We start from the raw sequence: 112,698 nt of genomic DNA on the forward strand, positions 1-112,698 counted from the left end.
CGGCTCGTAATGCGGCTGATCGAGCCGGACCAGGGCACGATCCGTCTCGGCGATATCGACTTCACCCGGATCGGCGGCAAGGAGCTCCGCAAGGCGCGCAGCCGCATCCAGATGATCTTCCAGGATCCGTTCGCCTCGCTCAATCCGCGCCGCAAGGTCGGCAATATCATCGCCGACGGACCGATCGCGCATGGCACCGATGCCGCAACGGCCCATAAGCGCGCCGGCGAACTGCTCGGCCTCGTCGGCCTCAATGCCAGCGCGCTGGAGCGTTATCCGCATGAATTTTCCGGCGGCCAGCGCCAGCGCATCGGGATTGCGCGCGCACTCGCGCTGGAGCCCGAGATCATCGTCGCCGATGAGGCTGTCTCCGCGCTCGACGTCTCCGTTCAGGCGCAGGTGCTCAATCTCTTGGAAGACCTCAAGAAACGCCTCGGCCTGTCGATGCTGTTCATCACGCATGATCTGCGCGTCGCCGCGCAGATCTGCGACCGCATCGCAGTGATGCAGCGCGGCGCCATCGTCGAGCTGAAGCCGACGGCCGCCTTGTTCTCGGCACCGGAGCACGCCTACACGCGCGAGCTGCTCGCCGCCGTTCCCGGCCAGACTTCCTCGTCACGTGCGGCCTGATCGATGCGTTGCGTGCCGATCAGCAAGAGCCTCGATCTTCGCAGCTGCTTGAGGAACCGCGGATTGTCCAGCCCATAGTTTGCGAGCAACGGCCCCGGTGCCTGCCGGCGGACGCGCCGGTTAGGAATCGACATTAGCGATAACCGACCCGCTCCTGTCGAATTTCGATCGCGCCGTCTTGACATCGGCATGGGTGTTCTGCGCCCAGGTGACGAGCGCCGCGAGCGGATCGAGCCGTGACCGTCCGAGCGGCGTTAGCCAGTACTCGACGCTTGGCGGCTTGGTCGGGAAGACTTGACGAGACAGAAGTCCGTCGCGCTGGAGATCCCGCAAGGTTTGCGTGAGCATGCGATTGGAGATGTCGGGGAGAGCGCGACGAAGCTCGTTGAACCGATGTGGTCCTTCGGCGAGAGCAATGACGATGAGCGTGGTCCACTTGTCGCCCAGATGGCTGAGGATCTCGCGCACTGGGCAGCGTTCTACATCGAAGTCGCCACGGCTCCACAAGACGAACGAAGCCTTCATGAGTTGCGTGGCATACGGGAATTGGGCTGCGACACTTCGAGCTAGTACCAGGGGCGCGCTGTTCGAGGCCGTCGTGCTGGACCGCCCGGAAGCATCCGTCAGCGCTGCGCGCGCATTGGCGTCCTCAACCAATCCTGGAGAAGCCTTTTTCTCTTACCTTGCGGATCTGGCGCCCCACAACGTGGAACGAGTTCTTGCCGATATCGATGCCGATCACGGCTATTGCGCAGTTGGCTTGCTGAGACATGGCGTGCTCCGTCTCTTCGCTGTCCCGGGCCAGCTTTGCGTGCTGTCGGGGCCGAAGCACGGCCGGTCCATCCCATTAGCGGAAGTCGTCCCTATCCATCTGGCTATTGAGCTTCGCAGAACAGTCGCCATCGTAGCCCCGCGCGGGGCTGCCCTTCTTGCAACCTTTCATTGATCAAGATCAAAGAAGCCCGTGACCGGCTAGCCGAACCTGAGATCACTGCGGTCAGTGTGAGTTGATTTCAGGAAAGGAAATGCGATGAAGTTCACCCGTCGATCCGTGGCATTTGGTGGAATAGGACTGCTGGCAGGAGCAACTGCGGCACGGTCGGCCTTGGCCCAGGATGCGTTCCTTGGCGTAGGCGAAGGTTTGGAGGATCTCTGGCTCGCAAGCGACGCCTATGTATTCGGCTATCCGCTGGTCACGATGGAGATGACCCGGCGGATCATAACCAACGTCGCCGAACCCGTGGGCACGCGTGGGCCGATGGGCCACATCATCAAGTTGCGCCACTATCCCGACGCCTCGTTCAAGGACGTCACGGCACCGAACGCGGACACCCTCTACACGACTTCATTTTTCGACGTCGGGAAAGAACCATGGGTCCTCAGCATCCCAGACATGAACGGACGCTATTTCCTGATGCCGATGCTGGACGGTTGGACGACGGTTTTCCAGGTGCCCGGCAAACGCACCACCGGCACCGGGGCCCAGACCTACGCGATCACCGGCCCTGGATGGAAAGGCATGCTGCCGGATGGCGTGAAGGAGTACAAGTCGCAGACAAACATCGTGTGGCTGCTTGGCCGCATCTATTGTACCGGCACGCCGGAGGACTATGCAGCCGTGCACAAGCTGCAGGACGAGTGCAAGCTCGTTCCGCTCAGTGCCTATGGCAAGCCGTACACACCGCCTCCGGGAAAGGTCGATCCCTTGATCGACATGAAGACGGCCGTGCGCGAACAGGTCAACCGCATGGATGCAGGAGCGTATTTCAAGCTGCTCTGTGAGCTCATGAAAGCCAATCCGCCTTACGCCGCCGACGCGCCCCAGCTTGCCAAGTTCGCGCGCATCGGCATCGTCCCCGGACAGGAGTTTGACGAGAGCAAGCTGAAGGCGGATTTCCTGAAGCGCGTACCGGAATTGTCGTTCGACAGGATTATGCTTCAATTCAAGATCAACAAGGCCATCAGGGACGAGAATGGCTTTGCCTTCACGACGAAAACCGGCATCTACGGCACCGATTATCTGATGCGAGCCTTGGTCACCGCGATTGGCCTCGGCGCCAACCGCCCGCAGGATGCGGTTTATCCGACCTCGCAGAAGGATGCAGATGGTCAAAAGTACAATGGCGCGAACAAGTACGTGATGCGTTTTCCCAAGGGCCACCTGCCTCCCGCCGAAGGATTCTGGTCGCTCACGATGTACGACAGCAGCTACTTCTTTGTGAACAATCCGCTCAACCGCTACTCGATCAGCGCGCGCCAGGACCTAAAGGAAAACCCGGACGGCTCAACCGATCTTTACATCCAGAAGGACTCGCCGGGTAAAGACAAGGAGGCAAACTGGCTTCCCGCGCCTGAAGGAGATTTCATCCTCATGCTGCGCATGTACTGGCCGCAGGAAACAGACCCGTCGATCATCAACGGCACATGGACAGTTCCTACCGCCAAGAAGGTCGGCGCTTGAGGATCTACATCATGCCGGCCCATCGTGGTGGGCCGGCATCATCGCTAATGTCGATCCTGACCTAAATCAGCTCTTACGCGGCGTCTTTTGAGGCACCCCCGGAAGGACTGGAATGTTTGACGAGCCGATGTTGACGTCCAGAACTAAAACGGGTCGAGCAGGGCAATGCCGCCATTTCGGCTTCTGGCCCGAAAGCGAAGTGCGGCCCGAGCCCGCTCCTCGTCGGGGTAAACCGGACGCGAGAGAACGGCGGTTCGAACAGGTGCTCATGACCCTGGCTTTGTAAAAACGCAAAGATCGATACGACTAGAATTGCATTCTCAATTCGTCCCTTAACGTTGAAGGCGCTTGAGAGCTTGAGGGCTACATCGGTGTTGGACGAACAACTTCTTCTCTCGCGGTCAAGCGTCATGGTGTTTTCACACAACCAAGACCCGAAGCGGAAATCCGTTGTCCAATGACTCTTGCCATTTTTGGCAATAGCGCCACACTTCTTCGTGGATTGGCCATAGGATTGGGTTGGCCACGGGAGGCAAAAATGCGGCGATCAATCGCGTTGTCGGCGTCGCTAATAATTGTGTTCTTAGCTGGAAGCACTGGAACGGGGAGTGCCGTAGTTTACTGCCAACACGCTGGTTATCCTGCTAATTGCGTCGTAAGACCCGGGGTCGTAGTCACACGAAGCCATGAGCTTCGCAGAATTGAATCCGCAATTGATCCTCGCCTGAGCGGCCTTACTAGGCAGGACTTATTCGATCGAAATAACCCGAACAATCTGCGATCGGATTGGCCCAGCCCACCTGCTCAACCGGGCCAGTGAGCAGACCGCCTGTCTCCGAACCTTTTGTCTGAGTTTGGCCCGGACCGCCTGTGGGGGCCTGACGGATCGATTCCGTTAGTTCAAATTTGACTGGTCGACCGGTCTTCTTCTGTCGGACGATCGCGCGATCGGCCGTATACCCGCCTGGCGCAACGTCATCGACTTTCAATGCGACTACATCGCAGCCGCGCAGCTTGCTGTCGATGGCGACGTTGAAAAGCGCCAGATCACGCGTTCGACCTTCGACCTGGAGCTTGGTTCGGATTGACCAGACGTGCTTGGGACGGAGCGGCGGCTTTGCGCCGACGGGCACCGCTTGGTTTCTTTCGCCGAGCACGATCGTGACGGCGGAGCACGTCGCGACAGCGATGAATCTCTCGCATCAGGACTGGACGCCGATTGACGGCGAGGACGGTGGCCAGTCCGTCCCCGCACGTATCCACCGGTTAGCGGGTAGTCAGATGGAAAGGCTGGCCGTGATCGAACTACAACGGGCCGCCTCATCGTCGCGAACCGCCATCATCCGCAAGGAGCCGCTCGCTCCGGAAGAACCGGTTTGGACGGTTGCCTATTCAGCCGGGCGCCCTCAGCTCGTTGGAGGTCGGTTCGTTCGGTTCGGAGACGACGAGAAGTTGGCCGGCATGGCACTTCTGGAAATGTATGACGGAACCAATCGCCTCATCATCGATCACGGCTCCTCCGGAGCGCCCGTTGTCGATTGTGAGGGGCCGGTCGCTGCTGTCGTGAGCGATATCTTCACACATGAATTGGGCATCCCGGGTCATGCGGGTCTCGACCCCGTGGCGTTCGCCAAACGTCGTCTCGGTCCCGGTCCGGGCGCTGGGCGTCTCTCAACTTCCGTGAATTGCGGGAATTCCTTCAGCGCGATCAGCAGCGTCACGGCATCCTTATTTTGTGAACCTCGGCCTTGTGGACGTCGGCGGCGTTGGCGCCGCGGGCTGAAGATTGAACGTCAGCCAAACGTTCCAGCCTGCTGGCCGATTTTCGTTGGCGAATTCGCCGTAGCCCTTCAGGTTCAGATATCCCTGCATGTCTCCGACCGGGAAAATGTAGCCGACCTGCGGGCCGACGCCGGCCACGCGCGACCGGAAGCAGCCGACGCGATCGCCGGAGCCACTGTCGCAGCCGAGCTGCTGATAGAGGTAGCCGACGAGGCCGACCTGCCACTGCTTGGTCAGGAATTGCGATGCGCCCCAGTCGAGATGCATGTCGACGCCGCTTTGATATTGAGTGGAGGGGTTGACGAAGTTGTAGGTGAATCCCAGCACCGCCGAAAATTCATGCCCGGTCTTTGGATCGAAATAGGTGTAGCCGCCGCCCGCGTCGATCGCCCAGTGTCCGATCCCCAAATTCGCCAAGCGGGTCGACTGGTAGGCGCCGACCGGGAGGTCAGCGGTAACGTACGTCATGTAATTGTTGACTCCGGCATTCCAGCGCAGCGCGAACTGCGGGATCAGGTCGCCGAATGCAATGAGCGAGCTGTCGATGCTGTCGAAGCGCGAGAACGGGAGCGTGCCGCCGCCCGGTCCCGTCAATGTCCCAACGAGCGATCCGGCCAGCGACGTGGAGTTGGAGCCGTAGGACGCCAACAGGGTGGCAGAAGCCTGACCACCCAGCACGGGTGTCGCAAAGGTGTAAGTTCCGGCCACAAGGCCAAGATCCACGTTCGCGTTGACGTTCGCGTTCACGGTGGCCGTTAGATTCGCGGGAAAGCGACCAAGCGTGATTTCGCGCGACCGCGCCACGTCGCCGCCGGCGGAAACAGAGGTGTGATAATAAATCGAGGTCACCGACCAGCCCGGTGCCTGCTGCGGAACGGCCGCGAGGCTGCCAAAAAATCCGGGTACCCAAAAGCTGATGCCATTTTCATCGGCGCGAGCCGCCTGGTTGGACAGCACCAGCAGAGCGGCAATCGCCCCAACACTCGAATGCCGCCGCGAAAATCTACGTCCTAAACCCGATCCAAGGTACCGCATCGCCGATCCCCCGACTCTCGCGATCGCGCCATTGCCGGCTCCGGCCGGTGCGAACTCGGAAACAGTATGCTGGCGCACGTCCATGCGAAATCGGCAAACTTGCATTCATCTGGAGTTTTGTTGAAAGGTTGTGTCCTAGATGCCACAGCCCCGCCGTTCTTGCATCACCATCAGGGCGCTCTCGACAAGGCATCAGCCACTGGCGTGATTGATCTAGATCAATAAAAGCAGAACGCGTTGCTGGAAGCATCTCGTGCTGCCCAGTTCGCAGACAGTTGTGACTTGGCCACCTCTTTTTCCTTTCTAACGACCATCGTTTCGGACGTCGCCCAAGATTGGTTTTCTCTTGAAAGAAGGGCCAGTCGTTATGGCGACGTTGGAGCCGAAGCCATATTCCCGCGAAGCGAGCCTTTGATCGGAGGACGCAATGGGTACTTCTCACAAATCGTTATGCGACTTGGCGGCATCGCTCGTGCCTGTTTGTTTTTTGTGAAGGAAAGGATATCCGATGCACCCCGCAATCATGGCCATGGCGGCGGCTACTCAATTGTTGACGCCCATTTCCGATGCTATCCCAAAATTCAACGTCGAGGCTACTTGCAGAGCATCGGTAGAAGCCGACAAGGCGATGAGTTTGAGCCTACCGCAGAGTTTCGACAAGTGTTTGAGCGATGAGAACTCAGCGCGTGAACAGCTGGGCCCGATTTGGTCTTCGTACTCCCCGGCTGTCAGGTCCCAGTGTGAGGGAGAGGCGACGATAGGCGAAGCGAGCTATGTCGATCTCTTGACCTGTCTTCAAATGACCGATGGATCAGTCACGACCTCGGCAGCAGCCTTGAAGGGCGCGAGCAAAAAGAAGAAGGGTCCAAACTAGCCCGTATTGGCGCCATGATGTCTGCTGCCAGGGCATGATCGGGAAAAGATAAGCCCACACCGTCGCCGTTGGTCCATGCGAAATCGGCATACTCGAGTTCAGCCGGAGGTCTATTGAACGGCTGAGTTCATGACGCCACAGCCTTCTGTGTCTTGCATAGTCGTCAGGGGCCCTCGACAAGGAAGGCGAGCTGGCTGGATTGATCTAGATCAATAAAAGAAGGTTGTGTGGCTGCGAACTTGCCACCGGTTCAGATGTTCGATTGTCATGTTGACTGACTAATGGTTGAGCCGCGCTCCTCCCCCGCAGAACCGATGCTGGAAAGCTGTCGGAAAGATTTTTGAAATGCTCGGGGCGGCGCTCGTAACTTCTCGTTCGCTGCGAGTAGCCCATGCACGACGTTGGCGTTGCGGCAGGCGTACCTTTGTCGGATGAGCCCAGCCAAGGTGGCATGAACTGGATTCCGGGCGGCACGTTCCGCATGGGCTCCGACAGGCACTACGCCGAAGAGGCACCCGTCCATCGCGTCTCGGTGAGCGGCTTCTGGATGGACCGGATGCCGGTCACCAATCGCGATTTTCGCAAGTTCGTCAACGCAACAGGCTACGTGACGTCAGCGGAGACGCGGCCCGAGGCAAAGGACTATCCAGGCGCGCTGCCGCACATGCTCAAGGCCGGCTCGCTGGTTTTCACGCCACCGAAGCGTCCGGTCGATTTGCGCGACTGGTCGCAATGGTGGAGTTTCAAATTTGGCGCCAACTGGCGCCGGCCATACGGCCCCCGCAGTTCGATCAGCGGCCTCGACGATCATCCCGTGGTCCACATTGCCTATCGCGATGCCGAGGCCTACGCGATATGGGCTGGCAAGGACTTGCCGACCGAAGCCGAATGGGAGTTTGCCGCGCGCGGCGGCCTCGACGGAGCCGAGTTCGCCTGGGGCGACGAGTTCATGCCCGGCGGCAGGTCAATGGCGAACACCTGGCAAGGCGCGTTTCCGTACGAAAATCTCAACGGCGATGGTCACGCCCGCACCTCGCCGATAACGGCGTTCCCGCCGAATGGCTACGGTCTCCATGACATGATCGGTAACGTCTGGGAGTGGACCACGGATTGGTGGTCTACCAGACATGAGCCCGACGCCCCCAAAGCCTGCTGTGTTCCGCATAATCCGCGCGGCGGACAAGAGCAAGACAGCCACGATCCGTCTCTGCCCAGGATCAAAATTCCCCGCAAGGTTCTCAAGGGCGGCTCGCATCTCTGCGCGCCGAGCTACTGCCGTCGCTACCGCCCGGCTGCGCGTCATGCGGAAGCGGTGGATACGTCCACGAGCCACGTTGGTTTTCGATGCATCATAAGGAAGGGAGCAAATGATGAGCGAGGACAAGGATAACACCTCACGCGATATGAGCCGTCGCCACGTTTTGCTCGCGACGACAAGCCTGGCGGCAGCGTCCGCATTGGGCGCTGCCGCATCGGTTGAAAAGGCACTGGCCCAGGCGCAGCAGGCACCGAGCGGCCAGCGGCCCAACATCGTCGTCATCATGGGCGATGACATCGGCATCTGGAACATCGGTGCCTACCACCGCGGCATGATGGCTGGACGAACGCCGAACCTCGACAAGCTCGCGGCCGAAGGAATGCTGTTTACCGATTACTATGCCGAGGCAAGCTGCACCGCCGGCCGCGCCGCCTTCATCACCGGCGAGTTGCCGATCCGCACCGGCATGACGACGGTTGGTCAGGCCGGCGCGCCGATCGGGATTCCGGCGGAGGCCGTGACAATCGCCCATGTGCTCAAGTCAATGGGCTACGCCACCGGCCAGTTCGGCAAGAACCACCTGGGCGACAAGAACGAGTTTCTGCCGACCGTGCACGGTTTCGACGAGTTCTTCGGCTATCTGTACCATCTCGACGCCATGGAAGACCCCGCGCACCCCGGCTACCCGCAAGAGCTGCTGAACGTGGTGGGTCCGCGCAACATGGTTCACTCCTGGGCGACCGACAGCGACGATGCAACCGTCGACCCGCGTTGGGGCAAGGTCGGCAAGCAGAGGATCGAGGATGCCGGCACGCTCTATCCCAAGCGCATGGAGACGGTGGACGACGAAATTCGCGATTTTTCTTTCAAGTTCATCGAGAAGGCCAAGGCCGACAACAAGCCATTCTTCCTCTGGCTCAACCCAACGCGCATGCACATCGTCACTCACCTGTCGCAGAAGTATGAGGCGATGCGCAACTCGAGGAACGGCTGGACCATTCATGAAGCAGGCATGGCGCAGCTCGACGATATCGTCGGCGAGGTGATGAAGAAGCTCAAGGACATGGGTGTCGACGACAACACCATCGTCGTCTTCACCACCGACAACGGCACTGAGGTTTTCACGTGGCCAGATGGCGGACAGACGCCGTTTGCGCAATCAAAGGGCACGGTCATGGAAGGCGGTTATCGTGCACCGGCCATGATTCGCTGGCCAGGCCGCGTGCCGGCCGGCAAGGTCGAGAACGGCATCATGTCGGGGCTAGACTGGTTCCCGACTCTGGTGGCGGCCGCAGGAAATCCGAACATTGCCGAGGAGCTGAAGAAGGGCAAGCAGATCGGCGACCGCACTTACAAGGTCTATCTCGACGGCTACAACCAGATGGACATGATCACCGGCAAGGGGCCGTCGAACAGGCATGAGATCTGGTATTTTGGCGAGAGCACGCTAGGTGCCATACGCATCGACGACTACAAGTACCGCTTCATCGACCAGCCCGCGGGTTGGCTGGGTGAAAAGGGCAAGGTCGATGTGCCTTACATTACCAATCTGCGCCTCGATCCGTTCGAGCGAACGGGTTGGCCGGAAAATGGCACCAAGAACGGTGCGCAGCATTACTTCGGTTGGTTCCAGTACGAATTCTGGCGCTTCGTGTTCATACAGCAGAAAGTGGAGGAGTTGGCCAAGACGGCCATCGAATTCCCGCCGATGCAGAGGGGAGCGAGCTTCAATCTCGAAGCGGTAAAAGCCCAGATCGAGGCGGCGAGGCATGCCGTGGCAAAGTGACAAGACCGCGATTGGCTGCTTGCCGATCGAGACCATGCAGTCGCATGCCGGCAAGTAGAATGCGCGATGGCGGGTGCCGGCCGCGGGCGCCCGTCGGACAACATCATGTAGCGACGGGGACCAAGCTCGCACCTCCGCTGTTCTTCGCGCCGCGCGGGGAAACGCTCGAGGAGTTGCCGACGCAGGTCGTCAACCATGTGCTGGAGGAGATCCAGCTCGCCGATGAGCTCGGCATCCACATCTACGGAATCGGCGAACACCACACCGACGAGTTTCTCGATTCGGCTCCCGCGATATTGCTCGGGCCGTTGCGGCGCGTACACGGCAGATACGTCTCACCAGCGCAATCACCATCCTGGGAGCCGCAGACCCGGTCCGCGTCTTCGAGGAATATGCTTCGCTCGACCTGGTGTCCGGCGGCCGCACAGAGATCATCGCCGGGAGGGGAGTGGCTGCGCTCGGCGCAATACGCGTCGAGATTATACCTTCCTAGCAAATCAGAGCAGGAGGACGAGCATCGAGGCAACCATGGGGTGCCAAAAGCGGCAGGCACGCTTTGTCGGCTAACGGTGTAGGTCTCGGACTCCGCCATCTTCAATTTTACACCCAGGCCTTCACTTCTCGCGGGGAACTCACGATGCATCGTGCTAGTTGCCGTCCCTCTCTAGTCCCATCGTCCAGCTATGGCCCGAAAATCAACCCTGCCTCGCCGCCTGCAGCCCATGCTGGCCACGCTGACCGATTCACCGTTCGACGATCCCAATTGGGTCTTCGAGGACAAGTTCGATGGTTTCCGCATGGTCGCGGAAATCCGGGGCGGTAAGGTCGCGCTCTACAGCCGAAACGGGAAAATCATCAGCCACTCCTACATGGAGGTCGCGAAAGCACTTGAAGGCGTGAAGGCCGATGCCGTGATCGATGGCGAGCTCGTCGCGATTGGAACTGATGGCGTATCCCATTTCCAGTTGCTTCAAAACGCCCTGCGCCACGAGGCTAAGCTTCTCTACTGCGCGTTCGACCTGATGTTCGCAAATGGTGAGGACCTGCGTGCGCTGCCGCTCCTCGAGCGCAAGAAGCGGCTCAGGGCCATCCTGCCCCGCCACAAGCTGATCGCGTTCAGCAAGCACCGCAAAGGCAGCGGAACGAAGTTCTTCGCAGAAGCTGAGCAGAGACATCTCGAAGGCATCATGGCCAAGCGCGCCGACAGCCCATACGCGTCCGGATGCCGGACCCCCGACTGGCTGAAAGTGAAGACCGCGCAGCGTCAGGAGGTTGTAATCGCCGGCTTCACGGCACCCAGGCGAACCCGGCCCTTCTTCGGCGCTCTCGTGCTGGCGGTACGCGAAGACGGTGCATGGCGGTACATTGGCCACGTCGGCACCGGCTTCAGCCACCAAGCTCTCGAAGAGCTTCACGGCAAGCTCGTGAAGCTCAAGACCGCCAAGTCGCCCTTCCCTGCTAAGGTGAAGGATGAGCAGGTCACGACCTGGGTGCGCCCTTCATTGGTTGCGGAAGTGAAGTTCGCGGAGTGGACCAGCAAGGGCGAGCTGCGCCAGCCGGTCTATCTCGGTCTGCGGTCAGACAAACAGGCCAAGGATGTCGTTCGCGAAAAGAGCCGGTCGCGAAAATAATGCCCTTCAGACGAAGCGTACGACTTAGAGTTCAGCCGACGGATCGCTCGGATGCCGAAGGCCAGGGCGGCAGGGGCGGTAGCCCGAGAGCCTTGCGGACGGGTCCGAACGACCTCCGGTGAGCTGCGCATGCACCAAGCCTGGCGAGCGCCTCATAATGAGCCGGCACCGGGTAACCCTTGTGGTCCGCGAATCCGTAGCCGGGGTGACGCACGTCGACCGCTCGCATGACGGTGTCGCGCTCGACTTTCGCGAGGATTGAGGCGGCGGCGATGCTGGCTGACTTGGCATCGCCTTTGATGATGGCCTGCTGCGGGATGTCGATTTGCTTCAACCGCTTCGCATCGATCAGCAAGTGCTGCGGCGTCAAGCCCAGCCCCTGGACGGCACGCTGCATAGCCTGGATGCCTGCCCAATAGATATTGATCGCGTCGATCTCCTCGACCTCGACGAACGCTACAGACCAACTCACTGCTTTTTCCTTGATCTCCTTCGCGAGTTCTTCGCGAGCCGCGGCGTCGAGTTTTTTCGAGTCGTCGATCCCGACTATCCGCGTGCCAGGTTTCAGGATCACGGCACCGGCGGAGACCGGCCCGGCGAGAGGGCTCATTCCGGCCTCATCCACGCCTGCCACGGCATGATGGCCGCTCTCCCAGAGAGAGGTCTCGAAGCGGAGCATCTTGCGGAGGCGTTGGCCTTCGGACCTATTTTCGAAGCGGCGTTTATCGATTGCAGCCAAGATGGCACGCGCTCCCGCGCGGCCGTCGGCCCGTAAGATCTGCTCCACGCTGGTCTCGAGCGGTCTTTTCTCGACGACATAGCGTTGACGCAATACATCGAGTGAATACTGGGACATGGCGGTCTTGTGGAGACTGACTGTAAGGCGCGTGTCGGTTAACTTTGTGGCGATTGTCTGAAATTAACCCATGCCGAAGACGAGTGAGGCTGCTATGGCCTCGCGGACTTAAGCGTCTGCAACCCTCACAGCGGGCACAACATATCGATTGGAGGGCCAAGCATCAGTCGTCGAAGTCGGAACCGTTTGGCGCCTCGCTGCCGGCCTTGGGAGCACCGCCGGGGGTGGCCGCTTCTGGACTTTTCTTCTTGATGCGCATGGCCTTGATCGTCACATAAAGATCTCGCGGAGACGCTTTGTCGAGATCCTGCAGATCGCGGTAATTAGCGATGAAGTCCAGAATGCTCGGCCGTATCGGCTGCGTTTCCGTTGCCGTCCTCGTCTTCAGCTTGCGGTCTAGATCCAGCTTGGTGAGAGTCCTTGGCGATCACCACCAATTCGGTTCCCCACGACAGCGGGTATGCGCATCTCCGCGTGACAAGGCGGATCGGGGCAATCGCCGTCGTGCAGCATTTTTCCGTTCACTTTGCACAGTGATGCGGGTGGTGCCGATACCGCCCGAGATCGTGAATCGAAAATTTGTGCCTTCGACGGGCGGCTTTGCGTCCAATTCCATATCGGAAGCCAATCGTTCGATGTGAGGGCTGTCGGCACAACTTAGCAGACATTTCCCCAAAGACAGCAACTCCGCTCTGCGAAGCCGCGCCGAGTTTCGAGTAGCCGAATCGCCACCGCGCGCGCTTCGTCGGCGGCACCCTCGGCGGGGTCATGCTACAGCTTGTGCGGAAGTCTCGAAGCCGCCTCCGATCTCATTCCAACACAGGCCATTTGTCGGACTGGAATGTCCAGAAAACGAGCTTCGAATTGTCTATTGGAAAGGAAACGAATTACGAACACGACACCTCGTCCGTGTTGCATCCGTGTTGCACGGAACAGACGGTACTGGGGCGTAACCCGTTGAAATCAATGGTACTGAGCGTAATCGACGGTAATATCGTTTTGGCGCGAGTTTTTCACCGGAACGGAGCGCGTACGAAGCACAAATCCCTTTGCTTATAGGGTTTCTTGCGGTCGGAGGCTGGCGATCCCGGGAAGACTCGAACTTCCGACCTACGGTTTAGGAAACCGCCGCTCTATCCGGCTGAGCTACGGGACCGCGGAACCCGATAGCTGCGGGTTCGGCCTCCTCATAGCAGAGCAGGATGCGGTTCGCCAGCCGCAAGGCGGGCCAGATCATCTGCAAGCTGAGCAAGGCGGCCGTACAATGCGCCGAGATCCCTCTTGGCGGAGCAGCCCACATGATCGAGAGCATCAGCGCCATCACGCTCGGCACCCACGACATGGCGCGTGCCGTGCATTTCTATCGCTCGCTCGGATTCGAGCTGCTGTATGGCGGTGAAGCCGCCGCATTCACGAGCTTTCGCGCCGGCACCGGCTATCTCAACCTGACTGCGCAGCCGGAAGACAAGCGCTGGTCCTGGTGGGGCCGGGTCATCTTCTACGTGGCCGATGTCGACGAGACCTACGCACAGGCGCGTGCCGCCGGGTGGCCGCCGTCCACCACGCCGCGCGATGCCGAATGGGGTGAGCGCTACTTCCATCTCACCGACCCCGACGGCCATGAGCTCAGTTTCGCTCGGCCGTTGTCCTGACCGAATAAGTCGCATCTGCTGACGTTCCAACGCGCAAGTGGCGCCGTCTCAGCCGCCGTGGCAAGCTCGGCGCGGTTTCCTCAAGTTCTATCCAGGGAGGACGACCATGGTAACCTATGTTGTGCTAGGCAACTTCACGGATCAGGGAGTCCGCAACGTCAAGGACTCGCCGAAGCGGGCCGAAGCCTTCAAGGAGATGGCCAAAACGTTCGGCGTGACTGTGAAAGAGATCGTCTGGACGCAGGGACGATATGACGTTGTGACCGTTCTCGAGGCTCCAGATGAGGCTGCAGCGATGTCGCTCAGCCTTAGTCTCAGCGCACTCGGCAATGTCCGCACCGAAACGCTGCGCGCGTTTTCGGCAGCGGATATGACGAAGATCGTTGGCAAGATGCTCTGACGCTCAGCGCGAGCGCACCGGACCTGCCACCGGACCCGGGATGGCAATCCCGGGCTGAGGCCTCTTACGCCCTGATGTTGTTGTCCTTGACCACCTTGCCCCAATAGGCGACCTGCTTGTCGAAGAAGGTCTTGAAGGCGGGGCCGTCCTGGAGCAGCAGCGTCATGTGCTGGGTCTCCTTGAGCTGGGCGGCAGTCGCGGGCTCGCTCAGGATCTCCCGGGACGCGGTCGCCATGGCCAAGACGATGTCGGGCGGCGTGCCCGCGGGCGCGAAGATGCCCCACCAGGCCAGCGTCTCGAAATCGGGAAAGCCGGCCTCGATCGCGGTCGGCGTATCCGGCAGGGCCTGCAGCCGCTCGCGGCCGAGCTGCAGGATCGGGCGCAGCATGTTGGTGCCGAGCTGGGCTGCGACCAGCGCCGCCGATCCCGCAATCAGATCGACATGGCCGCCGAGCACGTCGTTCATGGCCGGGCCGCCGCCGCGATAGGGCACGTGCATGATGTCGACGCCGGCCTTGCTGCCGAGCACGGTCATGGCGAGATGGCCGAGCGTGCCGATGCCGACGGAGGCGTATTTCACCGCGCCGGGCGTCGTCTTGCAGGCGGCCACCACGTCGGCAAAACTCTTGTAGGGACGGCCGGCGCCGGCCGCGATCACGTAGGGCGCGGTGCCGATCAGCAACACCGGCATCAGCTCGCGCTCGACATCGACGGGCGGCTTGTCGAGGATCGACGGGATCACCGCATGCGAATCGAACGTCACCAGGAACGTCGCACCATCCGCCGGGCTCTTGGCGACCTGCGCTGCGCCGAGCGCGCCGGCGGCGCCCGACTTGTTCTCGACCACGACGATACGGTTGAGCTTTGTCTGCAGGTTGCTCTGCAGCAGCCGCGCCATGGCATCGGTCGAGCCGCCCGGCGGGAACGGCACGACCAGCGTGATTTTCGAGGCTTGCGCGCTTGCCGGTGCCATCGCGAGGATGGCGGGCGCGGCCAGCAGGGCCCGCCGTGTGATCGTCATGGTCCCCTCCCTTTTGTTTCGCGCTTTTCTACTTTTGAGCGCTAAAGCGCGATGAGATTTGGATGAATCGTCATCGCGCTTTAGCTTGTTGTTTACGCATGATCTTTCCGGAAAACCGCTTCGCACTTTTCCGGATCATGCTTTAGGTCGTGCCGAAGCCCGACCCTGCTTTTTTGTATTCTGGCCGCGGCGGGCTGAAGATGTCCAGCACGCGGGCGCCGTCGGGGCCGGCCCGCATGGTGTGCGGCACGTTGCCGGGCGTGCGCCAGAAATCGCCCTTCTTCACCGGGACTTCCTCATCGCCCTGAACGCGGATCGCCGAGCCGTCGAGCAGCACGCCCCATTGCTCCTCGGGGTGATGATGCAGCGCGCCTTGCGCATGCGGCGCCAGCGTCACCACCGACAGCATCGCCTGCTCGCCGGAGAAGATGCGCGTGGTCACTCCGGCTGCAAGCTCGCGAAACAGCCCGTCGCCGGGATTGTCGATGTTGTGGAATTCGTCCTTCTGGCTCACGTCATCCTCCCCTCGTTCTTCTGCGATCAGGCTTTGCCATAGGAGCCCTGGTAGCGGCCCTCGCGGATCGCCTTCATGGTCTCCTCCTCGCGCGCGACCTGGGCGCGCACCGCGTCCAGCAGCGCGGCAGCACCGGCGGCCGGAAACGACACCACGCCGTCCTCGTCGCCGACCACGATGTCGCCGGGCGAAATGACGCTGCCGCCGACCGTGACAGGCACGTTGATCTCGCCGGGACCGTTCTTGTAGGGGCCGCGATGGATCACCGCGCGCGCATAGCAGGGGAAGTCGTCCGCTGCGAAGGCCGCGACATCGCGGATCGCGCCGTCGATGACGTAGCCTTCGGCTTTGCGCCATTGCGCGATGTTCTTCATGATCTCGCCGACCAGCGCGCGCGTCTCGTCGCCGCCGCCATCGACCACGATGACGTCGCCGGGCCCGACCAGTTCGAGCGCACGGTGAATGGCGAGATTGTCGCCGGGACGGGTGCGCACGGTGAAGGCCGTCCCCACCAGCTTGCCGCCGCGGTGATAGGGCCTTAGCCCCACTGCGCCCGGCAGCCGGGCGAGATTGTCCGAGATCACCGAGGTCGGCGCGTGCCTGAAACCTTCGATGATATCGGCCGGCGGCTTCGGCACGCTGCTCGCTGCGATGGTGATCGTCATGTCAATCCTTCCGTGTTTGTCTCATTCGGCGTGCGCCCGCGCCTTCGCCGGTAAAATCCGGAAAGCGCGCCCTTCCTTCATCCATGCTGCGCGCTCATCGCGCAACAGCGTGCGGCGAACTTTTCCGGAATCATCGCGCGGCGGGGCGCTGACGAATTCGAAGCTTTCAGGGTGCTTGTAGCGGCTGAGCCGGTCCTTGAGGAAATCTGCCATTCCATCAGCAATGGCCTGGCCGTCGGCATCGGGCTCCGGCTCGATGATCGCATGCACGCGCTGGCCCAATTCCGGATCGGGCAAGCCGACCACCACGCAGGAGCGCACGCCGGGACAGGCGGAGACGGCAGCCTCGACCTCGGCCGGATAGATGTTGGCGCCGCCGCGCAGCACCATGTCGGCGAGGCGGTCGCCGAGATAGAGATAGCCTTCTGCATCCAGCCGGCCGATATCGCCGAGCGATTCCCAGCCATCGGCGCGGCGTTTCGGCTCGGCCCCGAGATAGTGATAAGTGGCGTCCTTGCCGTCATTGTTGAGGAAGTAGATCTCGCCGGTCTCGCCCGGCGCGACATCGTTGCCGTCCTCGCCGATGATGCGAAGCTTCGCCATATCGCCGATCTTGCCGACCGAACCCTTGTGCGTCAGCCACTCGGTGCCTGATATGATGCAGGCGCCCTGGCGCTCGGTGCCGCCATAGAGCTCCCAGATCCGCTCCGGTCCGAGCCAGGCGATCCAGTTCTCCTTCAGCCACGGCGGCATCGGCGCCGCCATATGGAAGACCGTCTGCAGGCTCGATAGGTCGTACGAGTTGCGCACGCTCTCCGGCAGCGCCCAGATCCGGTGCATCATGGTCGGCACGAAATTGACCCATTGCACGCGCTCACGCTCGATCTGGCGCAGCGTCTCCTCGGCATCGAATTTGGTGAGGCCGGTGAGCTTGCCGCCGGCGAACAGCGCATAGTGCGACACGATGAACGGCGCATTGTGGTAGAGCGGGCCGGGATTGAGCAGCGAGACGCCGAAAGGAATGTTGAGCGGCGGCGCCGCGACGGTGTCGGTCACCGCCGGATGGTGATCGAGGATCACCTTGGGACGGCCGGTCGAGCCGCCTGACGTCATCGCCTTCCAGTAGCGCGCCACCGGCGGATTGAGCGGCTCGTCCGAAACACCTTCCGGCACGAAATCCGCAGGCAGGCGGTTCGGCGCATTCCAGTCGGCCTCGCCGCCGACCACCAGCGCGGGCTTGAGGATGTCGAGCACGGCGGCGGCCTCGCCGCGCGGCAGCCGCCATGACAGCGAGGTCGGCGTCGCCCCGCACTTCCATACCGCAAAGGAGGTCTCGAAGAACGAGTTGCCGTTGGGCAAACCGATCGCGACGAAATCGCCAGGCTTGACGCCCTTGGCCGCGAACGCCCGCGCGCGCCGATTGGCGCAACGCTCGAGCTCGTCCCATGTCAGCGTGTCCTGCCCATGACGGATAGCGATCGTGCCTTGCGGTTTGCGCTCGGCGTACCAGCGCGGCACATCGGACAGGGGGAGCAGCATCAGGCGTTTCCACTTCGTGTTCTTGGCGTTGCCGCGGGGAGTGAGGCGCTCGCAACATAAGTGTAACAGCCTGCCGGCGCGACGCTGTGACTCCCACGCCACGTCAAGCACAAAATGTCAGCATCCCGGCCATGAAATTCCCGGGTTCCATGTGGGTTCCATGGGTGACAAGGCGGCGATAAAGGGGCAAAAATCCGACCCGACTCAGTTCGGGTTGAGTCTGATAGGGAATGCTCTCGTAGAATGTCGGCCGTCGTTACATCGCATCGTGCAGCGCTGCTTGTCGTTGCCGCAACAGGGTTTTACCTGCTGATGCATGCGCATGCCGAGGCGCAATGGTGGAAACGTGCGCCGGTCGATTTCGAGGAATGCGCCGACGCCGCCGAGAAGGCCGCAACCAAGACCGAGAAGACAGCCGCGCTTGCCGATTGCAACGCCAAGTTTGCCGGCCGCCGCAAGCCGGGCGGCGGCTATTCCTATTACGACTTCCTCCAGGATCGCACCTTCGACATCGCCGGCCCCAATCCGACGCCGGAGGAGCAGAAGAAGATCGACGAAGCCTACACCGCCTATCTCGCCAATCAGCGCCGCAGCAATGAAGCGGCCCAAGCCACCGCGCGCCAGCAGCGCGAGCAGCAAGAGCAACAGGTGCGGCAGCTTCAGCAGGTCGCGCTGCGAACCGAAGTCGAGCGCGTGCCTATCCCGGTCGAGCGGCCGAAGGTTCAGCAGGCCGTGGGCACGAGACCAAAGAGCGCGCCCTGCACCAAGGGCTCGTTCAGCTGCGAATGGCCGCGGCTATCGGAAAGCCTGAACGACCTGAAGAAGCTGTTCAACCCGACGCCGAGCAAACCCGCGAAAAAGGGGTAAGCTTCTCGGCTTTCGTTCCGCGGCGGCCGCAAACTCCGCTGTCCTCCCGGAGAAGCGTCAGCCCCGATCCGGGACGCCGGCGGAGGGTGAGGCTTCAGTTTGGATGCTTCTTCTTGCTGCGCTTGGACGTGGGCACCGTTGGATTCGCGGGCGCCATTACCGTCGGCGAACCACCCAACTGCGACCTGCTCTCCTGCAATCGCCTGTCATAGCCCGGAGAGTTCACGACCGTCGGCGGCCTCGCAAGGGCGAGCGTCGATGCGCCGCAGAGCGCGGCCAGCGCGACCCCGATCATCAGACAACGCTTCATGGCGTACCTCCTTCGCACTCACGCCGACCCGCGGATCTGCTGCGGCGTCAGCCGCGGCGGGCCGTTGCCGGCCGCCTCGGCTTCCTTGATCAGCGCAACAATGCGGCGCATCAGCGGCACGTCCACGCCGTTTTGCTCGGCGAGCGCGATGACCGCACCCTGGAGATAGTCGATCTCGGTTTTACGGCCCTGCTTCAGATCCTGCCACATCGAGGAGCGCGCCTCGGGATCGATCTTCATGGTCCGCCCGAGGATCGCGTCGAAGATCATGTCAGGCAGCCGCAGCAATGCCGGAGACCATTTCATCGGGATCGGCGTCGACGAGACCGGCGCGATGCCGGCGGCCTTCAGCGCAGCCAGCCCTTCCGCCATCTGGTCGGCGAACAATCTTCGCCACTCGCGATTCGCCAGTTGTGCGGCGAGCGGCATGTCGGACAGCGCGCTGAGCGCGTTGTTCAGATTGATGATCAGCTTGCCCCATTGCACGCCGGTGATGTCACCTCTCGCACGCACCTCAAGGCCAGGCACCGAAAGCGCCCCGGCGGTGTTCGCCTCGTCTTCTCCGACATGGATGTCACCGGAGCTCGAGCGGTGGAAGCGGCCCTCGCCCATCGCGACCACGTTGAACGGCACCATGCCGGCGAGCACGCGCCGGCCGCCAAAATGGTCGCCAAGTCGTTCGCGCAACACCGCGACGTTGCCGATGCCGTTCTGGAGTGAGACGACGACCGCATCCTGCGGCGCATGCTGCGCGATCTGATCGGCGACAGCGGCGGTGTCGGCGCTCTTCACCGTCACCAGCACGATGCCGGCGCCGTGGAAGATCGCAGGATCCTCGGACAACGCAAGCTGACCCGCGCCAAGCCTCTTCTCGGAGCCGTCGAAATCGGTCAGCCGCAGACCGAACCGCTCGATCTCGGTCTTCACCCGCGGCCGCACCAGCAGCGCGACACGCCGGCCTGACGCGGCCAGCATGCCGCCGACGAAACAGCCGATGGCGCCGGCGCCGGCCACCACGATCGGTCGATCCGTAACCATTGAACTCGCTCCCTGAAGGACCGGCCTTCGATAGCAGAGGCAACGCCGCCTGCCCATTGGTTGCGTCGCAGCCGCCTTGTAACCGTCATGAGTGCCCCATATGATTTCGCCCGGGGAGCAGTCAGCGGCGAGCGCTCGCCGAACGAGACGAAGGAGAGCATCATGGGTCTACTCGACGTCCTCAACGGCATGCAGAAAGGCCCGCGCGGCCCAAGCACACCCAGCTCAGAGCAATCATCCTCCGGCGGCATGTCGCCGATGACCATGGCGCTGCTCGGCCTCCTCGCCTGGAAGGCATTCAAGCATCTCACCGCCAATCAGTCGGGCTCGGCGCCGCAACCGTCGCCCGCGCCTCCGCCGGTGAACGCGGGTGCGGGTGGCGGACTGAGCGATATACTGAAGGGCGGCCTCGGCGGCCTGCTTGCGGGCGGCGCGGCCGGCACCGTGCTCAGCGGCGGGCTTGGCGATCTCCTCAACCAGCTGCAGCAGAGCGGTCACGGCGACACCGCGAATTCCTGGGTCGGCAAGGGCGAGAACAAGCCGATCGCGCCGGGCGATCTCGCCAGCGCACTCGGCGCCGACCAGATCGACAGCCTGTCCGCCCAGAGCGGCCTGTCACGCGAGGAGCTGCTCTCTGGTCTCAGCCAATATCTACCGCAGGTGATCGATCATCTGACGCCGGACGGACGGCTGCCGACTGAGAACGAACTCTCGGGGCGAATCTGATGGCGGTCTCGGGAAGGGGAGCACACTCATGAGCATGGGCGGCCTGTTGTGGATCATCGTCGTCGGCTTCGTCGCCGGCCTCATCGCGCGTTGGCTTGCGCCGGGACCGAACAATCCGAGCGGCTTCATCCTCACCACCATCCTCGGCATCGCCGGCGCCTTTCTGGCAACCTTCGTCGGCCAGGCCATCGGCCATTACAGCCCTGACCAAGGTGCCGGCTTCATCACGGCGACGATCGGCGCCGTAGTGGTGCTGTTCATCTGGCATCGCCTCGTGGCGAGCGGCGTGATCAAGGGGTAGCCAGCGAGGGGCGGCACACCGCCTCCACATCGTCATGCCCGTGCCTGACCCGGGCATCCACGTCTTTTGATCTGCGTGACAACACGTGGATGGCCGGGTCAAGCCCGGCCATGACGGGGAGAGAGCGGCGAGACACCCAATCACGTAACCAAATGCATCCCCGCATCCATGCGCACGACCTCGCCGGTCATGTTGCTGGAGGCCGGCATTGCCAGGAAGCAGACGAGCTGGGCGATATCTTCGGCGGATGAGGCAACCTTGAGCGGCACCTTCGCCACGACGCTGTCGCGCACCTGCTTGGCGCCGGCCTCGCCGCGGCCCTTGGTGAACCAGGGCGTATCGATATAACCGGGGCAGACCGTGTTGACGCGGATCAGCGGCGCGAGCGCGCGCGACAGCGACAGCGTCATCGTATTCAGCGCGCCCTTGCTCGCGGCATACGCGATCGACGAGCCGACGCCACTGATGCCGGCAACCGAGGAGACGTTCACGACCGCCGACGGACGCCCCGAAGACTTCGCAGCGGCTTCCAGCAGGCTGCGCGCCGCGCGCACCATCTGGAACGGGCCGATGGTGTTGACGCCGTAGACCCGCTGGAAATCTTCAGCCGACAACCCATCGAGATCGGCGTGAGCCACGTGCTTGGTGGTGCCGGCATTGTTGACGAGGATATCGAGCCGGCCCCAAGGCGCAGCGGCAGCGACGATCTTGCGGCAATCCTCATCCTTCGAGACGTCGCCCTGCGCAACCAGCACCTCCGCCGCGCCGGCCTTGCGGCAGAGCTCAGCCGTAGCCTCGGCCTCCTTCTGGCTCGACGAATAGTTGATGACGAGCCGCGCCCCGCTCCGCGCCAGAATTTCCGCGGTTGCTGCGCCAAGGCCGGAAGCAGACCCCGTCACGATTGCGCACAAGCTGTCCTTTGCCATCCCGATCTCCTTCCCCTGACTTTGATCGCGGCGCCCTGTTTAGCGAGTTTGCCGCGCCCTGCAAATCGAGCAAACTCCGCTAAGCGGAATTAGCCTCCAATTGGTCCTTGCGCCCATGCCCGCACCGCAGGTTGACCTGCGATCAACGCTTGTCAGGGCCATGGCTTTTTCCGATCATCGGGCGCAAGAAGAACGTGCGCGCCGCCCCACGGAGGCGGGACGCGCCAATGGCAAGACACGGGGAACGCTGTGGCGGAGAGTGACAATATCGTCGTCGAGACCGCGGAGAAAATCTTCGCCGATCTCGCCGATCCGCAAGAAATCAACAACGACAAGAAGAATACCTGGCAGGCGCCGCTGTGGCAGGCGCTGAGCGAAGCCGGCCTGCCGCTCTCCTGGGTACCGGACGATCTCGGCGGCTCCGGCGCAAGCCTCGCCGACGGCTTTGCGCTGTTGAACGCCGCCGGCCGTTTCGCCGTCGCAGTTCCGCTGGCCGAGACCATGCTGGCCGGCTGGCTGCTGGCGCAGGCCAGGATCGCCTCGCCCGACGGCGAGATGACGGTGCTGCCGGCGTCTCCGAAGGACCGCGTCGGCCTCGATGCCGACGGCTTGCTCTCCGGCCGCGCCCGCGGCGTGCCTTTCGCAAAATCGGCGAAGCATTTTGCGGTGCTGGCGCACGGCAAGGACGGCGCCGCGATTGCGCTGGTGGATGCGACCAAGGCGCGGATCGAGGCCGGCCTCAATGTCGGCTACGACCACAGCGACACCGTGACGCTCGACAAAGTGCAGCCCGTTGCGATTAAGCCCGCACCGAAGGGCTTTGGGCAGACCAATCTGATGCTGATGGGCGGCGTCGCACGCAGCCTCCAGATCGCCGGCGCGCTGGAATCCATGCTCGACATCTCCGTGCGCTATTCCAACGAACGCGTCGCCTTCGAGAAGAAGATCTCGAAATTCCAGGCGGTGCAGCACAATCTCGCGCGGCTTGCCGGCGAATCCGCCGCAGCGCTCGCGGCCGCAACCTCGGCGGCCGACGCCATCGCGAATGCGAAATCGCTCAACGACGAGGTCTATCTCGAGGCCGCCTCCGCGAAAATCCGCTGCGCGGAAGCGGCCGAGAAGGGCGGCGGTATCGCGCATCAAGTCCATGGCGCGATCGGCTTCACTATGGAGCATATCCTGCACCGCTACTCACTGCGCGCGCTGGCCTGGCGCGACGATTTCGGCTCGGAGAGCTACTGGGCCGTCGAGCTCGGCAAGCTCATAGCAAACCGCGGCGCGGACGAATTGTGGCCGCTCGTGGCTTCGCGCTGATCAGGGGACGAGACAACAATGACCGCTGCCCTCCGTTTCGATCCGATCCGCCTGCCCGAGAAGTGCGAGCAGCTGCGCAAGGAAGTCCGCGCCTTCCTCGCCGAGGAAATCGCCGCCGGCACTTTTGATCCGCACAAGCCCAACCGCGAAGACACCGACGCGCCGGAGTTCTCCCGCCGGGTCGGCGCCAAGGGCTGGCTGGGCATGACTTGGCCGAAGAAATATGGCGGCCAGGAGCGCTCGTTCCTCGAACGCTACGTGGTGACCGAGGAGATGCGCGTCGCCAACGCGCCGACGCGCCGCTTCTTCGTCGCAGACCGCCAGAGCGGCCCGGTGCTCCTGAAATATGCGCCCGAGCACATCAAGATGGACATCCTGCCGCGCATCTGCCGCGGCGAGATCTGCTTTGCCATCGGCATGAGCGAGCCGAACTCCGGCTCCGACCTGTTCGCGGCGAAGACGCGCGCGACCAAGACCGACGGCGGCTATCTCATCAACGGCACCAAGATCTGGACCTCGTCGGCACACATCGCCGACTACATGATCGCAATCTTCCGGACCTCGCCGCCGACCAAGGAAAACCGCCGTCACGGCCTGACCCAGTTCCTGGTCAAGATGAAGCAGCCGGGCATCAAGGTGAACCCGATCGGCCAGATCACCGGCCAGTACGAGTTCAACGAGGTCGTCTTCACCGATCACTTCATCCCCGACGACCACGTGCTCGGCGAGGTCGACGGCGCCTGGAAGCAGGCGACGAGCGAGCTCGCCTATGAGCGCTCGGGCCCCGAGCGCTTCCTCGAAACCTATTACGTGCTGACCGAGCTGGTGCGCGCAGTCGGGCCCAATCCGGATACGCGCAGCGCCGAAGGCATCGGGCGCCTGGTCGCGCAGCTCCACACCATGCGGCGCATGTCGGTCTCGGTCGCCGGCATGCTCGAAGCCGGCAAGGAGCCCGTGGTCGAGGCGTCCATCGTCAAGGACATCGGCACGGTCTGGGAGCAGCAGCTGCCGCATCGCGTGCGCGATCTCGCCGCCTTCGTCGAGGAGACCGCGACCAACCGCGAGACCTTGGAGCGGCAGCTCGACTTCGCCATCAAGACCGCACCGAAACTCACTATCCAGGGCGGCACAACCGAGGTGCTGCGCGGCATCATCGCCCGCGGACTTGGCTTGCGGTAACGCTCGTGGCGACCTGCCAGCCTCGCGCTCCGCGCCGACCTCTCCCTATGGGAGGGGTGGTTCTTCGCCACGGACGTATCGGGACGTTTGGAGACAATCTATGAGCACGTATAAAGATATCGGTGTCGAAAAGGTCGGGCATGTCGGCACCATCGAGATCCGCCGGCCGCCACTCAACTTCTTCGACATCTCGCTGATCAACCAGATCGCGGATGCGCTCGACGAGTTCGACCGCGATATCGAGATCCGCGCCTCCGTTCTGTCGGCGCAGGGCAAGGCGTTCTGCGCCGGCGCCAATTTCGGCGACCCGGCGCGGCAGGCGCAGGAAGCGCGCGAGGCCGAGCAAGCCAAGAAGGGCGATCCGGCCGACAATCTCGGGCCGATCAGCCACCTCTACATCCAGGCCGTGCGCATCTTCCGCGCCAAGAAGCCAATCGTTGCCGCCGTGCAGGGCGCAGCCATCGGCGGCGGCCTTGGTCTCGCGGTGTCGGCCGACTTTCGCGTCACCTGCCCCGAAGCGCGCTTTTCCGCGAATTTCACCAAACTCGGCTTCCATCCTGGCTTCGGCCTGACCGTGACGCTGCCCGAGCTGATCGGCAAGAACAATGCTGAGCTGATGTTCTACACCAGCCGCCGGGTCACCGGCGAAGAGGCCTACAAATGGGGCCTGGCCAACGAGCTGGTGCCGCAGGACCAGGTGAAGGCGGCCGCGATGAAGCTCGCCGGCGAGATCGCCGAATGCTCCCCTCTCGGCCTGCTCTCGACCCGTGCCACGATGCGCGCCGGCCTCGCCGACCGCGTCATGGCCGCGACCAATCACGAGCTCGCCGAGCAGACAAGGCTGCGCGCGACTGAAGATTTCAAGGAAGGCGTGAAGGCGACGGAAGAGCGCCGGGTAGCGAATTTTAAGGGAAGGTGAGCGTCGCGATGAACGTTCTCTTCTTCCTTCTCCCCCCTGTGGGAGAAGGTGGCGCGAAGCGCCGGATCAGGGGTTCTCTCCGTGCGCAAAACTGTTCATGGGGATAGAAACCCCTCACCCGGCTTCGCTCTCGCGAAGCCACCCTCTCCCACAAGGCCCACAAGGGGAGAGGGTACAGCGTGATCAACTCACGCGAAACGTCACCCCGCCGAGCAGAAACTCATTCCCGGCAACGGCGAGCCCCTTCGCCTTGGCGGCATGCAGCACCTGCGCCGCGTCAGTCACCCGAAACTCCAGCGCGCTCATGATCTCGCTGGCGCCCTTCACGAAGCGAAAGGTGGCGTTCGGTAGTCTCAATTCGGCATCGCGTGGCGCAACCCCGATGATCTTGCCCCAATGCTCCGCGAGGCCCTGCGGGTCCGGGCTCTGCATCTCCACCGCCGTCAGCGCCTGCGTCACATCCTTGCGAATGAACTTCTGCCAGTCTGGTCCCGCCGGCGGATAGGCGCCCAGACTATCGTCGCTGCCTTCGGTGTGGTTGAACTCGATGAAGGCGGCGCGGCAGTCGCGGGGGTGGAGCTGCACACCATGATAAGGTGCATGGTCGATGACGTTGGCCGTGCGCACGCCGAGCGCGTTGGCGTTGCGGCCGCGCTCGTCCGGATCATCGCAGCAGAAGATCGCCATGTAGCCGCCGCGGCCGCCGGTCTTCTCGATGAAGCGGCCGGCCGTGGTGCCGTCCCTGAAGGGCGCCACGACTTCAAGCAGGATCGTGTCGACCGGGAGCAGTGCGTTCTCCAGGCCGTATTTTGCGACATTGCCGTCGCGATAGCAGATGGCCAATCCCATGATCCGGGCGATGTCCGTGATCACCGGCTCGAGCTGCGGCGCGACCAGGCAGATCTGCCGCAAGCGCATGTAGGACGACATCGTCACTCGCCCCTGAAGGCGGGCTTGCGCTTCTCGACGAAGGCTTTTGCGGCCTCCTTGTGATCGGCGGTGTCACCACAGCGGGTGTGGTGGATCGCCTCGCCGTCGAAGCAATCCTCCAGCGCCAGATGCTCGGCATTATTGATGTTGCGCTTGATGTAGCCGAACGCGATCGAGGGCCCTTGCGCCAGCGACAGCGCGAGCTCGTGCGCGGCGGTGTCGATCTCGGCGTCGGGCACGACCTTGGTCACCAGGCCGATGGCGTGAGCTTCCCTCGCCGTGAGCACCGGCGACATCAGATAGAGCTCGCGCGCCCGCGCGCTGCCGAGCAGTTGGGTCAGGAAATAGGTCCCGCCGTAATCGCCGGAGAAGCCGACCTTGGCAAAGGCCGTCGTGATCTTGCAGGATTCGGAGGCGATGCGCAGGTCGCAGGACAGCGCCATCGACAGGCCGGCGCCGGCCGCCGCGCCATCGAGCTGCGCGACCACCGGTTTCGGCATCTGGTGCAGGATGCGCGAGACTTCCATGCCACGGCGCAAATTCGCGAACTTCTGCTCGAACGGCAGCGGCGCGCGGCCCTCCGCCATCGACTTGACGTCGCCGCCGACGCAGAACGAACCGCCCGCGCCCTTGAACAGCACTGCACGTACCTCCGGATCGTCAGCCGCGCGCCGCGCCGCCTCGACCAGCCCGCGCACCATGTCGGGATTGAGCGCGTTCTTCCGCTCCGGGCGGTTCATGGTGATGGTGAGCAGCCCGCCTTCGAGCTTTTGCAGGACCATGTCGTTCATCGGGCGTCTCCCTCTCGTTGTTTGACCGAGCTCTCACCACACCGTCATTGCGAGCGAAGCGAAGCAATCCAGAGATGTCTCCGCGGATGCGGTCTGGATTGCTTCACCGCAAGAGCTCCTCGCAATGACGTCGTGACTTACGTCACGCCGTCACTTCTTCACCAGCGGGCAGCGCGACTGCTCCAGCGACTGGAACGCCTCGTTGCCGGGCACGGTGGCGAGCAGCTTGTAATCGTCCCAGCGGCCCTTCGACTCCGAGGGCTTCTTCACCTCGAACAAGTACATGTCATGGATCATGCGGCCATCCTCGCGGATCTTGCCATTCTTGGCGAAAAAGTCGTTGATCGGTGTCTCCTTCATCACCTTGATCACCGCCGCGGCATCGGTGGTGCCGGCCGCCTTCACGGCTTTGAGGTAATGCGTGACGGAGGAATAGACTCCAGCCTGCGCCGAGGTCGGCATCCGCTTGGTGCGTTCCATGAAGCGCTTCGAGAATGCACGCGTGTCGTCGTTGAGGTCCCAATAGAATGCCTCGGCAAGCAGCAAGCCCTGCGCGGTCTCCAGCCCGATCGAGTCGATATCGGTGACGAAGGCGAGCAGCGGCGAGACCTTCTGGCCACCCTTGGTGATACCGAACTCCGCCGCCTGCTTGATGGCGTTGATGGTGTCGCCGCCGGCATTTGCCAGTCCGATCACCTTGGCCTTGGAGGCCTGGGCCTGGAGCAGGAAGGACGAGAAATCCGACGTGTTGAGCGGATGGCGCACGCTGCCAAGCACCTTGCCGCCGGTCTTGGTCACGACGGCGCTGGTGTCCTTCTCCAGATCCTGGCCGAAGGCGTAATCCGCGGTGAGAAAGAACCAGCTGTCGAGGCCGGACTTCACGGCCGCAAGACCGGTCACATTGGCCTGGCCGTAGGTGTCGAACACATAGTGGATGGTGTAGGGACCGCAGGCTTCGTTGGTGAGACGGATCGAGCCCGGGCCGTTGAACATGATGATCTTGTTGCGTGCTTTCGCGATCTCGCCGGCGGCAAGCGCGGTTGCGGAGGCCGCGACGTCGTAGATCATCTCGACGCCTTGATTGTCGAGCATGTCGCGGGCGATGTTGGCGGAGAGATCGGCCTTGTTGAGATGATCGGCCGCCAGCACCTGGATCTTGCGCCCCAGCACCTCGCCACCAAAATCCTCGACGGCCATCTTGGCCGCGGTCTCGCTGCCGGGGCCCGTGATATCTGCATAGAGGCTGGACATGTCGAGGATGCCGCCGATCTTCAGCGACGGCTTGTCCTGGGCCTGCGCGGCGCTCGCATTGAGGGCAAGCGCGGCGGCAAAAATGCCGGACAAAATAGTCTTCATCGAAAACGACCTCCCTCTATCGCCTGTCTCTGATGGCGGCTTGGTTATTGCTCTTGCCGCAATCATGCCGCATGCGCGAGAGGGCAGCAAGCGCGGGAACGAAGCGAATGCGTGATTGCCTCGCATGTTTTCCGCAAAGCGGAATGGTGAGAAGACGCAAGACGTTCCACGTCGTCATTGCGAGCGCAGCGAAGCAATGCAGAAATGCATCCGCGGGAAAGATTCTGGATTGCTTCGTCGCGAAGGCCTCCTCGCAATGACGGCGTGTGAGGAAGACCCTTCGCGTCTCACCGCGCATGAGTTAAAGTCCGGCCGCAATGCAACCTTTCCGGGTCACGTGACGCAACTGCTCCATCTCATCGTCGCATTTCTTCTCGTCGCGGCTCACGGCGCGTTCGCGACACCGTGCCATTTCGAGTCACAAGGCGAGGGCCGCGTCGCGGCGATCGTGGATGCGCGCAGCGTACGTCTCGATGACGGGCGCGAGATCCGCCTCACCGGGATCGAGCAGACGGCGACCACGAAGCAGGCGCTGACCTCACTGCTCTCCGGCCGCGACGTGACGCTGCGCAGCGCCGACGACACGCCCGACCGCTACGGCCGCCAGGGTGCGCTGGTCTTCATCGGCGAAAACGACACCTCGGTGCAGGCCATGCTGCTCGCCCAGGGCGACGCCGTCGTCTCCGCCGAGATTGTGGACAAGGACTGCGCGACCGCGCTGATGGCGTCCGAGGCGGCGGCACGGCGGCAAAAAATGGGCAGCTGGGCTGACCCGTCGGCCATAAAAAACGCGGAAAGTCCGGACGATATTTTGGCGGAGATCGGGCGCTTTACGGTAGTCGAGGGCAAAGTCCTGTCGGTCCGGCAAGCTGGGGCAACGACCTACCTCAACTTCGGACGGAACTGGACACGTGGCTTCGCCGTGACTATTTCAAAGCGCACGCTAGCGGCGTTCGAAAGCGCTGGCATCGCCCTTAAGTCCCTGGAAAATAGGCGTATTCGAGTTCGGGGCTGGGTTGAGGGGAATACGGGGCCGCGCATCGATGTGCGCCTTGTGGGACAGGTCGAGTTGCTGGGCGCAAGCGAGCCGACAGGGGTAAGGCCTTAGATCAGGCCAGGCACGGGTTAAGCGACGTGGATGCGGTGCTAGAACGGCACGTACGGAGTGAACGCCGCCGGCTGCGGGCGGCGCCGGCTGCGCTGTGCCTTGTCCTGGGCACGGCTCTCGCCGGTTGTGGCGATATGGGCCGGTTCCAGACGGCGGCGCCCCCGCCGACCGTGGTGATGCCGAAGCCGAAGCCCGCCGTGGCGCAAACCCCGGCCACCGAGAAGGAGCACGAGCGCATCCTGGCGAGCTATGGCGGCACCTATGACGACCCCAAGCTCGAGGCGCTCGTCAGCAAGACCGTCGACCGGCTGGTCGCGGCCTCCGACCGTCCCGACCAGGGCTACAAGGTCACCATCCTCAATTCCGGCGCAGTGAACGCCTTCGCCCTGCCGAACGGCCAGCTCTACGTCACGCGTGGCCTGCTCGCGCTTGCCAGCGATACGTCGGAATTGTCCTCCGTGCTCAGCCACGAGATGGCGCATGTGCTGTCCAAGCACGCCGCGATGCGCGAGGACCAGGCTCGCCAGGCCGCGATCGTCACCCGCGTCGTCACCGACATGAGCAACGATCCCGATCTCACCGCGCTGGCGCTCGCCAAGACCAAGCTCACCATGGCGAGCTTCTCGCGCAAGCAGGAGTTCGAGGCCGACGGCATCGGTGTCGGCATCTCCGCCAAGGCCCATTTCGACCCTTATGGCGCTGCTCGCTTTCTGTCGGCGATGGAGCGTAATGCCGAGCTGAAGGCCGGCAAGAGCTCGCTCGATCCGCGCGCCCAGGATTTCACCTCGTCGCATCCGGCAACCCCGGAGCGGGTGCAGAACGCGCAGAACATCGCGCGGCAATACACTGCGCCTGAAGGCGCCGAGCGCGACCGCGAAAGCTATCTCGCCGCGATCGACAACCTCGTCTATGGCGAAGACCCCAGCGAAGGATTTGTCCGCGGCCGGCGCTTCCTGCATCCGAAGCTCGGCTTCACCTTCCAGGCGCCGGACAATTTCACGCTCGACAACACCGCGCAGGCCGTGATCGGCGTGCGCGAGGGCGGCGCACAGGCGATGCGCTTCGACGTCGTGCGCGTGCCGGCCGAACAATCGCTCGGCGACTACCTCAATTCGGGCTGGATGGAAGGCGTCGAGAAGGCCTCGACCGAGGATCTCACCATCAACGGTTTTCCGGCGGCATCCGCCACCGCCAAGGGCGATCAGTGGCAGTTCAAGGTCTATGCGCTGCGCTTCGGTAGCGACGTCTACCGCTTCATCTTCGCGACACGGCAGAAATCGACCGAGAGCGAGCGCAACGCGCGCGAGACCGTCAACTCATTCCGCCGCCTGACGCTCGACGAGATCCAGGCCGCGCGCCCGCTGCGCATCAAGGTCATCACCGTGCAGCCCGGCGATACCGTTGAGTCGCTCTCCCACCGCATGGCCGGCGTCGACCATCCCGCCGAGCGCTTCCGCGTGCTCAATGGCCTCGATCGCACCGCGCAGGTGAAGGTGCGCGATCGCGTGAAGATCGTGGCGGATTGACACTCGCCTGACTGCCTTAGGGTGGGCAAAGCGCAAGCGTCCCCACCACTTCTCTATTGCGATCTCCGAAAGATGGTGGGCGCGGCGCAAAGCGCTTTGCCCACCCGACACGCGCTATAGCTAACGCCCCGCGTCCATATCCCCCGCCTCACGCTGGCCGCTGAGCCAGAGCGCGAGCAGGGTCCAGAACGCGCCTGACAGCAGATACGCGCCCGAAGCGATGACGCCGAGATTGGTGGCGAGCAGCAGCGCGACCAGTGGAGCAAAGCCGGCGCCGAACAGCCAGGCCATGTCGGAGGTCAACGCGGACGCCGTGTAGCGGTACGCCTGCCTGAAGTTCGAGGCGATCGCGCCGGAGGACTGGCCGAAGGACAGGCCGAGCAGGATGAAGCCGATCACCATGTAGATGGTCTCGCCGAACGCGCCGGCATCGAGCAGTTGCGGCGCGAAGCCGCTGTAGATCGCGATTGCGATCGCCGATCCCATCAGCAGCGACTTGCGGCCGACACGGTCGGCGATGATGCCGGAGACAACGATCGCGGCGACGCCGAACACGGCGGCGACGATCTCGATGATCAAGAAGCGCACCGGGCTTTCGCGGGTGAACAGGAACACCCAGGACAGCGGAAACACCGTGACCATGTGGAACAGCGCGAAGCTCGCCAGCGGCGCGAATGCGCCGAGCATGATGTTGTGGCCTTCGCGCGCGACGGTCTCGGAAATGCGCGCGGGCTGGAGTTCGCGGGTCTCGAATAGCGTCGCGTATTCTTCCGTCGTCACCATGCGCAGGCGGGCGAACAGGGCCACGACGTTGATGGCGAAGGCGACGAAGAACGGATAGCGCCAGCCCCAATCGAAGAAATCATCGGCCGAGAGGTTGCCGGCGAAATAGGCGAACAGCGCGCTCGCCACGATCAGTCCGAGCGGGGCGCCGAGCTGCGGCACCATCGCGTACCAGCCGCGCTTCGAGGCCGGCGCGTTCAACGCCAGCAGCGAAGCCATGCCGTCCCAGGCGCCGCCCCAGGCCAGACCTTGTGCGATGCGCGCCAGCGCCAGCAGCCAGATCGCGGCAACGCCGATGTCGTGATAGCCGGGCAGGAACGCGAGCGCCACGGTGGCGGTGCCGAGCAGGAACAGCGCCGAGATCAGCTTGGCCGTTTTGCCGTAGGCATGATCGATCGTCATGAAAATGACGGTGCCGATCGGCCGGGCCATGAAGGCCAGCGCAAAGATCATGAAGGAATAGAGGGTGCCGGTCAGTTCGCTCGCGAACGGGAACACCAAGCGCGGGAACACGATCACCGAAGCGATCGCGAAGACGAAGAAGTCGAAGAATTCGGAGGTGCGGCCGATGATGACGCCGATGGCGATCTCGCCGGGACTGGCCTGATCGTGGCCGTGTTCGCCCGTGTGGAGGTCTGCCATTGCGGGGGTCTGTGCCGTCGCCATTCGTGCGCCCTTAACGTCCTGAAAACCAAAGCCGAACGCCCGGCCGGACGCCAGGCAATCTGCCCTTGTCTGACCCAACCTCCCGCACTGCAACATTGGACAAATTGTCCAATGTCCGGATTGTTGCGCCGCAGCTACCCGTTGGCCCCGCAAAGGAAACTTATTCTCAAAGGCTCGGCCCGTGTCTCGTCTCAAGATCCTGGCGCTACTACCTCTGGCTGCCGCACTCAGCGGCTGCGACTATGTCGTGCTGGCGCCAGCCGGCGACATCGCTGCCCAGCAGCGCGACCTCGTCATCATCTCCACCGTCCTGATGCTCCTGATCGTCCTTCCCGTGATGGCGCTGACGGTGCTGTTCGCCTGGCGCTATCGCCAATCAAACACGGCCGCTCGCTACGAGCCGGAATGGGACCACTCGACCAAGCTCGAGCTGGTGATCTGGTCGGCGCCGCTCTTGATCATCGTCTGCCTGGGCGCCCTGACCTGGATGGGTACGCATCTGCTCGACCCCTATCGCACCCTCGGCCGCATCCATGCCGACCGCGCCGTGGACCAGTCCAAAGCCCCGCTCGAGGTCGATGTCGTCGCGCTCGACTGGAAGTGGCTCTTCATCTATCCGGACTACGGCATCGCCACCGTCAACGAGCTCGCCGCGCCGGTTGATCGCCCGATCAACTTCCGCATCACCGCCTCCTCGGTGATGAACTCCTTCTACATCCCCGCGCTCGCCGGCCAGATCTACGCGATGCCGGGCATGGAGACCAAGCTCCATGCCGTCGTGAACCACGCCGGCACCTATAAGGGTTTCTCGGCGAACTACAGCGGCGCCGGCTTCTCCGGTATGCACTTCAACTTCCAGGGCCTCAACGACAAGGGCTTTGATGCCTGGATCGCCAGCGCCAAGTCCGCCGGCGGATCGCTCGGCCGGGCCGAATATCTCCAGTTGGAGAAGCCCAGCCAGAACGAGCCAGTGCGGCGCTGGGGCAGCGTCGATGCCGATCTCTACCGCCTGATCCTCAACATGTGCGTCGAGACCGGCAAGATGTGCCAGAGCGAGATGATGGCCATCGACGCCAAGGGCGGCAACGGCCATGAGGGCCTGAACAACACCCTGCCGCTCACCTACGACAAGTATGCCCGGCGCGGCACGGTGCTCGGACCGGAGCCGACCTTCGTCGCCGGCACCTGCACACCGGATGCGCCGCAAGGCCAGACCACCGCGTCGATCAAGGCGCCCACCGACACAATGCCGCTCATCGGCGCCGGCCTGAAGCGGCCGTCGTTCACGCCGCTGAAGTCCTCGTCCTTCTTCCTCGGACAGCGTCCGAAGTCAGACTCCTAAAGAGAACGCGCATGTCTCCTGATCTTCTCAAGCTCATCTTCGGCCGGCTCGGTTTCGAGTCGCTGCCGCTGCACGAGCCGATCGTCGTCGGCACTTTCGTGGTGGTCGCCCTCGGCGGCGCCGCGCTGCTTGGCGGCCTCACCTATTTCCGTCTCTGGGGCTATCTCTGGCGCGAATGGTTCACCACGGTGGACCACAAGCGCATCGGCATCATGTACATGATCCTCGGTATCGTGATGCTGCTGCGCGGCTTCGCCGACGCACTGATGATGCGCGGCCAGCAGATGCTCGCCTTTGGCGGCTCGGAAGGCTATCTCAATGCCCATCACTACGACCAGGTCTTCACCGCCCACGGCGTGATCATGATCTTCTTCGTGGCGATGCCACTGGTCACCGGCCTGATGAACTACGTGGTGCCGCTCCAGATCGGCGCACGCGACGTGTCGTTCCCGTTCCTGAACAATTTCAGCTTCTGGATGACGGTCGGCGGTGCGGTGCTGGTGATGGCCTCGCTGTTCATCGGCGAATTCGCCCGCACCGGCTGGCTGGCTTATCCGCCGCTCTCGAACATCGGCTACAGTCCCGATGTCGGCGTCGACTACTACATCTGGGCACTGCAGGTCGCCGGCGTCGGAACGACATTATCCGGCATCAACCTGATCTGTACCATCGTCAAGCTGCGCTGCCCCGGCATGACCATGATGAAGATGCCGGTGTTCACCTGGACCTCGCTCTGCACCAACGTGCTGATCGTCGCCTCCTTCCCGGTCCTGACCGTCGTGCTCGCGCTGCTGTCGCTCGATCGCTACGTCGGCACCAACTTCTTCACGAACGATTTCGGCGGCAGCCCGATGATGTACGTGAACCTGATCTGGATCTGGGGCCACCCCGAGGTCTACATCCTGGTTCTCCCGGCGTTCGGCATCTTCTCGGAGGTCACCTCGACCTTCTCGGGCAAGCGGCTGTTCGGCTACACCTCGATGGTCTACGCCACGGTCGTCATCACCATCCTGTCGTACCTGGTGTGGCTGCACCACTTCTTCACGATGGGCTCCGGAGCCAGCGTCAATTCGTTCTTCGGCATCACCACGATGATCATCTCGATCCCGACGGGCGCGAAGATGTTCAACTGGCTGTTCACGATGTACCGCGGCCGCATCCGCTACGAATTGCCGATGATGTGGACGATCGCCTTCATGCTGACCTTCGTGATCGGCGGCATGACCGGCGTGCTGCTCGCGGTGCCGCCGGCCGACTTCGTGCTGCACAACAGCCTGTTCCTGATCGCGCACTTCCACAACGTGATCATCGGCGGCGTGGTGTTCGGCGCCTTCGCCGGCATCAACTACTGGTTCCCGAAGGCGTTCGGCTTCAAGCTCGATCCGTTCTGGGGCAAGATGTCGTTCTGGTTCTGGGTCACCGGGTTCTACCTGGCCTTCATGCCCCTCTACGTGCTCGGCCTGATGGGCGTGACCCGCCGCCTGCGCGTGTTCGACGATCCCAGCTTGCAGATCTGGTTCGTCATCGCCGCGATCGGAGCGCTCTTCGTCTTCATCGGCATCCTCTCGATGCTGATGCAGTTCGCAGTGAGCCTGCTCAAGCGCGAGCAGCTCAAGGACGTCACCGGCGATCCCTGGGACGCGCGCACGCTGGAATGGGCGACGTCCTCGCCGCCGCCGGACTACAACTTCGCCTTCACCCCCGTCGTGCACGACAATGACGCGTGGTGGGACATGAAGAAGCGCGGCTACCAGCGTCCGCTCACCGGGTTCAAGCCGATCCACATGCCTGCTAGCACCGGCACCGGCATCATCCTCGCCGGCTTCGCCACCGCGATGGGTTTCGGCCTGATCTGGTACATGTGGTGGCTGGCGGCCGTGAGCTTCGTTGCGATGCTCGCCGTCGGTATCGGTCACACCTTCAACTACCACCGCGACTTCGACATTCCGGCTGAAGACGTCATCCGGACCGAGGACGCGCGCACCAAACTGCTCGCCGGAGCCAAGTAAATGACTGTCTCTGTAAATCCCTCGCAAACCGGCGAGCCGCTGTTCTATCTCGCCGACGAACATCCCCATCCGGAAGGCTACAGCACCTCGCTCGGCTTCTGGATCTACCTGATGAGCGACTGCCTCATCTTCGCGATCCTGTTCGCCACCTTCGGCGTGCTCGGCGGCAACTACGCCGCCGGGCCGGCGCCGAAGGACCTGTTCGACCTGAACCTGGTCGCGGTGAACACGTCCATGCTGCTGCTGTCGTCGATCACCTACGGCTTTGCCATGCTGACGATGCAGCAAAATAAGATCGCCCAGACCCAGATGTGGCTGGCGATCACCGGCCTGTTCGGCGCCGCTTTCATCGGCATCGAGCTCACCGAGTTCGCCCACATGATCCACGAGGGCGCCACGCCGCAGCGCAGCGCCTTCCTGTCCGCCTTCTTCACCCTGGTCGGCACCCACGGCCTGCACGTCACCTGCGGCCTGATCTGGCTGGTGACGCTGATGGTACAGGTGCAAAAGTTCGGCCTGATCGAGGCCAACCGCCGCCGTCTGATGTGCCTGTCGATGTTCTGGCATTTCCTCGACGTGGTCTGGATCGGCGTCTTCACCTTCGTCTATCTCCTGGGAGTTCTGCGATGAGCACCGATACCCACGCCGCCCATGCGGACGACCATCACCATGGCGACGGCCACGCCCATGGCACGTTCTCGAGCTACATGCTCGGCTTCGTGCTCTCGGTGGTGCTCACCGCGATCCCGTTCTGGCTGGTGATGAGCGGTACGCTGCCGAGCAAGCAGATCACCGCGCTGGTGATCATGGCCTTCGCGGTCGTGCAGATCGTGGTGCACATGATCTACTTCCTGCACATGAACACGACATCGGAGAACGGCTGGAGCATGATGGCGCTGATCTTCACCATCGTCATGGTGGTGATCGCACTGTCCGGTTCGCTGTGGGTGATGGGCCACCTCAACAGCAACATGATGCCGGTCCACCAGATGACGGGAATGAATTGAGCGAGGCTCCAGATTGAGCAAGGCTCGGACCGTGACGCGCAGGACAGGAGGGACGCACAGCGAGGCTGTGCGCGGCCCCTCGCCGTGGCTCACGGTCCTCTCGCTTGTCGCCTTTGTACTTCTGATCGCGCTCGGCGTCTGGCAGATCGAGCGACGGGCCTGGAAGCTGGCTCTGATCGACCGCGTCGAGCAGCGCGTCCACGCTCCGGCCCAACCGATCCCCTCGCCCGCTTCATGGCCCGCCATCAGCGCAGCAAACGACGAATACCGGCACGTCAGCGTCAGCGGCCGCTTCCTGCATGACCGCGAGACGCTGGTTCAGGCCGTCACCGAGGAAGGCCCGGGCTATTGGGTGCTGACGCCGCTCGAGCGCGATGATGGCACGCTGGTGCTGATCAACCGCGGCTTCGTGCCGTCCGAGCGGCGCGACGTATCGACGCGCAGGGGCGGCAATCCCGATGGTCAGGTCGAGATCACCGGCCTGCTCCGCGTGACGGAGCCGAAGGGCGGTTTTCTCCGGAACAACGTGCCCCAGCACAACCGCTGGTATTCGCGGGACGTGGCCGCCATCGCGGCGGCACGCGGTCTTCATGACGTCGCGCCCTTCTTCGTGGATGCCGACGCCGGATCACAAGTTCCCGCCGGTCCAATCGGCGGATTGACCGTGATCCGCTTTCCCAATAACCACCTGATCTACGCGCTGACGTGGTTTGCCCTGGCTTTCATGCTGGCCGGCAGGTTTTTCGTCACATTCGGCGGCGGGCTGTTCCGGCGCAAGCGCTTCGTCCAGGAACCGGCTGGCGGCTCGGATGCCGCCGCCCGCAGGACGGGATCAGATGCTGGAACGATCATCGAGCCGACCTGACGACGGGAAGACGCTTCCCCAAACGCTTGCCCATGGCGGCGGGCCCGTCACGCTGCAATCGCAGGCGGACGCGCGCAGCGAGCTGATCGGTCCGGCTCCCACCGACGACGAGACCAATCGCAAGAACATGGCGCTGCTGATCCAGCTGCGCTGGACCGCGGTGGTCGGCCAGATCGTGACCATCGGTGCCGTGCATTTCGGCCTCGGCATTCGCCTGCCGCTGGAGCGGATGGGCGCGGTGATCGGCGCGCTGGTGCTGCTCAACGTCTCCAGCCTGGTCTGGGTGCGCCATCGCGCCGCGATCACCAATAACGAGCTGCTGGTCGCCTTGATGCTGGACGTCGCTGCGCTGACCGCACAGCTCTATCTCTCCGGCGGCGCTACCAATCCCTTCACCTCGCTGTTCCTGCTCCAAGTGACGCTCGGCGCAGTGCTGCTGGATGCCCGCTCGACCTGGTCGTTGGTCGCGCTGACCTGCGCGAGCTTCATTTGGCTGACATTGGCCTACCGGCCGCTCGATCTGCCGCCGAACCCGATCAGTGAGACCTACAGTCTCACAGTTACCGGCATGCTCCTGGGCTTCGTGCTCAATGCCGTTCTGCTGGTGGTGTTCGTCACCCGCATCAACCGGAATCTGCGCGAGCGCGACGCGCATCTTGCGGCGCTGCGCCAGCATGCCGCTGAGCAGGACCACATCGTGCGCATGGGCCTGCTCGCCTCCGGCGCCGCACATGAGCTCGGCACACCGCTCGCTTCGCTCTCGGTGATCCTCAGCGACTGGCGCCGCATGCCGGATCTCGCCGCAGATCAAGAGCTGGCCGAGGATCTCGCGGAGATGGAGACTTCGCTGCAGCGCTGCAAATCGATCGTGACCGGCATCCTGGTGTCGGCGGGCGAAGCGCGCGGCGAAGGCTCCTCGCCGACGACCGTGACGGCCTTCGTCACCGCGCTGGTCGACGAATGGCGCAACGCGCGCTCGGCCCGCACGCTCTATTTCGTCAACACGTTCGGCGAGGACGTCGCGATCGTCTCCGACGTCGCGCTGAAGCAGGTGATCTTCAACGTGCTCGACAATGCCTATGAGGTCTCGCGCGACTGGGTCGAGCTCGTGGCCGAGCGCGAAGGCGACAATCTCGTGCTGTCAATCTCTGACCGCGGCCCGGGCTTTGCGCCGGAGATGCTGGCGCAGCTCGGCAAGCCCTATCAGTCGAGCAAGGGGCGCGCCGGCGGCGGGCTCGGCCTGTTCCTGGTGGTGAACGTCGTACGCAAGCTGGGAGGCAGCGTGACCGCCGAGAACCACAGGAAGCGCGGCGCCACCGTGCGCTTGACGCTGCCGCTCGCAACGCTCGCGATCGGAGGGAATTTTGACGCCTGACCGTTCACTCATCGTCGTCGAGGACGATTCCGGCTTCGCGCGCACGCTGAAGCGCTCGTTCGAGCGCCGCGGCTACGAGGTCGTGGTGGCCGACTCGATCGAGGAGATGCGGAAGGTGCTGGAGGAGCGTACTTTCGGCCATGCCGTGGTCGACCTCAAGCTCGGCGGCGCCTCGGGCCTCGCCTGCGTCGAGCTCTTGCACACGCATGATCCGGACATGCTGATCGTGGTGCTGACCGGATTTGCCAGCATCTCCACCGCCGTCGAGGCGATCAAGCTGGGCGCCTGCCACTATTTGGCAAAGCCGTCGAACACCGACGACATCGAAGCCGCCTTCCACAAGGCCGAAGGCAACGCCGAGGTCGCGCTCGATGCACGGCCGACCTCGATCAAGACGCTGGAATGGGAGCGCATCCACCAGACCCTGATCGAGACGGAGTTCAACATCTCGGAGGCGGCCCGCCGGCTGGGCATGCACCGGCGGACGCTGGCAAGGAAGCTCGAAAAGCGGCCGGTGAAGTAGCGTCGCGCGTCGTTTGATGAATGCTCTCTCCTCTCGTCGTCCCGGCGAAGGCCGGGAGCCATACCGCGGAATCTATCGTTGCGATCGGTAGGAGTGCCGAACAACCAATCTTCGCCGAACTTCTCCCTGGGATATGGGTCCCGGCCTCTGCCGGGACGACAGCGAATTTGTTGAGGCGACGTTCGCGAAGACCCGTCATCACTTCACGCCCCAAATAAAAAGCCCGGCCGAGCGGCCGGGCTTTTGAACTCTTGCAATCGGCGTGGCGCTTACGCGGCCTCGTCGGCGACGGTGGTGTCGTCGCCATCGGTATCGTCGGTATCGCCCTCGGCGTCCGTGTCGGCTTCGCCGTCGGCGGCTTCCGCCTTGGCGCTGGCGCGGCGCGGGCTCTTGGCGAGCTGGGCCTCGATCTCCTTGACCGCTTCGGTCTCGGTCGAGTGCTGCACCACCGCGATCTCACGGGAGAGACGGTCGAGCGCCGCTTCATAGAGCTGGCGTTCCGAATACGACTGCTCCGGCTGCGACTCCGAGCGATAGAGGTCGCGCACAACTTCCGCGATCGCGACGATGTCGCCCGAATTGATCTTCGCTTCGTATTCCTGGGCGCGGCGCGACCACATCGTGCGCTTGACGCGCGCACGGCCCTTGAGCGTCTCCAGCGCTTTCTTCACCAGGGCCGGATCGGACAGCTTGCGCATGCCGACATTGGCGACCTTGGCGGTCGGCACGCGCAGCGTCATCTTGTCCTTGATGAAGTTGATGACGAACAGCTCGAGCTTGGCACCGGCGATCTCCTGCTCCTCGATGGCCAGGATCTGGCCGACGCCGTGAGCGGGATAGACGACGAATTCGTTGGCCTTGAAGCCCTGACGCTGGGTCACGACCTTCTTTTCCTCGACCTTCGGCGCAGCAGCGGGCTTGGCAGCCGGCTTGGCGGCGGCGGGAGCCTTGGCAGGCGCAGCAGCAACAGGGGCCTTCGGCGCGGGCTTGGCAGCGGGAGCCTTGGCAGTCACTGGCTTGGCAATCACAGGCTTGGCAGCAGCAGGCTTGGCAGCGGTCGCTTTCGCGGCCGGTTTGGCAGTCTTGTTAGGCATTGCGCTTCTTTTGTTCTTCGAGGACTTTGCAGCCGGCGCCTTCGTCGCGGTCCGACCCTTGGATGCGCTACGGCTGGCCGCGGCGACTTTTTTGGCCTCCTTATGGGAAGCCCTCGCTGAAGTACTCTTTTTACGCGTTTTCTGTGACACAGCCTGCGCGCGGAAACTGCCACGCCCCTGTTCGACATTTGGTTTCACGGGAACCCAGAGGGGCCAACGGGGCTGACGGGGTTCGGCTTAATGTGCCCAATATAGCACATTTCCCGCAAAAATCAATGATTTAGGGGTCTTGAGGGCTGGTTTTCGGCGGCAGCGCCGCTATTAGGGTTAAGTTTGGGCGCGAATTAGTCTCCCGAGCCGGGGTTCGGAGAAAAATATTTCTCGAACTTGCCTTCCATGCCGTCGAATTCCTTGGCGTCGGCCGGTGATTCTTTCTTCTGGGTGATGTTGGGCCAGCTCTTGGCGTATTCGGCGTTGACCTCGAGCCACTTTTCCAGGCCCGGTTCCGTGTCCGGCTTGATGGCGTCGGCGGGGCATTCCGGCTCGCACACACCGCAATCGATGCACTCGTCGGGGTGGATGACGAGCATGTTGTCACCCTCGTAGAAGCAGTCGACCGGGCAGACCTCGACGCAGTCGGTGTACTTGCACTTGATGCAGTTTTCAGTGACGACGTAAGTCATCCAACGCTCCGAAAAGCTCTTTCAAAAGTCGCGGCTTGCCTAGCGCGGATGGCCCGGCGCCGCAAGGTCGGGAAGGCCCGATCATGACGGCTTTGTGTGTTTGATCGACCAAGAAATGAATAACAAGCGCAATTAATTGCGCGTCCCGAGCTCCTCGTAGAGCACCCGAGCCGAGGCGGCATCGCCGCGGCGTTCGTTGAAGGCGATCACCTTCAGAACGCGCACGGTGCGATCGAGCGCGATGGTGAGCACGTCGCCGGCCTTGATCGCATGCCCCGGCGATGTCTCGCGCGTGCCGTTGACGCGAACATGGCCGGTGACGACCAGCTCAGCGGCGGAGGTGCGCGCCTTCACCACACGGGCGTGCCACAGCCATTTGTCGATGCGCTGGCGCTCGGTCGTGGGGCTACTCCTTTCGCCCCGACAGCTGCTCCTTCAGCGCGGCGAGCTTGGCGAAGGGCGAATTCGGATCAATGGGACGGTCGCGCTCGCGCGGACTGGCGCTCGAAGCGTAGGGACGCAGCGAGGGGCCGGACTCACGATCGCGACGATCGCGCCCCTTGTCGCGGTCGCGGCCACGATGCTCGCGGCCGCCATCGCGATCGCCGGGCTTGCCCTTGCCGCGATCACGCTCCTTGCCTTCGAAGCGGCGGTTGTTGTCGCTGCGCTGCTCGCGGCGATCGCCACCTTCTTCGCGGCCCTTGCGGAAATCCTTCCGATGTCCGCCGTGGCGATGGCTCGGCTTCGCGCCTTCAGCAGCTTCACCGGGTGCAGCGCCAGCTTCGGCAGCCACCTGCGGACGCGGCTGATGGTGGTGGCGCTGGTGGCGATGGCGCTCGTGGCGCGGCTTGCGATCCTCGTGACGGCCGGCCGGGCGCCAGACCTCGACGAGCGCGGGTTCTGTGGGCGCGGCCGCCCCCTCAGGCGCGGCAGCGTCGGGCGATGCGGCAGCTTCCGTCGCGGCCGTCTCGGCAGCAGCGGCTTCGAGGCCGGCAGCCTCGGTGAACGCCGCAGCTTCCTCGGCGGGCGGCACAATGCCGGGGGCGTCCTCGGGCGTGACGGGCGCTTCTGGTGACGCTTCGAGCGCCGGCTCCTCATGGACGGGCTCGTCGTGCGGCTCCATGCCGGGCGCGTCTTCGACCGTGACGGATTCGGCCGCGGCTTCGGTGGATGCAGCCGGCTCCACCGGCAGGCCGGCGACGGCCTCCGCCGCGGCCTCGGTCGAGGTCTCCGCGCTGCCCTCGGCGGGCGGTGTCTCGGCCGCAACCGTCTCGACGGCGACAGGCTTCTGTGGCAACGGCGGACGCTTCTCCATGCGATAGCCGAGCGCGCGCAGCACAGAGGCGAAGTCTTCGCCGGCCGAGCCCGTGAGCGAGGTCATCGCCTGCGTCACCACGAAGCTGCGGCCGTCGAACGCGCCGGCGGGCTTTTCGCCGGGCGAATTCTCGCGCCAGGCCAGCGCCGGGCGGATCAGATCGGCCAGCCGCTCCAGGATATCGACGCGCACGGCGCGCTCGCCGGCCTGCTTGTAGCCGAGCACGCGATAGGCATCGCGCGGCAGCTGCTTGTCGACCGGGAACGAGGTGCGCCCCGACGATGCCAGATGCTGCGCGCCCGACAACGCGGAGAGATCGACATTGTCCTGCTTCAGCGCCCAGAGCAGCGCGGCGAGCGCACGCGCGGCGGGCTTGAGCAGGCCGGGGAAATAGATGTGGTAGGCGCCGAAGCGGACGCCGTATTTCCGCAAGACGGCGCGCGAGGGTTGATCGAGATCCTTCAGCTCGCTCGCAATCTTCGGACGCTCGAGCACGCCGAGCGCCTCGACCAGCTGATAGGCGATGCCGCGGGCAATGCCGGTGACGTCCTCGGCCTTGGACAGCTCGAACATCGGCCCGAGCAGCTTTTCGATATGGGTCTTGAGCCAGAGCTCGAGCCGCGCCTGCACCTTGTCGCGCGGGCCGCCGGTCAGGCGCTCGTCGGAGATGATGCGGATGCGCGGATGCAGCGCGTCGTCTGCGGCGGCGAGGCGCGCCACGGCATCGCCGGTCCAGCGGATGATGCCTTCGGAGGTGAGCACGAACTGCTCGTCCGGCGCATTGCCGAGCTTCTCGGCGCGCGCATTGATCTCGCCGGCGAGCACGGCTTGCGCTGCGGCCTGCAAGGCTTTCGCATCGGAGCCGGCCTCCGCCGCATCCGGTGCAAAGGTGAAGCCGTCGAGGCGGCCGATGACATGGCCTTCGACGATGACTTCGCCGGTCTTGCCGATTTCAGTATTCAAGCTCGTGTTCTCCCGCAGGCGGCGCATCAATACACTGGTCCGACGATCAACGAAACGCTCAGTCAAGCGTTCATGGAGCGCATCCGATAATTTATTTTCGACCTCCCGCGTGATCCCCTGCCAGCGTTCGGGGTCTCTCAGCCAGTCCGGGCGGTTGGCGACGAAGGTCCAGGTGCGGATCTGGGCGATTCGGGCCGACAACGTGTCGATGTCGCCGTCGATGCGGTCGGCCTGGGTGACCTGGGCCTCGAACCAGGAATCGGGAATGCATGCCTTCTGCATCAGGAAGCCATACAGCGTCGTCACCAGCTCGGCATGGGCGGCCGGCGACAGCTTGCGGTAATCGGGGACCTGGCAGACGTCCCAGAGGCGCTCCACCGCCGCCTTGCCATGCGCGATATCGCGCACCTCGCCGTCACGGGCGGCATGGTCGAGCACGCGCATGTCCTCGGCGATCGGCGCGCGCGTCAAGGTCTCGTGGCCGGGGGCGAGATTCAGCGACACCTGCAGGGCGCCGAGCGAAGAGAAATCCAGCCTGGAGTTGCGCCATTGCAGCACCTTCACCGCATCGAAGGTGTGGTTCTGCAGCGCGTTGACGAGCTCGGGCTCGAACGGCGCGCAGCGGCCCGTGGTGCCGAAGGTGCCGTTGCGGGTGGCGCGACCGGCGCGGCCGGCTACTTGCGCGAATTCGGCCGGCGTCAGACGGCGGAACTGGTAACCGTCGAACTTGCGGTCGGAGGCGAAGGCGACGTGATCGACGTCGAGATTGAGGCCCATGCCGACGGCATCGGTGGCGACGAGATAATCGACATCGCCGTTCTGAAACATCGCCACCTGCGCATTGCGTGTGCGCGGCGAGAGCGAGCCCAGCACCACGGCGGCGCCGCCGTGCTGGCGGCGGATCAGCTCGGCGATGGCGTAGACTTCATCCGCCGAGAACGCGACGATGGCGGTGCGGCGCGGCTGGCGCGTGATCTTGCGGTCGCCGGCGAATTCGAGGCTGGACAGGCGCGGCCGCGTGATCATGGAGACGCCCGGGAGCAGCCGCTCGATGATCGGGCGCATGGTGGCGGCCCCTAGCAGCAGCGTCTCGTCGCGGCCGCGGCGGTTGAGCAGCCGATCGGTGAAGACGTGGCCGCGTTCGAGATCGGCGGCGATCTGGACCTCGTCGACGGCGAGGAAGGAGACGTCGATATCGCGCGGCATCGCCTCGACGGTCGACACCCAATAGCGCGGGTTCTTCGGCTTGATCTTCTCCTCGCCGGTGACGAGCGCGACGCTGGCCGCGCCGGCGCGATCGGCGATCTTGTTGTAGACCTCGCGCGCGAGCAGGCGCAGCGGCAGGCCGATCATGCCGGAGGGATGCGCGAGCATCCGCTCGATGGCGAGATGGGTCTTGCCGGTGTTGGTCGGTCCGAGCACCGCAGTGACGCCCGCGCCAGGCACTCGATCGGAAAGTGCGCGCTCGGAGCCAAAGGGGGAGGAAGAAAAAGCCATGTCTGAGGGATTAGGTAGTGGCGATTTGGGCGAATGTCAGTGCTGGATGAGGCGGTGAGGGGGCTGGGCCCCTGTCAGCCATGTCTCCGAACGCTACGCGGCGACCACGCACTCCGCTGTCATGCCCCGTGCCGCCTTTGCTGAAGCTTCGGGAGGCCGAGCCCCCCTGTGGGCCCCGGCGTAGCCCAGGCGGAGCCGGGACCGGGGCATCCAGTACGCCGCGGCCTCTCGGCTCGACCACAACCGCCGCGGCGTACTGGATCGCCCGGTCAAGCCGGGCGACACCGTGTGTGTGGGAACGCTCTCCCCAAATCCCGCGCAACTGTCTCACTTTGCGACGCTTTTCCCGTTGGCTTTAAGCTTCGGAACGACTCTAGAACGAATCGCGGCCGAATCGCTGACTCCCCTGTGAGTCCTGTTCCGTTCACGCAACATGTCGCGGGACTCGTATTGGTTGCGCACTAGATGGAGTTTTGCGCGGCCGCACAAGCGATCGGGTTCGTTAAAGCTGGGGACGGCGCCGAGTCGAATCAGAATCGGGGTGGAGTCAAATGGATTCCCGGGCCCGGGGCGCCAAACAAAAACTGCGAAAACAACCCCATGCACAGTAGGTAAATGATTGAAATAACGCGACTTCTCTTTACCCTCCCCTGGAGGGGGAGGGTCGGCTCACATGGAGCACAGCGGAATGTGAGACGGGGTGGGGTGATCTCTCCCCACGGGCACCGTTCGTGCGGAGAGATCACCCCACCCCGCTCGCGCTGCGCGCGATCGACCCTCCCCCTCCAGGGGAGGGTAAGGTCACTGCGTCTTCGCGACCCGCGGGGGCTGGGGGACGGTGACGAAGCTGGTGGCTTCCAGCATGGCCGGCCCGAGCGGCGTCGGCACTTTCAGCCAGAACGGGACCAGGATGCGCGTGCCCGCCACCGGCGCGAAGGCGATCTCGATATTGCGCTGGGCGGCGAGGTATTTGATCACGGGGCGGTCGGGGATGTAGCCGGCCACAGGCACGAAATAGAGCGCGCAGACCACGACCGGGCCCCGGTAGCCCTTCTCCGCCTTCACCGTCTCCATGCGCTTGAAATCGAGCTTGAGATCGTAGCGCATGCGGCCGTCGAACACGGGCGCGGCGTTGTGGCAGGCCTCGGGCGCCACGGGATCGCCGGTGCCGGGCACGCGCAGGAGCGAGGCCGTCATGGGGTCCCAGACGCCGCGGCGATGCGCCTCGGTGACGACGATGCGGTCCGGATCGACCGGCGGCTCCGGCAGGATGGCAAAATCCTTCACATTGCCCTTGTCGAGGGTGATGCGGATCTCTTCGGTCTTCTTCTGGGTGGTGGTGGAGGCCTGGTAGCCGGTCGCCACCAGCGCGCCATTGACGATGCGCCCCTGGCTGGCGCCAGTGCCGGACCCGCCCGTGAACGACTTCAGCAGCCCCGTGGTGCCGCCGGAGGCCGCCGCCGAGAACACGTCGTCCTGGATATCGATGTTCCAGGCGCCCTTGCCGACGGGAATGCCCGATAGCGTCGCCTCATATTGCGCCTCGAGCTTGCCTTGCGCGGCGGCCGGCGCCACGCCCCATGCCAGGACCAGGGCCAAGACCAGCGCGCAAAAGACAGCCAGCCAGCCGGCCAGGCCTGGGCGGACCGGGCGCAGGTCTCGCGCAAAATGAGGCGTTGTAGTCACGAAACAATCCAATCGGAGCGCGATGCGCTGTTACTTAAGCCAAAAACGGCGGCAAACAATGTGGGGGCGTCTCGCCCTGGGAACTCCACCTGAGTCTTCGGCGGCGAATACGCCCTTTATGTGATGGTAAGGTGCGACAATCATTGCCGTTTTGGTGATCGGAAGGTAACCGCGGGCTCCCTTACCTCTCCCGCTTGCGCGAGAGGTCGCGCTAAGCGTGGTGAGGGCTTTCTCCTCTGGGGGGACACCATCCGTCATGACGTCTGGCCTCGCAGAGGAGAGAGCCCTCTCCCAACCCTCCCCCGCGCGCGGAGGAGGGGGCGCACCGCCCGGGCGGCCGAATCCCCGCCCAAAACCTTGACGTCCCGCCCCTTCCCCCCTATACGTCCGCCCGCTCCCTGCAAGGACAGAGAATTTGCCCCCGTGGCGCCCAAAAATGGCGGCCGCAGATCGTTGGGGGTTCACGGATAAGGATTTTGCCATGTCTCGCCGCTGCGAACTGACGGCCAAGGGCCCCCTCGTCGGCCACAAGGTCAGCCACTCCAACATCAAGACCAAGCGCCGCTTCCTGCCGAACCTCGTCAACGTGACGTTCATGTCGGAAGCCCTGGGCCGCAACGTGCGCCTGCGCGTCTCCACCAACGCGGTCAAGAGCGTCGACCACAATGGCGGCCTCGATGCCTTCCTGCTCAAGGCCAACCCCGACGCCCTCTCCCCGCGCGCCGTCGAGCTGAAGCGCGCCATCCAGAAGAAGGTCGGTGACACCGCGCCGGCGAAGCAGGCGAGCTGAGAAGAATTACCGTTAGGGCGGCGGCTAAGTTGCGTCGCGTGGCGTAGGCTTAGCCGAGTAAGAGTTTGAGTAGCGGCCGGATCGGAAGATCCGGCCGTTTTTGTTGTGCACTGAGGTTACTGCGCCTCACTGCGAAGACTCCCCTCGTCGCGATTCGCAGCCTATGCTTTAGCCTTATTTGCCATCAACCGCGGCGTGCATAAAAGAAGAGGAGAAAGCGTCGCGGTCTACGGAGCAGGGGCGGAATGAACGTTGCTGTAAGAGCTGCAAAGCATGCTGCACCCGGGCCGTATCTGGGCTTCGCGCTGCAACCTGTTCGGCTCTGCTATCACCTTCTGACTTGTCCAGGCGGAGCTCATGTTTCTTTAGAACTGCTCGATGATGTAGCTGTCCATTACGCCGACGGCAGCCTCGCCCTAGAGCAAACGAAAAGTGCCCTCAGGCAAAATCCATTGTCAGATTGGGCTGCAGACCTTTGGAAGGCGATCGCCAATTGGCTCGACAGCGCAGCAAGCGGAGCAATTGATCCCAAGAAGTGTCAGTTTCAGATCTACGTTTCCCCTTTCCACACCGGTTCGCTGGCCGCGGCACTAAACGACTGCAACTCAGACGCCGACGTCGAAGAGCTGGCGGCCGCTGTGGCTTCAAACTTTAAAAAGAAGAAACCTACGGCTTGCGCCCCCTACGTTCAGCGCTTTCTTTCAGCTGGCCACGATGAACGCGCCGCCATCATAACTCGATTGGCAATTGTTAGCGAAACCGACCCACTTGAGAGCCTGCGCGCACTCATCAAAACAACTATTGTCCCCGAATTGGTAGACGTTCTTTGCGAGTCTGCGATTGGAATGGCCAAGGAGCAGGCCGATGAACTAATCCGACAGGGCAGCGCCGCGCAGATAGATGGAGACAGATTCAAGGCGAACTTCATAGCATTTGTTCAGCGGAACAATCTTCCCGGCTTGCTGACATCGCTAACTGAAAGGCCGAACGAAATCGAAGTCACAGCTATCCTTGTCCAACGACCGACCTTCATTCGACAACTCAAGATTATTGACTCAAGCTATGATGATCGGGTCAGGGCTGTGAGCGACTATCTTCGCTCGTCCGCTGATAAAACCCGCTGGGCAGAAACCGGGGCCGTCTTCGAAGGAAGCTTACGCGAGTTTGACGACTCCCTCGTGTGGCGTCATGGCCTCGTCTCCGACGAAGTCGCGGATGTCTCCTCGCACAACGACCCTGCCCGCCAAGGGCGCGCAATTTATCGACGGTGCGCGCAGCTGCAAATTCCGATCGATGGCCGCGCAGTTCCCGAGCATTTCGTCCATGGCTGCTTCAACGCCTTAGCTGACGATATGCGATTGGGTTGGCATCCAGAGTACGAATCATTGCTCGGGCTAAGCGAGGAGTAGTTCAAAGTGCCAAACTCACGGCGATTGGACGAAATAGAGATCATCCAAAATCCCGCCTTAGGTGCATACGTTCTTTGGCGGTTTGGACTCGGTTATCAAGCAGACGACGGCCGCAGCGTGCTTTTGCCCCTATCATTCTTAGTTTTGCCGCTGCTGCTTCACCGACCAACCCTTGATCTTATCAGTTCGACGTTGAGATCCTCCGGGCTCACACTATTTGCAGCGAAACTCGGAAAGGAACGAGAAAATCTTCTAGCTGTACATGAGCGCGCGCTTGCACTTCGTCCTCTCACTTTGCAGTCGATTGGTCTCGGCATTAGCCAACGCCTATTAACGCTTGACTACGCGTCCATCAGTATCCGCGCAAACTCGCTAGAAGACGGTACCCGAAACCCAAAAGTTCCAGAGCGAATTAAGGCATTTACCGGAGCTGCGGAAAAGGTCGGTTTTTGGTTCTCGCAGCTGAGTTTTCAGCAAGTAAGTTCGATTTTGGCGGTGGAGTTCTGATGTATTTTCAGATTCGTAAACTCATACTGTGGCCTCGTGCGAAGAAATCCCCAAGGTTCGTCGAGTTCAAACGCGGTTCCGTGAACGTGATCAGCGGCGCGTCAAAGACAGGTAAATCCGCGGTCATTCCCATCATTGACTATTGTTTGGGTGCGGATAGGTGCGCGATACCCGTCGGCGTAATCCGCGAGAAGTGTGGATGGTTTGGGATCGTCATCGAAACCGTGGAGGGTCTAAAGCTCTTAGCCAGACGCGAACCCGGCGACCAACAGAGTACGGGCGACATGTATTTCCTGGAGGGCGGAGAAATCGATGTCCCCGATCGAATAGAGGGCAAGAATGCCAACGTAGATTTCGTCAAAGACGCGCTCAACCGAGTCGCCGGACTAACAAACCTAGAATTCGAACCAAACTCGGAAGGGGGATACAAGGCGCGCCCGAGTTTTCGCGACCTTATGGCTTTCACGTTTCAGCCGCAGAATATTGTCGCCAATCCAGACGTTATGTTTTTCAAGGCCGATACAACTGAGCACCGCGAGAAGCTAAAGACAATTTTTCCTTATGTGCTCGGCGCTGTTACTGCTGCAATCCTACAAGCCAGATTTGAACTAGATCGACTAAGTCGCATCCTGCGCCGCAAAGAAGCAGAGATGAGAGCGATAACATCCGCCAACTCAGCATGGCAGCTAGAAGCGCAAGGATGGCTCCGGCAAGCAATAGAGCTTGGATTACTGCCCGCGAAAGGAAGCAATTCCTCCAGATTGGGCAAACATCGTTGATCTGCTTCGAGAGATCGTTACGAACAATGATAAGAATGCGAGACCCTCGCTTGCTGGAATTGACGTAGCTTTGACAAGGTTGCAGACGCTAAGATCAAGAGAGAGTGAGCTGGCAGAACAGCTTCACGAGCATCGGCAACGACTGAATGAGCTTCGACGGCTTCTTGAGAGCAGCGAAGTCTATGGCGGATCTGTGCGCGTGCAGCGTGATCGACTCGCCATAGCGGATTGGATTCGCAGCTTGGTTGACGATGAATCTGACGATCCAATTTCGGCGCTTAGTGGAGGCGATAGAAGTAAGCTCTTAAGGCTTTGCGACAATCTGGATGCTTTGGATGTAAGGCTCAAATCGCTCCCGAGCGTTTCAGGTACGCTAGACAAGGAAATGCTCAGGCAGCGATCGGCTACAGAGGAAGTGCTCACTCGATTAAACGAAACTCGAAATGAGATTTCCAACCTGGAACGGGACTCCGAGACTGCACGCAGAGCTACTGACCATTTCGATCGAATCGAACGTTTCCTAGGCCGCCTTGAGCAAGCATTGCAACTATATGACAGGGCCGACCAATCGTCGGACCTGCGTACAGAGATCGCCACCCTTCGAAAGCAAATTGAGGATCTCCAAAAGATCATTTCTGAAGCAGAAATCCGCCGCAAGCTAAGCAACGCTCTCGCTCGAGTGGAGAGCATGACCAGCCAAATGGTCCCCCAACTTGACGCCGAATGGCCCGATGCGCCGGTTAGGCTTATAATTGACGACCTTACAGTGAAAGTAATTCGCGGTAGCCGAGACGACTATCTTTGGGAGATTGGCAGTGGAGCAAACTGGCTCGCATATCACATTAGCTTGACGCTTGCCTTGCAAAAGTTCTTCCTGACTGAACCTCAACATCTTGTACCGAGCTTCTTAGTCTACGATCAGCCGAGCCAGGTGTATTTTCCCAAGCGTACCGCTGGCGATGATACTCCCGAGGGATTGACCCTGCGAGACCAGGACGTTGTGGCAGTCCGCAAAGTGTTTTCTCTCTTAGGGCGAGAGGCAGAATCTGCCGGCGGCCGCCTCCAGATTATCGTGCTTGATCATGCTGATGAGGGAGTTTGGGGGGATCTTCCCGGAGTTGCTCTCACAGAAGAGTGGCGTGGCCAAGCTCTTGTACCTTCCGAATGGTAGTTCTAGCCGCGCCAGCGAACCCGAACCGAAAAACCTCGTCATCTGCTGTGACGGCACCGGCAACGAGATCTCGGAGAACATTTCCAACGTCCTGAAGCTCTATCGCTGCCTGCGCAAGACGGACAAGCCCTCGCTGCGGCAGATGGTGCCCTACGACTCCCTCGGCCGGCACCGCAGCGCCACCCGTAAACACCCCCCTCGCCCGTTAACCTCCCATTAACCAACGCAGCCTAGCCTGCGGTAATCGTCCAGCCATCATTAGCTCGAAATGCCTTCCCGGTTCGCTCCAGGAGAAGCGCCGATGTGCGTTGAGTTGTTGACGTATGCCGATCTCAGTGCCCGCCTCGATATCTCGCGCGAGGCCGCGCGGTCGCTGGCGAGACGTCGCCGCCTGCCGCGCTCGCGGTCGGATGGCGGCAAGGCCCTGGTGAGCGTCGATCTCGCCGCGCTCCGGTACACGCCCCGCCCGCGAAAGGGCCGCCGGGCAGATCCCGTCGATGCCTCCATGGCAAAGATCGAGGCCATCAAGATCGGGGCCTTCAAGGCGGAGATCGCGCGGCTCGAAGAAGTCGCGACCGCCTACAGGGCCGTGTTCGAGCGCGAGCGGGACCGCGCCGATCGCCTCGCCGTCGAGCTGCAGCAGGCGATCGCCGAGACCATGGCAGCCAATGCGTGGGCGGCACGACTGGACGACGAAGTGACGACGCTGCGGACCGATCGCCGGGGCGGCTCGATCGCGGGACACGCCGCGCGTCGATTGGGACATCTTGCCGCCGCCATCGTCAAAGCAGACCGCGCGGCTTGCAGGTAGCACTCGAGACTTTCTTTAACCCCCGGCTTGCCGGAGCAATCGCGAGGGAAGAATGACTGGCAATACCGATATCCATGAAATGAAGGCCCGCATCGTCGTCTTCGGCGTCGGCGGCGCCGGCGGCAATGCCGTCAACAACATGATCACGGCCGGACTGCAAGGGGTCGAGTTCGTGGTCGCCAACACGGACGCGCAGGCGCTGGCGATGTCGAAGGCGAAGCGCCTCATCCAGCTCGGCACGAGGGTGACCGCAGGCCTCGGCGCCGGCTCGCAGCCGGAACTGGGACGCGCCGCAGCCGAAGAGGCGATCGACACGATCCGCGAGCAATTGAACGGTGCGCACATGGTGTTCGTGACGGCCGGCATGGGCGGCGGCACCGGCACCGGGGCTGCACCCATCGTCGCCAGGATTGCGCGCGAACTCGGCATCCTCACCATCGGCGTGGTCACCAAGCCGTTCTACTTCGAGGGCCAGCGCCGCATGCGCTTTGCCGAAGCCGGCATCGAGGAGCTGCTGAAGACGGTCGACACCCTCCTGATCATCCCGAACCAGAACCTGTTCCGGGTGGCCAGCGAGAAGACCACGTTCGCCGATGCCTTCGCCCTTGCCGACCAGGTGCTTTATTCGGGCGTGGCCTGCATCAGCGACCTCATCGTCAAGGAAGGCCTGATCAATCTCGATTTTGCCGACGTCCTCTCCGTCATGAAGGAGAAGGGCAAGGCCATGATGGGACGGGGCGAGGCTTCCGGCGAGAAGCGCGTGCTCGCCGCCGCCGTCGCCGCGATCTCCAATCCGCTGATCGAGAATCCCTCGATCAAGCGTGCCAGTGGTCTCATCATCTCCATCACCGGCGGCAAGGATCTGATGCTGTACGAGGTCGACGAAGCCGCGACCCGCATTCGCGACGAGGCCGACCCGGACGCCAACATCATCGTCGGTGCGTCGTTCGACGAAAGCCTCGAAGGCATCGTCCGCGTCTCGGTGGTGGCGACCGGAATCGATAATCTCGATCCGGCGCAGGCGCTACCGGTGGAAACCGCCCTCACCCAGCTCGCCGGCAGGCTGCGCAACGACGGCCGTCGCATCGCCGATCGCATCGAGCGCAGTGCCCCCCTTCCGCAAGCGGGAAGCCCGCCGCTCCGCCCGCCGCCGCACCACCCCGTGGGGCCACCGGCAAGGCCGGGTCTGGACTATGCGCGGCAGGCGGCGCTTCAGCCGCTCGATCCTTACGGCCGCGCCCCTGCGCGCAATGCACCCGACGAGGCCGTTCTCGATATCCCGGCCTTCCTGCGCCGCGCCGCCAACTGAGGGGGCGGCGAAGGAGGTGCGCTCCCTCTCCCGCAAGCGGGAGAGGTTCGAACGAGCCCGCGGCCAGTCGATTCGACTTGAAGCCATTCCGCTTTGGGCTAGTCCAGGGTGCGATGAGATCAGGTTCGGCCGCCCGGATCACCCTCTCCCAGCAGGGAGAGGTGGTCTAATTCTCAACGCGCTCCGAACGTCAGATATGCAGACGAGCTTTTGAGCTGCACAGCGTGCCGATGCGTCACGCCGCCGTGCTGCGCGGGCTCTCGGCGGTGTCCTTCCTGTCCGTCTCCTTGTCGCGGGACAGCCACGCCGGAAAACGAAGCAGGCGTTCGTTGGTGTCTTTCGGCAGCTCGATGGGCGGCGCTTCAACGGCCGAACTCGGCAGGTCCAACGCTGCGTGTCCGGTTCGCACCGCATCCGCGCGCTGATCCAGTTCGCGGAGCAGGGGATCGAGCACGCTGTCGATCTCGGTCGCCACCGATACCAGGAAACTATTGAGCTCGCGCGCCTCGGGCACAACCGCCGCAGCCTGCTCGATCGCCCTCGAGAGACCATCGACGACAGGCGCAAACGCGCCGGCGGCTTGCTTGATTCGCGTCTTGATCGCTTCGACCTCGCTCAAGACGCGCTCACGCTCACGCCTTTTCTTTTCCTCCGAAAGACGGGCTTCAATTTCGGCGATCTGGGCCGCCAGAGCCGTGGCTTCGGATGCGAGCGCATCTCGTCTTCCGCGCGCGCGATCGAGATCGCGGCTGAGATTGTCCACTAAGTCGTCCTTTCCGAACATGGCTTTGCTCCGTAGGACAGGCGCTTTGCCCTGTAGGACGGCCTTGGCGCGAACAGCCAGCCTCGCCACCGACCGGATGGCCGGATCGGCCGAAACAGGCATCAACCTCGGTCGCGTCACATGGGCCGACATGGTGATCCCCCCATCGTCAGCATTAGGCAACCGCATGGTTAACAACAGGTTAATGTCAACAGACGATGTGGCCATGGGGCTGGGCGCCGGCGACGTTGCCTCCCCGCTGTCATCCATTTCCGCTATACTCGCCCCGGTAGCATCACCCGGAGGCGCATCCCATGGAGCACGCAGCCAGCACCGACCACAAGCCCACCGGCAAGAACCTCGTCATCTGCTGTGACGGGACCGGCAACGAGATTTCGGAGAACATCTCCAACGTCCTGAAGCTCTATCGCTGCCTGCGCAAGACGGACAAGACGTCGCCGCGGCAGCTGGTGTTTTACGATCCCGGGGTCGGCACGGTGACGCAGCCGACGACGTGGCACCGCTGGAAGGCCAATATCAACCTGGTGCTGGGGCTCGCCACCGGCTATGGGCTCGATGACAACGTGCTCTCGGCCTATTGCTTCCTGGTTCAGCACTACGCGCCGGGCGACAAGATCTATCTGTTCGGGTTTTCGCGCGGGGCCTACACGGTTCGGGTGCTGGCGGGGCTGATCCACAAGATCGGGCTGATCTCGCCGGAGCAGGCGAACCTCGCTGGGAGCGGGCTCGTCGCCTACAAGCAATATTCCGGCACGGGGCGCGGCAACGATATCGAGGATCTCAAGGATATCGCGACCGACGAGAGCGGGCCGCTGCCGAAGGACGAATTCGACCTCGCCGCGCAGTTCGCGCGCATCACCTCGACGCGCTGGCCGACCATCCACTTCATCGGCGTCTGGGACACGGTGGCGAGCGTGATCGTGCCGCGGCGCGACAATTTCTTCTTCCTGTTCAGCCTGGAGGAGCTCGCCTTCACGCTGCGCAATCCCAGCGTAAAAACCTTCCGGCAGGCGATCGCGATCGACGAGCGGCGCTGCATGTTCCGCCTGAAGCAGTATGAAGAGCCGCAGGAGTTCTGGAGCAACCGCTACGTACCCGACGAGAAGAAGGTGCCGCAGGACATCCTGCAGGTGTGGTTCGCCGGCGTGCATTGCGACGTCGGGGGCGGCTATCCGGAAGCGGAGAGCGGGCAATCCAAATATCCGCTGCTCTGGATGATCGCGGAGGCCGAGAAGGCCGGGCTGAAGTTCAACCCGCGCACGGTGAACCAGCTCGCCTGGGGCGTCCCTCGCAAGAACTCGCCGTTCAAATACGTGGAGCCCGCTTACACCGGGAAGACGGGCGAGTTGCACAATTCGATGACGGCCGCCTGGCGCGTGCTGGAGTACGTGCCGAAGCGTGCGACGTACAAGGAATGGCCGGAGCGGAAGGTCTATTTCGGCTTCTATATCCCCGATTGCGAGCCGCGCGTCATCCCCGAAGGCGCGCATGTGCATGAGAGCGTGTTGAAGCGAATGGCGGTGGAGCCGGGGTATCGGCCGGTGAACCTGCCGAAGGACTACGTGACGGTGCCGATGCCGGTGGAGCCGGGGGTGGATGTGGCGGCGGATGGGATGGAGGAGGGCGTGACGGGGTGAGGTGGCGGCGACCTCTCCGCGCGTCATTGCGAGGAGCCCTTGCGACCAAGCAATCCAGGGTCCCTCCGCGGAAAGATTCTGGATTGCTTCACGGAGCCTGTCATCGGGCCGCGCTTCGCGCGGACCCGTTGGCTCGCAATGACGGTGGTGGGCAGGGTCGCGCAACACCACCGCTGTCGTCCCTGCCTGGTGCGCAATTGCGCACTAGGCAGGGAGGACAGGGCGGATTGACGCGAGACGTCCCACCCCGCTACCGCCGCTTTCTGCTCTCGCCGACACTTTTCATTAAAATTCTCCCGGCAACCTTAGTCTGATCGCATCATCTCTTTTCCATCATGGGACAAACCACCCGCCGCGATACCTGCGGAATTGGAGGAGACGTGCCAATGCATCCGCGCAAGTATGTCCGTGTGAAGCCCGCCGGGCTGGTGTCGCGACAGGCCAAGATCATCACCGACCCGCGCGCGCCGGTGATCCCGTGCACGCTGATCGACTATTCGCCCGGCGGCGCCTGCGTCGATCTCGGCGGCCAGGTCAAGATTCCCGATCGTTTCGAACTGCTCCACGTCAACACCAGGAAGCGCTGCCGCATCGCCTGGAAGCGCGGCACGCGCGTGGGCGTGGTGTTTTAGGCATCTTCCTTAGCCTCCCTGGAGGGGTCCTGGAGGGGTAAGCTACTTCCGCATCCTCGCCTTGGCGCCGGCGACGATCTGCATGGCGACGCCGGCGATCCAGCCGGCGAAGACGAGCCAGGTCCAGGCCAGGTGCGGATCGAGCCGCAGCACGATCACGGCGACCGAGACGAACGCGGTCAGCGTGGCGCAGAGCGTGCCGGCCGAGCTGAGAAATTCCGCGGCGTCGATCGCGCTGTGCGCGTCGTCGAAAGGCATTTGCGGCGTGTCGATGCCGAGATAGAAGCCGACCGCGCCCAAGGCCATCATCAGCAGCAGGAATCCCTGCGTGGTCAGCGTGGGGATCGCAGATCCCACATAGGCGCCGACGAACAGGCCGCACGCGGCTCCCGCCATCGCAAGGGCCACGCGCTCGAACACATGGGCAGTTTTGCGGATACCAAAACGCATGGCCGGCCTCCGTGAGGCGTTGAGGAGACGGAGGTTAGGCCAGTTTTGGGGGGCGTGGAAGGCGAAGGGGATTATAGCAGGCGGCTTAGCTCTCTCTCCCAGCAAGCGGGGCCGAGAGGAGCCTCGTTTGCGCTGGAGGCGAGGAAATCACCTCGCCCCGAACGTGGTCTTGCCGAACAGCGCCTTTTGCGCCTGTGGCTGCGAGCGCCAATATTGCGGCGGGACCTCGACCACGCCGCCGAGCTCGGCGGCGGCGTGCCAGCCCCAGCGCGGGTCGTAGAGCATGCCGCGGGCGAGCGCGACCATGTCGGCCTTGCCGGATGCGACGATCTCCTCGGCATGCTTGGCATCGCTGATCAGGCCGACGGCGATGGTGGGCAAGCCGGTCTCGCGCTTGATGCTATCGGCAAACTGCACCTGATAGCCGGGGCCGAGCGGGATCTTCTGCAGCGGCGAGACGCCGCCGGAGGAGGCATCGATCCAGTCGACGCCGCGCGCCTTCAGCGCTCTCGCAAATTCTATCGTTTGCGCCAGATCCCAGCCGCCCTCGACCCAGTCGGTCGACGACACCCGCATGCCGACCGGCTTGTCAGCGGGGAACGCGGCGCGCACCGCGTCGAACACTTCGAGCGGAAAGCGCATGCGGTTGGCGAGGCTGCCGCCATATTCGTCGGTGCGCTTGTTGGAGATCGGCGAGAGGAATTGATGCAGGAGATAGCCGTGCGCGCCATGCACCTCGATGGCGTCGATGCCGAGGCGCGCGGCGCGTTTGGTGCAGTCGACGAAGGCCTCGCGAATGCGCTTCAGGCCTGCCGCATCCAGCGCCAGCGGGGCGGCCTCGCCCTCCTTGTGCGGCACCGCCGATGGCGCCACCGTCTGCCAGCCGCCATGCTCGACCGGAATCAGCTGGCCGCCCTCCCACGGCCGCGCGCTGCTGGCTTTGCGGCCGGCATGGGCGAGCTGCATCCCGATCGCCGCGGAGGAATATCTCCGCACCGAATTGAGGATCGGCCTCAAGGCGGCCTCGCAGGCATCGCTGTAGAGCCCGAGGCAGCCCGCCGTGATGCGGCCGATCGCCTCGACATGCGTCGCCTCGATGCAGAACATCGCGGCGCCCGACAGGCTGAGATTGTTGATGTGGGTGAAGTGCCAATCGGTGGCGACGCCGTCCTCGGCCGAATATTGGCACATCGGCGACACCACGATGCGGTTGTTCAAGGTCAGGCCGCGCAGCTTGATCGGGTTAAACAGGGCGCTCATGCGGGGAGTTCCGGGAGATGGAGGAACAATGCAGGGAGTGTAGTGAGCAAAGCGCGGATTGCTAGGCGCGCGGGGGGAATGGCGGGCGCGACGGAATGCATTGCCGCACGATGGGAAGCGAATGCCTCCGCAATGACGGGGGGTGAGACCGCCCTACTCGACCAGCGTGAACTGCAGCAGCAGCGTCCGCTGCAGCATCGAGAAATTGTCGTCCGACACCAGGGTCAGCACGGTCTCGCCGTCGGGCGTGACATGGGCGTCGATGCCTTCCATGTTGTCGATCTCGTGGCCGAGATCGGCGGCGAACAGCGCGGGGCCGTCGACCAGCGCGCCCGGCGCGATTCCCTTCAGGGGGATCGCGCGAATGCGGATGTTGATGCCGGTGAACCAGGAGAATTTGCGTTCGAGGATCAAGAGCTCGCCGGAGGGCAGCAGCACGGCATCGCTGATGTCGTATTTCTCGGTGCGGCGGACGCTGAACTGGCCGGGCGTGGGGCCGCCGATCAGGAAGGCGACGAGATTGCCGTCGGCGTCGAGCCCGCGCTCTGAGAACGCGATCAAGGTGCCCGCGAGCGGCTGGCCCTTCGGGATGAACACCAGCGCTTCAATGCCCTTGTTGGAGGGCAGCTTGCGCAAGGCCGGCGGAACGGCGATCACCTCGCCGCGGGCACGCGTGCCGCCCTTGGCGAAATCGTAGCGCAGGATCTGGTTGACGCGCTCGAGCCCGACATAGACGAGGTTGCCGTCGCGCGCGATCGATTCCGAATCCCACCAGAGGTGCTTTTCCGTGATCGGCCGACCTTCGGCGCCGAGCAGCGGCGCGGCCTCGACCTCGGTGAGCCCGACCATCTCGCGGCCGGAATAGCGGATGGTGCCGGTGAACCAGCCGCCCTGGTCGGAGATCGCGACGAAGCGCTCGCCCTTGCCGTCGAGGAAGCGGATGCCGGACAGGCCGCCGAAGCCGCGATAGGGCGAGGTCAGCACCAGGCCGCTGCGATAATCCAGCGAGCCGAAGCGCGTGCGCGCGCGGTCGCGCGGTTCGAAATCGGGAATCGGACGCGCGTTGACCTCGATGCTGACAGGCGCGGCGACGGCGTGCTCGACCTGGAGCTCGCGTGGCTCGGTCGCCGCTTGCGCCTGCGCGAGACGCGAGAGCGCGAGAGTGGAGAATCCTGCCGCAGCAAAGCCAAGAAAGCTGCGGCGGGATGACGGCGTGCTCACGAATGCAATTTGCGTCGCGGGCGACCGGGTGCTTGCGTGGGCGCCGCGTTGGTCTCGCTGAACAGCTCGGCGAGTTTTTCGGTGATGGCGCCGCCGAGCTCCTCGGCATCCACGATCGTCACCGCGCGGCGGTAGTAGCGCGTCACGTCATGGCCGATGCCGATCGCGATCAGCTCGACCGGCGAGCGGGTCTCGATCTCCTCGATGATGTGGCGCAGATGCCGCTCGAGGTAGTTGCCGGGGTTGACTGACAGGGTGGAATCGTCGACCGGCGCGCCGTCCGAGATCATCATCAGGATCTTGCGCTGCTCGGGGCGACCGAGCAGGCGCTTGTGCGCCCAGTCCAGCGCCTCGCCGTCGATGTTCTCCTTCAAGAGACCCTCGCGCATCATCAAACCGAGATTCTTGCGCGCACGGCGCCAGGGCGCATCCGCCGACTTGTAGATGATGTGGCGGAGATCGTTGAGGCGGCCGGGATTGGCCGGCTTGCCGGCGGCAAGCCAGGCTTCGCGCGATTGCCCGCCCTTCCAGGCGCGCGTGGTGAAGCCGAGAATCTCGACCTTGACGCCGCAACGCTCCAGCGTGCGCGCGAGGATGTCGGCGCAGGTGGCGGCGACCGTGATGGGGCGTCCGCGCATCGAGCCGGAATTGTCGAGCAGCAGCGTCACCACGGTGTCGCGGAACGTCGCCTCCTTCTCGTGCATGAAGGACAGCGGGTGATAGGGATCGGTGACGACGCGCGACAGCCGCGCGGGGTCGAGGATGCCCTCTTCGAGATCGAACTCCCAGGCGCGGTTCTGCTGCGCCATCAGGCGGCGCTGCAGGCGGTTGGCCAGGCGCGCGACGATGCCTTGCAGATGCGCGAGCTGCTTGTCGAGATAGGCGCGCAGCCGGTCCAGCTCGTCATGGTCGCAGAGGTCTTCGGCGGCGATGACCTCGTCGAACTTGGGCGCGAAGGCGTGGTATTCCGGCCCGCGCGGCTCGTTCCTGCCGTGCTGGTTCGGACGCGTCGCCTCGCCCGGGGTCTCGTCGTCGCCGAGCTCGCCGTCGTCGAAGGTGTCGGAGGTCGAGGCCTGCGCGCTTTCCATCGCGCTCTCGCTCATCTCCTCGCTCGTCGCCTGCGCCTGGTCGGCGCTCATCTCCTGCGCGGCGTCGGAATCGGGCGAGCCTTCGGCGCCGGACTGATCGTTGTCGCCGTCCTGGTTCTCGTCGTTCTCGTCATTGTCCTCGCTGTCGGCGTTGCGCTCGTCGCCGAGCTCGAGCGCCGAGAGCAGATCGTGCACGGCATCGCCGAACCTGGTCTGGTCCTCGAGCACGCCGTCGAGCCGGTCGAGCCGCTTGCCGATCTTGTCTTCGAGAATGGGACGCCAGAGGTCGACCATCTTCTTCGCGGCCGTCGGCGGCGCCAGGCCGGTGAGGCGCTCGCGCACCAGCATCGCCAGCGCGTCCGCCAGCGGCGCGTCGGCACGGTCGGTGATCTCGTCGAACTTGCCGCGGTGGAAATGGTCGTCGAGCATCGCGGTGAGGTTCTTGGCAACGCCCGCCATGCGGCGCGCGCCGATCGCCTCGACGCGGGCCTGCTCGACCGCCTCGAACACGCCGCGCGCCTGCGGATTGCCGGGCATCAGCTTGCGATGAACCTTGGGATCGTGACAGGCGAGCTTGAGCGCGATGGAATCGGCATGGCCGCGCACGATCGCGGCGTCGCGCCTGGTCATCTTGCGCGCCGGCTCGGGCAAGCGGGCTTTGCCCGGCGCGAGCCCAGGCCGCTCGGCCGCGAAGGAGATGTCGAGCTCGGGCGTCTTGGCGATCGCCTTGAGGCAGGAGGCGACCGAGCGCTTGAAAGGCTCGGTCGGCGCTTCCTTGTTGTTGCGGAATTTGGAGTTGGAGGTGGTCATCTCGCCCTGTCCGTCGTCCCGAAGGGCGGGACGACATCTCAAACCTCAGCTGAGCGCGACGTTCACCGCCGATTCCGGCAGCTCCGCGTTGAAGCAGCGCTGGTAGAACTCGGCGACCAGGGGGCGTTCGAGCTCGTCGCACTTGTTGAGGAAGGTGACGCGGAACGCAAAGCCGATATCGCCGAAGATGTCGGAATTTTCCGCCCAGGTGATCACCGTGCGCGGGCTCATCACCGTCGACAGGTCGCCATTGGCGAAGGCGTTGCGGGTGAGGTCGGCAAGGCGCACCATCTTGTTGACGATGTCGCGGCCCTCCTGGGTGCGATAATGCTTGGCCTTGGCCAGCACGATCTCCACTTCTTCGTCATGGCTGAGATAGTTCAGCGTGGTGACGATCGACCAGCGGTCCATCTGGCCCTGGTTGATCTGCTGGGTGCCGTGATAGAGGCCCGAGGTGTCGCCGAGGCCGACCGTATTCGCCGTGGCGAACAGTCGGAATGCCGGGTGCGGCTTGATCACCTTGTTCTGGTCCAAGAGCGTCAGGCGGCCCGAGACTTCCAGCACGCGCTGGATCACGAACATCACGTCGGGACGGCCGGCGTCGTATTCGTCGAACACCAGCGCGACGTTGTTCTGCAGCGCCCAAGGCAGGATGCCGTCGCGGAATTCGGTGACCTGCTTGCCGTCGCGGACCACGATGGAGTCCTTGCCGACGAGGTCGATGCGGCTGATGTGGCTGTCGAGGTTGACGCGCACGCAGGGCCAGTTCAGGCGGGCGGCGACCTGCTCGATATGGGTGGATTTGCCGGTGCCGTGATAGCCCGTCACCATCACGCGGCGGTTCTTGGCGAATCCGGCGAGAATGGCGAGCGTGGTGGCGCGGTCGAAGCGGTAGTCGGAATCGACTTCGGGCACATGAGGATCGACTTCGGAATAGGCAGGGACTTCGAGATCACTATCGATCCCGAACACCTGGCGCACCGACACTTTCATGTCGGGCAGACCGGAAACTTCCTCAACTTTGGACAGGGCGGCGGTCGTCATCAATCCTCCGAGGTCCCGGGCGGTCCCGAAACCGGTTATTCGCACGTTGGCTGCGGCTGGGTGCTGGACAGCAACCTATCAGAGACACGGGACGGGCAGAAGCCCGCCCTCCAATCAAAGTTCCATTGTCTTTTCATTGAGATAGGCAAGGAACGCAGATTTTGGAGGGCTGCGTTGCGAATCACGCCCGCATTTCGCACCCGGGAGGACCGGCCCAACCTATGCGAATGGCAAATTTCGCCGGTTCTCCTTATGTAGGGTCCACTGCCCCGCGCGCCAGCCCGCCACAGAGACGACGTGACGTCCTTCCTCGATCCTCTCATCTCCTTCGTCTCGGCCCATGCGTGGCTGGGCTATCTGACCCTGTTCCTGGCGGCGCTGCTCGAAGCCGTTCCGGTGGTTGGATCGGTGATCCCCGGCTCGACCATCATCCTGGCGCTGAGCGCCCTCGTGCCGGGCGGCGAGCTGCAGCTGCCGTGGGTGCTGCTGGCGGCGGCGCTTGGCGCGGTGTTGGGTGACGGGTCGGCCTATTGGATCGGGCACCGGCGGCAACGCGAGATCCTCAACACCTGGCCGCTGACCAATTATCCGCGCGTGGTCGCGGAGAGCGAAAGCTTCTTCAACCGCTTCGGCACCTGGGCCGTGTTCTTCGCCCGCTTCGTGCCGCCGATCCGCGCCTTCGTGCCCGTGACCGCCGGCGCGCTGGGCATGGCCCCCACGAAATTCTACGCAGTGAACGTTCCCGCGATCCTGCTCTGGGCGCCGGCGCATGTGCTGCCGGGCGTGCTCGCGGTGTCGGCCTTCCACCAATATTTCGGGGTGCCGCACGCGGGGCATCCGTTCAAGCATGTCTGGATTCTAACCGTCGTTGGGATTGCAATCATTGTCGGCGCTGCAATCTGGACCATCCGCCGCCGGCACGGCAGCGCAGTCGCGGAAGCCAAACCACGGGCCTGATGGCGCGATGCCCGGCGTCCGCTCGCGGCCGCGACCTTGCTCCTCTCGAGCACGACTGCCGAATAGCTGAGGACCGCGGGCCGGACAGCACGCCGCACAAGAGGCGGGCAAACAGAGCTTTCCGCTGCCCAAATTGCGATCCGCTACGGCTCCGCGATGCGCAAATGTTCGTCAGCGGAACACGTTGTCGATTAATTGCTTCACGGCGCATCGCCTTCGGATGACCCTCCTCCAATCACAGGCTGGCCGTTGCGGCCGCCGACATGACCGGAGGTGGTTGCATGCGCGCGAAAACAGCTCTTCGCATGGTCTCGTTTGCGATCTCGGCCTGTGCGGGCATCTTGAATCCGGCTTGCCAGGCCGCGGCCGAGGAGGTGCTGAAGGCACGGCTTGCGCAGAACCTCGCACCGATCTCGGCCCTCGCGATCGTCGCCAAGGCGAACGGCCTCTTTGGCAAGCAGGGACTCGATATCTCGGTCTCGAATTTCACCAGCGGAAAACAGTGTCTCGACACGGTGATGGGAGGAGGCGCGGACATCGCGACGACCGCCGAAGCTCCGGTCACCGCGGCCGCGATGGCGCAGCAGCCGATCGCCTTCGTCGCCGGCATGGAGTACTCGGATCTGAAGACGATGACGGCGGCGGCCGCCGCAATCAGGACCAAAGCGGATCTGCGCGGCAAACGCATCGGCTTCACGGCTGGCACAGGGAGCGAGGTCTACACTTCGGCTCTGCTGAAGGCGGCGGGATTGACCGCCAAGGATGTCACGCTCGTCAACCTTCGCCCCCAGGAGATGCTTCCCGCTCTGGCGGCGGGGAGCATCGACGCGTTCGACACCTGGGAGCCGCACCTGGCGAATGCAAAGAAGGCGCTCGGCGAGGGCGCCGTCCTGCTCGATACCAAGGGGCTCTACTCGGAGAGCTTCAACATCGTCGTGACGCGGCCCTATCTGGAGGCAAACCCGGCAATCGTCAGCAAATTCCTGGCGGCTCTCATTGAAGCGGAAGGCTGGATGAAGTCCCATCCGGACGAAGCGATCGACATTGTCGCCGCCGCAAGTGGCATGAAGCGCGACGAGCTGGCGCCGATCTGGTCGGATTACGTCTATCGCGTGCGCCTCGACGACAAGCTGCTCGAGACGCTGAAGACGCACGCGGCCTGGCGGCTCGAGACCGGCAATCACCCGCCGGGGGCGGGGATGCCTGATTTCTCGAAGGTCATTGTGGCGGCGCCGCTGAAGGCGCTTGATCCCGCACGTGTGACACTGTCGGCCAATCCATGAGCACCGGCGGGCACAACCGCGCGACGGCGGCCGGACGTCTGAGCATGCTTCTCGGCGCGCTTTCCGTGCCAGCCTTCGTCGGCGTCTGGGAATTGATCGCGCGCTCCCGGATCGTCAATGCGGTGCTGTTCCCGCCGCCGTCGACGGTCGCTGTCGCCATCCTTGACTGGATCCACAGCGGGCAGTTTGTCGGCGACCTTTCCGCGAGCCTATTCCGCGTCACCATGGGCTTCCTGATCGGGACGACGGGTGGCATCATGCTCGGCGTGCTGACGGGCCGGTTCCGGCTGGTCTCGAGCCTGCTCTCGCCGCTGTTTCATATCCTCCGCCCGATCCCCCCGATCGCCTTCGTGCCGATCGTGATCCTCTGGTTCGGCTTGTCCGAGGCCGGCAAGCTCTTTCTGGTCGTCTGGGGCGTGTTCTTCACCGTATGGCTCGCGACCCATATCGGCGTTCAGAAGGTCGATCGCGGCCTCATTCGCGCCGCGCTGATGCTCGGCACGCCACGTCGGCAGATGCTCACGGAGATCGTCCTGCTGGGGGCGCTTCCCTACATCGTTGTCGGTCTGCGCACCGCCGTCAGCATCTCCTTTTACACGCTCGTCGCCGCCGAGCTGGCGGGTGCGTTCGCCGGCATCGTCTACCGGATCGAGATTGCGCAACAGAACATGCAGACCGGACAGGTCATGGGAGGGCTGGCGGCGCTCGGACTGCTCTCCTTCGTTGCCGATCGGTCCTTCGCGGCCATTGCCGAGCGCGCCGTATGGTGGCGATGATGCACACCCCGCTTCGCCCGACATCACCGCTCCGGCTCGTGGATGCTCAGCCGGAGCCTTCATCGACGGCGCCGGAAGCAATCATCCGGGTCGAGGATTTGAGCATCGTGTTCGATGTGCCGCGCGGCGCGGTCATTGCCGTGGACCGGGTGTCCCTGGCCGTGATGCCGGGTGAATTCGTCTCGCTGGTTGGTCCGTCGGGCTGCGGCAAGTCTACGCTCTTGAACGCGATGGCGGGCCTCGAACGGCCGTTCGAAGGCGAGATCACGGTCGCCGGCAAGCCGATGCTGGCACCTCGACCCGATATCGGGATGGTCTTTCAGCAGCCGCATCTGTTCCCCTGGAAATCGGTACGCCGTAACATCGCTCACGGACCGCGCGCGCTCGGCAAGTCGAAAACGGAGGCGCTTCGTATCGCCGACGACCTGATCGACATGATCGGGCTGACAAAATTCGCCAGCGCCTATCCGCATACGCTTTCAGGCGGCATGCAGCAGCGGGTGGCGATTGCTCGCGCCCTCGCGAACCAGCCGCGTGTGCTGCTCATGGACGAACCCTTCGGTGCGTTGGACGCGCAGACCCGGGCCGTGATGCAGGACAACCTGCTCGAGCTGCGCGACCGGATCAACGCCACGATCGTTTTCGTCACGCATGACATCGACGAAGCCATTCTCCTGTCGGATCGCGTGCTGATCATGAGCGCCGGCCCGGGCCGCATCCTGCGGGATCTTTCGGTGGCCCTGCCGCGCCCGCGCTCCAGCGCTATCTTGACCGACCCAGCCTATCTCGCGCTCAAGCGGGATTGCCTTGACCTGATCCGGACCGAAGGCCGCAAGGCGTTCGAGCAAATGGAGCGGTGACCTGAAGCGCGATGAGCTCGCTTCAATTTAGCCGCAGCGAGGGCTGGCATAGCTCTTGAATGGATCTGCTTCAGCTACGATGGAGCGGGCAGATGTCAGCGGCAACTCTCAAGGCGACGGCCGGGATCATGCTGGCGGAGTCGGATGCTCTGGTCAGATCGCTGCCGGGCTTGCTCGACCATCTGAGCGAGGCTGACCGGGGCCGTGTGCTGGCAATCGGTCGCCACCAGGTTCTGGACACCGGCAAGCATATCTGGCGCCAGGGAGAGAGCCAGAACGGCATATATCTGATCGAGTCCGGCCGGATCCGCAGCTATTACGCAGCACCTTCGGGGCGTGAGGTGACGCTCGCCTACTGGTTCGGCGGCAATTTCGTCGGCGGGCCGGACCTCTTCGGCTCCGGAGCGCATATGTGGTCTTCGGTTGCGATCGAGCGCAGCCGGCTCCTCTTTCTGCCTGGCCCCGCGCTGCGCGAGCTTGCGCTTCAGTCGGCGACCATCGCGGTAGCCCTGCTGGATGCGCTGGCCTTCAAGGCAAGGTGTTACTCGGCCATGGCGCAAATGCTCGGCACACGATCGGTGACCGAGCGGTTGCAGCGTCTGCTGATCTTTCTCTCGAATATCTACGGCTCGCAGCACGGCCGCGAGATCGTGCTCGGCATTCCCTTCACCCATGGCGATCTCGCCAACCTGATCGGAGCGACACGACAATGGGTGACGGTGCAGCTCTCTCGCATGCAGGCGAGAGGCATCATCCGCTACGACAGAGGTCTGATCGTCATTCTGAATTTGCGCGCGCTCGACCTCGAGATCGTCTAACCGACGCCGCGCGAATAGACGTTCAGTCCGAACAGAGCGCCGTCATTGTCCGGCTGCCATCGCGAGGCGAAGTCCAGGAGGGCGTGGTCGTGCCATGCGGGTGCCAGCAGAGTGACGCCCATCGGCATCCCGCTGGTGAGCGTCGCATTGGGAAGCGCCACCGCACACAGATCCAGAAGATTGACGGAATAGGAGTAGTGACCAAGACGCGTATTGAGCGTGACGGGGTCTTCCAGCATGTCCGCAATGGTGAAGGGACGCGGCGCTGTCGGCACGACCAGGACGTCGATCTGCTTGAAGAGGAGCTGGACCTGTCGGCGCAACTTCAGGAGACGATGTTGCGCCGCGAATGCGTCAGCCGCTGAAAATTGCGCCGCAAAATGCAGGACTTTGCGCGTGACCTCCAGCAGATCGCCATGATCGACGTCAAAGAGCTTGCTGATCGCCGCGTAGCGTTCGGCGATCCACGGTCCCGAGAACAGCATTTCGCCGGCCTCGGCGAAAGGCGTGAAGTCGATCTCGAGGGCCTCGCCTCCCAGTCCCACCAGTCTCCCGCAAGCCTGCTCGTAAAGCGCGTCGCATTCAGGCAACCCGAATGAATTGAGCTGAGAGGCGGAAATGCGCCCGAAGCGGAATTCCTGGGGGACAGCGGATGACCGGCCGCGCGCTTCGCGGCTGTAGGGATCCGCCTCGTCGAAGCCCTGGATGAGCTCCAGCAACAATTTGCCCTCGGTGACGGAGTTGCAGAAGATCGACGGACAATCGAGCGTGGGGCAGTTCGGAACGAGCCCGCGGGATGAGACAAGCCCGACCGTCGGCTTGATCCCGATGATGCCGTTGAAACCTGCCGGCACCCGACCTGAGCCGCCGGTGTCGGTGCCGAGTGAGAAGGCAACGTGACCGGCCGCCACGGCGACGGCCGAGCCCGAGCTCGATCCGCCCGCGACATAGCGATCATCGGCGGCGCTTGGGCAGGCGCCGTGAGGTGACCGGGCCCCGGATAGCCCGGTTGCGAACTGATCCAGATTGGTCTTGCCGAGACAGATTGCGCCCGCCGCGACGAGGCGCTCGACGCACTGAGCCGATCGCTCCGCAACATAGGCGAAGGACGGACAGGCCGCCGAGGTCGGCATGCCCGCCACGTCGATGTTGTCCTTCACGCCGAAAGGCACACCGAGCAGAGGCAGCAGTTCGCCCTGTGCGCTGCGCCGCGCGAGAGCCTCGGCCTCCGCCAGCGCCTCTTCCTTTGGCCTCACATGGATCCAGCAATTGCGGTGTTGGTCACGATCGATGCGCTCATATGCCGTCGCGAGGACCGAACTGAGTTCGGCCGAGGTACGAAGCGGGCGACTGCGGCGAGTTAGGGCGGCGGCTTGCGACACAAATGGCTCCCGGGGAGATCGAAGGTGCCACGAGCCTGCCCGGAGGTAGACCGGACGGAAAGCAATTAAGCGCTTCTGCTGCCGCCGTGAACCGGACCGCAAGTGGAGCGATCACGAACTCCCCGCCCGTCTCCCTGGCGCCGGCCCGACGTAGCGCGCCCTGGGCCGGATCAGCTTGCCGAACTGCAATTGCTCGCTGGCATGGGCGATCCAGCCGACACTGCGGGCCATCGCAAACAGTGCGAGCTCGCTGCCCGCCGGCAGGCGCAGGGCGTGCACGAGGACTGCGAGCGCATAGTCGATGTTGACGAACTCGCCGGTCGCTTCGGCGATCCGCTCGGGCACCTCGCGGGTGAATTTGCGCGGCGCGCCGGCGCGGGAGAGTGCGTTCAGCAGCGATTGCGCGCGGGGATCGCCGCGCTTGTAGACGCCATGGCCGAAACCCGCGAAACGCTCGCCGAGCGCGACGCGCTCGCGCACCATCGGCTCGACGTCGCGGTCGACCAACGTCTTGACCAGCTGCGAAGCCAGCACGCCGGCCCCGCCGTGCTTCGGCCCTTTCAACGCGGCGAGCCCGGCGATGACGGAGTCGTAGAGATTGAGGCCGGTCGACGCGGCGCAGCGCGCGGTGAAGGTCGAGGCATTCAGCTCATGATCGGCGAGCAGCACCAGCGCGCGGCGGATCAGGTCGGGCGCGTGCTTGTTGTCCGCCGCCCAGGCGCGCGCGACCTGCTGATGCAGCGGCTCGGCCGACGGCTCGGCGTTGAGCATGGTCGCAACCAGCAGGCGGACGATGCGCGCCCCGACCATGGCGCGGCCGTCGGGCGCTCGGGTGAAGGCGCGCGGATCGGCGCTGGCGGCGAGCGCGAGCACCGCGATGGCGCGGTCGATCGGCGCGGCGCGGTGCGCAGCCGCTGCGATCGTGCGCATCTCCTCGGACATCTCGGGCTGATTGTCCGGATCGAACGGATCGACGCCGGAGACGTCCCAGAGCAGCGTCGCGGTGTGCTCGAGCGTGTCGCTCTCGGAAAGATCGACGCAATTGACGCCGCGATAGATCGCGCCCTCCTCCGTGATGGTCGAAATCTCGGTGTCCATCACCGGCAGGTCGGCATCGAAGCTGCGCAGGCCGCGCGGTTCCGGCGGCACCCGGCGCTCTTTCAACGCGCGGACGTCCTCGGCGCGGTAGCGGTTCTTGCGCGAATCCGGCGTCGGCTCGGAGCGGATCAGGCCGCGGCTGACATAGGCATAAAGGGTGGCCGGGGAGATCGCGAGCTCGGCAGCGGCTTCCCGGGCGGACAGGTACAGCTCCGGAGAATTTTTCATATTGATTCATGTAATCAAGATTGATCAATCTGTCGAGAGGCCCGACCTTTCCAGTCGTGAAAGGAGACAGGCCATGAACATCCACCTCACCAAAAGCCAGATCGGGCTGGACGGCGTTCCCGCGGCTGAGACCGTGCTGAGCCACGTCGATGGCGAGCGCGGCGAGTTGATCATCGCCGGCGAGCATGTCGGGCGCCTCGCCGCCGAATCGAGCTTCGAGGGCGTCACCGCCCGACTCTGGAATGGCGCGAGCGGGACCAGCCGCAGCGAAGCCAATGTGCGGGCGAGCCTGGGCGCGGCGCGCGAGCGCGCCTTCGCGCGGCTGGACGAGTTGCTGCCGGCGACGCGCGGCATGGGCATTATCGACGGGTTCCGCGCAGCGGTCGCCGGGCTTCGCGCGGAGCACGGCCTGGAACATGAGGCGACCATCGTCGGCGCATTTCCGGTGATCGCGGGCGCGCTGGTCCGGCGCGCCAAGGGGCTCGAGCCGGTCGCGCCGAATCCGGACGCGAGCCATGCCGCGGACACGCTGCGCATGCTGCACGGACGCACCCCTGCGGCGCGCGAGGTCACCGCGCTCGATGCCTATCTCGTTACCGCCAGCGATCACGGCATGAACGCCTCGACCTTCACCGCGCGCGTGGTGGCCTCGACGCAAGCCGACCTGTTTGCCGCAGTGACCGCCGGCTATTGCGCGCTCACGGGTCCGCTGCATGGCGGCGCGCCGGAACCGGTGCTGGAAATGCTCGACGCAATCGGCTCGCGCGAGCGCATCCAGCCGTGGGTGGATGCGGCGCTGGCGCGTGGCGAGCGGATGATGGGATTTGGCCACCGCGTCTACCGGGTGCGCGATCCGCGCGCCGACGTGCTGAAGGCCGCGGTCGAGGCGCTCGCATCCAGCGGCACCGACCTGCCGTTCGCCGGCGAGGTCGAAGCCTATATTCGGCAAGCGCTGCGCAAGAAGAATCCGGATCGGCCGCTGGAGACGAATGTCGAGTTCTTCACCGCGATCCTGCTCGATGCGCTGGCGATTCCACGGCAGGCGTTCACGCCGATCTTCGCGGTGGCACGCAGCGCAGGCTGGACCGCGCATGCGCGCGAGCAGCAGCGGACCGGGCGCTTGATCCGGCCGAGCTCGTCTTATGTCGGGGCGATGCCGGAGGCGTGACGAAGTAGCCCCGCATGGAGCGGCAAGCGTAATCCGGGAAAGTCGTGGTTGTGAGAGAAAGGTCCCGGATTACGCTTGGGGAGAAAGGAAGCTGCGAGGCCCTACGCCTCCCGTACCACCGTCTTCAGATAGTTGTACGCCTTGATGATCTCGATCAGACGGTCTTCGGTGGAGCGGTCGCCGCCATTGACGTCCGGATGATGCTGCTTGACCAGCGCCTTGTACTTGCTCTTGACGTCGGCGAGCGTGGCGTCGGCGCCGAGGCCCATGACCTGAAGCGCCTTGCGCTCGGCGTTCATCACCTTGCGCGTCTCGGCCTTGGGCGCAGCTTCCGGGCCGCCGCGCCAGCTGGCGCGGCCGTTGATCTCTGAGAACATGCTGAACGGGTCGAAGGCGCCATCGATCTCGGCTTCCGATCCCTTCTTGCCGCCATTGGCACCCATCTTCCAGGTCGGACGATGGCCGGTCAGCGCATCCTTCTGGTAGCGCGCGACGGCCTCGGCATTCATGCCGGAGAAGAAATTGTAGTTCTGGTTGTATTCGCGCACGTGGTCCAGGCAGAAGTGCCAGTACTCGCGCTGGTTCTCGCGTCCCTTCGGCGCGCGATGGCTGCCCTTGTTCTGACAGCCGGCCCATTCGCAGGCGACCACGGTCTCGCGCGGCTTCGCTTCCGGTTTCGCGCCTCTCGGCTTGACGCGGATGGAGTCGAAGAACTTTGATGAATCGATCGGCATGGCTGACTTTGACTACGCAATGCACAAACCTTCAAGTCTTGACATTGCAATTCGCTGAGCACCCGGTCGCAGTGACCTCGGACGTCCGGGTATTGACGGGGTGCGATCGCACACCTTAATGGCACAGATGGCTATGAAAGACACTATCAGCAACAAGTTGCAGGAAGCTTTCACGCCTGAAAGCCTGCAAGTCGTCGACGAGTCACATCTGCATGAAGGCCACGCCGGCCATCGGCCGGGCGGTGAGACGCACTTCCGTGTGTATATCGTGTCTGCCGCCTTCAAAGGGAAGAGCCGGGTCGACCGCCATCGCATGATAAATTCGGCGCTCTCCACGGAACTCTCCGGCGGCGTGCACGCGCTCGCGATCCATGCGCAGGCGCCGGGGGAAGGGTGACTGCCGCAAATTCCGCTGTCATGCCCCGCGCAGGCGGGGCTCCAGTACTCCGCCGCACTAGTTAGGTCCGCCGCGGAGTACTGGATCGTCCGCCTGCGCGGACGACGACAGCGGTGGGGAGACTAGGGTCTGTACCTAATTAGCGATCTCTGATTCCTTCGCACCAAGTTGATTCGGGATGGGGGACTTCGGTGCGCAAAGGGCTGTTCTGGCTGAACGACAAGCAGTGGGCTCAGATCGAGCCGCATCTGCCAACGAACCAGACCGGCCCGGCGCGCGATGACGATCGACGCATCATCAGCGGTATCATTCACATGCTTCAGTGCGGCGCACGCTGGCGCGATTGCCCGCCCGACTATGGTCCTTACACGACGATCTACAATCGTTTCAATCGCTGGGCTAAGCGCGGACATTGGCAGGCGATCTTTGAAGCGCTCGCCCGCTGCGGCAAGGATGGCGTGACCTTGTCCATCGACTCCACCTCGATCAAGGCGCATCGCTCGGCGAGCGGTGGAAAAGGGGGGAGCATGAACAGGCGATCGGACGCTCGCGCGGTGGGCGGACCACGAAAATCCACGCGCTGAGCGACCCTGATTGCAGACCTTGCGCATTTCATCTCACTCCGGGACAAGACGCAGATATTGCCGCAGGGCCGGCCCTTTTGAAACTCGCGCCGCCCATGTCTGCCCTCATTGGGGACAAAGGCTACGATGGCGACGGCTTTCGCGCCGAAATCGCCAATCGCGGCGCAAAGCCCGTCATTCCAAACAAATCCAACAGGGTGACCCTCCACACCTTCAGCAAACGCGCCTACAAAGGGCGCAATGTTATCGAGCGCTGTTTCTGCCGGCTCAAGGATTTCAGGCGTGTCGCAACTCGCTACGACAAACTTGCCAGGAACTTCTTGGCTGCCGTGCACCTCGCCGCCATCGTCGCCTATTGGATCAATTGAGTCTGAACCCTAAAACGACGTCCCCGCCCTTCTCGGCTTTGCCTCTTCCAGCTCGGCCTCGCGCGGCACCGGCGAAATGCGCAGCGCGGTGATGCGGTTGCGCTCGCGGCGGAGGACGCGGAAGCGGAAGCCGTGGAAGGTGAAGCTCTGGCCGCGGTCGGGGATCGAGCGCGCCTCGTGAATGACGAGGCCGGCCACCGTCGTCGCCTCTTCATCGGGCAGGTGCCAATCCATGGCGCGGTTGAGATCGCGGATCGGCACCGAGCCGTCGACCACGACGGAGCCGTCCGGCTGGGCGCGCACGCCCGCCACCACGACGTCGTGCTCGTCGGAGATGTCGCCGACGATTTCCTCCAGGATGTCTTCCAGCGTCACAAGGCCTTCGACCTCGCCATACTCGTCGACGACGAGCGCGAAATGGGTTTTCCGCCGGCGGAACGCTTTCAGCTGTTCGGAGACCGGGCGCATCTCCGGTACGAACCAGGGCGGCAGCGCGATGGTGGAGACGTCGATGCGTGAGGTGTCGCCGTCGGAGGCGCGGATCGCGCGCAGCAAATCCTTGGCGTGCAGCACGCCGATGATGTTCTCCGGCTTCTCGCGCCAGAGCGGAATGCGGGTGTATTCGGTCGCCAGCACCTCGCGCACCAGCTCTTCCGGCGGCAGATCGGCGTTGATCATCATCATCTCGGTGCGATGGATCATGACGTCGGACACCTGGAGCTCACGCAGGTCCAAGAGACCGCCGAGCATGTCGCGGTCCTGCTTCTCGAACTTGCCCTCGTGGTGCAACAGATCGACCGCGCCGCGCAAGCGTTCGGTCGGAGACAGAATGGCCTGATGCTCGCCGGCCAAGCCAAACAGCCGCATCAGCAGGCGTACGATGACCTCGACCACTCTGAGCAGCGGGCCCAGCACATACATCGTCAGCCGCATCGGCCGCGCCACCGCGAGCGCGATGCGGTCAGGCGCGTTGATCGCGATGGTTTTGGGCAGCACCTCGGCGAAAATGACCACCAGCGCGGTCATCACACCGGTGGCATAGAGCACCCCGACATCGCCGAACCACGATGTGAAGATGCCGGTTGCGAGCGCGGATGCACCGATATTGGCGATGTTGTTGCCGAGCAACAGTGCGCCGATCAGGCGCTCGCGCATGTCGAGCAGGTCCGAGACGACGTCGGCGTCGCGATTACCCTGCTTGGAAAGCCTGAGCATGCTGGCGCGCGAGGCGCCGGTCAGCGCGGTCTCGCTCGCGGCGAAGAACGCCGAGACCAAGAGGCAGAGGACGACGATGGTGAATCCGAGCCAGTCCATGCACCACTCTAGCTACTTTTGACGCGTTTTCCTGACGCGAGCCGGTATCCACTTCGCTCGAAAACGCGTTGGCGAAATAAAGCTCCGCCGCGCATCAGGCCTTCTGCGCGAGCTTCTCCTTCAGGAAGTCGCGCACCGGCGCCGGCTCGACGTCCTTCGCGATCACGGCGCGGCCCACGGCCTCCAGCAGGATGAAAGTGAGCTTGCCGCGCTTGACCTTCTTGTCCTGCGCCATCAGCGTCATCAGCGCGTCGGCATCGGCAAGACCTTCCTGCGCGAAGCCCGCGATGTCCTGCAAGCGCGTCGGCAGGCCCGCTTCAATCAGGTGCCGTTCGACGCGTGCCGCATCGGATTCGCCGATCATGCCGAGCTTCGCCGAGAACTGGGCCGCCAGCGTCATGCCGATGGCGACGCCCTCGCCGTGGAACAGGCGGTCGGAGAAACCCGTCGCGGCTTCCAGCGCGTGACCGAAGGTGTGGCCGAGATTGAGCAGCGCGCGCTCGCCGGTCTCGCGCTCGTCGCGCGAGACGACGCCGGCCTTGGCACGGCAGGAGGTCGCGATCGCATGCTCGCGCGCGGAGCCGCCCTTGAAGATGTCGGAATGGTTCTTCTCCAGCCAGGTGAAGAAGGCCTCGTCGCCGAGCACGCCATATTTGGCCACCTCGGCATAGCCGGCGCGGAACTGACGCGGCGACAGCGTGTCGAGCACGGCGGTGTCGGCGATAACAAGCACCGGCTGATGGAAGGCGCCGAGCAAATTCTTGCCCTGCGGCGAGTTGATGCCGGTCTTGCCGCCGACGGAGGAATCGACCTGCGCCAGCAGCGAGGTCGGCACCTGCACGAAATCGACGCCGCGGCGCAGGATCGCCGCGGCAAAGCCGGCGAGATCGCCGACCACGCCGCCGCCGAGCGCGATGACGAGATCGTTGCGCTCGATCCTAGCGGCGATCAGGGCTTCGCTGACCTTTTCGAGGCCGGCATAGGTCTTCGAGATTTCGCCTTCCTCGACGACGATGCGCGAGCTCGGGATGCCGGCGGCCGCGAGCGAGGCCTCGGTCGGCTCGAGCCAGTATTTCGCGACGGTGCGGTCGGTGACAACAGCGGTACGTACGCCCGGCCGCAAGGCTGCGACCCTCTCGCCGAGCGACGACAGCACGCCGCGGCCGATGATGATGTCATAGGCGCGATTTTCCAGCGCGACGCCGACTTTGACGGGATCGGAATGTTTCATCGGCGCGGTCATCGTGCGGCACTCGCAACGTCGGCAGGTGGTTGGGCGGCCTGTCCGCCGCACAGATGGGCGTGCAGCGCCGCGATGCATTCCTCGACGATTCTGTCGTGCGGCACGTCGCGCGAGGCGATCGTGAGGTCGGCATTGGCATAGACCGGCTCGCGCTCGGTGAGGAGGCGCGTCACGGTTCCTTCGGGATCCGCGGTCTGAAGCAGCGGACGGTCGGCACGACGGCGCACGCGGCGCATGATGACGTCGTGATCCGCCCTGAGCCAGATCGAGATGGCTTTCGCCGCGATGCGCGCACGCGTATCCTCGCGCATGAAGGCGCCGCCGCCGGTCGCCAGCACCGCGGGACCGCCGTCGAGCAGGCGCGCGATCACACGGGCTTCGCCATCGCGGAAATGCTGCTCGCCATGGCGCTCGAAGATTTCCGGTATGGTCATGCCGGCCGCCGCCTCGATCTCGGTGTCGGCATCGACGAAGGGCAGCTTGAGCCTGAGAGCCATGCGCCGGCCGATGGTGGATTTGCCCGCTCCCATCATGCCGACGAGCACGATCGAGCGCGCACCGAGCGCCGACAGGATGTCGGCCTCAGGCGAAGCAGGAAGCGGCAACGCGGCGTCGGACATTGTCTCGCTCGATTGGATCTAGCTCGAACCGCCGCCAGATGCGGCATGGTTTGGCCACCTATACGACCCCATGGGGGCCCTCGCCAGAGGACTCTTGCCACGAAACGGCGAACATGTTGGATGATTTCATTGGTTAATTTGGCTGCCTGGCCCCCTACCCGAGACCTCAGAACGATGCCGAGCTTGTTCCGCTTCCTGACGGTCGTCGCCGTGATCGCCGGCATCATCTATGGCGTGGTCTTCGCGCTGGCGAACTTCGTCACTCCGAAGCCGCGGGAAATGACGGTGACGATCCCGCCGGATAAGTTTCTCAAGAAATAGGAGCTAGCCTCCAGGGCATGCCTACCCAGCCCTCAGACGCCAAGCTCACCGGCCTGTTCCTCGACATGCTCGCGGCGGAACAGGGCGCCGGGCCCAATACGCTCGACGCATATCGCCGCGACCTCACCGATTTCTCGGAATTTCTGGACCGGGTCGGCCATACATTCGCGGACGCGGAGACGCAGGTCCTGCGCGACTACCTCGCCGATCTCGACACCCGCGGCTTCAAATCCACCAGCGTCGCCCGGCGGCTATCGGCGATGCGGCATCTCTATCGTTTCCTGCTGAACGAGCGCATCCGCGCCGACGATCCCGCCGCCATCCTGTCCGGCCCGAAGCGCGGCCGCGGCCTGCCAAAAGTGCTGTCGATCGCGGACGTCGACCGCATGCTCCGCCGCGCGAAGGAATTGAGCGAGGCGGAGGATGCCTCGCCCTCGAAGCGGCTGCGCGCTTTGCGGCTCTATTGCCTGCTCGAGGTGCTCTACGCCACGGGCCTGCGCGTTTCCGAGCTGGTGGCGCTGCCGCGCTCGGCGGCCAAGCGCGATGCGCGCATGATCGTGGTGCGCGGCAAGGGCAACAAGGAACGCCTGGTGCCGCTCAACGAGGCCTCGCGGCAGGCGATGGCGGATTATCTCGCCGCGACGGACGCGGCAAAGACGGAAAAGAAAAACAGCGTGGCCGCCTCGAAATGGCTGTTCCCCTCCTTCGGCGAGAGCGGACATCTGACGCGGCAGCATTTCGCCCGCGACCTCAAGGAGCTCGCGGTCGCCTCCGGGCTTCAGGCCCGCCTGGTCTCCCCGCACGTGCTGCGCCACGCCTTTGCCAGCCACCTGCTGCACAACGGCGCGGATCTGCGCATCGTCCAGACCCTGCTCGGCCACACCGACATCTCCACGACCCAGATCTACACCCACGTGGTCGAGGAGCGGCTGAAGAGCCTGGTGCGCGACCTGCACCCGCTGGCGGAGAAGTGACGCACCGTAGATGGGCTACGGGCATCCCAGGAAACCGCCTTGACTTCGACCACATCTCCGCAGAAAGAGCCGTGGCCTCACGCATGATTTGGCCGGCTGGCACGAGCACACAAGTCAAACCATTGAAGACGCTACACTTCTGTCCGTGACCCTAACCTCGCTTCGCTTCTTTAGCCCCGTCCCCTTATATTGAGTTGATGCAAGACCAGATGCGCAGCTATCTCGACTTCGAAAAGCCGGTCGCCGAGCTCGACTCCAAGGTCGACGAATTGCGCGCGCTCGCTGCCTCCGGCACCGACATCAGCGACGAGATCGGCCGGATCGAGGACAAGGCGGCGCAGGCGCTGGCCGACCTCTACACGAACCTGACGCCGTGGCAGAAGACGCTGGTTGCGCGGCATCCGCAGCGGCCGCATTTCAACGATTTCATCAAGGGCCTGATCACCGAATTCACCCCGCTCGCCGGTGACCGCAAGTTCGGCGAGGACGAGGCGCTGGTCGCCGGCTTCGGCCGCTTCCGCGGCGAGCCGATCTGCGTGATGGGCCAGGAAAAGGGCGATTCCACCGAGAGCCGGATCCGGCACAATTTCGGCATGGCGCGGCCCGAGGGCTATCGCAAATGCGTGCGGCTGATGGAGATGGCCGAGCGGTTCGGCCTTCCGGTGCTGTCGCTCGCCGATTCCGCCGGCGCTTATCCCGGCATTGGCGCCGAGGAGCGCGGCCAGGCCGAGGCGATCGCGCGCTCGACCGACGCGTGCCTGGCGCTGACCGTGCCGAACGTGGCCATCATCACCGGCGAGGGCATGTCGGGCGGCGCCATTGCCATCACCACCGCCAACAGGGTGCTGATGCTGGAGCACGCGATCTACAGCGTGATCTCGCCGGAGGCGGCCTCCTCCATCCTGTGGCGCGACGGCACCAAGGCGCAGGAAGCCGCCAACAACATGAAGATCACCGCCCAGGACATGCTCCGCTTCGGGGTGATCGATCAGATCCTGAAGGAGCCCGTCGGCGGCGCCCATCGCGACCCCGCCGCCATGATCGCCACTACAGGCGAGGCCATCGCGAAGGCCTTTGACGAGCTCCGGGGCCTGGACGGGGATGCGATCCGCAAGCAGCGGCGGCAGAAATTCCTCGATATCGGCCGGAAACTGGGCTCCCAAATCGGCGATCTCAGTGCCGGCTTGGCCGCAGGGCCCAAGTTCCGGCCCAGTTTAAGTCTCTGTTGACCACACCTTTGGGCCAACGTCCTCGTGATCCCCGCTTGGGTTGCGACCACATGACCCAGAGGTTAGAATTTTAATCAATGGCTTCAGGGCATAAGCGCTGGAGCGTGGTCTAAAAAGGGCCCGTTGCGACGGGCCCCCGGGGTACCCGGTCGGATCATGCGCCAAACGAATTGGGGTTCGCGCTTGCTGCCCGGCACGGTGTGGGGTCCATCTTGATTTCTCGTTCGCTTGCTCGCGCGCTCTTGGCTTCGGTTGCGCTGATGACGGCCGGCGTTCTGCTCACCGGCTGCGACACCGACCAGGTCTCGCTCGCGACCAACGCCAAGGCCAACCAGCCGGTGCCGCCGAAGCTGGTCGCCGCCATGGCCGAGAAGGACATGGACCTGCAATCGCCGATCCTGGTCCGCCTGTTCAAGCAGGAGGCTGAGCTCGAGGTCTGGAAGCAGACCCGCTCCGGCCAGTTCGCGCTGCTCAAGACCTATCCGATCTGCCGCTGGTCGGGCGATCTCGGCCCCAAGGTGCGCGAGGGCGACCGTCAGGCGCCGGAAGGATTCTACTCGATCAATCCGAGCCAGATGAATCCGCAGTCGGCCTATTACCTCTCCTTCAACACGGGCTTTCCGAACGCGTTCGACAAGGCGCTGGGCCGCACCGGCTCGCAGCTGATGGTACACGGAGACTGTTCTTCGCGCGGCTGCTACGCGATGACGGACGAGCAGATCGCGGAGATCTATTCGCTCGGACGCGAATCCTTCTTCGGCGGCCAGAAGGCGTTCCAGCTGCAGGCCTATCCGTTCAGGATGACGCCGGTGAACATGGCCAAGCACCGGAACAATCCGAACATGCCGTTCTGGAAGATGATCAAGGAAGGCTATGATCATTTCGAGGTGACGCGGCAGGAGCCGAAGGTCGATTTCTGCGAGAAGAAGTACGTCTTCGACGCGGCCAAGCCGGCCGACGCCAAGCGCGATCCGGTGTTCGACGCCTCGGCCAAGTGCCCGGCCTATGTGATCCCCGAGGACATCGCCAGCGCCGTGCGTGAGAAGCAGGCGAAGGACGAGGCTGAATACGCCAAGCTGGTTGCCAAGGGCACGCCGGTGGCGCGCATGAACACCGGCATCGACGGCGGCATGAACAAGATCTTCGCCGCAAAAATTCCGGAAGGCTCGACCGGCCTGTCCGAGAGCGCCGAAGGCACCACGCTGCAGATGCTGGCGATGGCGAAGGCGCCGGGCACGATCCCCGGCCACGTCAATCCGCCCAAGCCGAATCTCGATGCGGTCGCGTCCGCGCCCGCGCCGCAGGAAGAGCCTGTGGTCGCCGTGCCCGCGACCGGCACCCGCGTCGCCTCGGCGCAGCCTGCCGAAAAAGCCTCAAGCGGCGGCTTCTTCTCGAACCTCGGCCGCAAGATGGGCCTCGGCGCCGCCGATACCACCGCGACGGCAACGCCAGCGCCGCAGCAGGCCACCGCGTCTGTCGCTCCGGCCCAGACGTCCACGACCCCGCCTACGGCCGCGTCGCGGCTCAAGGCCGCAGTGACGAGATTCGTGCCGGGGCACGACAAGTCCAAGGACACCGCGAAGGATGCGCCGAAGCCGGCCGTAGCGGCGGCCAAGCCCGCCGAACCGGCAAAGCCGGATACACGGCTTGCTCAGACCCGTCCGGCGCTGAAGCCGTCGGTGTCGGAGGGCGCAGCCGATAGCGGACAGATGGCGGGCGCCGCGCCGATCGTGCAGTCGAACTCGTTCGACAGCCGCTTCTCCGCGATGAAGTAGTCGTCCGTTAAGAAGCCGATTGCAGCGGTGAGCGGTCGCTGATGGCTGCGATGAGGGTAGCCAGGAAGAGGCACCAAAGAACCCTCAGCCAGGCGAGGATGCGGCGGAAGTTGTGACCGACGGCAGAGAGGATGACGTTGGCGGCATCGCCGGCGCGGCCTTTGAGGTAGCAGCGGCCGAGGTGACCATCGGCCTTCAGGTGTCCGATGACGGGTTCGATGGCGGAGCGGCGCCGCAGCTCGCGCTTGATGATACCGAAGACGCCGCGCTTCTGGCCGGAGATGAAGACACGGCGCGGGTTCTGCGCGTCATGGCCGCGGTATCCCTTGTCGACATAGGCCCGCTCGATCGGACAGCCGGTGAGTGTCTCGGTGCGGTCGATGACGTCCCGCAGGGTGTGACCGTCGTACGGGTTATCGGGTAGCGCCCTGGCGTGCAGCACGAACAGGCCGCCGGGAGCACGGCGGTTGTTGGTGACGATGGAGGCTTTGACACCGAACTCGTAAGGCGCGGCTGCTTTGCCCTTGCCGATGCACTCGACCTCCGGAGCATGGAAGGAATACAGCTTCCAGCCGCGCTGGCGCTGCTGCTGCGAGCGGATCTGCGCGGCCCGGCTGAGCGGCAGGGCGAAGGCGTTCTCGAGCACGGCCTGAGCTTCGATCTTGCGGCGGATATCGCGGATGATCCGGCCCAACCGGCTGCGCAGGATGCGCAACTGCCGCTGATGCCGTTTGAATTGCTTGGCATGGGCGTAGCGGGAAGCCATAATGGCCGCGGTCTTGGCAATGCGAAGATAGGACTGCCGCAGCCTGATCCCGTGCTTCCTCGCCAGACGGTTGAGCCCCTTGATCGCCGCGTGCAGCAGCTTGGCATCGGTCGGGAAGGTGATGGCCTTTGGCTGCACCGTGGTATCGACTGTGACCCGCTTGAGGTCTTGGCCGCGTAACGCGCCGGCCTCGTGCGCCACCCGCAGGCTCTCGGCCAGCAGCAGTTCCAGCTTGTCGCCGAGCCGCTTGCGCCAGTGGCTCAGGTCCGAGCGCTCGTGCGGGAAGGCGTGCTGGAAGAACTCTTCGCCGGTGAAGTACTGGAAATATGGGTCGTGGACCCAGCGCTCGCAGACCCCTCATCGGACAGGCCGTAAATGTGCTTGAGCAGCAGCAGCCCGATCACGAAGCGGGTCGCGATGCCGGGCCGGCCGTTCTCGCTGTAGAGCGGCGCGATCTCGCCGTCGATCCAGTCCCAATCGACCTTGCCAGCGAGCTGAACCAGCTCGTGCTTCATGTTGATGATCTGGTCCAGCCTGGCCCGGAACAGATCGCCCGATCCCGTCGTCCTGTGCTTCTTCGGTCGCATCGCCACCTCCGATGCGGCCACCGAATCATGTCTGGCGATCGACGGAATCCTGAAAATGAAATTGCAAGGTTCCGATGCCCGAAGCATCAAAACCCTGCAATCCTAAAACACCCCGCAACCACAAATGCGATTCCAGCTCAATCGCTTAGCCGCTCTTCACGGATGACGAAGTAGGCGTTCCGCGCCATGAAGCGAACGAGCGGTGAGCCCGTTCTTCGACGCCGATATCTTGATCTACGCCTACTCGACCGACGTCCGGCGCGATCAGGCGCTGAACACGATTGCCGGCGGTGGCGTCATTAGCACACAGGTGCTGAACGAGTTCACCAACGTGCTGCGCAAGAAGCAGAGACAGGAGTGGCCGATCATCGAGGCCGCCGTGCAGTCAATTCGTTTCCGCTTCCCGGACATCGTGCCACTCACGGCTGACACGCACGCTACAGCGCTCACGCTTGCCCGTGGCCACAATTTTGCATTTTATGACGCGCTGATCGTTGCGACTGCAGTCGAGGCAGGCTGCGGACTCCCTCCGCGGGGGCATTCTGGATTGCTCACATGGGGATTTGGTGTGTCAAGGCGGTTTGTTCAGCTCTTTGTTCGATTGCAGGCCAGCTCTTCGTCCCGACCGTGGAGCACGTAGGATGGCGCGCGCAGATCGAGTCAAGGTCGGCCCGTAGGGCCGTCGCGAAGCGACTTGGCCTTGACTCGAGCGAGCACGCCATCAGGCTTTGGCAGTCGGGGCAGCGGGCGGATAACTCCTTTTCGTCAGGCGATCCAAGGGTCGAGCCGGTTTTTGCAATCTGGTTTGCTTGCCAGATCAAACTCACATTCGGTCGCCGCGCGGCGGCGGCTGCACCAACATTCCGCTTGCGGCGGGCAGGCTCGAGAGGACGAGACCATTCTTCGTTACGGCGTTTGAAGCCATGCAATCCATCGGTTCGTCCACCCGGATCGGCCGAGGCTGATCAATCTCGGCGGATTGGCTTTGAGGCTGAGGAGCGTGGTGTCAGGCGGCGGCCTTTATCTCGGCTCCCTCGATCACCACGCCCGCGGTCACGTACTTCCAGAGGGCCACGAGCAGCTTGCGCGCGAGCGCCACGATCGCGCGCTTGCGGCCGCGTTGGCTGTGCACCTTGAACCACTGGGTCAAAGCCGATTGAGGCTGGTGGCGTACCCAGAGCCAGGCGAGCTGGATCATCGTGGTTCTCAGGCGCGGATTGCCAGCCTTCGACACGCCTTGCTCGCGCTCGATGCCGCCACTGCGCCATGGCGTGGCTGCAAGGCCGGCATAGGATGCAATCTGGCGGCGGTTGGCGAACTGCCGGTAAAAGGCCTCCGACCAGAGAACGGCCGTGAAGTTCGGGCCCAGGCTCTTCAGTTCGAGCAGCATTGCCACCGGGTTCGATACGGTCTTCTCCCCGCCGCCTTGCTCGCGGCCAGCAACGCATCCTGCTCGCGCTCCACCGCCGTGATCTGGTCGAGCAGCAGTTCGAGCCGGTCGAGTTCGCGGCTGATCTGCGCCTTCAGATGCGCCAGCAAGGCGCGCCCGTCGCCCGTCCGCAAGGCCTCCAGCCGCTTCCGCCGGTCTCGCCGCAGCGGCGCGTAGTCGAAGATCCCTTGCGCGAACAGAAGACCCTTGATCCGGTTCACATGCTCGATCCGCTCCGCGATCAAGGTCTCTCGCTCGCGGCACAGCCTACGGCGGTCCTCCTCTGCCGGAGAGGGCGCAACGACCATGGCGCAGACCCGTACCTCGCCGCGCTTGTAGGCCAGCAGCGTCCGCAACAGCGTCTCGCCATCCAGCCGGTCCGTCTTGGCCCGCCGGCGCCGGCGCGGCGTCGCAATCGAGGCCGGATCGACTACGTGGCTCTCGATGCCTTCCTGCTGCAGGGCGCGGTGAAGCCAGAACCCGTCCAGCCCCGCCTCCTGGATCGTGATGAGCGGATAGCTCTCACCCGTTCGCGCCTGCGCCTTGCGCTTCAGCTCCGCAAACAGCTTCAACAGTTCCGAAAGGTCGCCGGCCTTCATGCTGCGTTTGGACATCTTCTCGCCCTTGCAGGGCGACAGCGAAGTGACCAGCCATGTCGAACGGCTTAGTTCCAATGACACAAAAATTGCGCCAAACTGCGTGCGGATAGCGGCCAGTCCGTCGGAAGGATGATCGAGCAACATCGTCGTCTCCAGGTTGAATGGATTCAGCAACCCTCAGTCTGGCCTCAGACCTGGTCGCTATCCACTCCCCATGGAATCTTCGCTGCGCTCGCAAGGACGGAAAATGAGGCGGCGGTGGCCCGCCTCACTCAAACCTCACGCATACCGCCCGTGGCAGTGCTTGTACTTCTTGCCCGAGCCGCACGGGCAATCCTCGTTGCGGCCGACCTTGCCCCAGCTGGCGGGGTTCTTGGGGTCGCGCAGCGCGGCGTCGGTGTGCTGCGGGGCCAGCGTGACGCTGGCGAGCGCCATCTCGTCCTCGCCGGTGCTCGGGTCGAACTTGTGCGCTTCCATTGCAGGCAGCACCGGGGCTTCCTGCTCCGGCGGGACGATCTCGACGCGCATCAGCTGCGCCGTGACGGCCTCGCGCAAATGAGCGCTCATCTCCTGGAAGAGGTTGAAGGCTTCGGTCTTGTATTCCTGCAAGGGATCGCGCTGGCCGTAGCCGCGCAGGCCGATGACCTGGCGCAGATGATCGAGCATGATCAGGTGCTCGCGCCAGAGATGATCGAGCGTCTGCAACAGGATGGTCTTCTCGACGTAACGCATCACGTCGGGGCCCCATTGCGCGACCTTGGCCGCCATGTGCTCGTCGGCCTTGGTCTCGATGCGCGTGAGCAGCTCCTCGTCGGCGATGCCCTCTTCCCTGGCCCATTCGTCGACCGGCAGGTCGAGATCGAGCACGCGCTTCAGTTCGTCCTTGAGCCCGGCGACGTCCCACTGCTCGGCATAGGCATGCTCGGGCACGTGCTTGGCGACGAGATCGTCGATGAAGGCATGGCGCATGTCGGCGATGGTCTCGGCGACGCTCTCGTCCTTCATCAGCTCGACGCGCTGATCGAAGATCACCTTGCGCTGGTCGTTCTGGACGTTGTCGAACTTGAGGAGATTCTTGCGGATGTCGAAGTTGCGCGCCTCGACCTTCTGCTGCGCCTTCTCCAGCGCCTTGTTGATCCAGGGATGGATGATGGCCTCGCCCTCTTGCAGGCCGAGACGCTGCAGCATGCTGTCGAGGCGATCCGAGCCGAAGATGCGCATCAGGTCGTCTTCCAGCGACAGGAAGAATTTCGAGCGGCCGGGGTCGCCCTGACGGCCGGAACGGCCGCGCAGCTGGTTGTCGATGCGGCGGGATTCGTGACGCTCGGAGCCGATGATGTAGAGGCCGCCGGGCTTCTTCACGGTCTTGGCGGACTTGCTCCCCTTCGCCGGCTCGACCTCGACGGTCTCCTCGGCCTTCAGCACGATGTCGCGGAAGTGCTCGATGTCGGCCTTGATCTGCTCGATCTTCCTGGCCTTCTCGGCCTCGTCGGTAATGCCTGCGGTCTCCTGCTGGATGCGCATCTCCAGCGAGCCACCGAGCTTGATGTCGGTGCCGCGGCCGGCCATGTTGGTGGCGATCGTGATCGCGCCGGGCACGCCGGCTTCGGCGACGATATAGGCTTCCTGCTCGTGGAAGCGCGCGTTCAGCACCGCGAACAGCTTGGCCGGCTTGCCGGCGCGGGCCGCGGCATAGAGCTTGTCCAGCGCGCCCTCCTTGCCGAAATCGATCTGCTTGTAGCCGTTCTTCTTGAGGAATTCGGCAAGCACTTCCGACTTCTCGATCGAGGCCGTGCCGACCAGCACCGGCTGCAGCCGCGCATTGGCACGCTCGATCTCGGCGAGGATGGCCTGGTATTTTTCCTTCTGCGTGCGGTAGACCTCGTCGTCTTCGTCGAGACGCGCGACCGGCAGGTTGGTCGGGATCTCAACGACCTCGAGCTTGTAGATGTCGAACAATTCGTCGGCTTCGGTCGCCGCCGTGCCGGTCATGCCCGCCAGCTTCTCGTACATGCGGAAGTAGTTCTGGAAGGTGATCGAGGCGAGCGTCTGGTTTTCGGGCTGAACCGCGACGTGCTCCTTGGCCTCCAGCGCCTGGTGCAGGCCTTCCGAATAGCGCCGGCCCGGCATCATGCGTCCGGTGAACTCGTCGATGATGACGACCTCGCCGTCGCGGACGATGTAGTCCTTGTCGCGGGTGAACAGCGTGTGGGCGCGCAGCGCCTGGTTGACGTGATGCACGACCGAGACGTTCTCGACGTCGTAGAGCGATTCGCCCTTGAGCTGGCCGGCGTCGCGAAGCAGCGTCTCCAGCTTCTCCATGCCGCCTTCGGTCAAGGTCACCGTGCGCTGCTTCTCGTCGACCTCGTAGTCGGTCACCTTCTCCAGCTTCGGCATGAAGGTGTCGATGGTATTGTAGAAGTCGGAGCGGTCGTCGAGCGGACCGGAGATGATCAGCGGCGTGCGCGCTTCGTCGATCAGGATGGAGTCGACCTCGTCGACGATCGCGTAGTAGTGCGGCCGCTGGACCATGTCCTCGAGCCGGTACTTCATGTTGTCGCGCAGATAATCGAAGCCGTATTCGTTGTTGGTGCCGTAGGTGATGTCGCAGGCGTAGGCCGCCTTGCGCTCGGCATCGTCGAGCCCGTGCACGATCACACCGGTGGTCATGCCGAGGAAGCCGTAGATCTGGCCCATCCAGCCGGAGTCGCGGCGGGCGAGGTAGTCGTTGACGGTGACGACGTGGACGCCCTTGCCGGCGAGCGCGTTGAGGTAGACTGCAAGCGTTGCCACCAGCGTCTTGCCTTCGCCGGTCTTCATCTCGGAGATGTCGCCCTCATGCAGCACCATGCCGCCGATCAGCTGGACGTCGAAATGGCGCTGGCCGAGCGTGCGCTTGGCGGCCTCGCGCACGGTGGCGAAGGCGGGGACGAGGAGGTCGTCCAGCGTCTTGCCGTTTGCGAGCTGCTGCCTGAATTCCGCGGTGCGGGCCTTGAGCGCCTCGTCGGAGAGCTTTGAAAGCTCAGGCTCCAGCGCGTTGATCGCGTTGACGCGGGACTGATATCCCTTCACCCGCCGGTCATTGGCGGAGCCGAAAAACTTGCGGGCGAGCGCGCCGATCATGCTTAGTTCCTGTGTTCGCGATTTAACCGCGTTGCAGCCAAGAAGTTGTCACCCGTCTGCCTATCAACTCACCGTGACGCTTCGCGGCGTCAGAGCCCGGACTGCGGGGGTCATCCGCCATATGGGTGGGAATTGGGCAAGTCTGGGTTCAACGGCCAAAAACGCAGCAAAATAAACGCCATCGCCATGGTCGCGACCGGGCAGAGATATGGCCCGGTCAGGGCCTTGTCAACGGCGGGCGCATTGCGGCTAATTCATCATTTTGACAGACTTTTCGCGTTGCCAAGCCCCCCTGAATTGGGCGAGTGTCCGCCCCGCTTCGAGCAGGCCCCTGCTTCAACATAAGGATTTTCCATGACCACCTCGTTCCCGGTAACCACCGGCCAGCGTTTCCGCCATGCCTCCGCCTTGGCTGGCAGCCTCGCTCTGGCGCTGTCCCTGGCGTTCGCGGGCCCGCTCCGGGCCGCCGATGATCCGGTGCTGGCGAAGGTCAATGGCACTGAAATCAAGAAGAGCGACGTCACCATGGCCGAGGAGGAACTCGGGCCGAGCCTCGCGCAGATGGACCCGGCGACCAAGGACGAGAACGTCCTGTCCTTCCTGATCGACATGAAGATCGTCAGCAAGGCTGCCGAAGACAAGAAGCTCGCCGACAGCGAGGAGTTCAAAAAGCGCCTGGCGTTCGCCCGCAACCGGCTTCTGATGGACAGCCTGCTCGCCAACGAAGGCAAGGCCGCGACCACGCCGGACGCCATGAAGAAGGTCTATGAAGAGGCCTCCAAGCAGATCACCGGCGAGCAGGAGGTGCGCGCCCGCCACATCCTGGTCGAGACCGAGGACGAGGCCAAGGCCGTGAAGGCCGAGCTCGACAAGGGCGCCGATTTCGCCGAGCTCGCCAAGAAGAAGTCCAAGGACCCGGGCTCCGCCGATGGCGGCGATCTCGGCTTCTTCACCAAGGAGCAGATGGTGCCGGAGTTCTCGGCCGTCGCTTTTGCGCTCGAGCCGGGCAAGATCTCCGATCCCGTCAAGTCGCAGTTCGGCTGGCACATCATCAAGGTCGAGGAAAAGCGCAACCGCAAGGCGCCGGACTTCGAGCAGGTCAAGTCCCAGATCGAGAACTACGTCACCCGCAAGGCTCAGGCCGATTACGTCGCCAAGCTGCGCACCGAAGCCAAGGTCGAGCGGCTGGACCAGCCGGCGGCGGATGCCTCCAAGGACGCCAAGCCTTCCGACAGCAAGATGGCTCCCCCGGCGAAGAAGTAAGAATTCGCTGTCACTTCGCTGATGTGAAGAGTATCTAAGCCTTCGTGATGCCCGGCCCCCGCGCCGGGCATCTGCTTGTCCAGATCCCACCAAGGCGCCTGCGATGTCCTCCTCCGTCTCTCCCCTCGCCCCGAAACACGTTCCCGACATGCCCGTGATCGCAGGCGTCCGCCTTGCGACGGCCGAGGCCGGCATCCGCTACAAGAACCGCACGGACGTGCTGCTGGCGGTGATGGACAAGGGCACTGCGGTGGCCGGCGTCTTCACCAAATCGAAATGCCCGTCGGCACCGGTCGAATGGTGCCGCGCCAAGCTCAAGGGCGGCAAGGCGCGCGCACTCGTGGTCAATTCCGGCAATGCCAATGCCTTCACCGGCAAGACCGGCCGCGCCTCCACCGCGCTGACCGCGAAGATCGCGGCCAAGGCGGTCGGGTGCAGCGAAAGCGAGATCTTCCTGGCCTCGACCGGCGTCATCGGCGAGCCGCTGGACGCGACCAAGTTCGACGGCGTGCTCGGCCGCCTCGCCGAGGCTGCAGAGCCCGGTAACTACCTGGCCGCGGCCAAGGCGATCATGACCACCGACACCTTCCCGAAGGTCGCGACCGCCACCGTCAAGCTCGGCAAGGCCAAGGTCACCATCAACGGCATGGCCAAAGGCGCCGGCATGATCGCCCCCGACATGGCGACGATGCTGTCCTTCATCTTCACCGACGCGCCGATCGCGCCCGCCGCGCTCCAGGCCCTGCTCAAGAGCGGCGTCGAGGACACCTTCAACGCCGTGACAATCGATGGCGACACCTCGACCTCCGACACGCTGCTGGCCTTTGCGACAGGTGCCGCTGCCGAGCAGGGGGCGCCAAAGATCAGCCGTGCCAGCGACCCGCGCCTGAAGGCGTTCGTCAAGGCGTTCAACCAGGTGCTCGCCAACCTCGCCGAGCAGGTGGCCCGCGACGGCGAAGGCGCGCGCAAGCTGGTCGAGATCACGGTCGAGGGCGCCAAGACCAAGGCTTCGGCGCGCAAGATCGCGATGTCGATCGCCAACTCGCCGCTGGTGAAGACCGCCATCGCCGGCGAAGACGCCAATTGGGGCCGCGTGGTGATGGCGGTCGGCAAGGCCGGCGAGCCGGCTGATCGCGACAAGCTCTCGATCTCGTTCAACGGCATCCGCGTCGCCAAGAACGGCGCGCGCGATCCAGGCTATGACGAAACGCAGGTCTCGGAAGCGATGAAGGCGCCGGAGATCGCGATTCTGGTCTCGCTCGGCCTCGGCAAGGGCCGCGACCGCGTCATGACCTGCGATCTCACCAAGGAATACGTCGCGATCAATGGGGACTACAGGTCGTAGGCTCCCCGGCCGTCATTCCGGGGCTCGCGAGGCGAGAACCCGGAATCCAGAAGTTTATGCCCGAGATTCCGGGTCGATGCCGGCGCATCGCCCCGGAATGACGCCACTGGCGTCACCCCGAAATCCGCGCATCCGCCACCGCCTTCTTGAAGAGTGCGTTCATGGCATCCGAAATCCCTTGCGTCGGGCTCACCTCGAAATACACAAACCGTTGCGGACGAACTTCAGCGAGCGACAGACACGCATGGCCGATCTCAAATTGACACTGGTGGTGGCCTGCGCACTGGTCGACGCCGACAAGCGCATTCTGATCGCGCAGCGCCCCGAGGGCAAGGCGCTGGCCGGCCTCTGGGAATTTCCCGGCGGCAAGTTAGAGCCCGGCGAGCGGCCGGAGCAGAGCCTGATCCGGGAGCTCCATGAGGAGCTCGGCATCACGGTCGCCGAGCCGTGCCTAGCGCCGTTGACCTTCGCCAGCTATGGCTACGAAATCTTTCATCTCCTGATGCCGCTCTACATCTGCCGGCGCTGGGAAGGCCTGGTCACGCCGCGAGAGGGCCAGAACCTCGCCTGGGTCCGCGCCAACAAGCTGCGCGACTATCCCATGCCGCCCGCGGACATGCCGCTGATCCCGCATTTGATTGATTTGCTGATGTGAGGTGGGCCGTGCCCCGGACGCGCAGCAGCGTAGGAACGCTGCGGCGGGGCCGGAACACGCGTCACTCTTTCCCCGCCTTCTTCACCGCCTCCGCCAGGCTCGCCTTGGCCGACCCCGGCTTCAGTGGCTGCTGCTGGCTCGCATGCGGGGCCCAACCGGACAGCCAGATGATGTCGAACGTCGCACGGATGCGGCCATCGGCATCGGCAAAGCGCTCGGCATAGATTTCGGCCATCCGCAACAGCGTCGCGCGCCGGCTCGGCGTGCGCCGCCGCAGGATCAGCACATTGGCCGCGCCCATGCGGCGGAGATCCTGCATCAGGGCGAACGCATTGCCATAGCGCACCACGACACGGTCGACGTCGGTCACCGGCAATGCAAAGCCGGCCCGCTGCAGCAGCGCGCCGATGTCACGAAGGTCAGCGAACGGCGCCACGCGCGGCGACACACCGCCCTCGCATTCGGCTTCCGCCGCGGCAAAGGCCTGGCGCAGCTCGGTCAGGCTGTCACCGCCGATCATCGCGGCGAGCAGCAGCCCGTCCGGCTTCAGCGCGCGCCGGACCTGCGCAAGCACGCCCGGCAGATCGTTGACGAATTGCAGCGCCAAGGCGGAGACGACGAGGTCGAGGCTTTCGGGTGCGAAAGGCAGTTTTTCCGCGCCGGCCGCATCAATCGCGATCCGCGCCATCGCTGGAAGCCGCGCGTGTAGGACTTTGAGACCTTCGCCGGGCGTCCACAGATCAGCCGGAGCGTGAAACTCGCGCATCACTGCGGCCAACCGGTCTGACATGTCCTCGGCGACGCGATCGAGCAGGAAGCTCACGGCACCTTGTGCCTGCGCACGCCGCTGCCGTGCGTGCAGCAAGGCACGATCGAACAAAGCGGGCGGGGTTTGTCGGTTCTGGGCCATGCCGCTGGTTACGCCGATCATGCCGGCCATGGCAATCACTCTCGTGATCCGGACGCGCCGTGCTCATTGGTGCTGCCGCGCAGAGCCGGACCCAGGGAATGCGCGCCAGATCGCGGTGAGATGGGTCCCGGCTCGGCAGCGCAGCGCTGAAGGAGCGCTGCGCTGCGTCCGGGGACGAGACGACGGCTTGAGCAATCTATGGTGCAACGCTAGCCTCTCCTCATGGAAGCCGACGCCGCCCCTGCCCGTTCCATTCCCGCACCGCTGCGTGCCGCCTGGTCCGCCGGCGGCCGCGTGCTGTCGCGCGCAGCACGGCTCGCGCTCGACATCGCGCTGCCGACACTGTGCGTGTCCTGCCGCGAGCCGGTGGAGGGCGAGGGTGTTTGCGCTTCGTGCTGGGCGCGGCTGTCGTTCATCGAACGGCCCTTTTGTCCGCGGCTCGGCATCCCCTTCGTCTATGATCCCGGTCCCGACATGCTGTCGATGGAGGCGATTGCGAGCCCGCCGGCCTACCAGCGCGCCCGCGCGGCGGTGCGCTATGACGACGTCGCGCGCACGCTGGTCCATGCGCTGAAGTATCAGGACCGCACCGATCTGGCGCCGGCCATGGGCCGCTGGATGGCGCGCGCCGGCGGCGAGCTCCTGGCGGGCGCCGACATGCTGGTGCCGGTGCCCCTGCATTGGCGGCGCGCCTGGCGCCGCCGCTACAACCAGTCCGGAGCGCTGGCGCGCATCATCGAACGGCAGAGCGGGATCAGGGTGCGGGGCGATGTGCTGCGGCGGGTGCGTGCGACCGAGCAGCAGATCGGCCTGTCGCGGGCCCAGCGCGCCACCAATGTGCAGGGCGCATTCCAGGTATCTGCCGAGCGTCAAGCCGAGATCCAGGGCCGCCGCATCGTCCTGATCGACGATGTCCTGACCTCGGGTGCGACATTGGATGCCTGCGCGCGCGCCCTGCTCCGCGCCAAGGCAGCCCAGGTCGACGTGCTGGTGTTTGCCCGGGTTGTGGAGGTCAGGTGAAGTCCCATATAATTCAATGAATTCATGACATGAGAGCGCCTGACGAGATGACTGCTGCTGTCGAGATCTATACGAGGCCGGGCTGCGGCTATTGTTCCGCCGCCAAATCGCTGCTGACCCGCAAGAAGGCGACCTTCACCGAGTTCGACGTCGCCAAGAACCCGTCCTGGCGCCAGGAAATGTACGGCCGCGCCGGCCAAGGTTCGACTTTCCCGCAGATCTGGATCGGCGGCACCCATGTCGGCGGCTGTGACGACCTCTATGCGCTCGATCGCGAAGGCAAGCTCGACGGCATGCTCGAGAGCATCAAGGCCGCCATATGAGCGAGAATCGCACCTTCACCGCCGCCATGGTGCAAATGCGCACCGGCCTGCTGCCCGGGCCGAGCCTGGAACAGGCGACCAGGCTGATCCGGCAGGCTGCGGCCAATGGCGCCGACTACGTGCAGACGCCCGAAGTCAGCAACATGATGCAGCTGAACCGCAAGGCATTGTTCGAGCACCTGCAGAGCGAAGAGGACGACACTTCGCTGAAGGCGTACCGAGCGCTCGCGGCGGAGCTGAAGATCCACCTTCATGTCGGCTCGCTGGCGCTGCGCTTCTCGCCGGAGAAGGCGGTCAACCGCTCCTTCCTGATCGGGCCCGAGGGCAATGTGCTCGCGAGCTATGACAAGATCCACATGTTCGACATCGAGCTGCCGGACGGGGAGAGCTATCGCGAATCCGCCAACTACCAGCCGGGCGAGACCGCCGTGATCTCGGATCTGCCCTGGGGCCGCATCGGGCTGACGATCTGCTACGATCTGCGCTTCCCGGCACTCTATCGCGCTCTCGCCGAGAGCGGCGCCTATTTCATCACGGTGCCGTCGGCCTTCACCCGCAAGACCGGCGAAGCGCATTGGCACGTGCTGCTGCGCGCGCGTGCGATCGAGACCGGCTGCTTCATCTTTGCCGCGGCGCAGGCCGGGCTGCACGAGAACAAGCGCGAGACTTATGGCCACTCGCTGATCATCGATCCCTGGGGCGAGATCCTCGCCGAGGGCGACGTCGAGCCCGGCATTATCATGGCCAAGATCGACCCGGCCAAGGTCGAGACGGCGCGCCGCGCCATTCCATCGCTCCAGCACGGCCGCCGCTTCGGCGTCTCCGATCCCAAGGCGGGGCCTGACCATTTGCACCTCGTGCGGGGCTCGGCATGATCCGCTACGCGCTTCGCTGCGACCGCGGCCACGACTTCGAGAGCTGGTTTCAGAGCTCGTCGGCCTATGATTCGCAGGTGAAGCGAAAGCTCGTGACCTGCCCGATCTGCGGCTCGGCCAAGGTCGGCAAGGCGATCATGGCGCCGCGCATCGTCGGCAAGAAGGGTCGCGCCACGCCTCCGCCGGAAGCCGTGGCTGCGGCCACACCCGACACTACACCGTCCGGACCGACCTCGCTGCTGATGGCACAGGAGCGCGAGCTGCGCGCCAAGCTCAAGGAACTGCGCGATCACATCGTCAAGAACGCCGACAATGTCGGCGACCGTTTCGCCAACGAAGCTCGCGCCATGCACTATGGCGACAAGGAGCACCGTCCGATCTACGGCGAGGCCTCGCCGGACGAGGCGAAGTCGCTGATCGACGAAGGCATCGAGGTCTCGCCGCTGCCGACGCTGCCGGAAGACCGAAATTAGCACCGTCGTTCCGGGGCGCGCAAAGCGCGAACTCAGGTGCGCAGCTGCGCACCTGAGTTCCTCGAGATTCCGGGTTCGCCCTTCGGGCGCCCCGGAATGACAGCCAGTTAAAGCATGATCCGGAAAAGTGCGAAGCGGTTTTCCGGAAAGATCATGCGTAAACAACAAGCTAAAGCGCGATGACGATTCATCCAAATCGCATCGCGCTTTAGACGCCCACCAGCACCGCCACGCCGACCACGATCAGCGCGATGCCTGCAAGCTCGCGCGGCGCGATCGGCTGCTTGAACGAATAGTAGGCCACGCCTTGCGCGAACAGCACCTCGATCAAGGCGAGCGTGCGGACGTTGGCGGCGGCCGTCAGCGCGAACGCCAGGAACCAGAACTGCGAGGCGAAGGCGCCCGTGAAGCCCGCCAGCATCGACGGCCTCCACATGCCGAGGATGCCGCGCAACACGTCCGGCGCGCGCCAGAGCAGATAGATCGTCAGCACCAGCGTCTGCACGAACAGGCCGAGCACCAGCGTGAACGACGACGCCGTCACGAACGACACGTTCGGCACGGTGATGATGGCGCCGCGAAAACCGACCGCGGAGAGCGCGAAGGCCGCGGCCGCGACGAGGCCGGTGATGGTCGGCTTCAACTCCGCAAAGCTCTTCTCTCCGCCGGGCCGCAGCGCGGTGATGACGACACCGACGGTCGCGATCACGATCGCCAGCACCTTGAGCCAGGTCAGATGATCGCCGAGGAAGACGAAGCCGAAGATCGCGGTCTGGATCGCTTCGGTCTTGAGGTAAGCCGTGGTCACGACGAAGGAGCGGTCGTTCATCGCGAGCAGCATCAGGCCGGTCGCAACGATCTGGCTGAGCGCCCCGAGCAGCAGCCAGGGCCAGAACACGGCCAGCGGCATGCCGATATGATCGCCGGTCGCGACCAGCACCACGCCGAGGAACAGCAGCGAGAACGGGAAGCCGAACAGGAAGCGGATATTGGTCGCCCCCCAGGTCCCCAGCGGCTTCGTCAGCGACCGCTGCATCGCATTGCGCGCGACTTGGCCCAGCGCAGCAATGATCGTGAAGGGAATCCAGAGGCTGGCGATGGTGAGCATCGGGGGGGTGGAAAGGTTAGACAAACAGAGCGATTACCGTGACGGGAACAGACTCACTGGTCAACCGCATGGGTGTCATGGGTGCGATGCTCTCGCAACAAATTCGGTGTCGTCCCTGCGAACGCAGTGCGTTCGCTGGGACGACAGCGACTGTGGAGAAACAGATCGCGCCACAGCCTCACACCATCGCTTCCGCGACCACCATATAGTTCACGTCCATGTCGGACGAGAGGCTCCATTTATCGGCGAACGGTGAGTAGACGACGCCGGTCTGCTCGGTGATGACGAGGCGGTTGTCGAGCAGATATTTGGTCAGCTCGTCCGGCGTGACGAACTTGTTCCATTCGTGAGTGCCGCGCGGCAGCCAACGCAGCACGTATTCGGCGCCGACGATGGCAAGGGCGAAGCTCTTCCAGTTGCGGTTCAGCGTCGAGACCACCATCAGGCCGTTCGGCTTCAGCATTGAGGCGCAGCGCTTCAGGAAGATGCCGACGTCGGTGACGTGCTCGACCACCTCCATCGCCAGCACGATGTCGAAGCGCTCGCGCGGGTCGATCTCCTCCACCGTGGTGCAGCGATAGTCGATCGCAAGATGGCTCTTGTCGGCGTGCAGCTTCGCGGCCGCGATGTTGCTCGCCGAAGGGTCGATGCCGATGACCTGAGCCCCCAGGCGCGACAGCGGTTCGCAGAGCAGGCCGGCGCCGCAGCCGATGTCGAGCACGCGCAAGGACCCGAGGCAATTGAGGCTGCGGACGTTGCGCTCGAACTTGCGACAGGCGGCGTCGCGGATATAGCCGAGCCGCAGCGGGTTGATCCGGTGCAGCGGCGCCATCTTGCCCTTGGGGTCCCACCACTCCGCCGAAAGTTTTGAGAATTTCGCGATCTCGGCGGCGTCGACGGTCGAGCCCGGCTGGGCGGAGAGGGAAGTATTTTGCTGCATGCTCATGGTTACGCGCGGTCCTACCGCGTGGTGATCGAACTACGGAAAGCGAGCGGCGAGGCGATCGTCTTGATCGTCTCGATCCCCTCGCCGACGCCGCGAATCGTCACGTCGCCGTAGTTGAGAATACGTCCAAGAATGGTCTGGTCGACGTCGACGCTCTCGACCTTGTCGAGCGCCATCTCGAAGGTTCGGCGCCTGATGAAACCGGTCTTGTGCACGACCCTGAGGTTGGTGACGTCGGTCTCGGTGGTGAAGCGATGGAACCAGCCCTTGATGGTCCAGTACAGGGCCGCCAGAGCCACGAGACCGGAGGCGACGAGGCAAAGCAAAACCAGCCCCTCGGCGGTGGCCTGCCGCGACAGGATGAACAAAACCAGCGCCACGATCCAGGCCACGATGGCCGGAAAGTAGAAGATCCAGTGCGCATTGGTCGAATACAGCACCCGCTCGCCCGGTTGCAGGATCTCGTCGATATAGCGCGCCATGATCTCGGTTAACCCACTCCCCCGCACCCTGCCCCCGCAGGAACCCGCTTGCCCCCGGCCCCGCCGCTCTGTATACGCGCGGTCGGTGTCCGTGAGGCACGTCCGGTGCGGGTCACCATACTGATCCTTATGAAGGAATGCACGCGTCGTCATGAGCCGCCTCGTGATGAAATTCGGCGGCACGTCCGTCGCCAACATCGAACGTATCCGCAACGTCGCACGCCATGTGAAGCGTGAGGTCGATGCCGGCCATGAAGTGGCCGTGGTCGTCTCGGCGATGGCTGGCAAGACCAACGAGCTGGTGGCCTGGTGCACAGAGGCCTCACCGATGCACGATGCGCGCGAATACGACGCCGTGGTCGCCTCGGGCGAACAGGTGACGTCCGGTCTTCTTGCCATCGTGCTCCAGGGCATGGGCATCCAGGCCCGCTCCTGGCAGGGCTGGCAGATCCCGATCAAGACCAGCGACGCCCATGCCTCGGCCCGGATCGAGGACATCGACGGCAGCGAGATCATCAAGCGTTTCAAGGAGCGCAAGGAGGTCGCGGTCATCGCCGGCTTCCAGGGCATCACCCCCGAGACGGGTCGCATCACCACGCTCGGCCGCGGCGGCTCCGACACCTCGGCCGTGGCGATCGCCGCCGCCGTCAAGGCGGACCGTTGCGATATCTACACCGACGTCGACGGGGTCTACACCACCGACCCGCGAATCGTGCCGAAGGCCAAGAGGCTCGACAAGATCGCGTTCGAAGACATGCTGGAACTGGCCTCGCAGGGCGCCAAAGTGCTCCAGGTCCGCTCCGTGGAACTCGGCATGGTCCACAACATGCCGATCTTCGTCCGCTCGAGCTTCGACAAGCCCGAGGATATCGACCCGCATGCCAACCAGCCGCCCGGCACGCTGATCTGCAGCGAGGAGGAGATCATGGAAAGCCACGTCGTCACCGGCATCGCCTTTTCGAAGGACGAGGCCCAGATCTCGGTGCGCCACATCGAGGACAAGCCTGGCGTTGCGGCCTCGATCTTCGGCCCCCTGGCGGAGGCCAACATCAACGTCGACATGATCGTGCAAAATGTTTCCGAGGACGGCAAGACCACCGACCTCACCTTCACGGTGCCGGCGGCCGACTACACCCGCGCCAAGGAGACGATTACCGCGGCCAAGGCCAAGATCGGCTATGCACGGCTCGATACCGCCACCGACGTCGCCAAGATCTCGGTGATCGGCAGCGGCATGCGCAGCCATGCCGGCGTCGCCGCCCAGGCGTTCTCGGCCCTTGCGGGGCGGAACATCAACATCCGGGCCATTACAACCTCCGAGATCAAATTCTCGGTCTTGATCGACACCGCCTATACCGAGCTTGCGGTGCGCACCCTGCACACGCTCTACGGCCTCGACCAGGCCTAAAGCACGACCCGTCGTCGCGCTTCAGATCGTCGTTTGAGCATGGTCTTTCCGGAAAACCGCTCCGCACTTTTCCGGACCATGCCTGGGCTAATTTTCTCTTAGCGGTCGCAGCAAACGCTGGGGTGTACACACCTTCGCGTTTGGCAGGCGTTTTGCTTGGCAAAACAAGCCTCAATTCGCTATACGGCGGACAGGGTGGGCTGCCGCAGACTGTGTCCCAGTTCAGGCGGCGCTGATTCGGTACAAGTGCCAAATCTCGAGTAGATTTTTGGGCTTGTGCCTGCGCCGGACAAACAATTTGGTTGTTTTTCTGGAATTTTGGGCCAGCCGCCGGCCGATATCGCCGGGTCCGGCAGACGGAGGAGATTGACGGTTCATGCGGAGCGCGTCGGGAGGTCCCCGCGTCTTGTTGAGACGGCTCCGCGAAACCATGGCGGAGCAGGTCTCGGCCCAGGAGCGGCTGGACAAGATCGTGGTGCTGATCGCCGCCAACATGGTGGCCGAGGTGTGTTCGGTCTACGTGCTGCGCGTCGACAACACGCTCGAGCTCTACGCCACTGAAGGCCTCAACCGCGAGGCGGTGCACCACACCGTGCTCAGCGCCCATGAGGGCCTCGTCGGCCTCGTCGCCAGCGAGGCGACGCCGCTCAACCTCAGCGATGCGCAGAGCCACCCGGCCTTCTCGTTCCGCCCCGAAACCGGCGAAGAAATTTATCACTCCTTCCTCGGCGTGCCGATCCTGCGCGCCGGCAACACGCTCGGCGTGCTGGTGGTGCAGAATCGCGCCAAGCGCAACTATGTCGAGGAGGAACTCGAGGCGCTGCAAACCACCGCCATGGTGCTGGCGGAGCTGATCGCCTCGGGCGAGCTGTCGGCGCTCGCCAAGCCCGGCCTGGAGCCGGCCGCACGCCATTCCGCGCAGAAGGTCGGCGCCATCCTCTCGGAAGGCATCGCGCTCGGCCACGTCGTGCTGCACGAGCCGCGCGTCGTCATCAAGGACTACATCGCCGAGGACCTGCCGAAGGAGATCAAGCGGCTCGACAGCGCACTGGCCAAGCTGCGCGCCGATCTCGACCGCATGCTGGAGCGCGGCGACGTCGCCGACGGCGGCGAGCATCGCGACGTGCTGGAAGCCTACCGCATGTTCGCCAACGACCAGGGCTGGTCGCACAAGCTGCACGAGGCGGTCGCCACCGGCCTCACGGCGGAGGCCGCCGTCGAGCGTGTGCAGTCCGACACCCGCGCGCGCATGCTGCGCTCGACCGATCCCTATCTGCGCGACCGCCTGCACGATCTCGAGGATCTCGGCTACCGCCTGATGCGACAGCTCGTCGGCCAGGATCATGCGCCTTCACGCGAGCAACTGCCCGACAACGCCATCGTCATCGCCCGCGCCATGGGCCCGGCGGCGCTGCTCGATTACGACCGCAAGCGCCTGCGCGGCATCGTGCTGGAGGAAGGCACCGCCAATTCCCACGTCTCGATCGTGGCACGTGCGCTCGGCATTCCCGCCGTCGGCGAAGTCCCGAACGCCCCCGGCATCGCCGATCCCGGCGACCCCATCATCGTCGACGGCACCTCCGGCACGATCTATGTGCGCCCGTCGCAGGAGATCGAGGCCGCCTTCGCCGAGCGCGTGCGCTTCCGGGCCCGCCGCCAGGCACAGTATCTGGCGCTGCGCGACCGGCCCTGCGTCACCAAGGACGGCCAGAAGGTCGAGCTGATGATCAACGCAGGGTTGGCCATCGACCTGCCGCATATCGAGGACACCGGCAGCGCCGGCATCGGCCTGTTCCGCACCGAGCTGCAATTCATGGTCGGCCAGAGCCTGCCGCGCACCAGCGACCAGCTCGCGCTCTATCGCACCGTTCTGGATGCCGCCGGCAGCAAGCCGGTCACGTTCCGCACCCTCGATATCGGCGGCGACAAGGCGCTGCCCTATATGGAAGCGGTGATCGAAGAAAATCCCGCGCTCGGCTGGCGCGCGATCCGGCTCGGGCTCGATCGCCCCGGCCTGTTGCGCGGCCAGATCCGCGCGCTGCTGCGCGCCGGCGGCGGCCGCGCGCTGCGCATCATGTTCCCGATGATCTCGGAGGTCGCCGAATTCGACGCAGCCAAGGCGCTGGTCGAGCGCGAGCTCACTTACTTGCGCCAGCACGGCCACACGCTGCCTGAAAGAATCGATATCGGCACCATGGTCGAGGTGCCGGCTCTGCTCTATCAGCTCGACGAGCTCCTGAAGAAGGTCGATTTCATCTCAGTCGGTTCCAACGACCTGTTCCAGTTCCTGTTCGCGGTCGACCGCGGCAATGCCAAGGTGTCCGAACGCTTCGACACCATGTCGGCGCCGATCCTGCGCGCGCTGCGCGACATCGCACGCAAGGCGCACGCGGCGCAGAAGTCGCTGTCGCTCTGCGGCGAGATGGCGTCCAAGCCGATCGGCGCGCTGGCGCTGATCGCGCTGGGCTACCGCTCGCTGTCGCTTTCGGCGACTGCGCTCGGCCCGGTCAAGGCGATGGTGCTCGACCTCGACGCCAAGAAGGCCGAAGCCATACTCAACCCTCTGCTGGATGCGCCGGCGGGCAGCGTCTCGATCCGGCAGAAGCTGACGGAATTTGCGGAGGCCGAGGGCCTTGCGTTGTAGCGGACCTGCCGCTGCTCCCTGCCGCCTCGCCTTCTTCCGCCCTTTGAGACCGAACCGATGTCGTCACTCCCCGAAGCAAAACTGGACGTCCTGCTCGCGCATCACGCCTCGCTCGAGGCCGAATCGCTCGGGCAGCTCACCTCCGAGCGATATGTGCAGATCACGCGCGAGCTCGCCGAGATCACGCCGCTGGTCGAGGCGGTGAAAGCCTATCGTTCCGCGGTCAAGGAGCTCGCCGACGCCGAGGCGCTGATCGCCGATCCCGCCACCGATGCCGAGATGCGGAGCATGGCGGAAGCCGAGCGCGACGAGCTGACGCCCAGAATCGAGGAACTGGTCCAGAAGATCCGCGTCGCGCTCTTGCCCAAGGACGCCATGGACGACCGCAACGTGGTGCTGGAAATCCGCGCCGGCACCGGCGGCGACGAGGCCTCGCTGTTCGCCGGCGACCTGTTCCGGATGTACGAGCGCTTCGCGGCCTTGCAGGGCTGGAAGGTCGAGGTGATCTCGGCGAGCGAAGGCACGGTCGGCGGCTACAAGGAAATCATCGCGGAGGTGCAGGGCCGCGGCGCGTTCTCGAAGCTGAAATTCGAATCCGGCGTGCACCGCGTGCAGCGCGTGCCCGACACCGAGACGCAGGGGCGCATCCACACCTCGGCAGCGACCGTGGCCGTGCTGCCGGAGGTCGAAGACGTCGACGTCGACATCAAGAACGAGGATCTGCGGATCGAGACCATGCGCGCGCAAGGCGCGGGCGGTCAGCACGTCAACAAGACCGAATCGGCGATCCGCATCACCCACATCCCGACCGGCATCGTGGTGATGATGCAGGACAGCCGCTCGCAGCACAAGAACCGCGCCTCGGCCATGAACATCCTGCGCTCACGCATCTACGACGCCGAGCGCCAGCGTGTCGACGCCGCACGCTCGGCCGAGCGCAAGGAGAAGGTGGGCTCCGGCGACCGCTCCGAGCGCATCCGCACCTATAATTTCCCGCAAGGGCGCGTCACCGACCATCGCATCAACCTGACGCTCTACAAGCTGCCGCAGGTGATCGCGGGTGAAGCGCTGGGCGAATTGATCGACGCGCTGACGACAGAGCACCAGGCCGCACAGCTCGCTGCGCAGGGCGCGGCGGCCTGAAGCGTGGGCAACCCTTTCGCCGGACAATCCATCGAGCGCGCCCGGCGTACGCTGGCTGCGCAGCTGAAATCGGCACAGCTCGACGAAGCCGAGCTCGACGCCCGCACCCTGATCAGTGCGGCGCTCGGCCTCGACCTCACCGGTCTGGCCACGCAGGCGGCCCGTCCTCTCACCGCAGCCGAAGCATCGCGGCTGGCGCAGCATGCGCAGCGCCGCATCGCTGGCGAGCCTGTGGCGCGCATCCTCGGGACACGCGAATTCTGGGGCCTGCCCTTCCGCCTGTCGGAAGCAACCCTGGTTCCGCGGCCCGACACCGAAACCGTGGTCGAGCTTGCGCTCGAAATCTTTCGCGAGCGGCAGGCGTCCCATCCGCCCCGCATCGCCGACATCGGCACCGGATCGGGCGCGATCCTGCTCGCGCTGCTGCACGAAATTCCGGATGCTTTCGGCGTCGGCACCGACCTCAGCCTGAACGCGCTCAAAACGGCCAGCAACAATGCCGCGGCGCTCGGCCTCGCCGACCGCGCCGCCTTCGTCGCCTGCTCCTATGCGGCGGCGCTCCGCGGCCCGTTCGATCTCATGGTCTCGAACCCGCCCTATATTCCCTCGGGCGAGATTCCGAAATTGAGCATCGAGGTGCGCGAGCATGATCCGCATCTGGCGCTCGACGGCGGCAATGACGGATACGACGCCTACCGCGCCCTGATCCCGCAGGCGGCCGAGCGCCTCGCCCCCGGCGGGGCGCTGATCGTCGAGGCCGGACAGGGCCAGGCCCAAAATATTGAAACCTTGATGAGGGGCGCCGCGTTATCGCTGGACAGGCCACCCAAGGCCGACTTGGCAGGCATTCCACGGGCGGTTTCGGCCCGAAAAATGCCCCCATAAAAGCCGGTTTGGGCTGCAAAAACCTCTTGGAATATCGCCTGGGAACGACTACGTTCCGTTCAACACATCGGTGCCGGCCCCGTAGACCTACGGGCGAAAGCCGGGCTCTCGGGCGAGAGCTTTACTGATTTAAAGGTTCCAAGCCGCAGGTCCTGTTGAGCGCGATGGCCAGTGGAGCTGCGCTGCTCTCCGACCGCAACGTGAACGAAAGCCAGATATTGCGCTTGAAGACTGACGCAAGAAAGCTGGGCTTGTTTCGGCAAGCGAAATGAATGGGTTCGCTGGCAATGTATGCTGGCGAGTGGGGAACGCGTCTTTGTTGAACGCGACGGTCGACGAACATCGGCAGGGTTCGATCCGCTTTTGCGCGCGGTGCGCGCGACAGGTGTGAGCCGCTGGCACCAGGTCACTCCTAGCAATCAGTATGCGTGCAATCTTTAGGGCTGGAATTAAAGGCAGGACATGAGAAACGGTCAAAACAAGCAGCGGATGCGCAACCGCAACAACAATAACAACAACCGACGCGGCCAGAACCCGATGACCCGGGTCTACGAATCCAACGGACCCGACATCAAGATTCGCGGCACCGCTTCGCACATCGCCGAAAAGTATCTCCAGCTTGCGCGTGACGCGCGCTCTTCCGGCGACCCCGTTGCAGCCGAGAACTACTACCAGCACGCCGAGCATTATTTCCGCCTGATCGCGGCGGCCCAGGAGCAGTTCCGCCAGAACCAGCAACCGCGCGGCGATGAGCCCATCAGCAGCAGCGACGACGGCGAGGACGACGGCGAGAATTTCTCGGCCTTCGGCCAGGAGCCGGGTTTCGTCCCGCAGCCCCAGCAGCAGCCCTTCATGCGCGACCGCGATGGGCAGCGCGATCACCACCAGCGTGATCACCAGCCGCGAGACAACCAGCAGCCCTACCAGCGTGACAACCAGCAGCCGCGCGAGCACCGCGAACGCGACCATCGTCCGCAGCCGCAATATCAGCCGCAGCCGCAGCCCGCGAACCAGCCGCAGCCCGTCATCGCCGATGCCGGCGGTGTCGACCGCCTGCCGTCCTTCATCACCGGCGCGCAGCCGCAGGTGAACGGCGGCCAGGGCGGCTTCGAGGGCGGCGGTGGCGGCGAGCGCTATCCGCGCCGGCGGCGCCGGCCGCATGGGCCGCGTCCCGAGCGCGAAGCGGCTCCCGCCGCGTCCAGCGACGAGGTCGCCCCGGGCGAGTAAGCTCCTTCTGATTTTCTGATCTGGATCGTCCCGGCCTCGCCGGGACGATTTGTTTGTGACGATGTGCGTTGGTTGAATTTATGGGAACGCACGGGCACGGATCACCCGTCCCGTCAGGCCCGTAAGGAGAGGTGAAGCTAACTCCGCGTCACCGTCGTCGAGGACGGCACCAGCACCGGCTTCGCGAGCGAGGGAATGAGCCGTACGCGCTCGCGCTTGGCGGGGATCGCGCGGTAGACCTGCTTGGTCGCCTCCACGATATGGACGCCGGCAAAGGGCAGCGACAACGCCGCACCGGCACGCTCCCACATCTGCGCCGATTTCAACACCCAGCCGCCGGCATAAGGCGGCATGAACAGTGCCTCGCCCCAGGCGGTCGGCGTGAACCAGGTCTGGCGCAAGAGCTCGGTGATCTGCGAGCGCGAATAGGGCCGGCCGTGGCCGAACGGCGTGCTGTCGGTGCGGGTCCAAACCCCCCGCCGGTTCGGGATCACGGCGATGACGCGCCCCGAGGGCGCCAGCACCCGCCACACTTCGCGCAGCAGCGCAGCCGGATCGTCCGACATCTCCAGCGCGTGGACCAGCAGGATGCGGTCGACGGCAGCGTCAGGAAGCGGCAGCGAGAACTCATCCACCAACGAGGCCAGCGCCGGCCGGCCCGTCGGCCATTTCAGGACGCCCTGGGCCGCCGGCATGAAGGCGATGCACCGCTCGGCGTCCTCGCGGAACAACCCCAGATAGGGCGTCGGATAGCCGATGCCGAGCACGCGCTGGCCCGCGGCGTTGGGCCAGCGTTCCCTGATGCCGCGATTGATCATTTGCCGCGCCACGATCCCGAGGCGGCGGGAGTAGAACTCGCGGAGGTCGACGACGTCGATGGTCATGACGGCAATGTAACATGCGCGAGGGCGCCGCTGCGCGCGGAATATTGCATTGCCTGCGCAACGTTAACGCCATATTTGTCTGCCGGGGCTGGGCGCGATGGAGATGACATGGCCGCCGAAATTCGTACTTTCACCTGTTTAAACGACAATTTCGGTTATCTGATCCACGATGTGGAAACCAAAGCGACGGCATCGATCGACGCGCCGGAGGCCGGTCCCATCCTCGAGGCCCTGGAGCGCGAGAGCTGGCAGCTGACCGACATCCTGATCACCCATCATCATGGCGATCATGTCGGGGGGGTTGCCGAACTCAAGCAGAGATACAATTGCCGCGTCGTCGCACCGCACGACAAGACGACGAAGATTGCGAATGTCGACCTGCGCGTCGCCAACGCCGACGTGATCAAGATCGGCAATTTGCTGGCGCGTGTCGTGGAGACGCCCGGCCACACGCTCGACCATATCTCCTACGTGTTCGACAATGAGAAGGCGGTGTTCGCCGCCGATACGCTGTTCTCGATCGGATGCGGCCGCGTCTTCGAGGGCACCTATCCGATGATGTGGGATTCGCTCCTGAAGCTGCGCGCCCTGCCCGACGACTTCAAGCTCTATTGCGGCCACGAATACACGGCGTCCAACGTCAAGTTCGCTCTCACCATCGAGCCGGACAATGCGGCGCTGCAGGCGCGCGCCGCGGAGGTGACGAAGCTCCGGGCCGAGAACAAGCCGACCATTCCCTCGCTGCTGGGTGACGAGAAGCGCGCAAACGTGTTCCTGCGCGCCGATGAGCCGGCGGTCGCGGCCAAGCTGCACATGAAGGGCGCGGATCCCGCCGCAGTGTTCGGCGAACTCCGCGAGCGCAAGAACAAGTCCTGAAGAACAAATCCTGGCGGGCATCGATGCCGACCGCAGCCGAGATCATCGCGCGCCTCGAACTCCGGCCGCATCCCGAAGGCGGGCATTACCGCGAAACGTTTCGCGATCAAGCCACGGACGCCAACGGGCGTTCGCGCTCGACCCTGATCTACTTCCTGCTCGCGCGCGGCGAGCGTTCGCACTGGCATCGCGTCGATGCGGTCGAGACCTGGCACTATTACGCCGGCAGTCCCTTGATGCTGCGCATCGCCCATGACGGCTGCTCGCAGCACGAGGTACGGCTCGGCACCGACCTCGTCAGCGGCGAGCGGCCGCAGGCCATCGTGCCGGCGAATGCCTGGCAGATGGCGGAAACCACGGGCGAATGGACGCTGGTCGGCTGCACCGTGGCGCCCGCGTTCGAGTTCGCAGGCTTCGAGCTCGCGCCGGCGGGCTGGGAACCGTAGTGATCTTCACCTCTTCCGCAGCACCATGTCCTTCGCCGCGATCAGGCCGCCGCCGGCAATCAGGATCGCAGCAATCGCGATGTTGGTGCTGGCCTTGGCAAAACCGGCAGCGATGAGGAATCCGGTCGAGAGCAGCGGCGTCGCGTAGGAGGCGGCGCCGAGCACGCGGATGTCGCCGCGCTTCATGCCGATGTCCCAGGCGTAGAACGCGGCACCGACGGGGCCGATGCCGAGTGCGATGACCGAGAGCCATTGCACCGTGGTCTCCGGCCAGACCGTGGTTTCAAGCAGGCCATGCATCAGCGCGGCCAGTATGGCCGTGGCGAGACAGAAGCCCGCGACGGCATCGGTCGGCACCGCCTTCAATCGACGGGATAGCACCGAATAGCTTGCCCAGACGAAAGCGGCGATGAAGGCCGCGATCAATCCCGGCACCGCGCCCGGCGCGAAGCCGGAGGTGTTGCCGGCGAACAGCAGCACGGTGCCGACGAGGCCGAGCACGGCGCCGATGATGTGATGCGCGGCCAGCCGCTCACCGGGCAGGAATGACGAGAACAGCACGATCAATAGCGGCCACAGATAATTCAGAAGGCCGGCTTCGGCCGGCGGGGCGAAGCGCAGCGCGAGAAAATACAGCGCGTGATAGCCGAACAGGCCACCGACGCCGACGACCCAGACCACGAGCGGCTGCTTAAGGCTTTTCGCCGCCCCGCTCCGCCCGATCCAGGTGAGCAGGCCGACGACACCGCCAATCGCGAAGGTCATCGCAGCGAGCTGAAACGCCGGGATCTTTCCCGTCGCCACCGTCATCACTGAGAGCAGCGACCACATCAGGATCGCGGTCAATCCGATCAGCGTGGCAGTGCGGGGAGTCATTCGAGGGAGCCCTTGTCATTCCGGGATGGCGCATAGCGCCAGACCCGGAATCTCGAGATTCTCAGGTGCGCAATTGCGCACCATAGTTCGCCGCTGTCGCGGCGCCCCCGAATGACAGGGCATGATGCCCGGGACAAGCCCGGGCATGACGATGTTGCGAATATCAGCCCACGTGATGCGATCGCATCACACCATGTACTGGCCGCCGTTGACCGTCAGCGTCGAGCCGGTGATGAAGCCGGACTCGTCGGCCGCGAGGAACACGACCGCGCGCGCAATCTCCTCGGGCTCGCCGAGCCGGCTGGCCGGGATCTGCGGGATCACGCTCTTCTCCAGCACGTCCTTCGGCACCGCCTGCACCATTTCGGTGTTGATGTAGCCGGGGCAGATCGCATTGACGGTGATGCCGCCCTTGGCGTTCTCGAGCGCGAGCGCCTTGGTGAAGCCGATGTCACCGGCTTTCGCGGCGGAATAGTTGACCTGGCCGAACTGCCCCTTCTGGCCGTTGATCGACGAGATCGAGATGATGCGGCCGAACTTGCGCGCGCGCATGCCCTCGATGACTTGGCGCGTCATGTTGAACAGCGAGCCGAGATTGGTGTTGATGACCGCGTTCCACTGCTCAAGCGTCATCTTGTGGAAGGCGGTGTCGCGGGTGATGCCGGCATTGTTGACGAGCACCTCGATCGGCCCGAGATCGGCCTCGACCTTCTTCACGCCCTCGGCGCAGGCGTCGAAACTGCTGACGTCCCATTTGTAGACGGCGATGCCGGTCTCGGCCTTGAATTTCTCCGCCGCCGCATCGTTCCCGGCATAGCTTGCCGCGACCTTGTAGCCGGCCGCCTTCAGCGCCTTGCTGATCGCCGCTCCGATGCCTCGCGTACCACCCGTCACCAGTGCAACACGTGCCATGTCGTATTCCTTCCCTTGGACTCTTCAGACGTTTCTGACGTGATCGTTTTTAACAGCGGATTATGCGGGACGTTTGACGGACATCAAGAACAAAACGCCCGGCGCGAGCCGGGCGTTTCTCTTTAGTCGAGGCTTGCGTGGTTGCGAAGAATATTTGATTTGCAACCGCTGCCTTTTTAGTCGCGTGCAACGCACGCGCTGACGTGTGCGGCGCACGCGTCAGCTGCGTGTCGGGTCGTCGTCAGTCGCGCGCCACACACATGGCGATGCCCATGCCGCCGCCGATGCACAGCGTGGCCAGGCCCTTCTTCGAATCGCGCTTCTGCATTTCGTGCAGCAGCGTCACCAGCACGCGTGCGCCGGACGCGCCGACCGGATGGCCGATCGCGATCGCGCCGCCGTTGACGTTGACCTTCGAGGTATCCCAGCCGAGGTCCTTGTTGACGGCGCAGGCCTGTGCCGCAAAGGCCTCGTTGGCCTCGACCAGGTCGAGATCGCCGACATTCCAGCCGGCCTTCTTCAGCGCGGCGCGCGAGGCCGGGATCGGGCCCGAGCCCATGATCTTCGGATCGACGCCGGCCTGCGCCCAAGACACGATGCGCGCGAGCGGCTTCTTGCCTTCCTTGGCCGCCTGCTTGGCCGTCATCAGCACCACGGCGGCAGCGCCGTCATTGATGCCGGAGGCCGAGCCCGCGGTGACCGTGCCGTCCTTCTCGAAAGCCGGCTTGAGCTTCGCCATCGCCTCCAGCGTGGCGCCGTGGCGCGGATATTCGTCGGCGCTGACGACGACGTCGCCCTTGCGGGTCTTGATGGTGACGGGAACGATCTCGTCGTTGAACTTGCCGGCCTTCTGCGCGGCCTCGGCCTTCTGCTGCGAGGCGACCGCGAACTCGTCCTGCTGGGCGCGGGTGATCTGCCATTGGCGCGCGACGTTCTCGGCGGTGTTGCCCATGTGATAGCCGTTGAAGGCATCCCACAGGCCGTCCTTGATCATGGTGTCGACCAATTCGAGACCGCCCATCTTGACGCCACCGCGCAGGTGCTGGGCGTGCGGGGCCATGCTCATGGACTCCTGACCGCCGGCGACCACGATCTCGGAATCGCCGTTGAGCAGCGCCTGGTAGCCGAGCGCGACCGTGCGCAGGCCCGAGCCGCAAAGCTGGTTGACGCCCCAGGCCGGGCTCTCCACCGGAATTCCGGCGGCGATCGAAGCCTGGCGGGCGGGGTTCTGGCCCTGGGCGGCGGTCAGGATCTGACCCATGATGACTTCGGAGACCCGGCCGGGCTCGATGCCCGCGCGCTCCAGCGCGGCCTTGATGGCGACGGCGCCGAGATCGTGGGCGGGAAGGGTCGCGAAGGCTCCGTTGAAGCTTCCGACCGGGGTGCGGGCGGCGCTGACGATGACGACATCGTCTGACATGGGCATCTCCTGGGGCTTGAGGTTCTTGTAAAGGGGGCAGGCGGGCTGGAAAAGCAATCGCCAGTCTGTCAGCCATCCTGTTAACGTCGTTGAGGCATGTCAATCGGCCGGGCACCGAATTCATACCGCAGCGCATTCAAAACAGCGTTCTTGGCGCTTTCGCAAGCAAGATTTTGCCCTGCAATTAACCGTGCCGCACAAAACGGTAGCGTGAGCCCTTTGAAAATGCTTATTTTGTTGCGTTGCGTACTCTTCCCGCCCTGCGGCATTGCCCGACAGGTTCCCGTTCTCCGCGCTTGCAAGTGAGAGCCCATGGCGAAATCAGACCAACCCACCACAATCAAGAAATACGCGAACCGCCGGCTCTATAACACCGGGACGAGTACCTATGTAACGCTGGAAGACCTCGCCGCCATGGTCAAGGACGGAGAGGATTTCCTGGTCTATGACGCCAAGACCGGCGACGACATCACCCGCTCTGTGCTCGCCCAGATCATTTTCGAGCAGGAGAACAAGGCCGGCCAGAACCTGCTGCCGACCACCTTCCTCCGCCAGCTGATCCGCTTCTATGGCGACAGCATGCAGATGGTGGTGCCGAAATATCTGGAGCAGTCGATCGCGACTCTGACCCAGGAGCAAGAGAAGTTCCGCAAGCAGATTGCCAACACGCTGTCCGGCACTCCTTTTGCTCCGCTGGAGGAGCAAGTCCGCCGCAACATGGAGCTGTTCCAGCAGACCTTCTCGATGTTCAAGCCGTTCGCAGCGCCCCGTCCGGCCGCCACTCCCGAGCCGGAGCCCGATGCGAATGCCGAGGCACCGAAGGACAGCAATATCGACGAGCTGCGCCAGCAGATGAAGGAAATGCAGGATCGTCTCGAGCGGATGTCGAAGAAGGACGAGTAGTCTTTTATTCGCGCCGCCCGCGCACGGAAGCGCGAGCTATGTCTGAGCGAAGCACCCATTGGGACCACGTCTACGCCACCAAGGGCGAGGCCGAGGTCAGCTGGTTTCAGGACAGCCCGGCGATCTCGCTCGAGATGATCCGCGCTGCCGGCCCCAACCATGACGCAGCCATCATCGATGTCGGCGGCGGAGCATCACGGTTGGTCGATGCGCTGTTGCAGGACGGATATCGCGACGTCACCGTGCTGGACCTTTCTGCCAAAGCGTTTGACGCGGCGAAGAAGCGATTGGGCGGAGCCGCTTCGATGGTCGACTGGATCGTCGCCGATGCCACGACGTGGCAACCGGCGAAGACCTACGACGTCTGGCACGATCGCGCCGCGTTTCACTTCCTGACCGATCTCCGCGACAGGGCCGCTTACGTCGAGCGCCTGCGGTCGGCAATTGCGCCTGGCGGTCACGTCATCATTGCGACGTTTGCACCTGATGGTCCCGAGAAATGCAGCGGCCTGCCGGTGCAGCGCCACGACAGTGCCAGCCTTGCAGCGGAGCTTGGGCCGGAGTTCGAGCTGGTCGAGACGCGGCGCGAGACGCATCACACGCCGTGGGATTCGACGCAGGCGTTTCAGTTCAGCCGGTTTCGCAGGCGCGGCTCGTGAGCGGCGCCGCACGATCCACAAACTCGTCATTGCGAGCGCAGCGAAGCAATCCAGACTACCGCCGCGGGAAACTCCTGGATTGCCTCGCTGCGCTCGCAAATGACGGAGGGACAGCCTCCTACGCCGCCAGCTTCACCGCATGCGCAAAGTCCCAATAGAGCATTCGCGCTTTCGTGTAGAACGGGCCCGGCTTCAGCTCGCGCTCGTCGATGCGAATCACGGGCGCGACCTTGGCGAAATTGCCGGTTGAAAAGATCTCGTCGGCGGCCAGGAAATCGGCATAGCGCAGCGTCTTCTCGACCACGGTGACGCCGTCGCCGCGAAGCAGGCTGATGACGCGCTGGCGCGTGATGCCGTTGAGGAAGGTGCCGTTCGGCACCGGCGTGAAGACCACGCCGTCCTTGGCCATGAACACGTTGGAATTGCCGAACTCGGCGACGTTGCCGAGCATGTCGAGCATCAGCGCGTTCTGGAAGCCGCGCGAAGCAGCTTCCGCGAGCGCACGCGAATTGTTCGGATAGAGGCAAGCCGCCTTGGCCTCGACCGGCGCGCATTCGGCGGTGGGCCTGCGGAACGGCGACAACGTGATGGCGTTGCCGACAGGCTTTGGCATCGGCGCCTCGTAGATGCACAGGCACCAATTGGTGGTCTCGGGGTCGAACAGCACGCCGCCGCCGCTCCCGTTCTGCGCCCAGTACATCGGACGGATATAGAGCTCGGCATTCGCGGCAAAGCGCGCGATGCCTTCGTTGGCGAGCGCGAGCCAGGTATCGGTATCGACCACCGGCTTCAGGCCGAAATTGATCGCGGATTGATTGGCGCGAGCGACGTGACGGTCGAGATCGGGTGCAACGCCCTCGAACGCGCGCGCGCCGTCGAACACGATCGAGCCGAGCCAGGCCGCATGCGTGCGCGGGCCCATGATCGGCACATTGCCGTCGTGCCATTTGCCCTCGAAGAAGGTCCAGCTCGGCGAATAGTCGATGGGTTTTTTGATCTCGGCCATGACCGGCCTCCCCTGAGAATATCCGGGCACTATTGCCGCAATTTCTAAACGATTTGCTGCGGGATTTGGGCACCCTCTGCCTTCAGGGAGGTTAGGACCGCGCAAACCGGCTATAATGTCCGGCAGTCACGGAGTGTCCCCATGCCGCTCGATCCGCTCGCAAAGCGTTTGTTGACCATGTTGGCGGCGGCTGCGCCGCAGGCGCGGAGCCGGCCCAGCGTGGAGGCGCGACGGCAATCGCTGGCAAAGCTGATGCAGTTCGCGCGCGCCGAGGCGCCGGATGTGACGACCTCGGACGGCATGCTGACCGGTGCGGGCGGCGAGCTGCCCTATCGCCTCTACACGCCGGCAAGCGCTGGGGAGCTCGCACCGGGCTTCGTGTTCTTCCATGGCGGCGGCCTCGTCGCCGGCAGTATTGCCACGCATGACCGCATCGCGGCGGCGCTGGCGCATGCCACCGGCTGCCGCCTG

At 64.0% G+C, this 112,698-nt stretch carries 104 protein-coding genes, 1 tRNA gene and 6 pseudogenes (2 of these 111 only partly in view); 65 read left to right on the top strand and 46 right to left on the bottom strand.

Features of this window, described 5'->3' with window-relative positions:
* Window positions 1–630, top strand: partial view of an ABC transporter ATP-binding protein gene (locus tag P6U28_RS29750; protein ID WP_129143402.1) — the 3' portion only. The gene continues 993 nt to the left of window position 1, outside the view; 630 of the gene's 1,623 nt are visible here — the last part of the coding sequence; its start codon lies beyond the left edge, outside the window; it ends in the stop codon at window positions 628–630.
* Between the two features lie 120 nt (window positions 631–750).
* Here P6U28_RS29750 and P6U28_RS29755 read toward each other — a convergent pair whose 3' ends face one another.
* Complete coding sequence (locus P6U28_RS29755; RefSeq protein WP_376707273.1) at window positions 751–1,287, bottom strand: winged helix-turn-helix transcriptional regulator; 537 nt, start codon at window positions 1,285–1,287, stop codon at window positions 751–753.
* A complete protein-coding gene (locus tag P6U28_RS29760) occupies window positions 1,280–1,402 on the bottom strand; it encodes a hypothetical protein (RefSeq protein WP_283810462.1) in 123 nt (40 codons plus the stop codon). Before P6U28_RS29760 ends, P6U28_RS29755 begins: the two co-directional genes overlap by 8 nt.
* Window positions 1,403–1,660: 258 nt before the next feature.
* Here P6U28_RS29760 and P6U28_RS29765 point away from each other — a divergent pair, with 258 nt between their 5' ends.
* Window positions 1,661–3,091 (top strand): DUF1254 domain-containing protein, encoded by a 1,431-nt coding sequence (locus P6U28_RS29765; protein ID WP_129143401.1) that lies wholly within the window; start codon window positions 1,661–1,663, stop codon window positions 3,089–3,091.
* A gap of 737 nt (window positions 3,092–3,828) precedes the next feature.
* On the opposite strand, the gene P6U28_RS29770 is transcribed toward P6U28_RS29765, so the two are convergent.
* On the bottom strand, window positions 3,829–4,224 hold the full coding sequence (locus P6U28_RS29770; protein WP_407120370.1) for a hypothetical protein: 396 nt from the start codon (window positions 4,222–4,224) through the stop codon (window positions 3,829–3,831).
* A gap of 55 nt (window positions 4,225–4,279) precedes the next feature.
* On the opposite strand from P6U28_RS29770, the pseudogene P6U28_RS29775 reads away from it, so the two are divergent.
* Window positions 4,280–4,591 (top strand): annotated as a pseudogene (locus tag P6U28_RS29775) (hypothetical protein); the annotation flags it as partial.
* Window positions 4,592–4,819: 228 nt separating this feature from the next.
* Here the strand turns inward: P6U28_RS29775 and P6U28_RS29780 are convergent.
* Window positions 4,820–5,908, bottom strand: a complete 1,089-nt coding sequence (locus P6U28_RS29780) for a transporter (RefSeq protein ID WP_407123124.1) — start codon at window positions 5,906–5,908, stop codon at window positions 4,820–4,822.
* Between the two features lie 508 nt (window positions 5,909–6,416).
* Here P6U28_RS29780 and P6U28_RS29785 point away from each other — a divergent pair.
* The 5 genes from P6U28_RS29785 to ligD all read left to right on the top strand — a co-directional run bounded on the left by P6U28_RS29785 (window position 6,417) and on the right by ligD (window position 11,457).
* Window positions 6,417–6,782, top strand: a complete 366-nt coding sequence (locus P6U28_RS29785) for a hypothetical protein (RefSeq protein WP_122400602.1) — start codon at window positions 6,417–6,419, stop codon at window positions 6,780–6,782.
* Between the two features lie 391 nt (window positions 6,783–7,173).
* A complete protein-coding gene (locus P6U28_RS29790) occupies window positions 7,174–8,172 on the top strand; it encodes a formylglycine-generating enzyme family protein (RefSeq protein WP_129143399.1) in 999 nt (332 codons plus the stop codon).
* Window positions 8,153–9,826, top strand: a complete 1,674-nt coding sequence (locus tag P6U28_RS29795) for an arylsulfatase (RefSeq protein WP_164936872.1) — start codon at window positions 8,153–8,155, stop codon at window positions 9,824–9,826. The genes P6U28_RS29790 and P6U28_RS29795 overlap by 20 nt, the downstream gene beginning before the upstream one ends.
* Before the next feature lie 355 nt (window positions 9,827–10,181).
* Complete coding sequence (locus P6U28_RS29800) at window positions 10,182–10,319, top strand: hypothetical protein (protein ID WP_376707274.1); 138 nt, start codon at window positions 10,182–10,184, stop codon at window positions 10,317–10,319.
* Window positions 10,320–10,509: 190 nt separating this feature from the next.
* Window positions 10,510–11,457: a non-homologous end-joining DNA ligase gene (gene ligD / locus P6U28_RS29805; RefSeq protein WP_129143398.1), complete on the top strand. Its 948-nt coding sequence runs from the start codon at window positions 10,510–10,512 to the stop codon at window positions 11,455–11,457.
* Window positions 11,458–11,488: 31 nt separating this feature from the next.
* On the opposite strand, the gene P6U28_RS29810 is transcribed toward ligD, so the two are convergent.
* Window positions 11,489–12,313, bottom strand: a complete 825-nt coding sequence (locus tag P6U28_RS29810; protein ID WP_129143397.1) for a ribonuclease HII — start codon at window positions 12,311–12,313, stop codon at window positions 11,489–11,491.
* 1,079 nt (window positions 12,314–13,392) lie between these two features.
* Window positions 13,393–13,469 (bottom strand) — tRNA-Arg (locus P6U28_RS29815).
* Window positions 13,470–13,611: 142 nt separating this feature from the next.
* Between P6U28_RS29815 and P6U28_RS29820 the strand changes: the two genes are divergently transcribed.
* Together P6U28_RS29820 and P6U28_RS29825 are read left to right on the top strand one after the other, a co-directional pair.
* Complete coding sequence (locus P6U28_RS29820; RefSeq protein WP_129143458.1) at window positions 13,612–13,965, top strand: VOC family protein; 354 nt, start codon at window positions 13,612–13,614, stop codon at window positions 13,963–13,965.
* Between the two features lie 106 nt (window positions 13,966–14,071).
* On the top strand, window positions 14,072–14,365 hold the full coding sequence (locus P6U28_RS29825; protein ID WP_014490344.1) for a GYD domain-containing protein: 294 nt from the start codon (window positions 14,072–14,074) through the stop codon (window positions 14,363–14,365).
* 64 nt (window positions 14,366–14,429) lie between these two features.
* Here the strand turns inward: P6U28_RS29825 and P6U28_RS29830 are convergent, their stop codons facing one another.
* The 4 genes from P6U28_RS29830 to P6U28_RS29845 form a co-directional block, all read right to left on the bottom strand.
* Entirely contained in the window at window positions 14,430–15,386 is a 957-nt protein-coding gene (locus tag P6U28_RS29830) for a tripartite tricarboxylate transporter substrate-binding protein (protein ID WP_129143396.1), read from the bottom strand.
* 142 nt (window positions 15,387–15,528) lie between these two features.
* Window positions 15,529–15,900, bottom strand: a complete 372-nt coding sequence (locus tag P6U28_RS29835) for a cupin domain-containing protein (protein ID WP_122400596.1) — start codon at window positions 15,898–15,900, stop codon at window positions 15,529–15,531.
* Window positions 15,901–15,926: 26 nt separating this feature from the next.
* On the bottom strand, window positions 15,927–16,565 hold the full coding sequence (locus P6U28_RS29840; protein WP_122400595.1) for an RraA family protein: 639 nt from the start codon (window positions 16,563–16,565) through the stop codon (window positions 15,927–15,929).
* A 21-nt stretch (window positions 16,566–16,586) separates the two neighbouring features.
* Entirely contained in the window at window positions 16,587–18,104 is a 1,518-nt protein-coding gene (locus P6U28_RS29845) for an AMP-binding protein (protein ID WP_129143394.1), read from the bottom strand.
* Window positions 18,105–18,347: 243 nt separating this feature from the next.
* On the opposite strand from P6U28_RS29845, the gene P6U28_RS29850 reads away from it, so the two are divergent.
* Window positions 18,348–18,971, top strand: coding sequence for a hypothetical protein (locus tag P6U28_RS29850; protein WP_407120371.1), 624 nt, complete (start codon window positions 18,348–18,350; stop codon window positions 18,969–18,971).
* Window positions 18,972–19,065: 94 nt separating this feature from the next.
* Here P6U28_RS29850 and P6U28_RS29855 read toward each other — a convergent pair whose 3' ends face one another.
* A complete protein-coding gene (locus P6U28_RS29855) occupies window positions 19,066–19,281 on the bottom strand; it encodes a hypothetical protein (protein ID WP_122400593.1) in 216 nt (71 codons plus the stop codon).
* Window positions 19,282–19,299: 18 nt separating this feature from the next.
* A complete protein-coding gene (locus P6U28_RS29860; RefSeq protein WP_407120372.1) occupies window positions 19,300–20,319 on the bottom strand; it encodes a 2-dehydropantoate 2-reductase in 1,020 nt (339 codons plus the stop codon).
* Between the two features lie 162 nt (window positions 20,320–20,481).
* Between P6U28_RS29860 and P6U28_RS29865 the strand changes: the two genes are divergently transcribed.
* Together P6U28_RS29865 and P6U28_RS29870 are read left to right on the top strand one after the other, a co-directional pair.
* A complete protein-coding gene (locus P6U28_RS29865) occupies window positions 20,482–21,045 on the top strand; it encodes a YidB family protein (RefSeq protein ID WP_129143392.1) in 564 nt (187 codons plus the stop codon).
* A 28-nt stretch (window positions 21,046–21,073) separates the two neighbouring features.
* Entirely contained in the window at window positions 21,074–21,346 is a 273-nt protein-coding gene (locus P6U28_RS29870; RefSeq protein WP_174221543.1) for a GlsB/YeaQ/YmgE family stress response membrane protein, read from the top strand.
* A gap of 140 nt (window positions 21,347–21,486) precedes the next feature.
* Here the strand turns inward: P6U28_RS29870 and P6U28_RS29875 are convergent, their stop codons facing one another.
* Window positions 21,487–22,272, bottom strand: a complete 786-nt coding sequence (locus P6U28_RS29875) for an SDR family NAD(P)-dependent oxidoreductase (RefSeq protein WP_407120373.1) — start codon at window positions 22,270–22,272, stop codon at window positions 21,487–21,489.
* Window positions 22,273–22,521: 249 nt separating this feature from the next.
* Here P6U28_RS29875 and P6U28_RS29880 point away from each other — a divergent pair, with 249 nt between their 5' ends.
* The 3 genes from P6U28_RS29880 to P6U28_RS29890 all read left to right on the top strand — a co-directional run bounded on the left by P6U28_RS29880 (window position 22,522) and on the right by P6U28_RS29890 (window position 25,684).
* Window positions 22,522–23,586, top strand: a complete 1,065-nt coding sequence (locus P6U28_RS29880; protein ID WP_407120374.1) for an acyl-CoA dehydrogenase family protein — start codon at window positions 22,522–22,524, stop codon at window positions 23,584–23,586.
* Between the two features lie 18 nt (window positions 23,587–23,604).
* Window positions 23,605–24,765, top strand: coding sequence for an acyl-CoA dehydrogenase family protein (locus P6U28_RS29885; protein WP_122400589.1), 1,161 nt, complete (start codon window positions 23,605–23,607; stop codon window positions 24,763–24,765).
* 100 nt (window positions 24,766–24,865) lie between these two features.
* Window positions 24,866–25,684 (top strand): enoyl-CoA hydratase/isomerase family protein, encoded by an 819-nt coding sequence (locus P6U28_RS29890; protein WP_122400588.1) that lies wholly within the window; start codon window positions 24,866–24,868, stop codon window positions 25,682–25,684.
* 183 nt (window positions 25,685–25,867) lie between these two features.
* Here the strand turns inward: P6U28_RS29890 and P6U28_RS29895 are convergent, their stop codons facing one another.
* From P6U28_RS29895 to P6U28_RS29905, 3 genes are all read right to left on the bottom strand, one after another.
* Window positions 25,868–26,614, bottom strand: a complete 747-nt coding sequence (locus tag P6U28_RS29895) for a hypothetical protein (protein WP_162500084.1) — start codon at window positions 26,612–26,614, stop codon at window positions 25,868–25,870.
* 2 nt (window positions 26,615–26,616) lie between these two features.
* Window positions 26,617–27,405 carry an enoyl-CoA hydratase gene (locus P6U28_RS29900; protein WP_407120375.1) on the bottom strand — a complete coding sequence of 263 codons (789 nt, stop codon included), beginning with the start codon at window positions 27,403–27,405 and terminating at the stop codon, window positions 26,617–26,619.
* Window positions 27,406–27,555: 150 nt separating this feature from the next.
* Window positions 27,556–28,761 (bottom strand): ABC transporter substrate-binding protein, encoded by a 1,206-nt coding sequence (locus P6U28_RS29905; protein WP_129143389.1) that lies wholly within the window; start codon window positions 28,759–28,761, stop codon window positions 27,556–27,558.
* A 256-nt stretch (window positions 28,762–29,017) separates the two neighbouring features.
* On the opposite strand from P6U28_RS29905, the gene P6U28_RS29910 reads away from it, so the two are divergent.
* Entirely contained in the window at window positions 29,018–29,869 is an 852-nt protein-coding gene (locus tag P6U28_RS29910; RefSeq protein ID WP_407123125.1) for a thermonuclease family protein, read from the top strand.
* 134 nt (window positions 29,870–30,003) lie between these two features.
* On the top strand, window positions 30,004–31,395 hold the full coding sequence (locus tag P6U28_RS29915; RefSeq protein WP_244607851.1) for a M48 family metalloprotease: 1,392 nt from the start codon (window positions 30,004–30,006) through the stop codon (window positions 31,393–31,395).
* A gap of 120 nt (window positions 31,396–31,515) precedes the next feature.
* Here the strand turns inward: P6U28_RS29915 and P6U28_RS29920 are convergent, their stop codons facing one another.
* The gene (locus P6U28_RS29920) at window positions 31,516–32,844 is read right to left on the bottom strand and encodes an MFS transporter (protein WP_122400582.1); all 1,329 of its coding nucleotides are present in this window, start codon (window positions 32,842–32,844) and stop codon (window positions 31,516–31,518) included.
* Window positions 32,845–33,025: 181 nt separating this feature from the next.
* On the opposite strand from P6U28_RS29920, the gene cyoA reads away from it, so the two are divergent.
* The 7 genes from cyoA to P6U28_RS29955 are packed head-to-tail and all read left to right on the top strand — an operon-like array spanning window position 33,026 to window position 39,965.
* Window positions 33,026–34,186 carry a ubiquinol oxidase subunit II gene (gene cyoA / locus P6U28_RS29925; protein ID WP_407120376.1) on the top strand — a complete coding sequence of 387 codons (1,161 nt, stop codon included), beginning with the start codon at window positions 33,026–33,028 and terminating at the stop codon, window positions 34,184–34,186.
* A gap of 11 nt (window positions 34,187–34,197) precedes the next feature.
* Window positions 34,198–36,195: a cytochrome o ubiquinol oxidase subunit I gene (cyoB, locus tag P6U28_RS29930; RefSeq protein WP_129144483.1), complete on the top strand. Its 1,998-nt coding sequence runs from the start codon at window positions 34,198–34,200 to the stop codon at window positions 36,193–36,195.
* The gene (cyoC, locus tag P6U28_RS29935) at window positions 36,196–36,825 is read left to right on the top strand and encodes a cytochrome o ubiquinol oxidase subunit III (RefSeq protein ID WP_129144482.1); all 630 of its coding nucleotides are present in this window, start codon (window positions 36,196–36,198) and stop codon (window positions 36,823–36,825) included.
* The gene (gene cyoD / locus P6U28_RS29940; protein WP_122400578.1) at window positions 36,822–37,202 is read left to right on the top strand and encodes a cytochrome o ubiquinol oxidase subunit IV; all 381 of its coding nucleotides are present in this window, start codon (window positions 36,822–36,824) and stop codon (window positions 37,200–37,202) included. The genes cyoC and cyoD overlap by 4 nt, the downstream gene beginning before the upstream one ends.
* A gap of 13 nt (window positions 37,203–37,215) precedes the next feature.
* Window positions 37,216–38,067, top strand: coding sequence for an SURF1 family protein (locus tag P6U28_RS29945; RefSeq protein WP_407120377.1), 852 nt, complete (start codon window positions 37,216–37,218; stop codon window positions 38,065–38,067).
* Window positions 38,039–39,442, top strand: coding sequence for an ATP-binding protein (locus P6U28_RS29950; protein ID WP_162500083.1), 1,404 nt, complete (start codon window positions 38,039–38,041; stop codon window positions 39,440–39,442). Before P6U28_RS29945 ends, P6U28_RS29950 begins: the two co-directional genes overlap by 29 nt.
* A complete protein-coding gene (locus P6U28_RS29955; protein ID WP_122400575.1) occupies window positions 39,432–39,965 on the top strand; it encodes a response regulator transcription factor in 534 nt (177 codons plus the stop codon). The genes P6U28_RS29950 and P6U28_RS29955 overlap by 11 nt, the downstream gene beginning before the upstream one ends.
* Before the next feature lie 269 nt (window positions 39,966–40,234).
* On the opposite strand, the gene P6U28_RS29960 is transcribed toward P6U28_RS29955, so the two are convergent.
* From P6U28_RS29960 to P6U28_RS29980, 5 genes are all read right to left on the bottom strand, one after another.
* Window positions 40,235–41,059, bottom strand: coding sequence for a CarD family transcriptional regulator (locus P6U28_RS29960; RefSeq protein ID WP_162500082.1), 825 nt, complete (start codon window positions 41,057–41,059; stop codon window positions 40,235–40,237).
* A 344-nt stretch (window positions 41,060–41,403) separates the two neighbouring features.
* Window positions 41,404–41,742, bottom strand: coding sequence for a ferredoxin FdxA (gene fdxA / locus P6U28_RS29965; RefSeq protein ID WP_063698041.1), 339 nt, complete (start codon window positions 41,740–41,742; stop codon window positions 41,404–41,406).
* A gap of 132 nt (window positions 41,743–41,874) precedes the next feature.
* A complete protein-coding gene (locus P6U28_RS29970; protein ID WP_122400573.1) occupies window positions 41,875–42,126 on the bottom strand; it encodes an RNA-binding S4 domain-containing protein in 252 nt (83 codons plus the stop codon).
* Between the two features lie 22 nt (window positions 42,127–42,148).
* On the bottom strand, window positions 42,149–45,517 hold the full coding sequence (locus P6U28_RS29975; RefSeq protein WP_407120378.1) for a helicase-related protein: 3,369 nt from the start codon (window positions 45,515–45,517) through the stop codon (window positions 42,149–42,151).
* Window positions 45,518–46,318: 801 nt separating this feature from the next.
* Window positions 46,319–47,152, bottom strand: a complete 834-nt coding sequence (locus tag P6U28_RS29980) for a DUF3108 domain-containing protein (protein ID WP_407123126.1) — start codon at window positions 47,150–47,152, stop codon at window positions 46,319–46,321.
* Between the two features lie 532 nt (window positions 47,153–47,684).
* Here P6U28_RS29980 and rpmB point away from each other — a divergent pair.
* From rpmB to ftsZ, 8 genes and pseudogenes are all read left to right on the top strand, one after another.
* Window positions 47,685–47,993 (top strand): 50S ribosomal protein L28, encoded by a 309-nt coding sequence (gene rpmB / locus P6U28_RS29985; RefSeq protein ID WP_407116353.1) that lies wholly within the window; start codon window positions 47,685–47,687, stop codon window positions 47,991–47,993.
* A 245-nt stretch (window positions 47,994–48,238) separates the two neighbouring features.
* Window positions 48,239–49,402: an ABC-three component system protein gene (locus P6U28_RS29990; protein WP_407120379.1), complete on the top strand. Its 1,164-nt coding sequence runs from the start codon at window positions 48,239–48,241 to the stop codon at window positions 49,400–49,402.
* A gap of 6 nt (window positions 49,403–49,408) precedes the next feature.
* Window positions 49,409–49,909 carry a three component ABC system middle component gene (locus P6U28_RS29995; protein ID WP_407120380.1) on the top strand — a complete coding sequence of 167 codons (501 nt, stop codon included), beginning with the start codon at window positions 49,409–49,411 and terminating at the stop codon, window positions 49,907–49,909.
* Complete coding sequence (locus P6U28_RS30000; RefSeq protein ID WP_407120381.1) at window positions 49,909–50,688, top strand: hypothetical protein; 780 nt, start codon at window positions 49,909–49,911, stop codon at window positions 50,686–50,688. Before P6U28_RS29995 ends, P6U28_RS30000 begins: the two co-directional genes overlap by 1 nt.
* Before the next feature lie 241 nt (window positions 50,689–50,929).
* Window positions 50,930–51,859 carry a DUF3732 domain-containing protein gene (locus P6U28_RS30005; RefSeq protein WP_407120382.1) on the top strand — a complete coding sequence of 310 codons (930 nt, stop codon included), beginning with the start codon at window positions 50,930–50,932 and terminating at the stop codon, window positions 51,857–51,859.
* Window positions 51,828–52,044, top strand: a pseudogene (locus tag P6U28_RS30010) (T6SS phospholipase effector Tle1-like catalytic domain-containing protein); the annotation flags it as partial. The gene P6U28_RS30005 and the pseudogene P6U28_RS30010, both read left to right, overlap by 32 nt.
* 116 nt (window positions 52,045–52,160) lie before the next feature.
* A complete protein-coding gene (locus P6U28_RS30015; protein WP_407120383.1) occupies window positions 52,161–52,670 on the top strand; it encodes a hypothetical protein in 510 nt (169 codons plus the stop codon).
* A gap of 52 nt (window positions 52,671–52,722) precedes the next feature.
* Window positions 52,723–53,979 (top strand): cell division protein FtsZ, encoded by a 1,257-nt coding sequence (gene ftsZ / locus P6U28_RS30020; RefSeq protein WP_407120384.1) that lies wholly within the window; start codon window positions 52,723–52,725, stop codon window positions 53,977–53,979.
* 235 nt (window positions 53,980–54,214) lie between these two features.
* Here ftsZ and P6U28_RS30025 read toward each other — a convergent pair whose 3' ends face one another.
* Window positions 54,215–54,970, bottom strand: coding sequence for a hypothetical protein (locus tag P6U28_RS30025; protein ID WP_407120385.1), 756 nt, complete (start codon window positions 54,968–54,970; stop codon window positions 54,215–54,217).
* An 86-nt stretch (window positions 54,971–55,056) separates the two neighbouring features.
* Here P6U28_RS30025 and P6U28_RS30030 point away from each other — a divergent pair, with 86 nt between their 5' ends.
* Together P6U28_RS30030 and P6U28_RS30035 are read left to right on the top strand one after the other, a co-directional pair.
* Window positions 55,057–56,400, top strand: coding sequence for a DUF2235 domain-containing protein (locus tag P6U28_RS30030; RefSeq protein WP_407120386.1), 1,344 nt, complete (start codon window positions 55,057–55,059; stop codon window positions 56,398–56,400).
* A gap of 386 nt (window positions 56,401–56,786) precedes the next feature.
* A complete protein-coding gene (locus tag P6U28_RS30035; RefSeq protein ID WP_027573877.1) occupies window positions 56,787–57,032 on the top strand; it encodes a PilZ domain-containing protein in 246 nt (81 codons plus the stop codon).
* Window positions 57,033–57,074: 42 nt separating this feature from the next.
* On the opposite strand, the gene P6U28_RS30040 is transcribed toward P6U28_RS30035, so the two are convergent.
* From P6U28_RS30040 to cobS, 5 genes are all read right to left on the bottom strand, one after another.
* Window positions 57,075–57,482, bottom strand: coding sequence for a hypothetical protein (locus tag P6U28_RS30040; protein ID WP_122400563.1), 408 nt, complete (start codon window positions 57,480–57,482; stop codon window positions 57,075–57,077).
* 147 nt (window positions 57,483–57,629) lie between these two features.
* Window positions 57,630–58,742, bottom strand: a complete 1,113-nt coding sequence (locus tag P6U28_RS30045) for an NADH:flavin oxidoreductase/NADH oxidase (RefSeq protein WP_129144469.1) — start codon at window positions 58,740–58,742, stop codon at window positions 57,630–57,632.
* Between the two features lie 153 nt (window positions 58,743–58,895).
* On the bottom strand, window positions 58,896–59,963 hold the full coding sequence (locus tag P6U28_RS30050; protein WP_129144468.1) for an esterase-like activity of phytase family protein: 1,068 nt from the start codon (window positions 59,961–59,963) through the stop codon (window positions 58,896–58,898).
* Window positions 59,960–61,861 carry a cobaltochelatase subunit CobT gene (gene cobT / locus P6U28_RS30055; RefSeq protein ID WP_407120387.1) on the bottom strand — a complete coding sequence of 634 codons (1,902 nt, stop codon included), beginning with the start codon at window positions 61,859–61,861 and terminating at the stop codon, window positions 59,960–59,962. The genes P6U28_RS30050 and cobT overlap by 4 nt, the downstream gene beginning before the upstream one ends.
* A gap of 45 nt (window positions 61,862–61,906) precedes the next feature.
* Complete coding sequence (gene cobS / locus P6U28_RS30060) at window positions 61,907–62,905, bottom strand: cobaltochelatase subunit CobS (protein ID WP_122400559.1); 999 nt, start codon at window positions 62,903–62,905, stop codon at window positions 61,907–61,909.
* A 297-nt stretch (window positions 62,906–63,202) separates the two neighbouring features.
* Here cobS and P6U28_RS30065 point away from each other — a divergent pair, with 297 nt between their 5' ends.
* The 5 genes from P6U28_RS30065 (at window position 63,203) to P6U28_RS30085 (ending at window position 67,599) form a co-directional block, all read left to right on the top strand.
* Window positions 63,203–63,862, top strand: a complete 660-nt coding sequence (locus tag P6U28_RS30065) for a DedA family protein (RefSeq protein WP_129144467.1) — start codon at window positions 63,203–63,205, stop codon at window positions 63,860–63,862.
* Between the two features lie 281 nt (window positions 63,863–64,143).
* Window positions 64,144–65,145, top strand: coding sequence for an ABC transporter substrate-binding protein (locus P6U28_RS30070; RefSeq protein ID WP_129144466.1), 1,002 nt, complete (start codon window positions 64,144–64,146; stop codon window positions 65,143–65,145).
* The gene (locus P6U28_RS30075) at window positions 65,142–65,921 is read left to right on the top strand and encodes an ABC transporter permease (RefSeq protein WP_122400556.1); all 780 of its coding nucleotides are present in this window, start codon (window positions 65,142–65,144) and stop codon (window positions 65,919–65,921) included. The genes P6U28_RS30070 and P6U28_RS30075 overlap by 4 nt, the downstream gene beginning before the upstream one ends.
* 107 nt (window positions 65,922–66,028) lie before the next feature.
* Window positions 66,029–66,781 carry an ABC transporter ATP-binding protein gene (locus tag P6U28_RS30080; RefSeq protein ID WP_407120388.1) on the top strand — a complete coding sequence of 251 codons (753 nt, stop codon included), beginning with the start codon at window positions 66,029–66,031 and terminating at the stop codon, window positions 66,779–66,781.
* A 92-nt stretch (window positions 66,782–66,873) separates the two neighbouring features.
* Entirely contained in the window at window positions 66,874–67,599 is a 726-nt protein-coding gene (locus P6U28_RS30085; RefSeq protein ID WP_129144465.1) for a Crp/Fnr family transcriptional regulator, read from the top strand.
* On the opposite strand, the gene atzF is transcribed toward P6U28_RS30085, so the two are convergent.
* Entirely contained in the window at window positions 67,596–68,981 is a 1,386-nt protein-coding gene (atzF, locus tag P6U28_RS30090; protein WP_129144464.1) for an allophanate hydrolase, read from the bottom strand. The two genes, P6U28_RS30085 and atzF, sit on opposite strands and share 4 nt — an antisense overlap.
* A gap of 111 nt (window positions 68,982–69,092) precedes the next feature.
* The gene (locus tag P6U28_RS30095; RefSeq protein ID WP_407120390.1) at window positions 69,093–70,307 is read right to left on the bottom strand and encodes a citrate/2-methylcitrate synthase; all 1,215 of its coding nucleotides are present in this window, start codon (window positions 70,305–70,307) and stop codon (window positions 69,093–69,095) included.
* Window positions 70,308–70,380: 73 nt separating this feature from the next.
* Between P6U28_RS30095 and P6U28_RS30100 the strand changes: the two genes are divergently transcribed.
* A complete protein-coding gene (locus P6U28_RS30100) occupies window positions 70,381–71,475 on the top strand; it encodes a citrate synthase/methylcitrate synthase (protein WP_129144462.1) in 1,095 nt (364 codons plus the stop codon).
* A 101-nt stretch (window positions 71,476–71,576) separates the two neighbouring features.
* Here the strand turns inward: P6U28_RS30100 and P6U28_RS30105 are convergent, their stop codons facing one another.
* Window positions 71,577–72,209 carry a J domain-containing protein gene (locus P6U28_RS30105; RefSeq protein WP_129144461.1) on the bottom strand — a complete coding sequence of 211 codons (633 nt, stop codon included), beginning with the start codon at window positions 72,207–72,209 and terminating at the stop codon, window positions 71,577–71,579.
* Between the two features lie 127 nt (window positions 72,210–72,336).
* Here P6U28_RS30105 and P6U28_RS30110 point away from each other — a divergent pair, with 127 nt between their 5' ends.
* Together P6U28_RS30110 and P6U28_RS30115 are read left to right on the top strand one after the other, a co-directional pair.
* Window positions 72,337–72,606: a BolA family transcriptional regulator gene (locus P6U28_RS30110; RefSeq protein ID WP_129144460.1), complete on the top strand. Its 270-nt coding sequence runs from the start codon at window positions 72,337–72,339 to the stop codon at window positions 72,604–72,606.
* 191 nt (window positions 72,607–72,797) lie between these two features.
* A pseudogene (locus P6U28_RS30115) lies at window positions 72,798–73,558 on the top strand (IS5 family transposase).
* A 9-nt stretch (window positions 73,559–73,567) separates the two neighbouring features.
* Here the strand turns inward: P6U28_RS30115 and P6U28_RS30120 are convergent.
* The 3 genes from P6U28_RS30120 to P6U28_RS30130 all read right to left on the bottom strand — a co-directional run bounded on the left by P6U28_RS30120 (window position 73,568) and on the right by P6U28_RS30130 (window position 76,735).
* A complete protein-coding gene (locus P6U28_RS30120) occupies window positions 73,568–74,872 on the bottom strand; it encodes an HlyC/CorC family transporter (protein WP_122400551.1) in 1,305 nt (434 codons plus the stop codon).
* Window positions 74,873–74,966: 94 nt separating this feature from the next.
* Window positions 74,967–76,115 (bottom strand): 3-dehydroquinate synthase, encoded by a 1,149-nt coding sequence (gene aroB / locus P6U28_RS30125; protein ID WP_129144459.1) that lies wholly within the window; start codon window positions 76,113–76,115, stop codon window positions 74,967–74,969.
* Window positions 76,112–76,735: a shikimate kinase gene (locus P6U28_RS30130; protein ID WP_129144458.1), complete on the bottom strand. Its 624-nt coding sequence runs from the start codon at window positions 76,733–76,735 to the stop codon at window positions 76,112–76,114. The genes aroB and P6U28_RS30130 overlap by 4 nt, the downstream gene beginning before the upstream one ends.
* A 174-nt stretch (window positions 76,736–76,909) precedes the next feature.
* Here P6U28_RS30130 and P6U28_RS30135 point away from each other — a divergent pair, with 174 nt between their 5' ends.
* The 4 genes and pseudogenes from P6U28_RS30135 to P6U28_RS30150 all read left to right on the top strand — a co-directional run bounded on the left by P6U28_RS30135 (window position 76,910) and on the right by P6U28_RS30150 (window position 81,034).
* Window positions 76,910–77,056 carry a histidine kinase gene (locus P6U28_RS30135; RefSeq protein ID WP_129144457.1) on the top strand — a complete coding sequence of 49 codons (147 nt, stop codon included), beginning with the start codon at window positions 76,910–76,912 and terminating at the stop codon, window positions 77,054–77,056.
* Between the two features lie 17 nt (window positions 77,057–77,073).
* Window positions 77,074–78,030 (top strand): site-specific tyrosine recombinase XerD, encoded by a 957-nt coding sequence (xerD, locus tag P6U28_RS30140; protein ID WP_129144456.1) that lies wholly within the window; start codon window positions 77,074–77,076, stop codon window positions 78,028–78,030.
* A 197-nt stretch (window positions 78,031–78,227) separates the two neighbouring features.
* Window positions 78,228–79,184, top strand: a pseudogene (locus tag P6U28_RS30145) (acetyl-CoA carboxylase carboxyltransferase subunit alpha); the annotation flags it as partial.
* Window positions 79,185–79,519: 335 nt separating this feature from the next.
* Window positions 79,520–81,034, top strand: a complete 1,515-nt coding sequence (locus tag P6U28_RS30150; RefSeq protein ID WP_244607848.1) for a murein L,D-transpeptidase family protein — start codon at window positions 79,520–79,522, stop codon at window positions 81,032–81,034.
* A gap of 7 nt (window positions 81,035–81,041) precedes the next feature.
* Here the strand turns inward: P6U28_RS30150 and P6U28_RS30155 are convergent.
* Window positions 81,042–82,387: pseudogene (locus P6U28_RS30155) on the bottom strand (IS5 family transposase).
* A gap of 202 nt (window positions 82,388–82,589) precedes the next feature.
* On the opposite strand from P6U28_RS30155, the gene P6U28_RS30160 reads away from it, so the two are divergent.
* The gene (locus tag P6U28_RS30160; protein WP_407120391.1) at window positions 82,590–83,027 is read left to right on the top strand and encodes a PIN domain-containing protein; all 438 of its coding nucleotides are present in this window, start codon (window positions 82,590–82,592) and stop codon (window positions 83,025–83,027) included.
* A gap of 366 nt (window positions 83,028–83,393) precedes the next feature.
* On the opposite strand, the pseudogene P6U28_RS30165 reads toward P6U28_RS30160, so the two are convergent.
* Both P6U28_RS30165 and secA read right to left on the bottom strand, forming a co-directional pair.
* A pseudogene (locus P6U28_RS30165) lies at window positions 83,394–84,559 on the bottom strand (IS110 family transposase).
* A gap of 135 nt (window positions 84,560–84,694) precedes the next feature.
* The gene (gene secA, locus P6U28_RS30170) at window positions 84,695–87,538 is read right to left on the bottom strand and encodes a preprotein translocase subunit SecA (RefSeq protein WP_122400544.1); all 2,844 of its coding nucleotides are present in this window, start codon (window positions 87,536–87,538) and stop codon (window positions 84,695–84,697) included.
* A gap of 354 nt (window positions 87,539–87,892) precedes the next feature.
* On the opposite strand from secA, the gene P6U28_RS30175 reads away from it, so the two are divergent.
* The 3 genes from P6U28_RS30175 to P6U28_RS30185 all read left to right on the top strand — a co-directional run bounded on the left by P6U28_RS30175 (window position 87,893) and on the right by P6U28_RS30185 (window position 90,801).
* Entirely contained in the window at window positions 87,893–88,801 is a 909-nt protein-coding gene (locus P6U28_RS30175) for a peptidylprolyl isomerase (protein WP_122400543.1), read from the top strand.
* A 103-nt stretch (window positions 88,802–88,904) separates the two neighbouring features.
* Window positions 88,905–90,146 (top strand): bifunctional glutamate N-acetyltransferase/amino-acid acetyltransferase ArgJ, encoded by a 1,242-nt coding sequence (gene argJ / locus P6U28_RS30180; RefSeq protein ID WP_122400542.1) that lies wholly within the window; start codon window positions 88,905–88,907, stop codon window positions 90,144–90,146.
* Between the two features lie 244 nt (window positions 90,147–90,390).
* A complete protein-coding gene (locus P6U28_RS30185) occupies window positions 90,391–90,801 on the top strand; it encodes a (deoxy)nucleoside triphosphate pyrophosphohydrolase (protein ID WP_129144453.1) in 411 nt (136 codons plus the stop codon).
* 61 nt (window positions 90,802–90,862) lie between these two features.
* Here the strand turns inward: P6U28_RS30185 and P6U28_RS30190 are convergent, their stop codons facing one another.
* Window positions 90,863–91,732, bottom strand: a complete 870-nt coding sequence (locus P6U28_RS30190) for a methyltransferase domain-containing protein (RefSeq protein ID WP_162500536.1) — start codon at window positions 91,730–91,732, stop codon at window positions 90,863–90,865.
* A 201-nt stretch (window positions 91,733–91,933) separates the two neighbouring features.
* Between P6U28_RS30190 and P6U28_RS30195 the strand changes: the two genes are divergently transcribed.
* The 4 genes from P6U28_RS30195 to P6U28_RS30210 are packed head-to-tail and all read left to right on the top strand — an operon-like array spanning window position 91,934 to window position 94,402.
* Window positions 91,934–92,731 (top strand): ComF family protein, encoded by a 798-nt coding sequence (locus tag P6U28_RS30195; RefSeq protein ID WP_129144452.1) that lies wholly within the window; start codon window positions 91,934–91,936, stop codon window positions 92,729–92,731.
* 47 nt (window positions 92,732–92,778) lie between these two features.
* Complete coding sequence (grxC, locus tag P6U28_RS30200) at window positions 92,779–93,054, top strand: glutaredoxin 3 (RefSeq protein ID WP_122400538.1); 276 nt, start codon at window positions 92,779–92,781, stop codon at window positions 93,052–93,054.
* A complete protein-coding gene (locus P6U28_RS30205; RefSeq protein WP_129144451.1) occupies window positions 93,051–93,929 on the top strand; it encodes a carbon-nitrogen hydrolase family protein in 879 nt (292 codons plus the stop codon). The genes grxC and P6U28_RS30205 overlap by 4 nt, the downstream gene beginning before the upstream one ends.
* Window positions 93,926–94,402, top strand: a complete 477-nt coding sequence (locus P6U28_RS30210; protein WP_129144450.1) for a DUF1178 family protein — start codon at window positions 93,926–93,928, stop codon at window positions 94,400–94,402. The genes P6U28_RS30205 and P6U28_RS30210 overlap by 4 nt, the downstream gene beginning before the upstream one ends.
* Window positions 94,403–94,610: 208 nt before the next feature.
* Here the strand turns inward: P6U28_RS30210 and P6U28_RS30215 are convergent, their stop codons facing one another.
* From P6U28_RS30215 to P6U28_RS30225, 3 genes are all read right to left on the bottom strand, one after another.
* Entirely contained in the window at window positions 94,611–95,510 is a 900-nt protein-coding gene (locus P6U28_RS30215; protein WP_407120392.1) for an EamA family transporter, read from the bottom strand.
* A 178-nt stretch (window positions 95,511–95,688) separates the two neighbouring features.
* Complete coding sequence (gene ubiG, locus P6U28_RS30220) at window positions 95,689–96,456, bottom strand: bifunctional 2-polyprenyl-6-hydroxyphenol methylase/3-demethylubiquinol 3-O-methyltransferase UbiG (RefSeq protein WP_162500077.1); 768 nt, start codon at window positions 96,454–96,456, stop codon at window positions 95,689–95,691.
* Window positions 96,457–96,470: 14 nt separating this feature from the next.
* A complete protein-coding gene (locus P6U28_RS30225; RefSeq protein ID WP_122400534.1) occupies window positions 96,471–96,938 on the bottom strand; it encodes a PH domain-containing protein in 468 nt (155 codons plus the stop codon).
* Between the two features lie 151 nt (window positions 96,939–97,089).
* Between P6U28_RS30225 and P6U28_RS30230 the strand changes: the two genes are divergently transcribed.
* The 5 genes from P6U28_RS30230 (at window position 97,090) to P6U28_RS30250 (ending at window position 104,245) form a co-directional block, all read left to right on the top strand.
* The gene (locus P6U28_RS30230) at window positions 97,090–98,346 is read left to right on the top strand and encodes an aspartate kinase (protein WP_122400533.1); all 1,257 of its coding nucleotides are present in this window, start codon (window positions 97,090–97,092) and stop codon (window positions 98,344–98,346) included.
* A 376-nt stretch (window positions 98,347–98,722) separates the two neighbouring features.
* Window positions 98,723–100,990: a phosphoenolpyruvate--protein phosphotransferase gene (gene ptsP, locus P6U28_RS30235; RefSeq protein WP_122400532.1), complete on the top strand. Its 2,268-nt coding sequence runs from the start codon at window positions 98,723–98,725 to the stop codon at window positions 100,988–100,990.
* A gap of 57 nt (window positions 100,991–101,047) precedes the next feature.
* Window positions 101,048–102,133: a peptide chain release factor 1 gene (gene prfA / locus P6U28_RS30240; RefSeq protein WP_122400531.1), complete on the top strand. Its 1,086-nt coding sequence runs from the start codon at window positions 101,048–101,050 to the stop codon at window positions 102,131–102,133.
* A 3-nt stretch (window positions 102,134–102,136) separates the two neighbouring features.
* Window positions 102,137–103,018 carry a peptide chain release factor N(5)-glutamine methyltransferase gene (gene prmC / locus P6U28_RS30245; RefSeq protein ID WP_407120393.1) on the top strand — a complete coding sequence of 294 codons (882 nt, stop codon included), beginning with the start codon at window positions 102,137–102,139 and terminating at the stop codon, window positions 103,016–103,018.
* 462 nt (window positions 103,019–103,480) lie between these two features.
* A complete protein-coding gene (locus P6U28_RS30250; RefSeq protein ID WP_122400529.1) occupies window positions 103,481–104,245 on the top strand; it encodes a DUF4167 domain-containing protein in 765 nt (254 codons plus the stop codon).
* 137 nt (window positions 104,246–104,382) lie between these two features.
* Here P6U28_RS30250 and P6U28_RS30255 read toward each other — a convergent pair whose 3' ends face one another.
* The gene (locus tag P6U28_RS30255; protein ID WP_122400528.1) at window positions 104,383–105,129 is read right to left on the bottom strand and encodes a class I SAM-dependent methyltransferase; all 747 of its coding nucleotides are present in this window, start codon (window positions 105,127–105,129) and stop codon (window positions 104,383–104,385) included.
* Between the two features lie 108 nt (window positions 105,130–105,237).
* Between P6U28_RS30255 and gloB the strand changes: the two genes are divergently transcribed.
* The gene (gene gloB, locus P6U28_RS30260) at window positions 105,238–106,005 is read left to right on the top strand and encodes a hydroxyacylglutathione hydrolase (protein ID WP_407120394.1); all 768 of its coding nucleotides are present in this window, start codon (window positions 105,238–105,240) and stop codon (window positions 106,003–106,005) included.
* Between the two features lie 23 nt (window positions 106,006–106,028).
* Window positions 106,029–106,451 (top strand): cupin domain-containing protein, encoded by a 423-nt coding sequence (locus P6U28_RS30265; protein ID WP_027577422.1) that lies wholly within the window; start codon window positions 106,029–106,031, stop codon window positions 106,449–106,451.
* Window positions 106,452–106,457: 6 nt separating this feature from the next.
* Here the strand turns inward: P6U28_RS30265 and P6U28_RS30270 are convergent, their stop codons facing one another.
* The 3 genes from P6U28_RS30270 to P6U28_RS30280 form a co-directional block, all read right to left on the bottom strand.
* Window positions 106,458–107,327, bottom strand: a complete 870-nt coding sequence (locus P6U28_RS30270) for a DMT family transporter (protein ID WP_407120395.1) — start codon at window positions 107,325–107,327, stop codon at window positions 106,458–106,460.
* Window positions 107,328–107,513: 186 nt separating this feature from the next.
* Window positions 107,514–108,239 (bottom strand): acetoacetyl-CoA reductase, encoded by a 726-nt coding sequence (phbB, locus tag P6U28_RS30275; protein ID WP_122400526.1) that lies wholly within the window; start codon window positions 108,237–108,239, stop codon window positions 107,514–107,516.
* 241 nt (window positions 108,240–108,480) lie between these two features.
* A complete protein-coding gene (locus tag P6U28_RS30280; protein WP_122400525.1) occupies window positions 108,481–109,659 on the bottom strand; it encodes an acetyl-CoA C-acetyltransferase in 1,179 nt (392 codons plus the stop codon).
* A 312-nt stretch (window positions 109,660–109,971) separates the two neighbouring features.
* Between P6U28_RS30280 and phaR the strand changes: the two genes are divergently transcribed.
* On the top strand, window positions 109,972–110,562 hold the full coding sequence (gene phaR, locus P6U28_RS30285) for a polyhydroxyalkanoate synthesis repressor PhaR (protein ID WP_122400524.1): 591 nt from the start codon (window positions 109,972–109,974) through the stop codon (window positions 110,560–110,562).
* Window positions 110,563–110,600: 38 nt separating this feature from the next.
* Window positions 110,601–111,221 (top strand): class I SAM-dependent methyltransferase, encoded by a 621-nt coding sequence (locus tag P6U28_RS30290; RefSeq protein WP_407120396.1) that lies wholly within the window; start codon window positions 110,601–110,603, stop codon window positions 111,219–111,221.
* A gap of 118 nt (window positions 111,222–111,339) precedes the next feature.
* Here the strand turns inward: P6U28_RS30290 and P6U28_RS30295 are convergent, their stop codons facing one another.
* Complete coding sequence (locus tag P6U28_RS30295; RefSeq protein ID WP_129144446.1) at window positions 111,340–112,227, bottom strand: branched-chain amino acid aminotransferase; 888 nt, start codon at window positions 112,225–112,227, stop codon at window positions 111,340–111,342.
* A 141-nt stretch (window positions 112,228–112,368) separates the two neighbouring features.
* Here P6U28_RS30295 and P6U28_RS30300 point away from each other — a divergent pair, with 141 nt between their 5' ends.
* A protein-coding gene (locus P6U28_RS30300; protein WP_129144445.1) for an alpha/beta hydrolase crosses the window boundary here: on the top strand, window positions 112,369–112,698 show its 5' end (the start). The gene runs 636 nt beyond the window's last position; 330 of the gene's 966 nt are visible here — the first part of the coding sequence; its start codon is at window positions 112,369–112,371; its stop codon lies beyond the right edge, outside the window.

The sequence above is a fragment of the Bradyrhizobium sp. STM 3561 genome, from assembly GCF_045571455.1.
GTDB lineage: Bacteria > Pseudomonadota > Alphaproteobacteria > Rhizobiales > Xanthobacteraceae > Bradyrhizobium > Bradyrhizobium vignae.

Bases quoted from the DNA above. Each gene is read 5' to 3' on its own strand.
- P6U28_RS30175 (WP_122400543.1), top strand. From the start codon at position 87,893: ATGACCACCTCGTTCCCGGTAACCACCGGCCAGCGTTTCCGCCATGCC.
- P6U28_RS30070 (WP_129144466.1), top strand. From the start codon at position 64,144: ATGCGCGCGAAAACAGCTCTTCGCATGGTCTCGTTTGCGATCTCGGCC.
- xerD (WP_129144456.1), top strand. From the start codon at position 77,074: ATGCCTACCCAGCCCTCAGACGCCAAGCTCACCGGCCTGTTCCTCGAC.
- ligD (WP_129143398.1), top strand. From the start codon at position 10,510: ATGGCCCGAAAATCAACCCTGCCTCGCCGCCTGCAGCCCATGCTGGCC.
- P6U28_RS29870 (WP_174221543.1), top strand. From the start codon at position 21,074: ATGAGCATGGGCGGCCTGTTGTGGATCATCGTCGTCGGCTTCGTCGCC.
- P6U28_RS29825 (WP_014490344.1), top strand. From the start codon at position 14,072: ATGGTAACCTATGTTGTGCTAGGCAACTTCACGGATCAGGGAGTCCGC.
- P6U28_RS29785 (WP_122400602.1), top strand. From the start codon at position 6,417: ATGCACCCCGCAATCATGGCCATGGCGGCGGCTACTCAATTGTTGACG.
- phaR (WP_122400524.1), top strand. From the start codon at position 109,972: ATGGCGAAATCAGACCAACCCACCACAATCAAGAAATACGCGAACCGC.
- P6U28_RS29760 (WP_283810462.1), bottom strand. From the start codon at position 1,402: ATGTCTCAGCAAGCCAACTGCGCAATAGCCGTGATCGGCATCGATATC.
- P6U28_RS29860 (WP_407120372.1), bottom strand. From the start codon at position 20,319: ATGGTTACGGATCGACCGATCGTGGTGGCCGGCGCCGGCGCCATCGGC.
- P6U28_RS29765 (WP_129143401.1), top strand. From the start codon at position 1,661: ATGAAGTTCACCCGTCGATCCGTGGCATTTGGTGGAATAGGACTGCTG.
- P6U28_RS30120 (WP_122400551.1), bottom strand. From the start codon at position 74,872: ATGGACTGGCTCGGATTCACCATCGTCGTCCTCTGCCTCTTGGTCTCG.
- aroB (WP_129144459.1), bottom strand. From the start codon at position 76,115: ATGACCGCGCCGATGAAACATTCCGATCCCGTCAAAGTCGGCGTCGCG.
- P6U28_RS30130 (WP_129144458.1), bottom strand. From the start codon at position 76,735: ATGTCCGACGCCGCGTTGCCGCTTCCTGCTTCGCCTGAGGCCGACATC.
- cyoD (WP_122400578.1), top strand. From the start codon at position 36,822: ATGAGCACCGATACCCACGCCGCCCATGCGGACGACCATCACCATGGC.
- P6U28_RS30135 (WP_129144457.1), top strand. From the start codon at position 76,910: ATGCCGAGCTTGTTCCGCTTCCTGACGGTCGTCGCCGTGATCGCCGGC.
- P6U28_RS29950 (WP_162500083.1), top strand. From the start codon at position 38,039: ATGCTGGAACGATCATCGAGCCGACCTGACGACGGGAAGACGCTTCCC.
- P6U28_RS29900 (WP_407120375.1), bottom strand. From the start codon at position 27,405: ATGAACGACATGGTCCTGCAAAAGCTCGAAGGCGGGCTGCTCACCATC.
- P6U28_RS29895 (WP_162500084.1), bottom strand. From the start codon at position 26,614: ATGTCGTCCTACATGCGCTTGCGGCAGATCTGCCTGGTCGCGCCGCAG.
- argJ (WP_122400542.1), top strand. From the start codon at position 88,905: ATGTCCTCCTCCGTCTCTCCCCTCGCCCCGAAACACGTTCCCGACATG.
- grxC (WP_122400538.1), top strand. From the start codon at position 92,779: ATGACTGCTGCTGTCGAGATCTATACGAGGCCGGGCTGCGGCTATTGT.
- P6U28_RS29960 (WP_162500082.1), bottom strand. From the start codon at position 41,059: ATGCCTAACAAGACTGCCAAACCGGCCGCGAAAGCGACCGCTGCCAAG.
- P6U28_RS30075 (WP_122400556.1), top strand. From the start codon at position 65,142: ATGAGCACCGGCGGGCACAACCGCGCGACGGCGGCCGGACGTCTGAGC.
- P6U28_RS29990 (WP_407120379.1), top strand. From the start codon at position 48,239: ATGAACGTTGCTGTAAGAGCTGCAAAGCATGCTGCACCCGGGCCGTAT.
- P6U28_RS29780 (WP_407123124.1), bottom strand. From the start codon at position 5,908: ATGCGGTACCTTGGATCGGGTTTAGGACGTAGATTTTCGCGGCGGCAT.
- P6U28_RS29855 (WP_122400593.1), bottom strand. From the start codon at position 19,281: ATGAAGCGTTGTCTGATGATCGGGGTCGCGCTGGCCGCGCTCTGCGGC.
- ubiG (WP_162500077.1), bottom strand. From the start codon at position 96,456: ATGAGCATGCAGCAAAATACTTCCCTCTCCGCCCAGCCGGGCTCGACC.
- P6U28_RS30040 (WP_122400563.1), bottom strand. From the start codon at position 57,482: ATGCGTTTTGGTATCCGCAAAACTGCCCATGTGTTCGAGCGCGTGGCC.
- P6U28_RS30280 (WP_122400525.1), bottom strand. From the start codon at position 109,659: ATGTCAGACGATGTCGTCATCGTCAGCGCCGCCCGCACCCCGGTCGGA.
- fdxA (WP_063698041.1), bottom strand. From the start codon at position 41,742: ATGACTTACGTCGTCACTGAAAACTGCATCAAGTGCAAGTACACCGAC.
- P6U28_RS30095 (WP_407120390.1), bottom strand. From the start codon at position 70,307: ATGAAAAATTCTCCGGAGCTGTACCTGTCCGCCCGGGAAGCCGCTGCC.
- phbB (WP_122400526.1), bottom strand. From the start codon at position 108,239: ATGGCACGTGTTGCACTGGTGACGGGTGGTACGCGAGGCATCGGAGCG.
- P6U28_RS29790 (WP_129143399.1), top strand. From the start codon at position 7,174: ATGCACGACGTTGGCGTTGCGGCAGGCGTACCTTTGTCGGATGAGCCC.
- cyoB (WP_129144483.1), top strand. From the start codon at position 34,198: ATGTCTCCTGATCTTCTCAAGCTCATCTTCGGCCGGCTCGGTTTCGAG.
- P6U28_RS30015 (WP_407120383.1), top strand. From the start codon at position 52,161: ATGTGCGTTGAGTTGTTGACGTATGCCGATCTCAGTGCCCGCCTCGAT.
- P6U28_RS30205 (WP_129144451.1), top strand. From the start codon at position 93,051: ATGAGCGAGAATCGCACCTTCACCGCCGCCATGGTGCAAATGCGCACC.
- P6U28_RS30105 (WP_129144461.1), bottom strand. From the start codon at position 72,209: ATGCCGATCGATTCATCAAAGTTCTTCGACTCCATCCGCGTCAAGCCG.
- cyoC (WP_129144482.1), top strand. From the start codon at position 36,196: ATGACTGTCTCTGTAAATCCCTCGCAAACCGGCGAGCCGCTGTTCTAT.
- P6U28_RS30150 (WP_244607848.1), top strand. From the start codon at position 79,520: ATGACGGCCGGCGTTCTGCTCACCGGCTGCGACACCGACCAGGTCTCG.
- P6U28_RS30230 (WP_122400533.1), top strand. From the start codon at position 97,090: ATGAGCCGCCTCGTGATGAAATTCGGCGGCACGTCCGTCGCCAACATC.
- P6U28_RS29850 (WP_407120371.1), top strand. From the start codon at position 18,348: ATGTCGGCCGTCGTTACATCGCATCGTGCAGCGCTGCTTGTCGTTGCC.
- P6U28_RS29910 (WP_407123125.1), top strand. From the start codon at position 29,018: ATGACGGCGTGTGAGGAAGACCCTTCGCGTCTCACCGCGCATGAGTTA.
- P6U28_RS29885 (WP_122400589.1), top strand. From the start codon at position 23,605: ATGACCGCTGCCCTCCGTTTCGATCCGATCCGCCTGCCCGAGAAGTGC.
- P6U28_RS29865 (WP_129143392.1), top strand. From the start codon at position 20,482: ATGGGTCTACTCGACGTCCTCAACGGCATGCAGAAAGGCCCGCGCGGC.
- P6U28_RS30250 (WP_122400529.1), top strand. From the start codon at position 103,481: ATGAGAAACGGTCAAAACAAGCAGCGGATGCGCAACCGCAACAACAAT.
- P6U28_RS29915 (WP_244607851.1), top strand. From the start codon at position 30,004: ATGGGCCGGTTCCAGACGGCGGCGCCCCCGCCGACCGTGGTGATGCCG.
- P6U28_RS29905 (WP_129143389.1), bottom strand. From the start codon at position 28,761: ATGAAGACTATTTTGTCCGGCATTTTTGCCGCCGCGCTTGCCCTCAAT.
- secA (WP_122400544.1), bottom strand. From the start codon at position 87,538: ATGATCGGCGCGCTCGCCCGCAAGTTTTTCGGCTCCGCCAATGACCGG.
- cobS (WP_122400559.1), bottom strand. From the start codon at position 62,905: ATGACGACCGCCGCCCTGTCCAAAGTTGAGGAAGTTTCCGGTCTGCCC.
- P6U28_RS30265 (WP_027577422.1), top strand. From the start codon at position 106,029: ATGCCGACCGCAGCCGAGATCATCGCGCGCCTCGAACTCCGGCCGCAT.
- P6U28_RS30290 (WP_407120396.1), top strand. From the start codon at position 110,601: ATGTCTGAGCGAAGCACCCATTGGGACCACGTCTACGCCACCAAGGGC.
- P6U28_RS29820 (WP_129143458.1), top strand. From the start codon at position 13,612: ATGATCGAGAGCATCAGCGCCATCACGCTCGGCACCCACGACATGGCG.
- P6U28_RS29875 (WP_407120373.1), bottom strand. From the start codon at position 22,272: ATGGCAAAGGACAGCTTGTGCGCAATCGTGACGGGGTCTGCTTCCGGC.
- P6U28_RS30295 (WP_129144446.1), bottom strand. From the start codon at position 112,227: ATGGCCGAGATCAAAAAACCCATCGACTATTCGCCGAGCTGGACCTTC.
- P6U28_RS30190 (WP_162500536.1), bottom strand. From the start codon at position 91,732: ATGATCGGCGTAACCAGCGGCATGGCCCAGAACCGACAAACCCCGCCC.
- P6U28_RS30210 (WP_129144450.1), top strand. From the start codon at position 93,926: ATGATCCGCTACGCGCTTCGCTGCGACCGCGGCCACGACTTCGAGAGC.
- P6U28_RS30270 (WP_407120395.1), bottom strand. From the start codon at position 107,327: ATGACTCCCCGCACTGCCACGCTGATCGGATTGACCGCGATCCTGATG.
- P6U28_RS29840 (WP_122400595.1), bottom strand. From the start codon at position 16,565: ATGACGATCACCATCGCAGCGAGCAGCGTGCCGAAGCCGCCGGCCGAT.
- P6U28_RS30255 (WP_122400528.1), bottom strand. From the start codon at position 105,129: ATGACCATCGACGTCGTCGACCTCCGCGAGTTCTACTCCCGCCGCCTC.
- ptsP (WP_122400532.1), top strand. From the start codon at position 98,723: ATGCGGAGCGCGTCGGGAGGTCCCCGCGTCTTGTTGAGACGGCTCCGC.
- gloB (WP_407120394.1), top strand. From the start codon at position 105,238: ATGGCCGCCGAAATTCGTACTTTCACCTGTTTAAACGACAATTTCGGT.
- P6U28_RS30215 (WP_407120392.1), bottom strand. From the start codon at position 95,510: ATGCTCACCATCGCCAGCCTCTGGATTCCCTTCACGATCATTGCTGCG.
- P6U28_RS30035 (WP_027573877.1), top strand. From the start codon at position 56,787: ATGCATCCGCGCAAGTATGTCCGTGTGAAGCCCGCCGGGCTGGTGTCG.
- P6U28_RS29890 (WP_122400588.1), top strand. From the start codon at position 24,866: ATGAGCACGTATAAAGATATCGGTGTCGAAAAGGTCGGGCATGTCGGC.
- P6U28_RS30185 (WP_129144453.1), top strand. From the start codon at position 90,391: ATGGCCGATCTCAAATTGACACTGGTGGTGGCCTGCGCACTGGTCGAC.
- P6U28_RS29845 (WP_129143394.1), bottom strand. From the start codon at position 18,104: ATGCTGCTCCCCCTGTCCGATGTGCCGCGCTGGTACGCCGAGCGCAAA.
- rpmB (WP_407116353.1), top strand. From the start codon at position 47,685: ATGTCTCGCCGCTGCGAACTGACGGCCAAGGGCCCCCTCGTCGGCCAC.
- P6U28_RS30100 (WP_129144462.1), top strand. From the start codon at position 70,381: ATGAACATCCACCTCACCAAAAGCCAGATCGGGCTGGACGGCGTTCCC.
- P6U28_RS30195 (WP_129144452.1), top strand. From the start codon at position 91,934: ATGGAAGCCGACGCCGCCCCTGCCCGTTCCATTCCCGCACCGCTGCGT.
- P6U28_RS29920 (WP_122400582.1), bottom strand. From the start codon at position 32,844: ATGGCGACGGCACAGACCCCCGCAATGGCAGACCTCCACACGGGCGAA.
- P6U28_RS30085 (WP_129144465.1), top strand. From the start codon at position 66,874: ATGTCAGCGGCAACTCTCAAGGCGACGGCCGGGATCATGCTGGCGGAG.
- P6U28_RS30030 (WP_407120386.1), top strand. From the start codon at position 55,057: ATGGAGCACGCAGCCAGCACCGACCACAAGCCCACCGGCAAGAACCTC.
- cobT (WP_407120387.1), bottom strand. From the start codon at position 61,861: ATGACCACCTCCAACTCCAAATTCCGCAACAACAAGGAAGCGCCGACC.
- prfA (WP_122400531.1), top strand. From the start codon at position 101,048: ATGTCGTCACTCCCCGAAGCAAAACTGGACGTCCTGCTCGCGCATCAC.
- ftsZ (WP_407120384.1), top strand. From the start codon at position 52,723: ATGACTGGCAATACCGATATCCATGAAATGAAGGCCCGCATCGTCGTC.
- P6U28_RS29810 (WP_129143397.1), bottom strand. From the start codon at position 12,313: ATGTCCCAGTATTCACTCGATGTATTGCGTCAACGCTATGTCGTCGAG.
- P6U28_RS30225 (WP_122400534.1), bottom strand. From the start codon at position 96,938: ATGGCGCGCTATATCGACGAGATCCTGCAACCGGGCGAGCGGGTGCTG.
- P6U28_RS29975 (WP_407120378.1), bottom strand. From the start codon at position 45,517: ATGGCTTTTTCTTCCTCCCCCTTTGGCTCCGAGCGCGCACTTTCCGAT.
- P6U28_RS30000 (WP_407120381.1), top strand. From the start codon at position 49,909: ATGTATTTTCAGATTCGTAAACTCATACTGTGGCCTCGTGCGAAGAAA.
- P6U28_RS30045 (WP_129144469.1), bottom strand. From the start codon at position 58,742: ATGAGCGCCCTGTTTAACCCGATCAAGCTGCGCGGCCTGACCTTGAAC.
- P6U28_RS29830 (WP_129143396.1), bottom strand. From the start codon at position 15,386: ATGACGATCACACGGCGGGCCCTGCTGGCCGCGCCCGCCATCCTCGCG.
- P6U28_RS29795 (WP_164936872.1), top strand. From the start codon at position 8,153: ATGAGCGAGGACAAGGATAACACCTCACGCGATATGAGCCGTCGCCAC.
- P6U28_RS30110 (WP_129144460.1), top strand. From the start codon at position 72,337: ATGGCTATGAAAGACACTATCAGCAACAAGTTGCAGGAAGCTTTCACG.
- P6U28_RS30025 (WP_407120385.1), bottom strand. From the start codon at position 54,970: ATGGCCACATCGTCTGTTGACATTAACCTGTTGTTAACCATGCGGTTG.